Below are 110,887 nucleotides of genomic sequence, written 5' to 3' on the forward strand. Positions count from 1 at the left end.
TGTCGCCATCGTAAGCTTCTGATATTGCGTTGAGAATACGCTCCCAGTGCCCAGCATGGCGCCACCGGTTGAAGCGATTTACGCAGGTGGTATAGGGACCATATCGAGCCGGGATATCCGCCCAGGGCGCACCCGTTCTCAGTCGCCAGAAGATACCATTCAGCACCCGCCGATCATCAACCCTCGCCTTGCCGCGTACCTTCGTTGGAAGAAGCGGTTCAATCACCGACCATTCGAAATCCGTCAAATCAAAGCGAGCCATCACTGCCTCCAAATCAACGGAAGCAGTGAATCACAATCCATTAAAAACAAAAACTATTTTATGGGTATGTGACCTAGGCCGTGAACCCATAAATCAAGGACTGTTGGCGCGGATATGATTGTCACGGTCGGGGCCATCGGGTAGATTGGATGCCATGACGGTAGTTTATGATCTTTGGTTCGAGCGCGAGTATCCACATCGTGAGGATACAGAACTACATATTGGCATCTACGCGACTGAAGCCGATGCGTCGGAAGCTATCGGCCGTTTGCGCGATCAGCCAGGATTTCGAGACTTTCCCGAAGGGTTCAATATCTACCCTATCACGCTCGGAGCCACCGATTGGCAGGAAGGTTTTGTAACTGTGTACGTGCCGGCAAGAGAGCTTGATGCGACCGATCGACCGGCTTGAACGCCTAAACGGCGACCGGTGGCTTTCATATCGGGACGTATGCTGATTCAGTATCGGCATGAGCCGATACGATTTGACCGACTTCGAATGGCGCGTCATCGCGCCGCTTCTGCCCAACAAGCCGCGAGGCGTGGCCCGTGTCGATGATCGACGAGTGCTGAACGGCATCTTCTGGGTGCTTCGGTCTGGTGCACCGTGGCGTGACCTGCCTGAGCGATACGGGCCGCGCACCACCTGCTACAACCGTTTCGTGCGATGGCGGAAAGCAGGTGTGTGGGACCGGCTGATGGATGCCATATCCGTCGCACACGACGGCGACATCCAGATGATCGACAGCACTTCTATCCGGGCGCATCAGCAGGCTGCGACGGCAAGAAGGGGGATAGAGATCATTGTCTCGGTCGCTCCCGAGGTGGTCTCACGACCAAAATCCATGCCCAGAACGCAGTGCCCAACATCCCAGCCAAATCCAATCGCAAATGGAAGCCATGCTTCAGCAAGCGGCTCTATCGCGAGCGTAATCTGGTCGAACGCTTCTTCAGCAAGCTCAAACACTTCCGGCGCATCGCCACCCGCTACGACAAACTCGCCGAAAACTTCCTCGCGATGGTTCAACTTGCCTCAATGCGTCTGTGGCTCCGCACTTATGAGTCTACGGCCTAATTTACAACCATTGGCAAGTAAAACCGGCTCCTACAGCTATTCGGTGGATGAAAGGCTTGCAGCAAAACGATCGCGCGCATTATGCAGGCTGAGCGACAGCCGCAGCATCCACGGCAGCGCAGTCCATAGACCCGAGGTCAATCCCGCCTGCCGCAATCCGGCGGCCGTCCAAGTATTGCATCCCATCAGTGCATTGAAATATCCCCTCGCTTCGAAGAACGCATCGTTCTCGCCGTAATTGCTGCCCGGCAGGGACACCGGTCCGCTATCAGCCTGCGCAAGGCTGTCGAGGACGAATTGCTTCAACCGCTCAAGGCCGCCGTCATCGATGCTGAGCACGGTCACCGCAGGCGCATTTTCTGGGATGGCGCCCGCCAACTCGGCATGGATGACGGACTGATCCAAGGTGAAACTCTTCAGCACCGGTTCCACCTTCAGGTCCGCCCAGGTCGGCGTCTCAGTATAGAAGCTCCGGCCGCCCCAGCCGAAAACGAGGTAGCGCAGATTCGGATTGTCGAGATCAAGCCCCGCCGCTCGCAGAAAACCGAAGCGGGCCATGAGATCGTCGTCGACGGGGATGGCGATGTCCGTATGAATGGGATTGCTGAGCACGAGGATGCGATGGGAATGTTTGGCCAGCGCAGGCTCGTCATACCAGAGCGGTCGCGGCACGGCGATTCCGAAAGCGGCAATCGCAACAAGCGCCAGCACGGCGAGTAGAACGCGTTTGAATATTTTCGCAATCGACAACCGGAAGCCCCTACCCGACATGAGATGTCTTCAAGTGCTTGTTGGCTCTTTCAAGGCAAAAAACATCCCCATGCACTTTTTCCGAGTGCATGGGGATGTTTAAATCCGCAGCCGCCGGGCTTTGCGTCAGGCCGCCTTCGTCTTTGCACGGCGCGCCAAATGCGCCACCACATTCTCGATCATCCGCATGCCTGCATCGCCGCCGAGCGTCATGATCGATTCCGGATGGAACTGCACGGCCGCGATCGGTTCCTTCACATGCTCGATACCCATGATCGTGCCATCCTCGCTTTCGGCCGTGATCATGAAGTCACGCGGCAGGGTCGAAGGATCGGCAAAGATCGAATGGTAGCGGCCGACAGTGACTTCGCGGCCGAGGCCGGAGAAGACAAGGCCCGGTTCGAGCACGCGGATGCGCGAAGGCTTACCGTGCATCGGCAGTGCGAGGTGGCGCAGCTCGCCACCATAGGCTTCCGCCAGCGCCTGCAGCCCCAGGCAGACGCCGAAGATCGGCAGGTTGCGCGCCCTCGCCTTCTTGATTGTCGCCTTGCAGTCGAAATCCTTCGGATTGCCGGGTCCCGGCGACAGCACGACCAGATCGGGATCCAGCCGGTCGAAAACCTCCTCCGGCACCGGTGTGCGCACGGTCGAAACGGTCGCGCCCGTCTGGCGGAAATAGTTCGCAAGCGTATGGACAAAACTGTCCTCGTGGTCGATCAGCAGGATCTTCACGCCCTTGCCGACGGAGGCAACGTCGCGCTGCTGCTTGCCGGAATTCGCAGCCTTGGCATCACGGATGGCAGACAGCATGGCAGAGGCCTTCAATTCGGTTTCGGCTTCTTCTTCCTCGGGGATCGAGTCGTTGAGCAACGTCGCGCCGGCCCGCACCTCGGCAATGCCGTCCTTGATGCGCACGGTGCGCAGCGTCAGGCCGGTATTCATATCGCCGTTGAAGCCGACCATGCCGATCGCGCCACCATACCATGCACGCGGGCTCTTTTCATGGCTCTCGATGAAGCGCATGGCCCAGAGCTTCGGTGCACCGGTAACGGTGACGGCCCATGCGTGGCTGAGGAAACCGTCGAAGGCGTCCATGTCGTCGCGCAGGCGGCCCTCGATATGATCGACCGTGTGGATGAGGCGCGAATACATCTCGATCTGCCGGCGCCCGATGACCTTGACCGAGCCCGGCTCGCAGACGCGGCTCTTGTCATTGCGGTCGACGTCGGAGCACATGGTCAGCTCGGACTCGTCCTTCTTGGAATTCAACAGCTTCAGGATCTGCTCGCTGTCGGCGATCGGATCGTCGCCGCGCTTGATCGTGCCTGAAATCGGGCAGGTCTCGATGCGGCGGCCGGAGACGCGCACGAACATCTCAGGCGATGCGCCCACCAGATATTCCTGATTGCCGAGATTGATGAAGAAGGAATAGGGCGACGGATTGATCGCCTTCAGCCGCTTGGAAATATCCGAAGGCTTGCTCTCGCAGCGCTCCATGAACTTCTGGCCGGGCACGACTTCGAAGAGATCGCCCTTGCGGAAGCTCTCCTTCGCCTTGACCACCAGCTCGGCATATTCGCCGGGGCGGTGATCGCTCTTCGGCGGGATGGCATCGGTATTGCGGAAGGGCTCGGCGGCGATCTCGCCGGACTTACCCTCGGTCGAAATGCCACCCTTGGCGAAGTCGTAACGGTCGATCCAGGCCTTGGCGGAGTAATTATCGACCACCAGGATCTCGTCCGGCAGGTAGAGCACCATGTCGCGCTGGTCGTCCGGGCGCTTGAGCTTCAGGTTGATGGCATCGAACTGGAAAGCAAGATCGTAGCCGAAGGCGCCGTAGAAGCCGATGCTGGCATCCGCCTGCGAATAGAACAGCTCCGTCACCGCGCGCAGCACGGTAAACACGGTCGGCATCTTCGAGCGTTCTTCCTCGGTAAACACCCGATCCGGCGTCTTGACAGTCAGGTCGAGCCGGCGCGGTGTCGAGGCACCAAGCGTCAGCTCGGAAACGGTCTTCAGCTTCTCGGTGATGAAGCCGAGAATGGCTTCGCCGCGCTCGTTATAGGCTTCGATCCAGACGTCGCGGCCAAAGCAGGAAAGGCCAAGCGGCGGGTCGACGATGGCGGTATCCCAGCGCGTGTAGCGGCCGGGATATTCGTAGTTCGACGAGAAGACCGCGCCGCGGCGCTCGTCGAGCTTGTCGATATAGGACGAAACAGCATCCGCATAAGGGGTCGGCCGACGCTGTCGGGTAACGGTGATCCCGCCCTTCGTCTCGTAGATTTCCGCACCATCATCCCGAAGGATCGTTACCATTGTTCCTTACTCCGTTATCGGGCCCGGATGACAGGCGGCCTTTATAACAAAAAAGCCGCCTCGAAATCTCGGGCGGCTCACTCGTGGTCTTTGAACACGATTGGTCGAGGCCGCCTCAGCGAGCCCACCACCAAACTGCAATGTTGTTCAAGGACATGTTCATGGCGTGAATTGTTAGCGTGAGATGCGGTGATGCGCAAGCCGCAATCTCAGCGAATGGGCAGAAACGATTTTCCGTCTCTGCCCACCCTTCCGCTACTCTTGCGCCCGGGCCGCCTCGAAGAACTCTTCCGGTCCCTCCACTTCGATCAACCGCTTCCGCTCGATCAGCCAGAAGCGGTTGCCGATGTTGCGGACGAAGCTGCGGTCGTGGGAAACGAGCAGGCAGCTTGCCTCGTTCGCCCTCAGCTCGCCCTCCAATGCCTCCTGGCCGTCGATGTCGAGATGGTTGGTCGGCTCGTCGAGCAGGTAGAAGTTGGGATTGGTCAGCCGCAGCACCAGCATGGCCAGCCTCGCCTTTTGCCCGCCGGAAAGCCTGCCGATGGCGCGGCCCTGCATGTCGATGCCCATGCCAGCGCCGGCAAGCAGTGTGCGTGCCCGTTGCTCGCCGAGTTCGAACAGCCGCGTGATCACGCCAAGCGGCGTATCGTTCTGGCCGAGATTGGAGAGAGACTGATCGCTGTAGCCGAGCACCAGCGACGGTGTCACCTTGACCGCCCCCAACGTAATCTGATCAGCAATGGCCTTGCGGATCATCTCGACAAGCCGGGTCTTGCCGGCACCGTTAGGCCCGAGCAGGACGATGCGGTCCCCCTGGCAGATCCAGCGCTTGCCGGTCTTGAACAGCAGCGTTCCATCCGGCGTCTCGACGGAGGCGTCGTCAAGCGTCACCAATATCTTTGCCTGAGTGCCACGATTGGCGAGCTTGATCGCACCGGCTGAACGCTCCTGATAGCCTGGCCGGGCTGCATCCTCCAACCGCTCGGCTCGCGCCTTCAACTGCTTCGTCTTCGTGGTCAGCAGATCACTGCCGGAATTGACGCCGATATTGTAGAGCTTGGCCGCCTGCTTGCGCAGCTGCTGTGCGGTCTTCATGTCCTTCTGGTAGCGCCGCTCTTCCGAGGCATCGGCCTCCTCCAGCGCCGCACGCGCCCGGCTATAGGGCAGCGCGTAGATCTGCGACTGCTCCTGCCGCAGGAACAGCGTCCGGTCGCTGACGGCATCGAGGAAGGCGCGGTCGTGGCTTGCGATCAGGACAGCCACATCGCGCGGCAGAGCGTTCAGCCAGTCCTCCAGCAGCGCGATCTTTGCGAGATCGAGATGGTTGGTCGGTTCGTCCAACAACAAGACGTCCGGCTCGGTCACCCAGACACGCACTAGCATGGCAAGTCTTTGCCAGCCACCGCTGAGCCGAGAGAGCGCCCTCTCCCGCATCGCAGCCGGGACACCAAGCGAATCAAGGGCGACGTCGACGCGCCAGCTTTCGCTCGCGATCTGCTCCTTCGGCAAGGCGCGCAGAACAGCATCGTAGAAGGAAACTTCATCCAGATCCGCAGGCACATTCTGTTCGACATAGCCAATCCGAAGACCGCGCGAGCGGGTGATGTCGCCGGTCGTGGGCTCCAGCCTGCCCGCAAGAGAGTTGAGCAGCGTGGTTTTTCCACGTCCGTTCGCAGCGACGATCCCGATGCGATCACCGGCATCGACGGTAAGATTGAGGTTGGAAAATAAAGGCGCACCCAGGGTAACGCCAAAATTGCGGAGATTGATCAGAGTCATGGTTTCTTCCGGTCCTGATCAAGCATCACGAATGCATCGTCAGCGGCTCCTTGCCGCCGTTCCACGCGCACGTCGTCGGCCGTATATCGCCAATGCTCGAAAACATGTCATGACGCGGCGACACGAGCACGAAGGCGGTGCGCCACGTCTCCCAAAAGGGCAGACCAGAAGAAATGAGTGAGTTACAGCCTCTGATCAGCCCTGCAAACGCATCTGCAGGGCCTGAGTCGGACCGAACTGGCGAATATGCCAGACTATCTTGGTCATACGGTCCTCCTCTCTTTTTCTCTCAATAGGTTAAAGACTGCACGCTTCCAATAACACCGAACATTGCGATTTTCAATTACACAACCTCGCGATGCCGCAGCTCAAAGGCGAAAAAAGAGGCGATGCCGAAGCATCGCCTGAGTTTGCTGCCTCGATGTGAAAGCTCAGAACCTTTGCGTCAGCGTCAGCTTGAAGGTTCTGCCGGGCTCGGAATAGTAGGCCGAAGGCTGTGTGAGGCCCGTGGACGCCACATTGAGCGAGTCGTAGTAGGTCTTGTTGAAGATGTTGTAGACACCGGCGCGCAGCGACAAGCCCTTCACCTGCTCCGGCTCCCACCAACCCGTCAGATCGAAGATGCCGTAGCCGGGAGTACGGAAATTATCGCCATCCTTCTTCGGTTCGCTGGTTGCGGTGACGAAGGTAAAGTCCGTACCCCAGACCTCGGTCGCATATCCCACAGTGAAGGCGGCCTTGGCGGGAGCGACGGAATCGATCCATTCGCCGCTGTCGGAGTCCTTGCCGTTGACATAGGCAAGAGAGCCCTTGATATGGATGCCGTTGTCGAACTTCTTGTGCGCATTGACCTCGACACCGAACATCCGGACATTGGCGCGGTTGAAGTATTCGGTAATGCCAAGAGGATAGGTGCGCGTCGGATCGGCCGATGTTTCCGAGTCGATGAAGTTCTTGTACTTGTTGTAGAAGCCGCCGATATGGCCGCCGAAGTCGTCGTCGCCGAGATTGGTGCCGATTTCGACGCCGTTGCTGGTCTCCGGCTTCAGGTCCGGATTGCCGTAGCTGACATAGCCGCCGGGCACGCCGTAATTCACGTAGAGCTCGCTGACATTGGGCGCACGGAAGGCCATCGCCCATTGCGCATAGAGCTCGACATTGTCCTGCGGCTGATAGGATGCGCGCAGCTTCGGCGAGAAGCGGCTGTCGGACTGACCGGATGACAGGCCGCTATAATTGGCACTGTCGCGATAGGCATCCGTGTTCTTCGGCGAGTAGTCGTACCAGTCGAAGCGCAGACCCGGCGTCAACGAGACGTTGCTGGAGCCCAGGTCGATCTTGTCGTCGATGAAAGCACCAACACGCTTGCCGTCGACATCAGGCATGTCAGACTGATTGGTATGCAGGAATGCGCAAGTAGCGCGCCAACGGGGAAGAGCGCAGCTATCTTGGCCCGCCGAATATTGATGCACCTTGCTGAACGCAACGTCGAGACCGAAGGTGACCTTGTGATGCAGGCTGCCGGTATCGAAGGATTTCGACGCGTTGCCGTTAAAGCCGATGCTGCGGTCTTCCATTTCATTGCGGCGCCAATAGTCGCCGATGACGGACGTGTAGCGGTAGCCTTCGGCGCCCTCTTCCCGCAGCAGATTTTGCCAATAGAAGACAGCGTTGGCGGTGTCGAGAAGGGAATCGGCGCTCTCGGCGTCGTACTTGTAGTCGAGCGAAACGCGGTTGCGTTCGGTATTGTCCGTCGTATCGTAGTTGCCCGGGCGGAAATTTCCGGTCAGGCTCTGCGAGTGCATCGCATCGATGGTCTTGTCTTTGTTGTAGTGCTCCGCCGTGATGCCGAAGGTGCCGATGTCTGTATATTGGCGGATCTTGAAGAGGCCGCTTCTCTGATTGTAGTCGGCCGGATCCGCCTTGGTGCGCTTGGTCGAATAGCCGCCGACATCGCCATTGTTTTCAAGCTCGTGACCATGTGTGTAGCCGCCTTCGAAAAGAACGGCCGTGTTGTCGATGCGCTTGGCAACCGCAGCCGAGCCGCCGATGCTTCGGTCATCGCCATTATAGCCGAACTTGAAGACGCCGCCCCAGGTGGAACCGGGGGCTATCAGGTCTTCAGGCTCCAACGTGCGCAGCACGAAGGCGCCACCGAGAGCGCCCGAACCGGCCCGGCTGGAATCGGCGCCGCGCACGATGTCTACGCTTGAAAGCGAATTGAAATCGAAGCTGTTGACACCGCCGTCCGCCCCGCGGGCGACATCGAGCATATAGGGGATCTCGATGCCGTCGACCGTCGTCAGCACACGGTCATCACCGAGGCCGCGAATGTTGACACCGCCGGTAGCGCGGTTGAAGCCGACGCCGACCTCGGTGCTGCGGCCAAGATCCTCGATGCGCGTGATCTGGTTGTCGTCGATCTGCTTTGCCGTCGTCTCTGTGGCGGTCGGGGAATCGGCAAGCACATCCTTTGCCGCCTTGCCCTTGACGACGATCGGCTTCAGGTTGGTGACGCGGTCGCTCTTGGCCGCTTCGCCCGTCGCCTCGTCGGTCTGAGTTGCTGTTTGCGCGTAAGATGTCGTTGCCAGCCCTAGAGCCAGAAACGCAGTGCATGCCAAGAGAACCGAGCGGGAGCGCCGGACAACCATAACCGTTCCTTTCGAACTGCTTCACCGGGCTGGCTGGTTGCTGCGACAGAGGCAGACAAGGGGCTGGCTGGGTTAGTTTTGCTAACAAAGCGGAAATATTCCGCCCTCTTTCTGCCGCATAAAAAACATGAGTATTATTGTCAATATATCTAGCGCCCATAATCATGAATAAAATTATCATGTTTAAAGACGAACGGAAAAAGTTGCTGAATTGCAACGAAATGGCCGCATGAAGCGTTCTACCGGCATCATCATTAGTATTGGCTGAATTATTTGATGCTGTTCCGATTCGTTTCCGTAGTCCCTGCCATGATCTTACTGGCAGCCGCCTCTCTTCCGCAGACCGGCCCGATACCGCAACAAAAACCGGATAGCGAACAAGCCCAACCATCCGCTGAACCGCCGATCCCGGCGGAGAAACCCATTGCGCCCGCGGAAAAGCTCGTCACTCCCGTGGAGAAGCCAGCAACCCCGGAGGACGAGCCGACGACCGGCGAGATGCAGGGGCCGCCTCGGCCGCCACTGACCATCGCTTCGGAATCGGACGAAGAACACAAGACATGCCTCTCCGAGCTGAGTGCCATGGGCGCCACTTTCAAGGAGATTCCACGCATTGACGACGGCAATGGCTGCGGCATCGACAAGCCGATCACGCTTTCCTCGGCCTTGCCAGGCATCGAATTCAAACCGGAGGGCAAGATGCGCTGCGAGGCCGCACTGGCGCTTGCCCATTGGGTCAAGGAAAGCGTGATTCCATCGGCTGCTGCATTGGACAATGGCAAGATCGTCACCATCAACCAGGCTTCGACCTATGTCTGCCGCCTGCGCAACAATGCCTCCACCGGCAAGATTTCCGAACATGCCCGCGGCAACGCCATCGATGTCGCCAGCTTCACCTTCGAGAACGGCAAGACCATTGGCATCGAACCGCGCCGCGAAGATCCGACATTGACGGGCGCATTCCAGCGCGCCACGAGCGCGTCGGCCTGCCTCTATTTCACGACCGTCCTCGACCCGGAAAGCGATGCCGCCCACGAAACGCACTTCCATCTCGATGTGCTCGAAAGAAACGGCGGCTTTCGATACTGCCACTAGAAGGCGGTATGGGCGACAATCCTCAGGTCGTAACCCTACCCTTGCGGCACATCGGCGTTCGAGAACCACAGATCCCTGTAGATCGCGACTGCCGTCTCATCCGGGGAGCGATCCTGCGTCAGCCAGACCGATCGGATAGACCGGGCTCCACCGACGGTTGGGACCTTGCTGCATTGCTCTGGATCCGACGCCCCGATGCAGGGAATGAACCAGGCCGGCATTAACGCCCGAGCACTGTATCCATGCTCCGTGCGGGTGATCAAAACGGCGAGACCGATCCTGTCACTGGCTTGCCACGGCACGATGATCCGGCCTTCGGGCCGCAGCGCCTGAAGCCATGAGATGGGTGGCATCACGACGCCCGCATTCACATAAATCAGATCGGCAGCCGGTAGCTCCGCAGAAGTCGCGTCGCCATGGATAACCGAAATGCCCTCGAACGATGCGAGATTTACGCGCGTGCGGTTCGCCAACGTCTCATCGATTTCGACTGCGTGAACATGGCCACCGGGTGTGACAAGCGTCGACAGAAGAGCAGTGTAGTAGCCTGTCCCAGTCCCGATCTGGATGACAGTCTCGCCCGGCTTGGGAGCGACAGCACCGAGAAAAGCGGCGTGGAGAAACGGCTCTCCATTGTTGATACCCTTTGACCTGTCCAGACAGACAAGCACGTTCTGGTACAGAAAGGCGGGATCGTCGCTTGGTGTTTCGAGGTGGCGTCTGTTGACCACGATCTGCCAGGGTCCGGGACCCATGAATGCTTCGCGCCTTACGAGCCTGAAAGCCTGCTCCAGTCTTTCATCCGTCGAGTTGCTGGCCGCCGCCATCATCTTCGCGTGGAAAGCGCGTATATCGTCCAAACTGGCACGGCCATCTGCGGTCATGATCTGCCTCCGCTATCACATAAGATGATGTCGATACGCACCAAGCCATACGCGCATTTGAATCAGCGTCAGAACTTAAAACAATCCCTCGATGTAGCCCTGATCATTGAGGAAAATCCTCTCCGCCGCCGGCGATTTCGGCAGGCCGGGCATGGTCATGATCTCGCCGGTAATGACGACGACAAAGCCGGCGCCGGCCGAAAGCCGCACTTCGCGAACCTGTACGATATGCCCCTCGGGTGCGCCGCGAACGGTCGGGTCCGTCGAGAAGGAATATTGGGTTTTGGCCATGCAAACAGGCAGGTGGCCGTAGCCCTGGTCTTCCCAGGAACGCAACTGGTCGCGCACGGCCTTGTCAGCCGTGACCTCGCCCGCGTGATAGATCTTGGACGCAACGATCTCGATCTTCTCCAGCAAGGAAAGATTATCGGGATAAAGCGGCTGGAATTTCGCCTGGCCGGATTCGGCAAGTTCCACGACCTTGTGCGCGAGATCCACAATCCCGGCCGAGCCCTCGGCCCAATGGCGGCAGAGGATCGCCTCGGCGCCGAGCCGCGCGACATAATCCTTGAGCGCCTCGACCTCGGCCTCCGTATCCGAGACGAAATGATTGATGGCCACCACGACGGGCACGCCGAACTTTCTGACATTGGCAACGTGCCGGCCAAGATTGGCGCAGCCTTTGACCAGCGCTACGACATTCTCCTTGCCGAGATCGTCCTTCTTGACGCCGCCATTCATCTTCAGCGCCCGGACAGTCGCGACAATGACGGCCGCGTCCGGCGAAAGTCCCGCCTTGCGGCACTTGATGTCGAAGAATTTCTCCGCGCCGAGATCAGCGCCGAAGCCCGCTTCCGTCACCACATAATCGGCAAGTTTCAACGCCGTGCGCGTGGCGATCACCGAATTGCAGCCATGGGCGATATTGGCAAAGGGACCGCCATGCACCAGCGCCGGGTTGTTCTCCAGCGTCTGCACGAGGTTCGGCTGCATGGCGTCCTTCAACAGCACCGCCATGGCGCCGTCAGCCTTCAGATCGCGGGCATAGACGGGCGTGCGGTCGCGACGATAGCCGATGATGATGTTGCCGAGCCGCTTTTCCAGATCCTTGAGATCCGAAGCAAGGCAGAGGATCGCCATGACCTCGGAGGCAACGGTAATGTCGAAACCGCCTTCCCGCGGAAAACCGTTTGCAACGCCCCCGAGCGAAGCGACGATGTCGCGCAAGGCCCGATCGTTCATGTCCATCGCCCGACGCCAGGTGATGCGGCGGATGTCGATATTCTGCTCGTTGCCCCAATAGATATGGTTGTCGATCAGCGCGGCAAGGAGATTGTGGGCCGAAGTGACGGCATGGAAATCGCCGGTGAAATGCAGGTTGATGTCTTCCATCGGCACGACCTGCGCATAGCCGCCACCCGCCGCCCCGCCCTTCACGCCGAAGCAGGGGCCGAGCGACGCCTCGCGCACACAAACGACTGCCTTCTTGCCGATACGGTTCAAACCGTCGCCAAGGCCGACGGTTGTGGTGGTCTTTCCCTCGCCGGCCGGAGTCGGGTTGATGGCGGTGACGAGGATGAGCTTGCCATCCTTTTTGTCGGCTTGCGCCGCAATGAAACCGGCGCCGATCTTTGCCTTGTCGTAGCCATAGGGCGCGAGATCTTCCGCCGGGATGCCAAGCTTGGCACCAATCTCGATGATCGGCAGTTTCTTCGCAGCGCGCGCGATTTCGATATCGGATGCCACCGTTGCCATAAAACTCGCCCTCGGCCTTAATATGCAGTCATTCCCTTGTCGGGATAGCTCAATAAATATCCACTGTGAATAGCCGCGATTCGCTGTCCCACGCGAAACTAACGAGCCTTGTCGCCGAACCGAGGCGCGCTTATTGTCCGCGCGCAAATGCAGGATAGAAAAGGAAAATATATGAAGTCCCTGGAACTACTGGTCGAGCGCATCATTCTCTCCAGCCGCTGGCTTCTGGTTGTCTTCTATCTTGGGCTCGCAGCCTCACTGGCGGTCTACGCCGTATCGTTCGCCTACAAATTCTACAAGGTCGCCATCAACGTCTTCCAGTATGACGAGGCCGACATGATCCTTGCCATTCTCGGCCTGATCGACGCCGCCCTGGTGGCGAGCCTGATCGTGATGGTGATGATTTCCGGCTACGAGAATTTCGTAAGCCGTTTCGATGAAGCCGAGGACGAAGTTTCCTTCCTCGGCAAGCTCGATTCAGGCAGCCTCAAGATCAAGGTCGCCTCCTCTATCGTCGCGATTTCCTCGATCCACCTGCTGCAGATTTTCCTGAACGCCACGCAGTATGACAACGCCAAACTGATGTGGTTCACGATCATACATCTTGCCTTCGTCGTCTCGGCGCTGCTGCTTGGCTTCCTGGAACAGATCATGTCGAAAGCCAAAAGCAATAAGAACGGCTGAGACCGAACGAAGCGAACGGCTATTTGCCTGCCATCGTCGGCGCGACGGCAACCGGCGGCGACGGCGACGCGGGTGCGGCGCAATCGGCTATCGATTGCTTGTCCTTGCAATCATGCGCCAAGACGAGTTCATCGGCCGCGGCAAGCTCCGTCGTCAGCTTGAGCTTCAGCGCATCCATCTGCGGGATCAGATGGATCCCGTTTGGCTCGGTTCCGAGCATCAGATCGACAAGCGACCTGTCGACGCCCATCTTGTCGAGAAACTTGACCAGCCTCGCCTTCTGGGCCTTGTCGAGCTTGGTCGTGTCGTACTTTCCGACGAACTTGCGCCCGATCTCCCGCTTGGAAATGACCTTTCGCTTGCCGCCTACCATTTCATATTCGGTGCGGTATTGAACGCGCACCTCGCTGTACGTCGTGGTGATCTGATGCACTCCGAGCAGCGCGAAGGGGCTGTAAACGCGCTGGATGCCACCGGCGAAAAATAGTGGACAGGCCGAAAAGCAGATCGCCCCAGCGGAAAACGGCTCGCCCTTGATGGAACCATCCTTTGCCAGGGCAGCCGAGCAAATCGGTTCAGCATAGGGACAAGCGCGCGAGCGCGTGCGGCCTACCGCGACCGAAAGCTTCTGCGTGCGGATGGCATAGGCCATCTCCATCGCCGCCCGCACGTCGCCACCCGGCGAATTGACCACGATCGGCAAACTCTGGCCGCCGAGCCGCTTCAGGAGTTTCTGCAGCTTCTTCGGTGAATCCGGCATGATCTGCCCTTCGGCGGAGATCCAGTCCGGGCAATTGTTCTCGGCGCGGCACTTGGCCATGTCGCCATGAACCAGCAAAAATTCCATCGGCTTGCCGCCGTCAGTGGCTCCGGCGAACGCGGGCGGTGGCACCAGGAGCGATAGAGCTGTCAGGAAACACAGTGCCGTTTGACGACACCACACGGCAAACTGCGGGAAGAAGCGAAAATTCATGAGATACGCGCCTGGAAGCGATTGCTTTGGCAAGACCGATAGCAACCGCTTTTGGCCTTCGCAAGGCGCGCCTGTGTCCACTTGCGACATTTGCGCAAAGGCAGCTTATTTATATGTAACCATGAAGGGCGTCCGCCGGAGACAGGGAGCCTTTGTGATCAGATTAACCGGCATGCAATACAATGCATACTCATCATACCATATAAACACAAAATTGTACTACGATAAGCACCAGAACGGCCCGGATCAAGCCCAGATTGCCTTAGCGATCGCTTGTGGATGACCTGGAAAACAGGGGCAGACACGGCCTGAGACCAAACGACGATTCTCATCAGATCCCATCTCAGGCTCATCAATCGACGCAAGCTGTATATCCGCGGCGCAATACGGGCAGCAGGGAAGAAAATTTCGCTTCCAGAGCCGCTTTTCGTAAAAAGTCATACAAATCCGTAGGTTGGTATATTAAAATATATGAAAATAAACTTATTTATGGTCCTGTGATATTTTTGCGTCTAGCATTCACTCATAAATTCGGTATTTGATAACGATAACACGCTGTGGGCTCCTCAACTCATATGTCCTATATCATCACCGCCGAGAGACAACTGTTGCTTTCCGCCGAGTTGGCTGCAGCCCGGACGCAGGCGGCTTTTGCGCATGCATTGGAGCGAACGAGCGCTGCCTTTGGCTTCAGCCATACGGCCTTCATGAATGCTCCGGCTCCCGAAGATTCGATGATGACGCCGCTGCTGATCGAGGGGTCGGTGCCGCTGCAGTTCATGCGTGAGTTTGATCGGCAGCAGTTGGTGCGACGCTGTCCAATGTTGCGTGTGCGCGATACTGTGATGCCGCGCTCGTGGCACTTGTTGGAAAAAGACAACGATCCGGACATGAGTTTGCCGCGCGAACTGCACGCGCTGCTAATCAACTACAACTGCCCTATGAGCATTGTCATACCCATCAACTCCCCGGACGGGCAGCATCTTGTCTTCTGGTTTATGGGCAATCGCAACAGCCTGAGCCAGAGTGAGCTCAACGAGCTCACCATGATTATGCTGCAAGCGCTTGATTCCTATAATAATCTGAGGCGAAACGACGGCTCGGTGCCGCACATGCTTTCGGCTCGTGAGCTCGAAGTGGTTCGCTGGACAGCCCAGGGCAAGACCTCGGTGGAAATCGGCCAGATCCTTTCCCTCTCCGACCATACGGTCAACGCCTATATGATGAACGCGATCAAGAAGCTTGATTGCGTCAACCGCACGCAGCTCGTTGCGAAAGCCATCCGGCTCAAGCTCATCAGCTAGCCGCTCCAATTATCCCCCGCAAGCAGATCCAGCCCTTGCCGATCTTCGATCGATGAGGGTCATCTATCCGTTACAAGCTCAGCGAAGTGCCGACGCCATGCTTAGCGGCCGCCAAGAACCGTGCGGATTTCAACCAGGCTCGAACGCACGCGCAGAATATGGAAGCCCATCGTCGCCAGATGGCTCGGCATGAATGAGCTGTCCTCAGGTCCATTGGAAATGATGGCGGGCTGGATACGCAACGCTGCTTGCAACTGCGTTATGGTGCCGGTCCAAAGCGTACCGACATTGCGCTCGGCTATGACCTGTTGAAAATCTGCGCCGGCCGCGCTCAGAATGCCGTAAGTGGCGTAAAGCTGACCGTAAGCGAACCAGAAGCGATCGTCCGCACGCGTGTCCAACCAGCCGTAGCTGTGATCTGCGGCTCGCTTTGCCAATATGTCCGCCGTGCTGCCAAGGTCGTTCGCAATGTGGTCGACAAACTGCAGGAGATTGTCAGCGCGTCCGTCGAAAAGCGCCTTGCAGGTGCCAAGATCGGCATTGAAGCTGCGCAGGTTGGTAATTGCCGCGCGATAGTAGCTCGGCGTCGGTGTCTTCGGCCCGAACGGATGCAGCCCGAAATACCAACTCGACTCGTCGAACTGCAAGTTGCCGCGTGCCTTCTGCAGGTCGCTGTTGATGCCGGACGTCCCACGCACGCGGCCGATCGTGTCAACCAGTTCCGCCGAAGTACGGCGAACCACAGAGTTTACGCCCCGTTGGAAGGAGGCCTTGTTGTCCAGAAAAGGCGTGTCGTCCCATGACATACCGAAGAGCCCCAGCTTGTAGAGCACCATTGAGGAGATCCAGGCATTCTGGTTGACGTTGAAATCGGTAAGATCTGCAGCAACATCGACGATTGCCGAGGTTTGGCAGGTCTTCGGCGCGCCGGCGGCGGCTTGTTGTCCGCTTGGTGCTGGAAGCTCCTGCCCGGCAGAGAGCTTGCGGTCCGAAAACTTGTAGACGTCGGGATAAGCGGGATTGAAACCTGTCCAGATCTGCGTCTGCCAGATGAAATAGATGTAGAGAAGTGCCAGCAGCGTCACGAAAGCGACGACCGGCAGCTTGATCAGCCAGTTGCGCTGCCGATACCAGCCATGTGCCGCGAGAAGCGGCCAGGTGATCCAGACGAAGACCAATCCCAGCCACCGCGCAATGGCGCCAACCATTCGCCTGAAAAGTGCTGTGATCGAGTCAAGCATGGACACGTCTCCTAAACCACACCGCGCATCACGCCGACACGCGAACGACGCACTGCACTGAATCCGCGCACCGGCCTTTCCGAAAATCCTTTTCGATTTCCGCACTATAAGGCCTTATCGCCATTCGCGTTCCAGCAAATATGTGTTCCTGGGGAAAACAACAACCGTCTGCACCGATATTTCGACTCCGGACAGCAATCAATCCTGTGGTTGCGCTTCATCGGAAACGTCATTCGCATCCGCAGGCGCAGGCAGAAGATGAGGCTCCAATCGCCTGGTGAATACGCTGTCCGCGCGCGCCTTGCGCGCCGCCAGATCATGTCCCGCCAGCACGTTCATCTCGAAGGCCTCGATCAGCTGCGCAACCGGCGCCGAGCGCGCAACTGGGGGCAATGGAGAATCGATCTCCGACGCCAGCGCCTTCAACAGGGCGATACGCTGTTCGATATCGACTGAGAGCTTGCCCGCCATGGCGTTCACGGCAGCGATCTCGGCATTCAGAGCGCCTGCCAGCCCCTCATAAACGTCGATGAGGCGCTGGTGCGCTGTTCGACCCGACTGCAGGACCCTTTCTTTCTCCCGAAGTCTATCCTGCTCGACGAGCAATTCACGGTAGGTCGCCTCCGGCTCGGATTGCAAATCGCGAACACGCGCTGGAGAAAGATTGCGGCGGTGATCGTTGGTCTTCACCGCCACGGCATCGGCCTGACGCCGTACTTCCTCTATGTCGAAATCAAGCCTCTGCCGCCGCTCGATCACGCCCTCCAGATGCATCTCGCAATCGTGGAAGGATTGCGACAGAGCGGGGCGAGCCCGCTTGAACAAAAGATCAAGCGTGGCCGAGGCATCCAAGACCGCGTCGAGACCGGTGATGATGGTCTCCGGCTTTACCTGACCGTGCCCCAGCCTTCTGCTCAGCAAGCCGGGCTTTTCGAGACCGGCCTTCTCGTCGTACAGCCGCCGATGCTGCAAATCTGCCTGCGCTGTTGTGAGATCCAGTTCCTTCACCAGCGACAGGCCAAGGAATTTCCAGCGGCCCAGCAACTCGACGGTCTCGCGCACCAGCGCTTCTTCTACCGGGAAATTGACGGCTTCCGCACCCCCCCCGCCCTTCGAATGGCCGGCCAGCAGGGTCACGGCTGCGTTCACGCCATTGATGGCATCGCCTAGCGTGATGCGCAGCTTGTCGATTGCGCCCTCGAAGGAATGAGGCCTGACCATGAAAGCGTCTCTCAATTGCCTTTAAGGCGAGACTAACCGCTTCCGTCGGCAAAGAAAATGCCGAACAAACCTATTGGGCCGCAGCGGGATTCTTCAGATAGGCGATCAGATTGTCGAGATCCCTTTCGTTCTTCAGGCCGGGAAACGTCATCCTGGTGCCTTTGACCAGGAACTGCGGGCTTGGCAGGTATTTCCGCAGCAAAGCTTCGTCCCAGACCTTGCCGCCGGCTCCGAACGCTGTCATCGCGGGCGAATATTGATAGTCCGGCACGCTGGCGACCGGACGACCGACAACGCCCATCAGCGACGGTCCGACACGGTTCTCGGGTGCGGTTGCCGTATGGCAGGCTCCGCATTTCCTGAAAACGATAGCGCCCGCAACCGCATCGCCACCCGCACTGGCCGCGGAGGCAAAGGCGAAAACGACGAATGCCAATGTCAGACAGAGCAGTTTCATCCTTCCTCCCGATCCGTCATTCCCGTCAACCGGACGGTGGGCTGCTTCAGGAACGCCTGCCAGATGATGGAGAGGCATGACCACGTCACTCGCCCGATATCGCCTCTTCCCAATGATGGCGGCATAGCGAGACATATTTGTTGCCACCGCCGATCTCGATCTGGGCGCCTTCGCGCACCACTTCCCCAGCCGAATCCAGTCGCACGACCATTGTCGCCTTGCGCCCGCAATGACAAATCGTCCGCACTTCACGCAGCTCATCAGCAATGGTCAGCAACTCCTGCGAACCTGGAAATAATCTCCCGTGAAAATCCGTGCGCAACCCATAGGCCATGACAGGCAGACCCAGGCGATCGACGATATGGGCGAGCTGCCACACTTGCTCACGCGACAGGAATTGCGCTTCGTCAAGGAAGATACAAGCCAACGGTTCGTCGGCATGCATTCCTTCGACCATTGCATAGAGATCGTCCGTAGCCTCGAACGGTATGGCGTCCATCGTCAAGCCGATGCGGGACGCTATCTTGCCACGGCCCGCGCGATCATCCAGCGCCGCGATGAAGGCTGCCGTACGCATGCCGCGTTCCTGATAGTTGTAGGCAGCCTGCAGCAGCATGGTCGATTTACCGGCATTCATCGTCGAATAATGGAAATAGAGCTTGGCCATGACGTTCTCCTTGAACGCTTCATGAAAGCGCTGACGCAAGAAGGAAAGACGCCTCCGCCGAAAACCACAGGAATTAAGTAGGGATTCACGCAACAGGGCATCGACCTGTTAAACTCGACGGGAAAAATGCATGCGTCGCAATCAGCCCCTCCAAACCGGCGCAAATACACTGTGGTTGCTTGAAAATGTCAGTTATTGGTGATTGCTTGGGAACGTAGACTGGGAGTCACGCAATGATAAAAATGACCTTTACCGCATTTGCCTTCGCTTCAGCTCTCTCGGCACTGACATTCGGCGCTTCAGCCGTCTCCGCCGCCGAGGCGGCCAGCTGTAGCACCGTACATTTCGCCGACGTGGGCTGGACTGATATCACCTCCACCACGGCAACCGCCTCCATACTTCTGAAGGCGCTCGGCTACGACACCGACGTCAAGGTGCTGGCCGTGCCGGTGACCTACCAATCGTTGAAAAACAAGGATATCGACGTCTTCCTCGGCAACTGGATGCCCTCCATGGCCGAGAACATCAAGCCGTTCGCCGCGGACAAATCGGTCGAAACCGTCCGCGCTAACCTGGAAGGCGCCAAATACACGCTGGCGACGAACGAAAAGGGTGCCGCTCTCGGCATCAAGGACTTCAAGGATATCGCTGCTCACAAGGACGAACTTGACGGCAAGATCTATGGCATCGAGCCGGGTAACGACGGCAATCGCCTGGTTATCGACATGGTCGACAAGAACTCCTTCGGCCTCAAGGGCTTCGAGGTGGTCGAATCCTCCGAGCAGGGCATGCTCGCCCAGGTCTCGCGCGCCGACAAGGATGGTAAGCCGATCATCTTCCTCGGCTGGGCGCCGCATCCCATGAACACCACCTATAAGATGACCTATCTCACCGGCGGTGACGACGTCTTCGGACCGAACTTCGGCGGTGCGACCGTCTACACCAACGTTCGGGCCGGCTATCTGCAGCAATGCCCGAACGTCGGCGCCTTCGTCAAAAATCTCGTCTTCTCGCTGCCGATGGAAAACGAAATCATGGGCAAGATTCTGAACGACGGCAAGGATCCGGAAGTGGCTGCAACGGAATGGCTGAAGGCCAATCCGGCCGCAGTCACCCCCTGGCTCGCCGGCGTCACCACCAAGGACGGCGGTGACGGGCTTGCAGCGGTAAAGGCCAAGTTCGGCCTGTAACATCGGGGGGATAAGGGGCGGCTCAACCGCCCCTTTCTCTTCCATGGGACTGCTCCCCTCCTATTGCGCCGCGCATCGGGCAACGCCCCATGTGGCGCCATAGGCCGTTATTCTCCGGCGGCCCTATCCGGAACGACCCAAGACGTCCGGGTTCGCCGCCCCAATAGTGGGCAAAGACGTGAACTGGTTAACCGATTTTCGCATCCCCATTGGTCCATGGGCCAAAGCCGCCGTCGATTGGCTGACGACCAATTTCACATGGTTCTTCGACGGCCTTTCCTTCGTCGTCGCGCATGGGATCAATGCGCTGCTGTTCCTCCTGCAGGCGCCGCATCCGCTGATCGTCGTCGTCTTTTTCGCCGCTGTCGCCTACTGGATGCGTCGAAGCGTTGCAGTCACCGCTCTCACCTTCATCGGCCTGCTCATCACCATCAACCAGGGTTACTGGAAAGAGACGACCGAGACGCTTGCGCTGGTTCTGGCTTCCACTTTCGCCTGCATGCTGGTCGGCGTCCCGCTCGGCATCGCCGCGGCGCGACGTCCCTGGCTCTATGCCATCATGCGGCCGATCCTCGACCTGATGCAGACCATCCCGACCTTCGTCTATCTGGTGCCGGCGATGATCCTGCTCGGCCTCGGCATGGTGCCCGGTCTCGTCGCGACCGTCGTCTTCGCCATTCCCGCCTCGATCCGCATGACACGCCTCGGCATCATCTCGACGCCGCCCTCTCTCGTAGAGGCGGCCGAAGCCTTCGGTGCGACGCCGCAGCAGGTGCTCCGTAAGATCGAACTGCCTTTCGCCGCGCCGCAGATCATGGCCGGCCTGACGCAGACCATCATGCTGTCGCTCTCGATGGTCTCCATCGCAGCTCTCGTCGGCGCCCCTGGCCTCGGCGTGCCGGTTCTTCGCGCGCTGAACAGCGTCAATGTCGGCAAGAGCTTCGATTCCGGCGCCTGCATCGTCATCCTGGCGATCATTCTCGACCGCATGTTCCGTGCCCCCGGCGAAGGAGATCGCTCATGACCGTCGCTGTCGGATTCAACAATGTCAGCATCATCTTCGGCGACCGTCCGGACACGGCGCTGAAACTCGCCGACGAAGGCAAGTCGCGCGATGAGATCGGCAAGGCAACGGGCATGGTACTCGGTGTCGCCAACGCGACGCTCGAGATCGAGGAAGGCGAGATCCTCGTGCTCATGGGCCTCTCTGGCTCGGGAAAATCGACGCTGCTGCGCGCCGTCAACGGCCTTGCGCCGGTCGTGCGCGGCGATGTCGTCGTCAACTCGAAGAGCGGTCCCGTCAACCCCTATTCCTGCAGCCCCAAGGCGCTGCGGGACCTGCGCATGCACACCGTCTCCATGGTGTTCCAGCAGTTCGCTCTATTGCCATGGCGCACGGTTGCCGACAACGTCGGCTTCGGCCTCGAGCTTGCCGGCGTGCCGGAAGCGGAACGCAAGAAGCGTGTCGATGAACAACTTCAACTCGTCAATCTCACGCAATGGGCAAGCCGCAAGGTCAACGAACTCTCGGGCGGCATGCAGCAGCGCGTGGGACTGGCGCGCGCCTTCGCCACCGGCGCGCCGATCCTGCTCATGGACGAGCCGTTCTCGGCGCTCGACCCGCTGATCCGCACCCGCCTGCAGGACGAACTCCTGGAATTCCAGCGCCGCCTCAAGCGCACGATCCTGTTCGTCAGCCACGATCTGGACGAGGCGTTTCGCATCGGCAACCGCATCGCCATCATGGAGAGCGGGCACATAATCCAGTGCGGAACACCGCAGGAAATCGTCAAGAATCCGGCCGATCAGTATGTTGCGGACTTCGTGCAGCACATGAACCCGATCAGCATGCTGACAGCGCAGGACGTCATGCAACGGGGCATCGCGCACTCGGCGGCCGGCGGCTCGGTCACCGCGACGGCGAACGCCACCACGCCGCTTGTCGATATCCTCGACGCGCTGACACGCCAGCCGGGCAATATCGGCGTTGTTGACAACGGCACGATTATCGGAACGATCTCGGCGCAAGACGTCGTGGCCGGCCTCACCAGCCACCGGCGCAAGGAGTAGCCGTTCACGGCTGCTCCTTGATCCACGGAGCAGTTCATGAACGACAAGCCATCGGTCACCATGGAAACAGACGAGGATGCGCGCAACCAGGCGCGCACCCTCATGCACAAGGCCGCCCACGCGGCGCTGGCCGTCATCGATCCGGAAACCGGTTTTCCCTCGGTCAGCCGCGTTCTGATCGCCGATGATGCTGATGGCGTGCCGGTCATCCTCGTTTCGGGTCTGGCGACACATACCAGGGCGCTACTGAAAGATGCGCGTGCATCCGCTCTCTTCGGTGAGCCCGGCAAAGGCGATCCCCTTGCCCATCCTCGCCTCACTGTTCGATGCAGTGCCGAGCGCGTCGACCGTCAAAGTGACGCGCACGAGCGCATCCGTGGGCGTTTTCTCGAGCGCCATCCAAAATCGAAACTCTATATCGACTTCCCGGATTTCTGCTTTTTTCGCCTTATTCCACTCGACGCCAGCCTGAACGGCGGCTTTGGAAGGGCCTACATTTTGTCCTCTGAGGACCTTGTGATTCTTTAAGCCGAAAACAAATCGCCGACGCAGTAAGAGCATACAATAGTGCGAGAATTAGTAGCCTGACACCCTGACGTAGCAGAGACCATTACTGGTAGGTTGCAAAGAAATTCTCACGAAAATTGGCATATTTATGGCCTGGAGTTGTCAAGAATCGACCTATTTTGGGGTAATTGGCGCTTCAGGCAGGGAACAGACAACCCTCTTCCCATGTTGTCGCCATCATATATACATGCCTAAAATAGCATACTCGATACCTTAAATTTAGGTATATACAATCTTCGGCCCATATTGGTATTGTTAGATATCGGGTTGGACCGGTTTAGAAATAGCACAATTTCTGATGTACGCTCCACATTAGGAAGTTTAAAACATGAAGACAAGAAATTTGGCCGAACACTCCAATGTTGCGGCAGCGTTACTATCAGCAATGGCGAACCCAAAGCGCCTTTTGATCCTTTGCAGTCTTGTTAAGGGCGAAGTTCCTGTTGGCGTTTTGGCCACTCAGGTCGGACTGAGCCAATCTGCACTTTCCCAGCACCTTTCGAAGCTGCGTGCTCAGAAGCTGGTGAAAACACGCCGTGATGCTCAAACCATTTATTACTCCAGCACATCGGAATCGGTTATTCGAGTTCTCGAAACGCTGGAAGATATTTATTGTGAACCTGAAAAAAGTAGATCGGCTGCTTAGGAGTTGTAACCAGCTCCAAGTCTGCCGACGAACGATCCATGGGCGCGATGCTTTCGAACCTTGAAGATCGACTTGCTTTCATCACCACATGTTTAACTTTTTCAGCTGGCAAATCTTTGGATTTGCCAGCTTTTTCGCGCATGTTCGAGCAATGCTCCTTCGGTGGACAGGCGGCCCGACGCTGTCAACTCGGCCCACAGACGCGGCCTCGCATAGAATCCCTCCCCCTTTTCCCGACGCCATCTTTGCCTTGACGCCAAGAGGCCGATTGATAATTTGACCAGGCAGTAAATATCATCACGCAGCGTAACGCCGCGATCGGGAAATGGCCCCCGAATGGCCGTTGGAGAACAGCATGTCGGACCGTTTGAATGCCACCCCTAATGATTTGCGCGCATTCTGGATGCCGTTTACGGCCAACCGTCAGTTCAAGAAGGAACCGCGCCTCTTCGTCAGCGCCAAAGACATGTACTACACCACCCATGATGGCCGGCAGGTTCTGGACGGAACCGCGGGGCTATGGTGCGTAAACGCCGGGCACTGCCGCCCGAAGATCACCGAGGCCATTGCCCAGCAGGCCGGCGAGCTCGATTATGCGCCCGCCTTCCAGCTCGGCCACCCCAAGGCATTCGAACTGGCGAACCGGCTGGTGGACCTCGCCCCCGAAGGCATGGACCATGTCCTTTACACAAACTCCGGTTCGGAATCGGTCGAAACAGCCCTGAAGATTGCGCTCGCCTATCACCGCGTGAAGGGCAACGGCTCGCGCTTCCGTCTCATCGGCCGTGAGCGCGGCTATCACGGCGTCAATTTCGGCGGCATCTCCGTCGGCGGCATCGTCACCAACCGCAAGATGTTCGGCACGCTTCTGACTGGTGTCGACCATATGCCGCACACGCACGTTCCCGGCAAGAATGCCTTCACGCGCGGCGAGCCCGAGCATGGCGGCGATATTGCCAGCGAGTTGGAGCGTATCGTCACGCTGCACGACGCCTCCACCATCGCCGCCGTCATCGTCGAGCCGGTTGCCGGCTCCACCGGCGTGCTGATCCCGCCGAAGGGCTATCTGCAGAAGCTGCGTGAAATCTGCACCAAGCACGGCATCCTGCTGATCTTCGACGAAGTCATCACCGGCTTCGGCCGCCTCGGCACTCCCTTTGCTGCCCAATATTACGATGTCAAACCGGATATCATCACCACGGCCAAGGGCCTGACCAACGGCGTCATTCCGATGGGTGCTGTTTTCGTCACCTCGGAGATCCATGACGCTTTCATGCAGGGCCCCGAGCACATGATCGAGTTCTTCCACGGCTACACCTATTCGGGCAACCCGATCGCATCCGCCGCCGCGCTTGCCACGCTCGACACCTACAAGGAAGAAGGCCTGCTGACGCGCGCAGCCGAGCTCTCCGACTACTGGGCCGACGCGCTGCATTCGCTGAAGGACTGCCCGAACGTCATCGATATCAGAAATACCGGCCTGATCGGCGCGATCGAGCTCGACCCGATCGCCGGCGAGCCCACCAAGCGTGCCTTCACAGCCTTCCTCAAGGCCTATGAAAAGGGCCTGCTGATCCGCACCACCGGCGACATCATCGCTCTCTCGCCGCCGCTGATCATCGAAAAGCATCACATCGACGAGCTGTTCGGCAAGCTTCGCGAGATCTTGCAGAATAATATCTGAGGCATAGGCTCAGTCACTTCTGCGCCCCTCACGCCCCTTTTTGCACAAGCAGAATGGTTGGGCATGAGGGGCGATCCATATGCGAGGAATGAACATGACCACCAAACTCGAACGCTATATCGACCAGGGCGTGGGCCGAGAGCCGGCGGATATCGTGCTGAAGGGCGGGCGGTTTTTCGATCTGGTGACGGGAGAGCTTGTTGCCTCTGATATCGCCATTTGCGGCGACCGCATCGTCGGCACCTGCGGCGATTATCAGGGGCGCGAAGAGATCGACATATCGGGCCGCATCGTCGTCCCTGGTTTCATCGATACGCATCTCCATATCGAATCCTCGCTGGTGACGCCGCATGAATTCGATCGCTGCGTCCTGCCCTATGGCGTGACGACAGTCATTTGCGATCCGCATGAAATCGCCAATGTGCTCGGTACCGAGGGCATCCAGTATTTCCTGGACAGTTCGCTTGAAACCATCATGGATATCCGCGTCCAGCTTTCCTCCTGTGTACCGGCTACGCATCTGGAAACCTCCGGCGCCGATCTGCCGATCGAAAAGCTGCTGCCCTTCCGCGACCACCCGAAGGTGATCGGCCTTGCCGAATTCATGAATTTCCCCGGCGTGATCCACAAGGATCCTGTATGCATGGCGAAGCTTGAGGCCTTCCAGGGTGGCCATATCGACGGCCATGCGCCGTTGCTGCGCGGCAATGATCTCAACGGCTATCTCTCAGCCGGCATCCGCACGGAGCATGAATCGACCACCGCCGAGGAGGCGCTGGAGAAGATCCGCAAGGGCATGCAGGTGCTTGTGCGCGAAGGTTCGGTCTCCAAGGACCTGCATGCGCTGATGCCTATCATCACCGAGCGCCTGTCGCCCCATCTCGCACTCTGCACCGACGATCGCAATCCCCTTGATATCGCCGAGCAAGGCCATCTGGACTACATGATCCGCACGACGATCGCCCATGGCGTCGAGCCGCTGGCCATCTATCGCGCCGCTTCGATTTCGGCGGCGCGTGCTTTCGGCCTGCGGGACCGCGGTCTGGTGGCGCCCGGCTGGCGCGCCGATCTCGTCGTTATCGATAGCCTCGAGAATTGCAAGGCTGAGACCGTCTTCTCCGCCGGCCGCCGCGTCACGGCCGAGCTCTTCGCCGCCCGCAAGCTCATCGCTCCCGTCGGCCTCGACAGTGTCAAGGCCCGCCCGATCAACGCCGCCGACTTCGGTGTGCCGGTCAGCGAGGGCGAAAGCTCCGTCATCGGCGTCACCCCCGGCAAGATCATCACCGAACATCGCCGCTATCGCCTGCCCGCCAAGGGCAACCAGACCGATATCGACCTCGGCAACGATATCATCAAGGTCGCTGTCATCGAACGGCACGGCAAGAACGGCAATCATGCCAACGGCTTCGTTCAGGGCTTTGGGTTGAAGAAGGGCGCGATCGCCTCCACAGTCGGTCATGACAGCCACAATATCTGCGTCGTCGGCGTCGACGAGGATGACATGGCGCTCGCCGCCAATCGCCTCAGCGATATCAACGGCGGCTTCGTGGTCGTCGAGAACGGTGTCGTCACCGGCGAGATCGCCCTGCCCATCGCCGGCCTCATGAGCCTCGAACCCTATGAAAGCGTCCGCGACACGCTCCACCACTTGCGCCAAGCGGCCTACGCCCTCGGCGCGACGCTGGAAGAGCCCTTCCTGCAGCTCGCCTTCCTGCCCCTGCCCGTCATCCCGCACCTGAAGATATCGGATAAAGGTCTGGTCGATGTCGACAAGTTCATGCTGATCGGCTGATCAGGCGAGTTGGCCGCAATAGACGTCGAGAGCAGCGAGTGTCACCGCCGCTCCGGCGTCGCCCGTTCCGAAACCCGGCATGGCGATGGTCTTTGCCGGTTTGATGCCTTTCGGCAGGATAACCTTCACCGGCTCGCGTGAGAGATTGAAGACGAACAGCAGCGTCTCGCCATCCTTCGAGCGCGTGAAGGCGAGAACATCTTCCTCGGTGTCGAGGAAGGTCATATCGCCGTCGCGCAAGGCGGCATATTCCCTCCGGAAGGCCAGTGTCTGCCGATAGTGATGCAGCACGGAATCCTCGTCTGCCTCCTGCTTGTCCAAGGCAAGAGACGCATGCTGGTAAGGCACCGGCAGCCAGGATTTCTCGGCGGTCGTAAACCCGGCATGGGCACGGCTCGCTTCCCAGGGCATCGGCGTGCGGCATCCGTCACGACCCTTGAAGGCCGGCCAGAAGCGAATGCCATAGGGATCGCGCAGATCCTCGAAGGCAAGCTCCGCCTCCGGCAGACCCAACTCCTCCCCCTGATACAGGCAGATCGAGCCGCGCAACGTCGAGAGCAGCGAAATCGCCAGCTTGGCGACGCGCGGCTGCTCTTCCTCCGTCAGCGCGAAGCGGCTGACATGGCGCTGCACATCGTGATTGGAAAAGGCCCAGCAGACCCAGCCGTCGACGACGTTATCCTGAAAATCGCCGACGCAACGGCGGAAATGCGCCGGGGTAAAATCCGGCCCCAGCAGGTCGAATGTATAGCACATGTGCAGCTTGTCGCCGCCGCTGGTATAGGCGGCCACCGTCTGCAGCGAACGGGCGCCGTCGCCCACCTCGCCGACCGTCGCGCGATCCTCATATTGATCGAGCAGCGCACGGAACCGCTTCAGGAAGCCGATATTCTCCGGCTGGGTCTTGTCATAGAGATGGTTCTGCATGCCGTAGGGATTGCTCTCCGGCGCGTCCAGGCCACCCGTCGCAACGAGCGCCGGCGGATTGTCGCGCAGCTCCTTGTCGCAGAAATAGTAATTAACCGTATCCAGGCGGAAGCCGTCGACACCGCGGTCGAGCCAGAATTTCACGGCCGCCAGCACCGCGCCCTGAACTTCGGGATTATGGAAGTTCAGGTCCGGTTGCGAGGTCAGGAAGTTGTGCTGGTAATATTGCCGGCGCACGCCGTCCCATTCCCAGCCTGGCCCACCGAAGATCGAAAGCCAGTTGTTCGGCGCCGTGCCATCCGGTTTCGGATCGGCCCACACATACCAATCCGCCTTGGGATTGTCGCGGCTTGCCCGGCTCTCCACGAACCAGGGATGCCGGTCCGACGTATGCGAGATGACCTGATCGATGATGACCTTGAGCCCCAGCGCATGCGCCGCCGCCATCATCTCGTCGAAATCGTCAAGCGTGCCGAAAATCGGATCGACGTCGCAATAGTCGGCGACATCGTAGCCCATGTCCGCCATCGGCGAGGTGAAGAACGGTGCCAGCCAGATCGCATCGACCCCGAGTGCGGCAATATGAGGCAGGCGGCGGGTGATCCCCTTGATGTCGCCAAGCCCGTTGGCATCCGTATCCTGAAACGATCGCGGGTAGACCTGATAGATCACGGCGCCGCGCCACCAGTCGGCTCCCGCCGCCTTCCTTGTCGATTTCATCCAACCGCCTCGATATCGCACACGGTCTTTCAATTTGCATACTCGGCCGCAGGCGGCAAGCCGCAATCGGGCGGAGGCGCGAACCCGAGGCCGGAAGCATAAATTCGCAGCATCAATTTTAGCGAATTATCAACATGGATGCCCACACGCAAAGCCTGTGCGTCTTTTTGGGGCTTGAATGCGACGCCGCTTTGGATAACTTCCGACATTGACCTGCACGTACGGGTCACCTGCGGGATCAAAAATATCCTTGTAAAACAAGGACAATAACTCCAGAAAGGTGGGAAAACATATGTCTCATTTGGCCAGAAGATTTATCGCGACGGCGTTCGTCAGCACGATATTGAGCCTCTCCGCTCATGCCGCGACCCTCAATATCCACAACGGCGGCGACCCCACGTCGCTCGATCCGCAAAAAATTTCGGGCGACTGGGAAAACCGTATCGACGGCGATATTTTCGAAGGCTTGGTGACCGAAGATCCCAAGGACAACCCCATTCCCGGCCAGGCCGCGAGCTGGACCATTTCCGCCGACCAGAAGGTCTATACCTTCAAGTTACGCGACGGCATCAAGTGGTCCGACGGCACGCCTGTCACCGCTCAGGACTTCGTCTTTGCTTTCCAGCGTCTGATGGACCCGAAGACCGCCGCCCAATACGCCTACCTGCAATACACGATCAAGAACGCGGAAAAGATCAACAAGGGCGAGATCAAGGATCTGACCCAGCTCGGCGTCAAGGCGATCGACGACAAGACGCTGGAAATCACGCTCGAGAACCCGACCCCTTACTTCCTCAACGCCTTGATGCATTACACGGCCTATCCGCTGCCGAAGCATGTCGTCGAAGCGAAGGGCGATAGCTGGGTCAAGGTCGAAAACATCGTCACCAACGGCCCTTACAAACCGGTCGAATGGGTGCCCGGCTCGCATGTCAGCAACGTCAAGAACGACCAGTACTATGACGCCAAGGACGTGAAGATCGACAAGGTGAACTTCTATACGCTGGAAGATCAGTCTGCCGCCCTCAAGCGCTATCGCGCCGGCGAATTCGATATTCTGACCTCGTTTCCCGCCGATCAGTATGAGTGGATCCAGAAGAACCTTCCCGGCCAGGCGCATGTGGTTCCGTTCCTCGGCACCTACTATTACGTACTGAACGCCACCAAGCCGCCCTTCAACGACAAGCGCGTCCGCCAGGCTCTCTCGATGGCCGTCAACCGCGAGGTCATCGGCCCGAAGATTCTGGGCACCGGCGAACTGCCGATGTATTCCTGGGTACCGCCGGGCACGGCCAATTATGGCGAGCCGGCCTATGTCAGCTGGAAGGACGAGCCTTACAAGCAGAAGGTCGAAGAGGCCAAGAAGCTGTTGAAGGAAGCAGGCTTCGGTCCTGACCATCCGCTGAAGGCGCAGCTGCGCTACAACACCAACGACAACCACAAGCGCATCGCCGTGGCGATCGCCGCCATGTGGAAGCCGCTCGGCGTCGACATCGAGCTCTACAACACCGAAACCAAGGTGCATTACGATGAAATGCAGCGCGGCCAGGTGGAAATCGGCCGTGCTGGCTGGCTCGCTGACTACAACGATCCGATCAACTTCCTGAACCTGCTGTCGACCGGCGTCGAAATGAATTATGGCCGCTGGAGCAATCCGGACTACGACGCTCTGATCAAGCAGGGCAACGAAGAGATCGATCTGAAGAAGCGCGCCGAGATCTATAAGAAGGCCGAGCAGCTCGCCCTCGACGATAGCGCCGCGATCCCGATCTACTACTACGTTTCGCAGAACATCGTCGCCCCGAAGGTGCAGGGCTTCGTCGACAATATTCAGGACATTCACCGCACGCGCTGGCTGTCCGTCAAAGAATAGGTCCCAAAGAATAGATAGGAAAAGGCCCTGCCCGCTCTTGCCGGGCGGGGCCTCAACGCACCCATGTTTCGCTACGCTCTCCGTCGTCTGCTGTCGACAATCCCCGTACTGTGGATTGCCGTGACAGTGTGCTTTTTCATTCTGCGCCTCGCTCCCGGCGGCCCCTTCGATGGCGAACGGCCATTGCCGCCGGAAGTCAAAGCCAACCTCGCGGCCCACTACAATCTGGATAAGCCGCTGGTCGAGCAATACCTGATCTATGTCGGCGACGTGATGAAGGGCGACCTCGGCCCCTCCTTCGCCAATCAGGACTTCACCGTCACCCAGCAGATTATGTCGGGATTTCCCTATACGCTGACGATCGGCGGCTCCGCCTTCGTGCTCGCCACCATCATCGGCGTTTTCATCGGCTGTCTTGGGGCGCTGTATCAGAACCGCAGCGCCGACTACTGGCTGGGCGGAGGCCTGCTTATCGGCTTGGTCATGCCGAGCTTCCTCATTGCCCCGATCCTCCAGCTTGTCTTCGGCAACGAACTCGGCTGGCTGCCCGTCGGCGGCTGGGGCGATGGTTCGGTCCGGTTCCTGGTCCTTCCCATCATCGTTCTGACCCTGCCGCACGCGGCGCGCATCTCACGCCTGATGCGCGGCTCGATGATCGAGGTGATGAGCCAGAATTTCATCCGCACCGCCAAGGCCAAGGGTATCGGCCCCAGGCTCACCGTGATGCGCCATGCATTGAAACCGGCCATGATGCCCGTCGTCTCCTATCTCGGACCGGCGGCAAGTTATCTCCTCACCGGTTCGCTGGTCGTGGAAAGCATCTTCGGCCTTCCCGGTGTCGGCCGCTACTTCGTCGGCGCGGCGCTTAATCGTGATTACGGCATGGTCCTCGGCACCGTCATTTTCTACATGGTCCTGATCGTGGTCCTCAATCTGCTGGTCGACATCGCCTATGCCTGGCTCGATCCGAAAGTGAGAATGCGATGATCCTCAATTCAGCCAAGAGAGAACTGTTGGAAGCGGAACTGCTTTCGGCAGAAGGGCTCGCGCCCAAGGGGCGCTCCCTCAGCGGCGATGCGATGCGTCGCCTGCTGCGCAACAAGGCGGCGGCACTGTCGCTGATCGTGCTGGCGCTGCTGGTCCTCATCGCCATTTTCGGCCCGAGCTTCCTTCCCTTCAACTACGAGGATCCGGACTGGACCTCCTTCCGAGGTCCCCCGGATTTCGCCGCCGGCCACTATTTCGGCACGGATGGCAATGGCCGCGACCTGCTGGCGCGCACGCTCTACGGCACGCGCGTTTCGTTGACCGTCGCCCTCGTGGCAACCCTCGTCTCGGTGCTCATCGGCGTGCTTTACGGCGCCGTTTCCGGCTATTTCGGCGGTCGCGTCGATGCCATCATGATGCGATTCGTCGATATCATGTACGCGCTGCCCTATGTCCTCTTCGTCATCCTGCTGATGGTGATCTTCGGCCGCAACGTCTATCTGCTGTTCGCGGCAATCGGCGCGCTCGAATGGCTGACCATGGCCCGCATCGTGCGCGGCCAGACATTATCCATCAAGCAGCGGGAATTCATCGAAGCCGCCCGCGCCTCGGGCCAGCGGTCGTTCAAGATCATCCTCAAGCACATCGTCCCGAACCTCGTCGGTCCGGTCGTCATCTACGCGACGCTCACCATTCCGGAGATAATCGCCACGGAAAGCTTCCTGTCCTATCTCGGCTTCGGCGTGCAGGAACCGCTGACATCGCTCGGCACGCTGATCGCCGAGGGCTCGGCCGGCATGGAAACGACGCCCTGGATACTGTTTTTCCCCGCCGGCTTCCTGGTCGCGCTGCTGATGAGCCTGCTCTTCATCGGCGATGGTCTGCGCGACGCTTTCGATCCGAAGGATCGCTGATATGACAGACACGCTTCTTGAACTCAAAGATTACTCGATCACCTTCCGCACACCGGAAGGCGAGGTCGCCGCCGTCTCGAAACTGAATCTGAAGATCGGCCGCGGCGAACGCGTCGCTGTCGTCGGCGAATCCGGTTCCGGCAAGAGCCAGACCTTCCTCGGCCTGATGGGCCTGCTCGCCAAGAACGGCCGCACCAGCGGTCAGGCGCTGCTCGATGGCAAGGACATCCTGAAACTGAAGCCGCGTGAACTCGATCACGTGCGCGGCAAGGATGTGGCGATGGTCTTCCAGGACCCGATGACGGCCCTCAATCCGTCGTTGCGCATCTCCCGGCAGTTGACTGAGCAGTTGGAAGTCCACGGCGGCTTGTCGGCACGGGCGGCATCGACTACGGCGCTGGACATGCTGAAACGTGTCGGCATTCCCGACCCGACGCGCCGCTTCAACCTTTATCCACACGAGCTTTCGGGCGGCATGCGTCAGCGTATCGTCATCGCCATGGCGCTGCTCACCAAGCCGAAGCTTCTGATCGCCGACGAGCCGACAACCGCGCTCGACGTTACCATCCAGGCGCAGATTCTCGATCTTTTCAATGAGTTGACGGCCGAAATGCACACCGCGCTCGTCATGATTACCCATGACCTCGGCGTCGTGGCCGGCCTGGCCGACCGTGTCGCCGTCATGTATGCCGGCCGCATCGTCGAGGAAGCGCCGGTCGACGAACTGTTCGAAAACCCGGCCCATCCTTACACAGCAGCGCTTCACGCCTCGATCCCGCGGCCTGACCAGGATGTCGACGATCTCGCCGTCATCCCCGGCCGGCCGCCAAACCTGATGCACCTGCCGCGCGGCTGTGCCTTCTCGCCGCGTTGCGCCCATGTGGAGGACGACTGTATCGATGCGCCGCCGCCGCTCGATCAATTGGCGCCGCAGCGCTGTGCGGCCTGCTTCCATCCCCTTTCGGCTAATCAGGAACGGAGCCTCGTCCATGGCTGAGCAAACGCTTCTGAAGGTCGAGCATCTGACCACCGAATTCGAACTGCCGTCGAAATCCTTCTTCAAGCCACCGATGATCCTGACGGCGGTCAACGATGTCAGCTTCGAACTGAAGACCGGGCGCACGCTCGGCATCGTCGGCGAATCGGGCTGCGGCAAGTCGACGCTCGGCCGCTCCATCCTGCGGCTGATCCGGGCGCAGAAGGGCCGCATCATGTGGCAAGGCGGCAATCTTCTCGATCTCACTGACGAGGAGATGCGTGCCGCTCGTCGCGACATGCAGATCATCTTCCAGGACCCGATCGCTTCGCTCGATCCGCGCATGACGGTCGGCGATATCATCGCCGAGCCGCTCACCGTGTTCGAGCCGAAACTGACAAGAGCCCAAAGACAGGATCGCGTCCGCGAGATCATGGCGGCGGTCGGCCTGGTGCCCGAGATGATCAACCGCTATCCGCATGAGTTTTCGGGGGGCCAGGCTCAGCGCATCGGCATTGCCCGCGCTGTCATCACCCGTCCGAAGCTGATCATCTGCGACGAGCCGGTCTCAGCGCTGGACGTTTCGATCCAAGGGCAGGTCATCACGCTCTTGCGCCGTCTGCGGAAGGAGTTCGGCCTGACGCTGATCTTCATCAGCCACGATCTTTCCGTCGTGCGCCTGATCTCGGACGACGTGCTGGTGCTCTATCTCGGAAAGGTGGTGGAAGCCGGCGAAGCCGCTACAGTCTTCGACCATCCGGCCCATCCCTATACACAGGCGCTGTTCTCGGCGGCACCCATCCCGGATCCGAAGCTGGCGCGTCGCCGTGAGCGCATTCGCCTGCAAGGCGATCCGCCCTCACCGCTCAATCCACCGCCGGGTTGCGTCTTCTCGCCACGCTGCTGGAAGGCGACGGACATATGCCGCACGAAGATGCCGCCGACCGAGCAGGTGCGCCCCGGCCAGACGGCCGCCTGCTATCACATGGACCGGCCGTAAGGCCTCAAAGGTAGACGGCGGCAGCCGCCGTCCACCTTGCCCAAGCGGCTGCTTGCGCGTATTCAGCAGCAAGGCAAAAATGCAGGAGGAAGTCTTGGGCGGGCGTTTTCTATCGATCGGCGAATGCATGGTGGAGTTGTCGCAGGCCGACGACGGACACCTGCGCAAGGGTTTCGCCGGCGACACCTTCAACACTGCCTGGTATGCTCGCGCCTGCCTGCCTGCCGATTGGTCCGTCGATTATTTCACCACGCTCGGCGATGACGCCATGTCGGACGAAATGGTCGCCTTCATGCGCGGCGCCGGCATCGGCACCGCGGACATCCGCCGCCTGCGCGGCAAGACGCCGGGCCTCTACATGATCAACCTGAAGAATGGCGAACGCTCCTTCAGCTATTGGCGCGACAGTTCGGCAGCCCGCCTTCTCGCGGCAGACGGCGATGCGCTGCGCGCCTCGATAGAAGCGTCGGACGTGCTATATTTTTCGGGCATTACGCTGGCGATCCTGCCGCGCGAGGATGCCTATACGCTGCTGGCTGAGCTCCGCCGCGCCAAGGCCGCCGGCAAGCCGGTGGCCTTCGACCCCAACCTGCGCCCACGCCTGTGGTCCAGCCTGGATGCCATGCACACCATGATCACGGACGGCGCGCGCGCCTCGACCGTCGTGATGCCGAGCTTCGATGACGAAGCCGCGCATTTCGGCGACGACTCGATTGCGGGCACCATCCGTCGATACCGGCAGTACGGAGCCGATATGGTCGTCGTCAAGAACGGCCCCGAAGGCGCCACCGTCGGCACCGACGCCAATGAAACGCTCGTGCCTGCGGTCAAGGTCGACAAGGTCGTCGATACCACCAGCGCCGGCGACAGCTTCAACGGCGCGTTTCTCGCCCATTACCTGCAGCATGGCGATCCGCTCGCCGCTGCCGCCTTCGCCGCCGAAATCGCCGCGAAAGTCATTCAGGAATACGGCGCCCTCGTCTCGCCCAAGAAGCTGAACACCGCCAGATAACCACTGTAATATTTCCATCATGGACACCCCCCACAATAAGGTGGGCGCGGGAATCATGTTTGAAGCACCGCAATCGGCTTGCACCGCCATCATGAGGATGCGGCGCGGATGGGCAGTTTTGGGCATGTTACAGCGATTGTCAGACATCGATCACACCATATGGGACCAGGCAGCGACGCCGGTCGCCGTGCCGGAGCGGCTGCTCATCGTCAGCGATGCCTGGCATCCGCAGGTGAACGGCGTCGTCCGCTCGATCGAGAACACCAATCGCGAACTGACGCGCATGGGTGTCGAAGTGTCGATGATCACGCCGGACGGCTTTCGCAACATCCCCTGCCCAACCTATCCGGAAATCCGGCTTTCTATTGCCAGCTATCGCAAGATCGCCAGCAGGATCGAAGCGCTCCGACCGACCTATGTGCATATCGCCACGGAAGGTCCGCTCGGGCTCACTGCACGGCGCTGGTGCCTCAGAAACGGCATGCCTTTTTCGACCAGCTATCACACCCGCTTTCCCGAATATGTCTCGGCGCGCCTGCCGATACCGCAAAGCTGGCTCTATGCCTTCGTCAAATGGTTTCACAATGCCGGTTTCGGCTGCATGGTGGCAACGCCGAGCCTCGCCAACGAGCTCAAGCAGCGCGGTATCCATAATCTGCTGCCCTGGAGCCGCGGCATCGATTCGACGCTCTTTCGGCCGCAACCGCTCGAAGACAATCCCTTCGGCCTGCCCCGCCCGATCTTCATGACCGTCGGTCGCGTCGCTCTCGAAAAGAACCTGCCGGCCTTCCTCGATCTTGATCTGCCGGGATCGAAAGTGGTCATCGGCGATGGACCCGCGCGCGCGGAACTGCAGAAGCTCTATCCGGATGTGCATTTTCTGGGCGCGAAGTTCGGCGAGGAGTTGGCGCATGCCTATTCTCAGGCCGACGTCTTCGTCTTCCCGTCGAAAACCGATACGTTCGGCAATGCCATTCTGGAAGCTTTGGCGAGCGGCGTTCCGGTCGCCGCCTACCCTGTCACTGGCCCGGCCGACATTCTCGGCGGCAACGAGCCGGCCGGCGTGGTGGATATAGATTTGGCGAAAGCCTGCCTTGCCGCGCTGTCCTGCTCACGTGAAGCAGCGCGTACCGTGGCGCTCAACTATTCCTGGGAGGCCGCCACCGCCCAATTCATCGGCAACGTCCGCATTGCCAACCATCGTGGCCGGATGAGGATGCGCAGGGATTGAGCCCGCGCCACGGCCAGGCTCGATATTGAATTCTTCACACCCATCTCCAGATAATTGGTAGCGGCGCGCATATGCGCGGCAGCGGGCATGAGCGTGTCGGGTCCGAATGGCGGCCGAAGTGCTCAAGAGTTTACCTCTCGCGGGTTGGTTTTCCGAAAAGCACAAGAAATCCATAGCCGTCGCGCGCTTTTAGATGTACGATTATTTATCGCACGATTTAGATGCTATTCCCCAGGGAGTATGAGAGATGGCGCACGACCCGTTGAAACTGGACACCTTCATCTGCTTCGCCCTCTATTCGGCGAACCATGCAATGAACCGGCTCTATAAACCCATGCTCGACGCGCTCAATCTCACCTACCCGCAATATCTTGTCATGGTGACGCTGTGGGAAGAGGATGGACAGACGGTCGGCCGCATCGGCGAAAAGCTGTTCCTCGAATCGAGCACGCTGACGCCACTGTTGAAGCGCCTGGAAGCGGCGGGCTTCATTCAGCGCATCCGCAGTAAGGAAGACGAACGTCAGGTGCTGATCCATTTGACCAGCGAAGGCGTCGCCTTGGAGAAGAAGGCGGCGAGCATTCCCGCCTGCATTCTCGACGCCTCTGACAAGACGCTGGATGAACTGATGCGATTGAAGGCGGAGATCACCACATTGCGCGAGGCGCTGAACAAGAACGCAGCCTGATCGAACACGCCCTGCTTACATTGCGGCAAGGCAAGGCGTGTCAGGACCGCTTCCTCTTACTTTCGTAAGGATTGTTCTTCTTGTTTTCGAAAGGATTTTCCGACGTGCGGAAATGGATGCGGATCGGCACGCCGGGCATGGCGAAATCCGCGCGCAGACCATTGATCAGATAACGCACATAGGATTCCGGCAGCGCATCCGAGCGCGTGCAGGAAATCATGAAGGCTGGCGGGCGCGCCTTCACCTGCGTCATGTACTTCAGCTTGATACGCCGTCCGGAAACAGCCGGTGGCGGATGCTGAACCTGCTGTGTCTCCAGCCAGCGATTGAGCTTGGCGGTGGCTATGCGCTTGTTCCAGACCTTGTCTGTATCGACGATTGCCTGCATCAACCGATCCAGGCCGTCGCCCGTCTGACCGGCAATCGGTATGGCGCGGATGCCGCGCGCCTGCGGCAGCAGCCGGTCGGTCTTTTCGCGCAGATCGGCAAGCACGGCCTGGCGATCCTCGATCATGTCCCACTTGTTGAAGGCGATGACTGCGGCTCGGCCTTCGCGAATGACGAGATCGACGATCTGTAGATCCTGCTTCTCGAAGGGGATGGTCGCATCGAAGACGATGACTACGGTCTCGGCAAAGCGAATGGCGCGCAGCGCGTCGGCAACCGAGAGCTTTTCAAGCTTCTCGGTCACCCTGGCTTTGCGACGCATGCCGGCGGTGTCGAACATCTTCACGGTGCGACCGCGCCAACTCCAGTCGACGGAGATGGAATCGCGGGTAATGCCGGCTTCCGGGCCGGTCAGCAGCCGGTCTTCGCCGAGGAAACGATTGATCAGCGTCGACTTGCCGGCATTCGGGCGACCGACGATCGCGATGCGCAGCGGCCGCGTCTCGTCATAGACGGGCTCCTCTTCGATCTCCTCGCCATCCTCACCGACAGCCGGGCGGGGAATGCTGACATTCGTTTCCGCTTCGTCGTCCGTCTCCGGAAAGGCGCGCTCATGGCCGATCGCGTCGATGATCGCGTCGCGAAGATCCATCATGCCCTGGCCGTGTTCGGCCGAGATTGGGCAAGGCTCGCCAAGGCCGAGCGTGTAGGCATCGTAGAAGCCGCCGTCGGAACCGCGGGCTTCGGATTTGTTGGCGACGAGCACGACAGGCCGGCCGCGCTTGCGCAGCATTTCGGCCAGCGTCTTGTCGACATGCGTCAAGCCCATCTTGGCGTCGACGACGAACAGCGTCAGGTCGGCCTCATCGATCGCCTGCTCGGTCTGGGCGCGCATGCGGCCTTCGAGCGTCTCTTCGTCGGCTTCTTCGAGACCGGCCGTGTCGACGATGCGGAAGCGAAGATCGATCAGCTTGGCATCGCCGGGACGACGGTCACGCGTGACGCCCGGCGTATCGTCGACGAGCGCCAGCTTCTTGCCAACCAGACGGTTGAAAAGTGTGGACTTGCCGACATTCGGGCGACCGACGATCGCGACCGTGAAACTCATTTAGCGATCCGTCCTTCAGCCGTTGGCGACCGGAGCTTTGCCGGTTGCCGTGATGAGATCGAGCAACATTTGCGCGCGGTTGGCAACGTTGCGCGGGCTCTGCGGATCGTCGACGATCGCCTGGAACCACTGCCGGGCCTTGGCGAGATCGCCGGCCTTGTAGGCGGCAAGACCCAGAACGTCACGCGCCGAATGCCGGAAGGCATCGGCCGGCACGGCCAGCTCCTGCGCTTCGGCCGCAACCTGATCGTAGGTGCCGGTGTCGACAAGCAGATAGGCCGCGCGCAAGCGCGCCGCATCGCGGACGACGACCGGAATGTCCGCTTCCTTGCCGATAGCCGAGAAAGCGGCGATTGCGCTTGCCGTGTCACCCTTCTGCGCCTGCAGCGTCGCCGCGCGCAGACGCGCCAGCAACGGATAGGAACCTGGGCCGTTCTTCTCGATGGCCGTCAGCGCGGCAAGGGCTTCGTCCGTCTTGTTCTGGTCGGCCAGGGTCAGCGCCGCTAGGAACTGATCGCCACCGCTGCCGGCCTGATTGCCCGCCCAATAGCGATAGCCGCTATAGGCCGCGGTACCGAGAACGATGAGCACGGCTCCCCCAATGATGAGCCGGCCAAAACGGCGCCATACGAACCGCAATTGGTCCGAACGCAGTTCCTCGTTCACCTCACGGATGAAGCTGTCGTCATTGAATGCCATTCTCGTCTCCGGCCCAGGCCAAATCATTCCAAAGAGCTTAGGGGTTAGAGCATGATGCCGAAAAGTGCGAGCGGTTTTCGGGCGACATCATGCTCTACTTCCATGATGCTGGAGCGGATTCGGATTTTAGGTCCATTCGACCTAAAAATCATCCGGCTCTAGTGGGGCCTTCTACTCCATTTTGCGGCTGATGTAAGGGGGAATGGCAGAAATCGTCACATAACCAGCGGCGAAACCCCGATAATCCACGCATGAAGCTTCCAAATGATCAATGCCCAGACGACGCCGCCGATGATGATCGCATAGAGATCGTATTTCGCCGAGACGAACGGGCGCAGCGTGATTTCCCCGGCGCGCTGGCGCCGTTTCAGCGAAATGCGCAGGATCACGCCCCAGGCGAGAAAGGCGGCAAACAGCAGGATCGCCGCGCCGTCACCGTTGGAGAGCAGATGCGCCAGCGCCCAGATCTTCACCGAAAGCACCATCGGATGCTTTGTCCTGACCGCGATATGCCCCGCCGGCAGCAGCGAGGCGACCAGACAGATCATCGCAAACAGCATCAGCAGGATGGTGATATGGCTCATCCAGAACGGCGGCGACCAGATGGGCGTCATGTCGCGCGCCTGACCAAACCCATAGATAAGCAGGATCAGTGTGAGGATGCTCGCGACCGAATAGGCGATCTTCCAGCCGGCTTCGCCGATGCTCGCGATCATTGAGGTTCGCAAGCCCGGAGCAACGACGCGGATCAGATGGACGCCTAGAAAAAGAACAATGCCGAGAATAAGCAATGCCATGAATGAAGCCCCTTCGGTTCGGTAGGCACATCCTTATCGGCTGCTGCAAAAAAATGCCAGCGTCACCGCAGCTTCGCCGCATTTGCGCGAAAGGAAGGAACCGACCCCGGAGCATGCCGTCTAAAATCGCCAGATGATCTTTGGCAAGCCATGCTCGATCAAGCAATGTCGGTGCCCATGTTACGCTCAATTTCCTGCCTCTCTCTTGCGCTTTCCCTTGCCCTGCCCGCCGCTGCCCAGGCCGATGGAAAGCCCAAGCAACTCGTCATGATTTCCTTCGATGGCGCCCATGACGTTGCGCTCTGGACCAAGAGCCGCGAAATCGCTTCGCGCAACGGCGCGCATTTCACCTATTTCCTGTCCTGCACCTTTTTGATGAACAAGGCGCAGGCCAAGGCCTATCAGGGACCGATGCAGCGGCCCGGCAAGTCGAATGTCGGCTTTGCCAAGAGCGAGGACGATGTGCGCACGCGCATCGCCAACATCTGGGGAGCCCATCTGGAAGGCCACGATATTTCCAGCCATGCCTGCGGCCATTTCGATGGCAAGGGATGGAGCGCTGCCGACTGGAAGCAGGAGTTCATGAATGCCCGTGTCGCTCTTCGTGATGCCTGGAAGAATGTCGGCGTCGCCGACAAGGAGCCGCAGGGCTGGGAAGATTTCGCCACGCACGACGTCAAGGGATTTCGCGCGCCCTATCTCTCCACCAGCGACGGCCTGGTGCCGGCGGAAAAGGAAATGGGCTTTCAGTATGATGCCAGCCTCGTCACCAAGGGTCCGGCCCTGCCGCAGGTGGTCGACGGTCTCTATCGCTTCGGGCTGCCGCTGATCCCGGAAGGCCCCGAGCATCGCCTGGTCATCGGCATGGATTACAATCTCTACGTCCGCCATTCCAAGGGCGCCGAGGACAAGGCCAATGCGAAGACCTATGAAGACCGCACCTTCGATGCCTTCGAAGCGGCCTTCAACAAGCAATATGATGGCGAGCGCATTCCGCTGCAGCTCGGCTTCCATTTCGTCGAGATGAATGACGGCGCCTATTGGCGCGCGCTCGACCGTTTCGTCAGCGATGTCTGCCACAAGCAGGATGTCGCCTGCGTCAGCTATTCCGAAGCGATCCCGCTGATCGCGGCCCGAGGCAAGCCTCAGCAGGGGTGAGGAGCGCTCGGGTAAAGCCCGAGCAATCGACCCAGTGGGTCGATTGCAGCGACGAACGCCCTGAGCTAGAGAGGCCGGTCGTACGGCTAACGAAGGTCTCTTCGTAACCACACAAGCCCGACGGACTGCGGCGTCCCTGCCATTGGCATCATTGAAAAAGGCCCCGTTTCGGTGGCCTTATTTCGTCAGCCATCGGCGTGAATGACGCCCGGCTCGCGCTCCAGATAGCGCTGGTCGATTGACGGTAAGGGCTCGTCGTCGATCGCTGCTTCGAAAGCTCGCAAACGCTTATAGATCGACAGAAGCTCGATGATCGTCGTCCATGAGCTGACAAGGTACTGAAATGATCCACGCACCTGATCGAAGACATTGGTAATCTGCGTCAAAAGGCCGAGCGTCAACTTGCCGGCAACGATTGACGGAACGAGCACGACGAAGCTGAAGATATTGTCCGCCTGCGAGTAAAAAATACGCGCGACGTTGAAGTAGGTGTAGTGGAAGTAAATGCGGAAATAGTTGCGGCGTACATTAGCAAAGAGTTCTGCTACCGTCGGCGGCGAAGCGCGGTCGCCATGGTCTTCACCATAAACGAGCTCCTTGCGGTAGGACGCTTCCACACGCTGATTAATGAACTGAAGGCCAGGTAGCTTGATGCCGACCGCCGCCAGGAAAACGGTTCCGAAAATCGACCAGAAGATCGCAGCCCAGACGAGCGCATGCGGAATGTTGCCGATAAGTGGCAGCTCCGTAATGTTAGCGCCAAGACGGAAGAGCACGGGCAGGAAGGCAATCAGCGTCATAATGGAGCCGATGAAGCTCACGCCCAGGGATTCAACGGTCTGGGAGAACCGCATCGTGTCTTCTTGCACACGCTGTGAGGCCCCTTCGACATGCCGCAGCTTCTGCCAGTTGGCCATATAGTAGTCATTCATTGCCGTGCGCCAGCGAAACACCCAATGGCTGACGAAGAACAGATTGAACACGCCGACGGTAATGGCCACGAAAGCGATGCCCGCAAAAACGAGCATGTTCATGTAGAACTCGGAGCCAGGCACCGAGCCGACGGTCGTCAGCGCTTTCTGAACGAGATTGTAGAATGGCCCGTACCACGCGTTGACTGCGACGCTGACCTGTACCGAAAAATAAGTATTGAAGATGATGAGAGCTGTGCCGAGCACTGACCAATATTGCCACGGGTGTGGGCTGTAACGGAACCAGAAGAGCGCGAACAAGCCGACAGCCGCAACGTAGTATATGTAAAACCAGATGAACGGCGCGGTCCAAAACACCGAAACGCCCACCGGCGCATCCTGTCCGTCCGCCAGCGGTGACAGGCCGATATAGGCACCGGCCTTCTCTCCGCCGAAATACCAAAGAAATATAGCCACAAGGGACCAGACAGCGGCCGAAATGAAAAAGGGTTTAGGCTTGGGGAAGAATGACAGAAACACGAGAAGCGCAGCTTTCTTAATAGGATTTTCGAACCGTCGTGGCGTTTGTTGATGGCGAACCTAGGACAGTTCGCCAAGAGCGGCAACCTGCAAGCCCGCATTCTTACATAGATGTAATCGCTTATCCCATGATCGTGATGCGACTGTTCAGCTGAGATTTTCCCTCTAGCAGGCATACCGCCCTCTCCTTCTCCGCCGCCGGCTCAACGAAAAAATCATCGGGCATCTTGTATCGCATTATCTTACGATATATATCGTACGACATGACTAACGATACAAACCTTCACACGTCACAAGGAGAAACGATATGAGAGGTTTTAGAGACCGCATGTGCGGCGATGGTTTTGACATGGTCGAGGCTTATATCCTACGACATGGTCGAGGCCGTGAATCACACGGCGAGCACAGGAGAGACTTCATGAGAGGCTTTAAGGGCGGCATGTTCGGCGGCGGGTTCCGCACCGGGCGGAAGTTCGACGCGGCCGATCTGCAGCTCATCATCCTTGCCCTGCTGTCCGAACAGCCGCGCCACGGCTATGAATTGATCAAGACTTTCGAGGAACGCTCCGGCGGCTTCTATGTGCCGAGCCCGGGCGTCATCTACCCTGCCCTGACCTATCTCGAAGAAACCGGCCAGGCCGAAGTCGAAGCCAGCGGCACGAAGAAACTCTACCGCATCACCGAAAGCGGCCAGAAACGCGTCGATGATAATCGTGATCTGGTGGAAGCCACTTTCGCCAAGCTTTCAGCAATCGGCGAAAAAATGGCGCGTGTCCGGCAGGTTTTCGGCGGCGAAGACGACGAAGGGCGCGACAGCCCGTTCGACCGTGACAGTGCCGGCGACGTCCATCGCGCCCGCCATCTTCTGCGCTCTGCGCTGCGGTCGAAATTTCCGTGGAACAAGGCCGAGGGTGCGCGCATAGCGGCAATCCTCGAGCGGGCCGCCGCCGATATCATCCGCGGCGAAACGAAGTCCGATGACTAAAGCATGTCGCGCAAAACTGTGCGGCGGCTTGCGATAACGACCTGCGAAAAGCCAAGGGCCTAAAGCGCAGCGAGCTGATCTGAAAGATCACGACGCGCTTTGGGCGCAGGCGCTCAATTATCCGGCAATGTCAGGATGACCGGTCCGTTGCGGGTGGCGACGATCGTATGTTCGAACTGAACCGTGGGCGCCTGTGGATCGGCATAAAGCGTCCACGCATCGTCGCCGCCCTCCGCCCAGGTGGCGCCGAGCGACAGGAACGGCTCGACGGTGAAAACCAGGCCGTCCTCCATGATCCGCGTCTCGTCGGGGTCTGCCCAGGTCGAAACCTCGGCGGGCTCCTCGTGCAGCGAGCGCCCGATGCCGTGGCTGGCGAGATTGGCCACCAGCGTGTAGCGGTTCTTTTGCGCGAAGGCGCCGACGGCATGGCCGATCCTCGATAGCGGTGCGCCGCTGCGCACCTGGTTGAGGCCGACCCAAAGCGCCCGCTTGCCGTCCCGGCACAGGCGCTCGATCTTCGGCTTCACCGGCGGCACGGCGAAGGACGCGCCGGTATCGGAAAAGAACCCGTCCTTCTCGGCCGAAACATCGAGATTGACCAGATCACCCGCCCGGATCACACGCGGGCCGGGAATGCCGTGCGCGACCTCCTCATTGATGCTGATGCAGGTCGCACCGGGAAATTTGTAAACCAGTTCCGGTGCGGACTGCGCGCCGGCATCTTCGAGCACCTTGCGACCGATGGCGTCGAGCTCCAGCGTCGTGATGCCGGGTTCCAGCGCGGCCGCCATGGCCTGCAACGCGTTGGCGCAGATGCGGCCAATTTCTTTCAGCTTGGTCAGTTCGTCGTCGTTCGAAATGATCATCCACGGCTTCCGGCGATATCGCGCTTGCGGCAACGGCTTGGCGAGAGGTGCAAGTCGTCGCTTTCGCCTCTTCGCCCCGTTCAGTCAATGCCTTTCTCGCGCCGGCGCGATTTTCGCTCTCCAAGACTTAATGCCGCAAGCAAATTTGAATCCGGATTCAACGACATCCCCATATCATTTGAATCCTCTGCCGAAGCCCTTATCGTTCTGCTTAAAGACGCGGATCGTCGGCGAGCAATGCCCAGCGCTCGTGATCGCACCAGACGCCACCGATCTTCAGATATTTGGGGGAGAAGCCTTCCTTGCGAAAGCCGAGCCTCTTCACAAGAGCGATCGAGGGATAGTTCGCAGGCTGGATATTGGCTTCCAGTCGATGCAGGCCGACAGTATCGAAGGCATACGCCACGGCCAGCCGCAATGCCTCCGTCATGAAGCCCTGGCCGGCGAAACCCACCATGCCATGATAGCCGAGAAAGGCGCTGCGGAAGCCGCCCCAAACCATCTGGCTGATATTGATGACGCCGACGATGCCGCCCGAGCCGGCGTCGCGTGCAACCAGCCCTATGTTCGGCCCGGTGACCGTCTGGCCGAACCAGGCATCGAAACCGTCGCGATCCAGAAAGGGATAGGCCCAGGGCGCATGATGGGCGCGGCTGGCGATATTGGCTGCGATCAGCTCGTCTGCATCCGATTGCTTGACCGGTGCGATGATCACTTGCGGCATGGCTCGCTCCACCCTTGTTCGAGGGAGCGAGCCTTAGCAAATCGAATCCGAAATCAAAAGCTTCGGTGAAAGAACGGAATCATTTTCCGAACGGCTTCATTTCGCAGGTAAAGTGCGCCCCAGGCCATTACGCCGAGATAGACACCGAACAGCAGGTGCGAGAATACCGGGCTGCCGACCCGCAGATGCGTCGCGATCGCCCCGCCGAGAAGGCCGGTAAGGAGAATCGCCCCTAGGACCAAGGTCCTTGGGATGGCATAAAGAATGGCGCAGCCAAGCGTGATGACACCAAGCAGCCGCGCAAGCGCCGGATCGGCGGAATAGCCCAGTCCAGCCATCGTCTCCGTGACCACAGGAAGCGGAATGAGCTTGATCACGCTATCGAACACAAGAAAGGCAACGATCAACCCGCTAAGGGTGACGCCAGCCGCGCGCTGGGCTCGCGTTACCGCGGGCGAAAGTGAATCTGCTGCATAAGACATCGTCATATCCCCCGGAATTGAATCAGAAATTCAGATCTTTATCGCCAGTGCCGCAAGCTGGTCTGCGCACTGGCCCCATCCCGCATGAAAGCCCATCTTCTCATGTGCGTCGCGATCCTCGGCCGACCAATGCAGGACCGTCGCCGTATAGCGGGTCTTGCCGCCGCCGAGATCGTCGAGCTGGATCGTCCCCACCATGAAGGGTTTTGCCGACGGCACCCAGGCGCTGGTGAAGGCATCGGTGAAAACGAGACGTTCGTTGGGAACGACCTCCAGATAGATGCCGCTATTCGGATAATCCTCACCCTCTGGGCTGCGCATGGTGATGGAGCTCGAGCCGCCTGCGCGAACATCGAGGGCAGCAGCACATGTGGTCCAGGGTAGCGGCGCGAACCATTGCTTCAGAAGTTCGGCCTCGGTCCAGCAACGGAAGATCTTCTCGCGCGGCGCGTCGATGATGCGGGTCAGCGAAAGCTCGTGGCGTTGGGTCTGCTCGGTCAAGCTCCAGTTCCTTTCTCCAGCTTGAAACGGCCGATCGGCCTATGCGCCAAGGACGTTGACGGTGGCCTCTTGCCGACGCCGGAAAGCAAATTTTCGATTATTTTGCGGCAGCCGAGGCGCCCGCGCCCAGGCAGTCGAGCTGATGGCGAATATGAGCCGCCTCGGCCGGCGAGCGGGCGAGCGCAATCGCCCTGTCGAAGGCGACCCGCGCCTCCTGTGGACGGGCGAGCTGCGCCAGCAGACCGCCTCTCAGCCCATGAAAATAGAAATAGCTGTCGAGCTGCCCTTCCAGCGGCATAATCAGCGCCAGCGCCTCCTCGGCCCCCTTCAGCTTGGAGACGGCAACCGCACGGTTGAGCGTCACCACCGGAGATGGCGTCAGCTTCTCCAGCACCTGGTAGAGCAGGTCGATCTCCGCCCAGTCCGTGTCTGCAGCGCGTTTCGCTCGGGAGTGCAGGGCGGCGATTGCCGCCTGTACCTGGTAAGGTCCGCGGCGGCGATGACGGATCGCCTTGTCGAGCAGAGCTAGCGCCTCATCGATCGATGTCCGGTCCCAGAGCGAACGGTCCTGCTCCTCCAGCAGAATGATCTGTCCGTCCGCATCGAAGCGCGCCGCCTTTCGCGATTGCTGCAGCAGCATCAGCGCCAACAGCGCCATGGTTTCCGGCTCGCCGGGAAAGATGCGAAGCAACAGCCGGCCGAGCCGGATCGCCTCGTCCGCGAAGGCGGCAGCCTCGCGATGCGTTCCGCCGGCGGAGTAACCTTCGTTGTAGATCAGATAGATCATGGCGCAGACGAGAGCCAGCCGTTCGCTCCGCTCGACGGCATCAGGCGTTTCGAACGGGACGCCGGCGGCCGCAACCCGCGCCTTGGCGCGGGTAATGCGCTGCTCCATCGCGCTTTCGCTGACTAGAAAGGCCCGGGCGATCTGCGGCACCGAAAGACCTGAGACGATGCGCAAGGCCAGGGCGATCTGCTGGGTCGCCGGCAGGTCCGGATGGCAGCAGATGAACAGCAGCCGGAGAATGTCGTCACGGTAACCCGAGCCATCGAGCCGTTCGGCAAGATCGCTCTCGGCGTCGCCAGTATCCGAAATCGTCTCCTCGTCCGGCAGGCTCTGCAGTCTCGCCTGCTTGCGCACCGTATCGATACCGCTGTTGCGGCCGACGAAAATCAACCAGGCAACGGGGTCGCGCGGCGGCCCCTTGTCGGGCCATGTCTTCAAGGCCCTGAGGCAGGCCTCCTGAAAGGCCTCCTCGGCAATATCGAGATTGCGGAAATAGCGCAGCAGTGCACCCAGCGCCTGCGGCCGCGCATTGGTGAGCGCGATGTCGATCCAGCCAATATCCGTCATGTCGCAACCGTCCCCGGCCTGAACACGTAAAGCGGGCGGATCTCGTAGGAGCCTGCACCCGGATTAGCTTCGGCCAATTGTTTCGAGAATTCAATCGCTTCGTCGAGCGTTTCGAAGTCGATGACATAGAAGCCCAGCAATTGCTCTTTCGTCTCGGCGAAGGGGCCATCGATGACGATCGGCTCGTTCTTGCCCTTGCGCAGCGTCGTTGCCGCTGTCGTCGGCATCAAACGCGCTACGGGGCCAAGCTTGCCCGCCTCGGCGAGCGGTGTCTGCACGGCAATCAGCCGCGCCATCGTCGCGTCCTCCTGCTCCTTGGACCAGGCGAATACGGTATCTTCGTCGTTGTAGCATAGGATTGCGTAGAGCATAGGGACCTTCCTCTCCATTAAAGACGAAGAAGTATCACCCGTGCCGACAGGTGACGTCAAAAAATTATCGCGGGAAGAAGCTAGGTATCGCTGCGCTTGATCGTCAAAGTACCCGCTTTTGCGTCAAGCTCCGCAACGGCACCGATCAATGCGCTCACCGGGCTATTCCCATGCCCGAGCGGCAGGCCACCGAGGACCGGCACACCAAGCATATCAAGATGTTCGCGCAGGATATCGATGATCGAGAAATTGCGGTCGAACTCGAAACCGGTGAACTGACCGATGGCGACCCCCGACAGGCCATTCAAATGGCCCGCCTTGCGCAGCATCGTCAACTGCCGGTCAACATGCCCGCGATACACGTTGACCGCTTCAAGAAGCAGGATGGCGCCGCGCAGATCCGGCAATGCCCAGCCGGCCGTCGTAGCGACCATATCGAGATTCCCGCCGATCAATCGCCCGCTAACCGTTCCACTCGTCGTAAGATGGGATGTCGGCTCTTCCAGGCGCGAGTTGATGACGATGTCCTGGGTTGTCATCAGCACCCGGCGCAACGAATGGTTCGTTTCCGCACTGACGGTGTCTTCGTTCGGTCCGGCAAAAAACGCTCCGTGAATGCCGATCTGATGACAATGCTTCAAGAAACTGAGGTGCAATGCGGTGATATCGCTGAAGCCGACAACAAACTTCGGATCGCGCCTGGCGGCCGCAAAATCCAATTGATCAGCGATCCGATAGGATCCCTTGCCACCGCGTGTGGTAAAGATCGCCCGAATATCGGGATCACGAAGCGCGGCATTGAAATCCGCCAGCCGCTCTTCATCGGTTCCGGCAAGATAGTCCCGCTTACAAAAAGCATGCTCGCCGAAATCGACGGTGAGACCCCAGTCTTTCAGCATTTCAGCATGTCTCAAAACCATGCCTCTATCGGGCGGACTGGCGGGAGAGACAAAACGTATTCTATCGCCCGGCCTGAGTGGTGGGGGCATCAGCATCTGATTGAAATTTGCGTGATCCAATGATTCCATGCCACGATCTTGGCATGAAACGTTGACATTCGTCAGCCTCCGACGAACGGCCAGCCCGTCAACCCAACAACGGGTTCAGGGTCGCTGCCTTTTTCGATGCCGGCCGCCTGGCCTTCACGTCAGCTTCGGACATCTTTGCAGCTTGCGCCCTGCCCTTCCATAGCGGCAGGCCGACGGATTGCGACACGGCCGGATCAGCCGTGAAGATGGGATAACCACGCTCCAGCAGCCGCTCGAGAATTTCGCGATCCTTGCGGACATGCAGCCGAGCGAGATTTTCCTGATTGTAGACATGTCCGCCGGAATCGGGATTGATCCCGGTGATGATCACTTCGGTCGCACCGTTATAGAGCGCGAAGAGCACGGCATTGATGCCATTCGAACATTTGTCGTCGGCGCCCAGCTCGCTGCATTTCACGCCGCCGACCCGGTCCAGAAGCGCCATGCGCTTGTAGCGATCGACGATCTCAAGCCTGTCGTAACGGTAGTTGAACGCCTTCAGCCCCTCTTCCAACCGCTGGAGCTCCTTCCGCCACAGCAGGACGTAAAGCATTTTCGTGCGCTCCCCGTTCAGAACGCGGCGCACCTCGACGGCGTTGGTGTTCGTTCCCTCGATCTGGTTGAACTGGACGAGGGTGACGTCGGGGGTCTCGATCCCCCAGGCCTTCGTCACCACCTGCGAGCCATTGATGGTGATCACCCGGAAGGTCTCGTCGAAATCCGCAGGCTTATTTGACACCGGCGCGGATCCGACCACAAGAACAGGCCCCCGAAACGGTTCCGGCAGGACGGGCGGCTTTGGCCGGGACAGATGATACTTGATCTGTCTGTAGATATGCTTCTTCAGTTCCGTAAATTGAGCAGCCATTGCGCGCCTTGTCGTCTCCCAGAAGGCGTTGGTCCGATGAAGGATCTATTCCGCGAAGGGTGACTCGAAGCACCCACGCCGCAAGTATCGCTGCTCTCCCTTATATAAGCAAAATAAAGAAATCTTACACGGCATAACCTGCGGTGAGGCATAGCCGGCTAAGATGGCCCTACCGCGTGCTCAAGGTACGCGCTACCGCGTTTTTCCATCCCTTCAGTTTGGCATTTCGCGTCCTGTCGTCCATGTCAGGCTCGAATCGCCGGTCGCGCGCCCAAGCCTTGGCGAAGCCGGCACGGTCCGGCCACACGCCGGCGCGGCTGCCCGCGAGCCACGCAGCACCGAGTGCCGTGGTTTCCAGAATGGTGGGACGGTCGACGCGCGCGTTGAGCAGATCGGCGAGCCGCTGCATCGTCCAATCGGAAGCGACCATGCCACCGTCGACGCGCAGTACCGTGTCCTGGCCGCTGCCGTTGCGCCAATCCTTGTGCATGGCATCCAGCAGGTCGCGCGACTGGTAGCAGACAGCCTCCAGCGCCGCCCGGACGATTTCCTCAGGCCCGGTATTGCGCGTCAGCCCGAAAATGGCGCCGCGGGCATCCGGATCCCAATAGGGCGCGCCGAGGCCGGTGAAGGCCGGCACGAGATAGACCTCCTGCATCGGATCGGCCTTGGCCGCCAACTCGCCGGAATCCGAAGCGCGCTGGATCGTCTTCAGCCCGTCGCGCAGCCACTGCACGGCAGCACCCGCAATGAAGATCGAGCCTTCCAGCGCATAGGTCGTTTCGCCGTTCAGCCGGTAAGCGATGGTCGTCAGCAGCCGGTTCCTGGAACGAACCATATCCGCGCCGGTGTTGAGCAGCGCGAAGCATCCGGTACCATAGGTGGATTTCATCATGCCGCGCTCGAAGCAGGCCTGTCCTATCGTCGCCGCCTGCTGGTCGCCGGCAACGCCGAGGATCGGGATCGCCGCGCCGAAAAGCGACGGATCGGTGATGCCGAAATCGGCGGCGCAATCCTTCACGTCAGGCAGCATCGCAGCCGGGACGCGCAGGATGTCGAGCAATTGCCTGTCCCATTCGTTGCTGCCGATATTGTACATCAGCGTCCGCGAGGCATTTGTCGCATCGGTGACAAAGCTCTTACCGCCCGTCAGCCGCCAGATCAGGAAGGTATCGATCGTGCCGAAACACAGGTCGCCCTTGCCGGCGCGCGCACGGGCGCCCTTCACATTGGTGAGCAGCCAAGACAGTTTGGTGCCGGAAAAATAGGGATCGAGCAGCAGGCCGGTGTGGCGGGTGAAGAGCTTTTCAAGATCCTGGCGCTTCAGCTTCTCGCAATAGCTCGCGGTGCGGCGGTCCTGCCAGACGATCGCATTGTGGATCGGCTTGCCCGTCTCGCGATCCCAGACCACAACGGTCTCGCGCTGATTGGTGATACCGAGCGCGGCGATGTCCTTGGCCGTGATGCCGGCGGCCTCGATCGCCTTGCGGACGGTGAAGAGGACGGATGACCAGATCTCTTCGGGATCGTGCTCGACCCAGCCCGGCTTCGGATAATGCTGGGTGAATTCCTTCTGTCCGACGCCCGCAACCTTCATCTTGCCGTCGAAAACGATAGCCCGCGTCGACGTCGTTCCCTGGTCGATCGCCAAGATATAGCCGCTCATGCATTCCTCCCGCCTGTTGCGTCCCAAACCAACAGATACGCGAGCAAAACGAATGTGAAAAGAAAGCAAAACGAAATTTTTTATCGAAAAATACGCTCTTCCGTTCACGGCATCGTGGTCCTCGGGGACGTAAAAGAGTCTTGCGACGATGCGATTGCCATATCCGCAGGTTTGGGACTAGGCTCAAACCGCTTTTGCGTTGCAGCAAGAAGCTGCGCTGTCCAAGGAGAAGATCATGGCTAGAACAGTTGTCGTCACCGGTTCCACGAGCGGTATCGGCCTCGCCATCGCGACCGCCTTTGCCGCCAAGGGTGAGAATGTCGTCATCAACGGCTTTGGAAAGCCTGAGGAAATCGACGCGATCAAAAACAAGCTTGAGGCGTCCGGCGGCGGCAAAGTGATCTACCATCCGGCCGACATGACCAAGCCCGCCGAGATCGCCGACTTGATCGCCACAGCCAATTCGACCTTCGGCAGCGTCGATGTTCTCGTCAACAATGCCGGCATCCAGCATGTCGAGAAGATCGAGGATTTCCCGATCGAGAAGTGGGACCAGATCATCGCCATCAACCTGTCGAGCTCCTTCCACACGATCCGCACGGCGATCCCGTTGATGAAGGCCAGGAAATACGGCCGCATCATCAATATCGCGTCCGCCCACGCCCTCGTCGCCTCGCCCTTCAAATCGGCCTATGTCGCGGCAAAACATGGTATAATGGGGTTGACGAAGACGGCGGCACTTGAGCTTGCCGAGTTTGGCGTGACCGTGAATGCCATCTGCCCCGGCTATGTCCTGACCCCGCTCGTCGAGGCGCAGATCCCCGACACAGCCAAGGCACGCGGGATGACCGAGGAGCAGGTCAAGAACGAGGTCATCCTCAAGGCGCAGCCGACGCATGAATTCGTCAAAGCCGAAGAGATTGCTGCCTTGTCGATCTATCTCGCCAGCGACGAGGCGCGCCAGGTCACTGGAACACACGTCTCGATTGACGGTGGCTGGACCGCGGAATAACGATAGACGGTTAGGGCCGGTTTGGCGCCTGCGCATCCGGCCCCTGCCAACGAAAGATAATTCGGGAACGACATGAACGACAGCATCCGCTTTATCCTCAACGGCGAGGATATCTCGCTCTCAAATCTGCGCCCCACCGAGACGCTGCTTGATTTCCTGCGCCTCAAGCGGCGCCTGACGGGAACGAAGGAAGGATGCGCGGAAGGTGATTGCGGCGCTTGTACCGTGCTGGTCGGCCGCCTGATCGATGGCGGGCTTCACTACGAATCCGTCAATGCCTGCATCCGCTTCGTCGGCTCGCTGCATGCGACCCACGTCGTCACGGTCGAGCATCTGGCGGCCCAGAACGGCACCCTTCATCCGGTGCAGCAAGCCATGGTCGATTGCCACGGCTCCCAATGCGGCTTCTGCACGCCGGGCTTCGTCATGTCGCTCTACGGCCTCTGGCTGACGACGGAAAAACCGGGCCGGGCGCAGATCGAAAAGTCCCTGCAAGGCAATCTCTGTCGCTGCACCGGTTACGAACCGATCGTCAAGGCGGCCGAGCAGGTCAGCGAGAAGCGACCGAGCGCCCTCTTCGATCCCCTGGAAAAGACCAGGGCCGACATCATCGCCCGCCTCTGGGCCATGCAGAGCGCCGACACCATCACCATAGCCGAGGGCGAGGATCGCCTCATCGTGCCGGGTTCCGTTGCTGCCCTGGCACAGGTGCTTGCCGACGAACCGAAGGCGACCGTCGTCGCCGGATCGACCGATGTCGGCCTCTGGGTGACCAAGCAGATGCGCAGCCTCAACCCTGTCGTTTTCATCAATCATTTGAGCGACCTGCAGAAGATCACCGTTGAAGATACGGGCCTGACCATCGGCGCCGGCGTCACCTACAGCCGCGCCTTTACCGCCATTGCCGAAAAAATCCCCGCGCTTGCAGGCCTCATCAACCGCATCGGCGGCGAGCAGGTGCGCAACATGGGCACGATAGGCGGCAACATCGCCAACGGTTCGCCGATCGGCGATTCACCGCCGCCGCTGATCGCCCTTGGCGCCACCGTCAAGCTGCGCTCGGTGGCCGGCACCCGCAGCCTGCCGCTGGAGGATTTCTTCATCGACTACGGCAAGCAGGATCGCAACCCCGGCGAATTCGTCGAAAGCGTCTTCGTGCCGTACCCGGCTGCTTCAGCGCATTTTGCCGTCTACAAGATCACCAAGCGTCGTGACGAGGACATTACAGCCGTGCTGGGCGCCTTCCACCTGACGCTCGATGATGCCGACAAGGTCGCCGATATCCGCATCGCCTTCGGCGGCATGGCCGGCACGCCGAAGCGCGCCCGCACCGTCGAGGCCGAGTTGATCGGCAAGCCCTGGATGGAAGCGACCGTCACAGCCGTCCGAGCCGCCTTCGACGCCGATTACAAGCCGCTGACCGACTGGCGCGCCACCGCCGAATACCGACAATTGACCGCCAAGAACCTGCTCATCCGCTTCTATCTGGAAACATCGGGTGCATCGCAGGAGCTGAAGCGTTTCGAGGTGCTGGCATGATGAAATGTTTTGCATCCATTCAGCCGCATTTCACACGCTCCGCGCCGATGACGCTATCGGATCGCAGCAGATACCTCTTCGCCCTCCTCCCCGCTGGGGAGAAGGGAAACGGCGGAGGCTTGAACAATGGATAAGTCCACTTTCGAAGAACGCAAGGTCGTTATCAACGGCTCGATGCATGACTCGATGAAGCATGATTCAGCCCATAAGCATGTGACCGGAACCGCCGATTACATCGACGATATTCCCGAACCCGCGGGCCTGCTGCACGGCGCGCTCGGCCTCTCCGACCGTGCGCACGCCGAGATTGCCGCCATCGATCTTTCCGCCGTCAGAGCCTATCCGGGCGTCGTCTGGGTGTTCACCGGCGCCGATGTTCCCGGCGTCAACGACACCAGCTCCAACGGCATGCACGACGAGCCGCTGCTCGCCGAAACCAAGGTCGAGTTCCACGGCCAGCCGATCTTCGCCGTCATTGCGGAAACGCGCGATGCGGCCCGTCGCGCCGCTCGCCTCGCCAAGATCGACTACCGCGACCTGCCGCATTGGAGCGATATCGACGGGGCGCTCGCCAATGGCTCGCCGCTCGTTTACGAGCCGATGACGCTGAAGCGCGGCGAACCGGAAACCGAGATGGCCAATGCCAAGCATCGCATCAAGGCGCAGATGCGCATCGGCGGCCAGGAGCATTTCTATCTCGAAAGCCATATCGCCATGGCAATCCCCGGCGAGGACGATGAAGTCGCCGTCTGGTCGTCCACCCAGCATCCGAGCGAAATCCAGCACATCGTCGGCCATGTTCTGAACATCCCGTCCAATGCCGTCACGGTCAACGTGCGCCGCATGGGCGGCGGCTTCGGCGGCAAGGAAACCCAGGGCAACCAGTTTGCAGCGCTCGCCGCCCTCGCCGCCAAGAAGCTCGGCCGCGCCGTCAAGTTCCGTCCGGACCGGGACGAGGACATGGCTGCCACGGGCAAGCGACACGACTTCCTGCTGGACTACGAGATCGGCTTCGACGATGACGGTCGCATCCACGCCGTCGATGCCACCTATGCCGCCCGCTGCGGCTTTTCCTCCGACCTCTCCGGGCCGGTCACCGACCGCGCGCTGTTCCATGCGGATTCGAGCTATTTCTATCCGCATGTGCATCTGGTCTCGAAACCGCTGAAGACGCATACCGTTTCCAACACCGCCTTCCGCGGCTTCGGCGGCCCGCAGGGCATGGTTGGCGGGGAGCGCTTCATTGAAGAGATCGCCTATGCGCTTGGCAAGGATCCGCTGGAGATCCGCCGCGCGAACTTCTACGGCCAGCCGGGATCCGGCCGGACGCTCACGCCCTATCATCAGGAAGTCACCGACAACATCATCAACCGCATCGTCGACGAGCTGGAAGAGACGGCCGATTATCAGGCGCGGCGCAACGCCATTATCGAGTTCAACCGCTCCAGCCGCTTCATCCGCAAGGGGATCGCGCTGACGCCGGTGAAATTCGGCATCTCCTTCACCATGACTGCCTTCAACCAGGCAGGCGCGCTGGTGCATATCTATCAGGATGGCTCCATCCACCTGAACCATGGCGGCACCGAGATGGGCCAAGGTCTCTATACCAAGGTGGCGCAGGTCTTGGCAGACAGCTTCCAGGTCGATATCGACAGGGTAAAGATCACCGCTACCACGACAGGCAAGGTCCCGAACACCTCCGCAACCGCCGCGTCCTCCGGCTCGGACCTGAACGGCATGGCCGCCTATGACGCCGCTCGTCAGATCAAGGAACGGCTCGTCGCCTTCGCCGTCGAAAAATGGGGCGTCGGTGCCGGGGAAGTGCAATTCCTGCCGAACCACGTGCGCGTCGGCGATGTGGAAATCCCCTTCCCGGATTTCGTCAAGCAGGCGTACTTCGCCCGCGTGCAGCTTTCCGCCGCCGGCTTCTACAAGACGCCGAAAATCCATTGGGACCGCAAGGCCGGCCGCGGCACGCCGTTCTATTATTTCTCCTATGGCGCCGCCTGCTCGGAAGTGTCGGTCGATACGCTGACAGGCGAATACCTGATCGACCGAACCGACATCCTCCACGACGTCGGCCGCTCCCTCAATCCGGCGATCGATATCGGCCAGGTCGAAGGCGCCTTCGTGCAGGGCATGGGCTGGCTGACCACCGAAGAACTCTGGTGGGATGCCAAGGGCCAGCTGCGCACCCATGCGCCCTCCACCTACAAGATCCCGCTCGCCTCCGATCGGCCGAAGATCTTCAACGTCCGTCTTGCCGAATGGTCCGAGAATACCGAGGCTACCATCGGCCGCTCGAAAGCCGTCGGCGAACCGCCATTCATGCTCAGTATTTCGGTGCTCGAAGCACTATCCATGGCCGTCGCCAGCGTCGCCGACTATCGCGTCTGCCCGCGTCTCGACGCGCCGGCAACGCCAGAGCGGGTGCTGATGGCGGTAGAACGGCTGAAGGGGATGTGATGCTTTGGGCGGCCGCCTGTTCTCCCTTCTTCGCAGCAAACTCCATTCTATCCTTCGCTCCTGCTCCGGATATTTGCCGCTGAACTTCTGACGGCTTTGCGGCCTATCGTAGCCGATTGTCCTCGTAACGCGGCTCGCGTCCGTCAAGGAAACCCAGATCGCGCTTCAGCCGGTCCGGTATCTCTTCGAGATCCAGGCGCGGCGACGGCTCGGCATGTCTGGCGAACATCTGCGCCAAAGATTCCAGAACGCGCGCCAAGCCCGTTGGTCTAGCTACCTCCATCTGTTCCACAGCATAGCAATCCATGACGACACCTCAATTCAATCAATGATGTGAATTGCACAGTGACGCGAAAAATGCTGGAATTCCAATCGAACTATCATCTGCATACATAAAGAGAACTTATCCATGAAGCTGTCGAAACGCTTCCCGCTGAATGCACTCCGCGTCTTCGAAGCGGCCGCAAGGCTCGGCAGCTTCACCCGTGCCGGCGATGAACTCGGCATGACGCAGACGGCCGTCAGCTACCAGATCAAGCTATTGGAAGAGACCGTCGGCGAGCCGCTGTTCCTGCGCCGCCCGAGGCAGATCGTACTGACCGAGACCGGAGAGCAGCTGGCGCCGAAGGTAGCCGAGGCCTTTGCCATGCTGCAGGACGCCATGGCTTCGATCAGCGGCGACGCCGAAACCACGCTCCTCATCCATTCGACACCAACCTTCGCATCGCAATGGCTCGCTCGGCATCTCGGCTCGTTTCAGCTCAAACATCCCAAAATTGCCGTTCGACTGTCCACCTCAGGCTCGATCATCGATTTCGCCCGTGAGCCGTCCGATATCGCCGTCCGTGCCGGATTGGGCACATGGCCGGGCCTGCGTGCGCACCTGCTGATGAAGATGACCTTCACGCCAATGCTGAGTCCGGCACTGGCCGAGACGATCGGAGGCGTGCACGAGCCTGCCGATCTGCTGAAGCTACGCATCATCGATGCCGGCGATCCATGGTGGGTTCAATGGTTCCAGGAGGCCGGTGTTCCCGACCCCGGCCTTCAGGGCAGACCGCGAAGCAGGCTGGGGGCGCAATCCTTCGAGGCAAGCGCTGCCCTGGCCGGCCAGGGCGTCGCAATTCTGACCCCGGAATTCTACGCGGAGGAGCTTGCCTCCGGACGGCTGATACAGCCTTTCGATATCCTATCAACCGACGGCGCCGACTACTGGGTCGCCTACCCGGAAAACAGGCGTCATACGCCGCGCATCCGTGCCTTTAGGGACTGGCTCCTCGCCGAATTCGGCCGGCCGCTCGAATAGAGCTCAATAAGCCATATCAGGCGCGTAGAAACAGCGCGGCGTGTTTTCGTCCGGAAACAGGCAGAGATGATAGGCGCCGTCGGGTGAGCGCATCGTCTTGCGCTGCGGCAGCGTGAAGATATGTGCATGCGTCACATAACGATGGTCGCCGGGATTGAGCGTCACTCGATAGCCGCCCGGAATGACGGTGACGGTGCGCGAAGGGATCATCTCGCAATCACCGCTCTCGCCGTCGCCGTTGCAGCAATAGGGATCGTACCTCCAGCCGGAAGGCGCATCATGCGCCAGGGCGGCAGCTGCAAAGAGAAAAAATACGAACGCCAGAACACCACGCATGGGCAATTCTCCGTCGAAATGGACGGCTGCCGCGGACACGGCCCGCTCCAAGCAGCCGAGGGCGTTAAAAACCGCCATATTCTGATCTAATGCGAACCGGACGCTCGACAAGGCCATGGCTTTTGACCGACGCGTCAAACTCTCCCCTTCCATCCGCCCCCAACATTTTGCAAGGTATCGAGTCGAAAGAGAAAAAGGGGAACTGAATGTATGAATACGCCATAGCGTGGGAATGGCTGGCCTTTGCCGCCCGCTGGTTCCACGTCATAACCGCGATTGCCTGGATCGGCTCGTCCTTCTATTTCATCGCGCTCGATCTCGGGCTGGTGAAGCGCCCGCATCTTCCGCCCGGCGCCTATGGCGAGGAGTGGCAGGTGCATGGCGGCGGATTCTATCATATCCAGAAATATCTCGTGGCTCCCGCACAGATGCCGGAGCATCTGACCTGGTTCAAATACGAGAGCTATTTTACCTGGCTTTCCGGCTTCCTGATGATGTGCATCGTCTATTATGGCGGCGCCAATCTCTTTCTCATCGACCGACATGTGCTTGACGTCAGCGTCCCCGTTGCCATCCTGATCTCGCTCGCCTCGCTTGTCGGCGGCTGGGTCGTCTACGACCTGCTCTGCAAATCGCCGCTCGGCAACAATACCTGGGGCCTTATGATCGTGCTCTATGCCGTCCTCGTCTTCATGGCCTGGGGCTATACGCACCTCTTCACCGGCCGCGCCGCCTTCCTGCATCTCGGCGCGTTTACCGCGACGATCATGTCCGCCAACGTCTTCATGATCATCATCCCCAATCAGAAGATCGTCGTCGCCGACTTGATCGCCGGCCGCACACCGGACCCGAAATACGGCCGTATCGCCAAGCAGCGCTCGCTGCACAACAACTACCTGACGCTGCCCGTCATCTTCTTCATGCTGTCGAACCACTATCCGCTGGCCTTCGGCACGGCCTATAACTGGATCATCGCGGCGCTGGTGTTCCTGATGGGCGTCACCATCCGCCACTGGTTCAACACGACGCATGCCCGCAAGGGCCGCCCGACCTGGACCTGGATCGTCACGCTCGTCCTCTTCATCGTCATCATGTGGCTTTCGACCGTTCCGAAGGTGCTGACCGGCGAAAAGGATGCCAATGCGGTCGCGCCCGCCTTCCAGCAATTCGCCTCGGACGCGCATTTTCCGGCCGTCAAGCAGATGGTCTCGACGCGTTGTTCCATGTGCCATGCGGCCGAGCCCGTCTATGAGGGAGTTGTCCGGCCGCCGAAAGATGTGAGGCTGGAAAATGACGCGGAAATCGCTATGCATGCCCGGGAGATCTATATCCAGGCCGGCCGCAGCCATGCCATGCCTCCCGGCAACGTCACCGAGGTGACGCCGGAGGAGCGCAAATTGCTGGTCGCCTGGTTCGAAAGCTCCGTCGGAGAAAAAAGCCAATGACCACCCTTCTGCGCGGCCGCCTGCTTTCCTTCAAGCGCGCACCGCAAGGCCTTGATGACACGGACAGCTATACTTACGAAAGCGATGGCGGCCTCCTGATCGAAAACGGCATCATCGCCGCGATCGGCCCTTACGCTACCATCAAGGCGCAGGCACCGGGCGACGTGACTGAGGTCGATCACCGGCCACACCTGATCCTGCCCGGTCTCATCGACATGCACCTGCATTTCCCGCAGATGCAGGTGATCGCCTCCTATGCCGCCAACCTGCTCGAATGGCTGAACACCTACACCTTTCCCGAGGAATGCCGCTTCGTCGAAAGCGCCCACGCAGAGCGCATCGCCACGCATTTCTATAACGAACTGATCCGCCACGGCACGACCACGGCCGTTGCATATTGCTCCGTGCACAAGACCTCAGCCGACGCCTTCTTCTCCGAAGCCATGCGCCGCAACATGCGCATGGTCGGTGGCAAGGTCATGATGGATCGGCATGCGCCGCAAGGGCTGCTCGACACACCGGAGACGGGCTATGACGAGACCCGCGAAGTGATTGCAGACTGGCATGGCAAGGGCCGCAACCACGTCGCCATCACGCCGCGCTTCGCCATTACCTCTACACCGGCACAGATGGAGGCGACGGCCGCCCTCGCCCGCGAATTCCCGGACCTGCACATCCAGACGCACCTTTCCGAGAACCACGACGAGATCAAGTTCACGGGTGAACTCTACCCGGAAGCGATCGACTATACCGATATCTATGCCCGCTACGGGCTGCTCGGCCCAAAGAGCCTGTTCGGCCACGCGATCCATCTTTCCGAGCGCGAGGCGGACGCCATGAGCGAGGCCGGCGCGGTCGCCGTGCACTGCCCGACCTCGAACCTCTTCCTCGGCTCCGGTCTCTTCCCGCTGAAGGCACTGGCACGCCGCGAAAAGCCCGTCCGCATCGGCGTCGCTACCGACATCGGCGGCGGCTCCAGCTATTCCATGCTCAGAACCATGGACGAAGCCTACAAGATCCAGCAGCTCCTCGGCGAGCGCTTGAACCCGCTGGAAAGCTATTACTATATGACCCGCGGCAACGCCGAGGCCCTCTCCCTCGTCGACAAGATCGGCACGCTGGACACCGGCACGGAGGCAGACCTCATCATCCTCAACGCCGCCGCCACGCCCGCCATGACGCTGAAGATGGAAGTGGTAAAGAGCCTGGCCGAAGAACTGTTCCTGCTGCAGACGATGGGCGACGACCGCGCTATCGCCGAAACCTATGTCGCCGGGAAGCCTATGAAGTCAATCCTGCAATAAGGCACTCCGAACCCGCCGCAACACAATCCTCGAGAAGGCAGAGAGCTATGACCGCGCCGCTTACCATTGCCGAACTGAAGAAGCTCGCACAGCGGCGCGTGCCGAAGATGTTCTTCCAATACGCCGATTCCGGTTCTTGGACGGAATCGACCTATAACGCCAACGAGGCGGACTTCGCCAAGATCAAGCTGCGCCAGCGCGTTCTCGTCGATATGTCCGATCGTTCGCTGGAAACGACCATGGTCGGCCAGAACGCCGCCATGCCGGTAGCGCTGGCACCGACGGGCCTCACCGGCATGCAGCACGCCGACGGCGAGATGCTGGCGGCGCGCGCGGCAGAGGAATTCGGCATTCCATTCACGCTGTCGACGATGAGCATCTGCTCCATCGAAGACATCGCCTCCGTGACGAAGCAGCCTTTCTGGTTCCAGCTCTACGTCATGAAGGATCGCGACTTCGTCCTGAACCTCATCGGTCGTGCCAAGGCGGCAAAATGCTCGGCGCTGGTGCTGACGGCCGACTTGCAGATCCTCGGCCAGCGCCACAACGATATCCGCAACGGCCTCTCCGCACCCCCGAAATTCACGGCGAAAAACGTCTGGCAGATGGCGACGCGGCCGGCCTGGTGCATGGAGATGCTGAAAACGAAACGTCATTCCTTCGGCAATATCATCGGTCATGCCAAGGACATCTCCGACATGACGACGCTGTCACATTGGACGCATTCGCAGTTCGATCCCAAGCTCTCCTGGAGCGACGTCGCCTGGATCAAGGAGCAATGGGGCGGCCCGCTGATCATCAAGGGCATTCTGGATGTCGAGGATGCGAAGGCAGCCGTGGATACAGGAGCGGACGCCATCATCGTTTCCAACCATGGCGGTCGCCAGCTCGACGGCGCCCCCTCTTCCATCAGCATGCTGCCGAGGATCGTCGATGCCGTCGGCGACAGGATCGAAGTGCATATGGAGGCGGTATCCGTTCGGGTCAGGACGTGCTCAAAGCCGTCGCCCTCGGCGCCAAGGGCACCTTCATCGGCCGGCCCTTCCTCTACGGCTTGGGCGCCATGGGCAAGGAAGGCGTCTCGCTGGCGCTCGAGATCATCCGCAAGGAGCTGGATATATCCATGGCGCTTTGCGGCAAGCGCGATATCAAGACGGTGGATCGGACTGTTATCGCCGAGGTCTAGCGCAACCAGCCCGTCGCCAAGCCGACCGCCCATTCCTCGCGGCCTCTTTCCGCCGCGAGTTGGGCCATCACCCCGTGATCATAGGCCATCTGCCGGAAGATCGGCAGCCAGGTATCGCCCGTCTTTTCCAGAATGGCGTAGGAGGCAAAGGGATGGCCGGCCTCGACCTTGTGATAATTGGGCAGATCGTCGTCATAGGCCGGGCAGCCGACGCTGCCGGGGTTGACGATCAGGCGCCCATCGAAAAGCCGGACGGCTCGCGGAATGTGGCTGTGACCGCACAGGATCAACGGAAAATCGATGCCGGCAGCCAGCGCTTCGATCTCCTTCAGCGGCTTCAGATAGACGTGACCGTCCGGCGAGACGGATTCCAGCCAATAGACGTTATCATCGGCGGGGGTGGCATGGCAGAGATAGGCTTCGTTCCGGTAGACCATGCTGAAAGGCAGGTTGCGCAGCCAATCGAGATGATGCTCAGCCAGCTCCGCATGAGCGGCCCGATCCGAAACATGCATCGTTTCCGGCTGCTGTTCGATCAGATACCGATCATGGTTGCCGCAAACCGTCACGGCGCCCAGCTCCAGCAGGATATCGGCCGTCTTTCCCGCCGTCAGTGGCCCGCTGAAGCAATCGCCGAGATTGACGATCTCGGCGATGCCTTGCCTGCGGATATCCTCGAGCACCGCCTCCAGCGCCAGATGATTACCGTGGACATCGGCAATAACAGCAAAACGCAAGTCTCAGCTCCCGCGATAGGTGGAATAGCCGTAAGGCGAGATCAGCAGCGGCACATGATAATGCGCAGTCGTATCGGCAATACCGAAACGGATCGGCACGAGATCGAGGAAAGCCGGATCAGGTAACTTGGCCCCAGTTGCCCGCAAATAGTCCCCAGCCCGGAAAAGTAGTTCGTAAGTCCCGACGACGAAACTATCGCCGATCAGGATAGGTCCGCCGTCCACGCGCCCGTCCGAATTGGTGGTCACCGTCTTCAGATGCGTGCGGGTATCCCCCTCGATCCTGAAAAGATCGATGATCAAGCCTTCGGCCGGCTTGCCGAGAGCTGTATCGAGCACATGGGTCGTCAGTCCGGTCATAGGGTCGGCGCTCCGATGGTGAAGGGGGTGTCGAAAAAGAATTCGACCAGATTGTTTCCCGGCCCGTCACGGTCGGCCACGAGAAAATCGCTCTGCTCGCCGAGTGCCATCAGGGGATAATGCCAGGTATTGACCCGATAGTTCACACCTTGATCACCCCGCGCCATGAAGACCTGCGGCTTGCCGGGCCTGCCGTCTTCGTCCCGCGCGACGACCACAAGAAATGGCCGGCCGTTGAGCGGCACGAAACATTGGCTGCCGAAAGGATGGCGCTCCATCATCTCGATTGTAAAGGGAAAGGCACGCGCCTGACCGCGAAACAGGTTCAGGATTACCCGAGCGCCGTCACCAATGGCTTCGGCGGTGGACAGCGCGTGGAAACGCTCCGTCGTACCGCCGTTGATGAAGCGCATGGTCGCCGGATCGGTCTCGATCACGTCGCCGAATGGCGCAAATGCCGCCTTCGTCAGAGGAAGAATGTCCAGATGCTGTGTCATTCTATGATTATTCGCCTTCCGCTCGCCAGTGGCGAATGGAGTCCAGTTGTGAGAGCAATTCCGGAACGGATGTTTGCGCCATATTCCACAAGGCCGTCAGCTCGACATCGAAATAGCCCTGCGCAATTCGATTCCGGAGGTCGCCTAGCGCATGCCAAGGCAGATTCGGATGGTCAACGACAAATTCGGGATATTCCTCCGAAATGCGCGCTGCCGCTTCGCCGAGCAACACGAGATTCATACCGACGGCACGTTGCTTCTCAGCATTCGTGAAAAAGCTGTCTCGACCAATGCCTTGAAGAAACCGGCCTATTTCGGATCCGGCCTGCTGCATGCGATCGAGATGCGTAATCAGCCGATCCAAACTCATGTTACGCAGCTCCCTTGGCCAGATACTAAGCCATCAGCGGAATGGGAAAGATAGCAGCGCTTTCCGCACATCAGCTTTCCGGAAGCATGGATTGCAGGCGCAACAGGGCGATCTTCTCAACCTGCGCCGTTGCCGTCGCAAACTCCGCCTCACGGCTATTGTCGACCCGCGTCTCGAAGGCAGCCAGAATATCGTCCTTGCCGAGGCCCTTAACCGCAACAATGAAGGGAAAGCCGAACTTGGTCACATAGGCGTCGTTGAGTTCCGTGAAGCGGGCATGTTCCGCCGGGCTCAGCCGGTCGAGCCCGGCGCCGGCCTGCTCCTTGCGGCTGTCCTCGGTAAGCTCGCCGGCAATTGCCAGCCGGCCGGCCAGATCAGGGTGAGCGCGCAGGACGCCAAGCCGCTCCTCCGCGCTCGCCGCACGGAAAATCTTGGTCAGGGCACTGTGCACGCCACCCGAGGTCAATGGTTCGACAATGAACCCTGCGTCATAGGCGCGCTCGGCGATGAAGGGCGAATGCTCGAAAACACCACCGAAACGGCTCACGAATTCGTCGCGCGATATCATCTCAGCGCTCGCCCCCTGGAAGATGATGCTGGTACCAGTGGTTGGCGATCTCGATACGCCGGGGGATCCAGACCTTATCGTGCTTCAGCACATACTCCATGAACCGCCGCAGCGCCGCAGCGCGGCCCGGACGGCCGACGAGGCGGCAATGCAAACCGACGGACATCATCTTCGGGCTGCCCTGCTTGCCCTCCTCGTAAAGCGTGTCGAAGGCATCCTTGAGGTAGGTGAAGAACTGGTCACCCGAGTTGAAGCCTTGCGGCGTGGCAAAGCGCATGTCGTTGGTTTCGAGCGTGTAGGGAATGATCAGGAACGGCTTACCATCCAAGCCATCGACCCAATAGGGCAGATCGTCGGCATAGGAATCCGAGGAATAAAGGAAGCCGCCCTCCTCCATGATAAGCCGCAGCGTATTGTCTGACGGCTTGCCCTGATACATGCCCAAGGGCCGCTCGCCGGTGATCTCGGTGTGCAGCCGCACCGCCTCGAGAATATGCTTGCGCTCCAGATCCTCCGAAAAATCCTTGTATTCCAGCCAGCGGTAGCCGTGGCTGGCAATCTCCCAGCCGGCTTCCTTCATGGCGGCGACCGCTTCGGGATTGCGCGCCATGGCAAGCGTTACGCCATAGACCGTCGCCTGGACCTTGAGTTCGGTGAACATGCGCCACAGCCGCCAAAAGCCGGCGCGCGCGCCATATTCGTAGATCGATTCCATGTTGAGGTTGCGCTGGTTCGGCCAGGCCGCAGCGCCGACAATCTCGGACAACAGGTTTTCCGAAGCCGGATCGCCGTCGAGAATACAGCTCTCTCCGCCCTCTTCGTAATTGATCACGAATTGCACCGCGACGCGAGCATCGCCCGGCCATTTCGGATCCGGCGTGTTGCGGCCGTAGCCGATGAGATTGCGGGTGTAGTTTTCCGACATTGAAGCACCTTCTCGAACAAGCCGAACGGTAGCATCCATGCAGGGAAAGTCGAGACGGAAAGTGCGAAAATCACTTTCCTTTCAATCGCAAGCCGCTAGCAGGTGAACGATGCGCCTTGGAGCCGATACGTCAGTCCAATGCCCGGGCTGCGACAATACCTGGCGTTTCAGGCGATCTTACGGGCGCTGACCTTGCCCATCGGATGCAGAGAATGCACCCGGAAAGGACCGCCGGAACCATCCTCCATCATCAAGGCAATGTTGGATACGGGAAGCGGCGCGGCAAGCGCCGGCTCGAAAAAGTCGCGTAGTACCCGTTCTATGCGTTGGATGTCGCTGGGACTGACCGTGCCGGTCAGCATCATCTGAAAGCGGAACTCATCCATCACATGCGGATGGCCCCAACGGTGCAGGTTGGCAAATTGCGTCGCCGAAAGACCGTCCGGATCGATACGTTCGAACTCGGCTTCGGTCAATGGCGCGCGATAGTGATCGAAAGCCTGAACCAGGGACGCTGCGAGAAAATTCATCTGCTGGCTTGGCGCGGAAGGAACCAGGCCCAGCGCGCCGCCAAGCCGCGCGACCTCGAGCTTCGGGATCTCGAACGGTGCGACCGTGCCGGAAAACCGCATGAGCTCGCGCAGCAACGCCGCTTCGGACATATCGTCCGCCAGGCGGAAAGGCGCCTTCAGGAGACCCATGAAACCATAGCGGCGGGGAACGGCGGTGTAGAAAGCAATCTCGTGGATGCCAAGCCCGCGAATGGCAGGCGGGTCGACCATCTCGCCGGAATAGACGTTACGGCCGAGCCAATTTGCGGCCACGAGCGTCAGCGGATCGCTCGCAGACGGCGTGAAGCAAATGGCGTAGCGCATAAAATCTCCTCCAGGGCGCGATAAACCGGCTGACCGAGCCGGGTGCTAACGGCCAAGGAGATAGGTGATTTGCGTGACAGATTGACGACCTGAAGGGGCGTATATTCACGTTTTACGTGATACGACGGCAATATGGCTCGCTAACGTGAATGTCTGCGGCAACTTGAAGCAACAGGCCATATCCGCCGCCTCCCGCACCGCCGCCTCGGCCAGCCGGTGTGCCAGTCCGAAGCTGACCTTGAAGCCGCCGGTCAATGCGATCAGGGACGGATGGTCGGGATGCGCGCCCACCATCGGGTCACGATCAACCGCCTTCGGCCGCAGGCCCGCCCAGCGTTCGAGGACCTCCGCATCGGCCAGAATCGGCGCCATGGCGCGGGCCGCGATCAGCAAGTCATCCAATTGGCCGTCCGTCGACAGTGGGTCGTCGAAGCGATTCTCGCTGGTGCTGCCGATCGCCACGAGCCCGCCCTCATGCGGGACGATATAGAGACCGTCGCGAAAGATCACCGGAAGGCTGCCGTCGACATTCGTCTTCAGCAAGGCGGCCTGACCCTTTACTGGCTGGCCCAGAGACGATTGACGGCCATGCGTCAGCCCGTCCAATATCGGGAAGGAATCACCCCCGGCCGAAAGGATGCAGCGTCCGAAGCGGATATCGCCCTCGCTCGTGGTCGCCACACCCCTCTCCGGATCGATGCCATCGATGCGCAAGCCCTCCATCAGCCGCACATGCTTGGCCCCGGCAAGAAAGTTCACCAGGACTTTCAGCAGAGCGCGCGGGGCAACACGGGCTGCGAGCGTATCGAAGACGAAACCGCTTCCGCCAGCCGACGGATCGATCCAGCCCTGAACGGGTGCAGCGCCCAGCACATGCCAGTGAAACTCACGCCCATCCTGATGCCAATGCGTTTCGGCATCCCGCGAATGACCGCGCGCGATCTCCAGCAAATGCGGCTTCGGCAGCGGGATCAGCCGACCGGCCCTACGGTACCCGGCAGAAAGCCCGGTCGCCGCCTCCAAGGCCGCAATTTCCTTTTCCAGAGATACGAGCGCATCGAATTGAAACTGCTTCTTCACGGACCATTTGTCCGGCATATGCGGCATCAGCGCGCCGAGCAGGCCGCCGCTTGCCCCCTGCCCGAAGCGGCCGGCATCGACGAGCAGTGTCTGCATGCCGAGGCGTTCGGCATGAACAGCCGCCCACAGGCCCATAATGCCGCCGCCGCCGATCAGCAGATCGACGGATGATTGACGGGCTGGTCTTGGGGGATTATCGGCTCTTTCCATGACAGATCCAGTTTCCGATCGGACGAAGGCGTCCGAAACCAATGCGGCAAGCCCGGAGCTCGAATGGCGCGACGGCGATATGCCCTATTCGACGGCTTTTGGCGACCATTTTTATTGCCAGACCGATGGCCGGCTGGAATGCGGCCATGTCTTTCTGGCCGGCAACGGCTTGCCGGCCCGCTGGCAGCAGGCACGGAACTTCCTCATCGGCGAATTGGGCTTCGGCACCGGCCTGAACTTCTGCGAGACATGGCGTCAATGGCGCCAGCAGGCGACATCGGGCTCTGAACTGCATTTCATGTCCTTCGAGCTTTACCCGATGCGGGCGGAGGAGATCGATCGCGCCCTGTCGCATTGGCCTGAGATCGACAGCGAACGCCAGGCCCTCGTTGCCGGCTGGCCAAGCGATCCACAAGGCATGGTATCGCTGAGGCTCGACGCCCACACGCGCCTGACTGTCGCCTGCGGCCCGGCGCTCGATGGCGTGCGCAACGCGCAACCAGGCTTCGATGCCTGGTATCTCGACGGGTTCGCGCCCTCGCGAAATGCCGACATGTGGTCGCCGGAACTCATGCAGGAGCTCCATGGCAAGACGGCTGCGAACGGCACTTTCGCCACCTACGCGGCCGCCGGTTTCGTACGCCGCAATCTGCAGGCGGCAGGCTTCGTCGTGGAGCGGCGGCAGGGCTTTGCCGGCAAGCGGGAAATGCTCTGCGGGGTCAAGCCGGCTTAACTGCTGGAGCGATCGGCCTGAAGAGCCGCATCGCCAAGCCAACGCTGCATCTTGGCCTCGAGAAGCTCGGGGCTGATCGGTTTCGACAGGCAGTCGTCCATGCCCGCCTCCATGCACATCACGCGATCCACATCCAGCGCATGCGCCGTGACCCCGATGATGGGCACGTGCCAACCCTGTCCGACTTGCGCCTCGACCTGCCGGATCATTCGCGTCGCCTGATGGCCATTCATGACGGGCATGGTGACGTCCATCAGGATCATCGACGGCCGCAACTGGCGCCATGCATCCACAGCCGCCTGACCGTTCTCTACGACGAGGAAGCGCAGGCCCGTCGCCTGCAGAATTTGCGTGAACACGATCTGATTCACCTCATTGTCCTCGGCGACGAGAACGTCGATGGCATTGCCGGGTTTTGGCGAGGCCATCTGTTCGGTGGTCCCGATCGCGGCAGCGGCTTCAGCCTCCAGCGGCGATGATCTGACACCGGCGCCTGTCTGGCCGTTGGTCTTCCGCCTGCGCGATGTGCGCACGACGTCGATAATCGTGCTGCGCAAAACATTGGCGCGCACCGGCTTCATCAGATGCACCTGGCCGTTGACGGCCGTGAACTCCTTGTCGTAGCCGACAACACCCATCGATGTGAGAAACATCATGGGCACTGAGTCGAAGCGGGAATCGGCGCGAACGGCACGCGCGACCTGATAGCCGTTCATACCGGGCATACTGTAATCGATGATCAGGGCATCAACAGGCACGCCCATGTCGAAAGCGGCGTCCAGAATGGCGAGCGCGGTCTTGCCGTCCTCGGCCGCGTAGCCGTCGAACCCCCATTGCGCCAATTGCCCGGTCAATATGCGCCGATGGATCTCATTGTCTTCCACGACCAGGATGCCGACGCCCTTGACGTTGGCCGGCAGATCCGGAGATTTGCCGCGCTCGGCAACCAGCGGCATAGGCAGATCGACGGTGAAGACCGATCCCTTGCCCCATTCGCTTTCGATTGAGAGCGAACCGCCGAAAAGATCGACCAGACCGGCCGTGATAGAGAGACCGAGGCCGGAGCCCTCGAGACGGCGCGCGAAGGATGAATCCGCCAGCGAGAACTTCTCGAAAATGGTATCGAGCTTTTCATCGGGAATGCCTATGCCCGTGTCCTCGACGCGCAGCGTCAGCACCGAGTCGCTTCCGGGGGACGACTGGCTATCCAGTTCGACCAATACATGGCCGCGCTCGGTAAATTTGATCGCGTTGCCGACGAGGTTGGTGACGATCTGGCGGAAACGCCCGGCATCCCCAAGCATCGCGGCAGGCACGCCGGGCGCTGTGCGCACCAGCAATTCGATATGCTTCTCCGCCGCGGCAGCCGCCATCAGCGTCGCAACATCCTCGACCGCCTCCACCGGATCGAATGCCACCTTGCGCAGATGCATTTCGCCGGTGTCGATCTTCGAGAAGTCGAGAATATCGTTGATAATGGTCAGAAGGGCGGTACCCGACTTGACGATGATGTCGACAAACGTCTTCTGCCGGGCGTCGAGATCGGTCTTGCCAAGCAATTCCGCCATGCCCAGAACTCCGTTCATCGGCGTGCGGATTTCATGACTCATATTCGTCAGGAATTCGGACTTCGCACGATCCGCCGCATTGCTGCGAGCCAGCAGAAGCTGCAGATCCGCTTCGCGCTCCTTCATTTCGGTGACATCCGTCAGCACGACGATCCAACGGCGATGCTCGCCGACCGCGGCATCGAGCTGCATCCACCGGTCGCCGACGACCTGGAACACGGCAGAGATCGGCTTGCCGGCCGCGATGCTCTCGCCCCAGCACTCGCGCACGGTCTCCGGATCGTCGCCGAAATCGCCCCGTCCGGCGCAATAATCGAACGCGACCGACCAGTTCCTGCCGACCTCCAGGCTTTCCGCCGGCAGCTTCAGCATGTCCTTCAGCGTTTCGTTTGCCAGCACGATCACGCCGTCCTGCACGATCAGGAGCCCTTGACACATGGCCTGCATCGCGTCGGCCATCAACCCCCCAAGGCGCTCCAGCGCCAGGCGGGTCTCGGTGATCTCCTGGGATTGCTGTCGCACGGAAGAAATATCCGTGTAGGACACCAAGGTCCGGCCATTCGAAATACGGCGTGCATCGATGATGACGGACTTGCCGTCGGCAAAATTCACTTCCGTCTGCAGATGCGGCCCTGCCTTGCGCAGGGCGGCCAGGCGCGCCTCATAGATGTCGTCGACGCTACGGTAGTCGGAGCCGAAGCGCTCGAGCTCGAAGTGCTTGGCGATGAGATCGCGATAAGGCCGGCCTTCGAAACGCTCGTCCTTGCAGAACCCCCAAATGTCGTAGCAGGCATCGTTGACGTATTCCACGATGTAGTCGCTGTTGTGGATCAAAACGCCGATCGGCATCGAACGGAGAGTATTGTCGAGATCCTGATGCAGCGCCTCGGCGCGGGCTTGCGCCTCCATCAATTGCGTTTCTCGCTGCCTCAGCGCCGACGTATCGGTTATGGAGCCAACGACATAGTGGCCGCCATCGGATGTTACGGCGCGGTTGACGCGAATCTTGACAGGATGCTTGATCTGCTGCCGATCCACCATTTCGCTTTCGAATTCGTGCCCACGCCCGTCCTTCAGCGCAACCTCGTTTTCGGCAAAGAAGTCATCCGCGCCGACATCGAACATCTCATGCTCGGTCTTGCCAAGCATTTCCTCGCGGTCGAGCCCGGTGATGGCGGCATGAGCCGCGTTGGCATAGATCAGCCGATGGTTGGCATCGCGCACGAACGTCGCAACCGGCAGATCCTCCAGAACTGTGCGGAAAAAACCGACCTCATCGAGGCTCCCACGCTCTTTCCCGTCAGTCGACATATCGTCGGATGCGGCCGGCGCGTCGACAGACATGCCGAACACATAGACGCGGTCTTCCGAAGGTGAAAAGCTTTCGATCTGCATGTGGGCGCGCTGACGACCCGTGGGATCGAAGCAGAGCGCCGTCTCCTCGGAGCCGAAGACGAGCGCACGCCGCTCCCTGTCTTCCCGGTCGGCGCTTTCGACGGCGTCGAGCACATCGTGGCTGCGGTTGCCGATGAAATCGGAGATATCGCGCTGGAAGAAGCGCGCATAGGCCTCGTTGACGGCGACGTAGCGCAGCTCGCTGTTCTTGATATAGGCCGGCCTATCCAGATTGGCGATCCGGCGGCAGGCCATCTCCAGCAGTTCACCGTCCAGATTCAACGGGATCTCTCTTCTCACCGCACACGATAGTTCATGAAACGACGCTCTATCACAAATCGCTTTAACAACGCGTTAACCATGTTTAACCCGGCATGCAACGTCGCGTTCAGGCCATGCACTATCCTATAACGGTCATGCCTTCGTCGCAAACGACGGCGGCACGGCGCTCTAAACTCTGCCAAGAATCCTCCGGCGGACAATTGGGAGCGAGCATTATGAGCGACGAAGATAGCCTGACCCTGAACGAATCGGAGACCACGGCGGCTCCAGTCGAACGGCGAAGACGGACAGGCGGGCGCGGCGGCGAACGCAGCCGCAAGCCGAGCGGCGCGAAGTATCTCAATCTCGTCAACAATCTCGCCCGCACGGAGCTTCTGTCGCCCGAAACCCTGGACGACATTCATGAGGCATCGCTGACCATCCTCGAAGAGATCGGCATGGATATCATCCTGCCGGAAGCGCGCGACCGCATGAAGGCAGCCGGTGCCGACGTCACGCCGGGCAAGGAGCGCGTCCGCTTCGACCGCAACCTGATCCTTGAGCTGATCGCCTCCGCGCCCTCGACCTTTACCCTCCATGCCCGCAATCCCCTTAGAAACGTCGAGATCGGCGGCCGCAACCTCGTCTTCGCCCAGGTCGCCTCGGCTCCCTTCGTCGCCGATCGCGAAGGTGGCAGGAGAGCCGGCAATCAGGAAGACTTCCGCAAGCTGATCAAGCTTGCCCAGTCCTTCGACATCATCCACATGACCGGCGGCTATCCGGTCGAGCCCATCGATATCCATGCATCGGTGCGCCATCTCGACTGCCTGTCCGACATCGTGAAGCTCACCGACAAGGCCTTCCACTGCTATTCGCTCGGCAAGCAGCGCAATCTCGACGCGATCGAGATCGCCCGCATCGGACGCGGCATCAGCATGGAGCAGATGGAGCGCGAGCCGTCTCTTTTCACCATCATCAACTCCTCCTCGCCGCTGCGCCTTGACGGGCCGATGCTGCAGGGCATCATCGAAATGTCGTCGCGCGGACAGGTGGTGGTCGTCACGCCGTTTACCTTGGCGGGTGCGATGGCGCCGGTGACGATTGCCGGCGCGCTGGTGCAGCAGAATGCCGAAGCACTGTGCGGCATCGCCTTCACCCAGATGGTGCGCAAAGGCGCGCCGGTCATGTACGGCGGCTTCACCTCGAACGTCGACATGAAGACGGGCGCGCCTGCTTTCGGCACGCCGGAATACATGAAGGCTGTCATCTGCGGCGGCCAGCTCGCCCGCCGCTATGGCATCCCCTACCGAACCTCGAACACCAACGCTTCCAACACGCTCGACGCCCAGGCGGCCTACGAATCGGCGCTTTCTCTCTGGGCCCTGACCCAGGGCGGCGGCAATTTCGTGCTGCATGCCGCCGGGTGGAGCGAAGGTGGCCTGACGGCTTCCTTCGAGAAATTCATCCTCGATGTCGATATGCTGCAGATGGTCGCCGAATTCCTGACGCCGCTGGATGTCAGCAGCGATGCCCTGGCGCTCGACGCCGTGCGCGACGTCGGCCCCGGCGGACACTATTTCGGCACAGCGCACACGCTTGCCCGCTATGAGACCGCCTTCTATTCCCCGATCCTCTCGGACTGGCGAAATTATGAGACCTGGACCGAAGCCGGGAGGCCGACAACCTACGATCATGCCAACCGCGTCTTCAAGGAAACGCTCGCCCGCTATGAGCGTCCCCCGCTTGATCCGGCAATCGAGGAAGAGCTCGACGCTTTCGTGGCCAGGCGCAAGCAAGAAGGCGGCGTTCCCACAGATTTCTAAAGGGAAATCAATAGGTTCACCTATTCCATCATGAACAAAATTTAATGTCGCGGCCGTCTTTTTAGCCGCGACTTCGCCCCGTTTCCCGCGCACCGTCAAGCTCGGCTTCGGCTTGGAGGCCTCTTTTTGGGAAAGGGATTTCGATGTCTTTGCTTCGCACTTTAACCACGGCCGGCATGATCGCGCTGACGCTCGGCAGCGCTGCCGCCGTAACCGCCACCAATGCCAGCGCCTCCGATCGCGGCGCATTCTTCGGCGGCCTTGCCGCCGGTGTCGTCGGCGGCGCTCTGGCGGCCGAAGCGGTACGACCGGCATACCCGGCCTATCCCGCCTACTATTCTGAATATCCGGCGTATTACGAAGGCCCAGCCTATGAACGGGTCTATGTGCGCCCCTATCCGAGCTGCTATTGGGCATGGCGTCACGATGGCTGGGGCCGTGCCTACCGTGTCGAGGTCTGCCGTTGAGGCTTGAAACGCCACCGCGCCAAGAATGCGCCTATCAGAATTCCAGAGCCGAAGATGCCGCCGGATTTCCGGCGGTATTTGTATGTCCATGAAGGAAAGCTTCCGGCGCCCTCTTGACTTTGGCCGGGAATAAGACCAAATGCCGCTCAGCTTTCACCTTCCGGCCGCCGCGTGAGCGTGCCCTGCGGGACTTAGACGTACGCAAGAGAAGGACAAAAGCGCTTTAGATAACGAGACCGCACCCAAGGCGGTCAGATGCGCTGGAAAGCTTTTTCCAACTTACAAGTTCCCACTTCACGCGGGGTTCTTGACGCCAGAGACAGACCGGACCGCATGGTGCGATCCGGCCTATTTGCTTTGGCGCCCCGAAAGGTACTGAATTGACCGATTTTAACTCGCTTGGTCTCTCCAAGCAGATCGTCGATACGCTGTCGCAGAACAATTTCACGACGCCGACGCCAATCCAGGCTCAGGCTATCCCGCTTGTTCTCCAGGGCCGCGATCTCATCGGCCTCGCCCAGACCGGCACCGGCAAGACTGCCGCCTTCGGCCTGCCGATCATCGAAATGCTGTTGAAGGACGCCAAGCGCCCCGACAACCGCACCGTCCGCACCCTGATCCTCGCCCCCACCCGCGAACTGGTGAACCAGATCGCTGACAACCTGAAGCTCTTCGTCCGCAAGACGGCGCTCAGGATCAACGTCGTCGTCGGTGGCGCCTCCATCAACAAGCAGCAGCTCCAGCTCGAGCGCGGCACCGATATTCTCGTCGCCACCCCCGGCCGCCTGCTCGACCTCATCAGCCGCCGCGCCCTGTCGCTCGGTCAGGTCAGCTACCTCGTCCTTGACGAAGCCGACCAGATGCTCGACCTAGGCTTCATTCACGATCTGCGCAAGATCTCAAAGATGGTCCCGGCCAAGCGCCAGACCATGCTGTTCTCGGCCACCATGCCGAAGGCAATCGCCGATCTCGCTTCCGAATACCTGACCAATCCGGTCACGGTCGCAGTCTCGCCTCCCGGCAAGGCCGCCGACAAGGTGGAGCAGTATGTCCACTTCGTTTCTGGTCAGAACCATAAGACCGAGATCCTCAAGGAAACGATTTCCGCCAATCCGGATGGCCGCGCCATGGTCTTCCTGCGCACCAAGCATGGCGCCGAGAAGCTGATGAAGCATCTCGAACATGTCGGCTTTGCCGCCGCCTCCATCCACGGCAACAAGAGCCAGGGTCAGCGCGAGCGCGCCCTCAAGGGCTTCCGTGACGGCGAAGTCCGCGTTCTCGTCGCCACCGACGTCGCTGCCCGCGGCATCGACATCCCCGGCGTCACGCATGTCTACAACTACGATCTGCCGGAAGTGCCTGACGCCTACGTCCACCGCATCGGCCGCACGGCGCGCGCCGGTCGCGACGGCATCGCCATCGCCTTCTGCGCTCCGGATGAAATCCGCCTGCTGCGCGACATCGAACGCCTGATGGCCATCGATATCGCCGTTGCCAGCGGCGAGGCTCCGGCCGATCGCGGCCGCCCGGTTCGCGCCAACAACCGCGCAGGCGGTCGTGGCGGTCAGGCCCCAGGCCAAGGTCGTGGTGGTGCGGGTCAGGGACGTCCCGAAGGCCGTCCCGCACGTCCGGCTCGCCGTCCTCATCGCGAGGGCGAAGCCGGCGAAGCCCGCGCCCATAACGGCGAGCGTCAGGAACGTCGTCCGCAGCGCGAAAACAATCGCAATGCCGACTTCCGCGGCCAACGTCGCGACGAGCGCACGCCGCGCCCGGAAGTGGACAATGATCTCACGTCGACGTCCGATTTTCGTCCGGCCAAGAAGCCGCAGCACAATGGCCACGCAAATGCCAATGGCGCAGCCCACGAAGCCGGCGCCCATCGCGGTCCCCGCCACGCGCACGGCCGCCCCACGGGTCGCCACGACGATCGTGGCCAGAACGCTCAGGGCGAACAGCGCAAGGACGGCGGCATGAAGCGCCGCGGCCCCGGCAACGGCGGCCAGCGCCGCGAACGCGCTTGAACGAATACAAAGGGGGTCGATCGGCCCCCTTTTTTTATAACCTATGATGCCTATTCCGGCACAACATCCGCTGTACGCCGGTTGGTCAGGTAGACGCCGATCACCACGACGGCCGTGCCGATGATGATCGGCAGGGTCAGCGGCTCGCCGAAGGCGATCGCCGCTTCGATGGCGACTGCCGGCGGCATCAGATAGATCAGCGATGCGGCGCGCGAGACCTGGCCTCGGCGGATGAGATAAAGCAGCAGGCCGACCCCGCCCATCGACAGACCGAAGACCGACCAGAGAAGAGACAGGATCGCCGTCTGCGTGCCGTCAAAATGCAGGCCCTCGAATATGAAGGCCAGCGGCACGGTGACGATCAAAGCGCCGACATATTGCAACGTTGCAATGGTGCGAAGATCGCCGGTCTGCAGATAGCGTTTCTGGTAAAGGGTGCCGTAGGTCACCGATGCCATCGCCAGTAGATTGACAGCAAGCGGAACCACGGCCTGCCAGAGATTGGCCGTCTCCGGCGTCAGCAGCTTCGGCGAGATGGCGATCGCAATACCGATAAACCCGAGCAGCAGGCCAAGGCGCTGGACAGGCTGCAGGCGCTCGCCGACGAGAAACGGCGCCGCCATGGCCGTCATCAATGGCTGCAGGGCCGCGATGATGCCGGCCATGCCGGCCGGCACACCCTCGGCGATCGCCCACCAGAGGCCGCCGAGATAGATGCCGTGCAGGAAGATACCGGAATAAACAGCCCGAAACACGCTCGACCAATCGCGCGGCCACCGGGCGCCGGTAACCGAACAGAGCAGCACGAAGGCAAGCGCCGACAGGCTGTAGCGGATCATCAGAAAGGTGAACGGACCTGAATGCAGCGAGGCGTATTTGGCAACGATCCAGCCGGTGGACCAGAGAACGACGAAGATCGCCGGCGCGAATTTATCGAGGGACATGGAAGGCTGACCGATGTGCGTTTGATGCGCGGAAGCCGGAATCGGAGTCGAATTCGGAGTGTCGCGCGGGGAGCTAAAGGCTGATAGACGATGGCGGCGGAACCGTCAAAATCCATCTGCTGAAAGCAGCCATCAATTTTTCTTCACCCCGCGCTCACGATCGCCCAGGCTTAGGAAACCTCATCTGCCACCTAGGCGTTCAGTCTTCGAATGAAGCAGATGCTCAAATTTTGATCTGAGTCCTGCGACAAGGTTCGACGAATAACGGCCGCGCCACCCTTAAATGCCCGCAAATCCGGCATTTTTCCGCGCTGCGAAATTTGTATCGGTAACTGCGCATACTTCTTGCATTGTAAAAACCGTTGTATTCAAATGGGTAAAAACACGGGGACCGCACCTTTGGCATTTGATGAAATGATTACTGCGGATGAAAGTCCGCGCGAACCTTACCAAAAATACTTCGAATGGTACTCCGGCCAGGACAGAGGCCATCTCATTGCCAAATCCCGAGATGCGGAAAACATATTCCGAAAGACGGGAATTACCTTCGCAGTCTACGGACACGCAGACTCCTCGGAAAAACTCATCCCCTTCGATATCATCCCCCGCATCATCTCCGGTCGCGAATGGCGCAAGCTCGCCCAGGGCATCGAACAGCGGGTCATCGCCCTTAACGCTTTCCTCCATGACATCTATCACAAGCAGGAAATCATCCGCGCCGGACGCATCCCGCGCGAGCTGATCGAGAAGAACGACGCCTTCCTGCCCGAGATGATCGGCTTTCGCCCGCCGGGCGGCGTCTACACGCATATCGTCGGCACGGACATCGTGCGCACGGGCGAAGACCAGTTCTACGTGCTTGAGGACAATGCCCGCACGCCTTCCGGCGTCAGCTACATGCTGGAAAACCGCGAAACGATGATGCAGATGTTCCCCGAGCTGTTTCACCAGAACAAGGTGCAGCGCGTCGAGGACTATCCGCTGCTGCTGCGCCAGAGCCTCGCCTCGCTCGCCCCTCCCGGCTGCAAGGGCAAGCCCCGCGTCGCCGTGCTGACGCCCGGCATCTACAATTCGGCCTACTACGAGCACTCCTTTTTGGCCGACATGATGGGCGTGGAGCTGGTCGAAGGCTCGGATCTGCGCATCATCGACGGCAAGGTGAAGATGCGCACTACGCGAGGCTATGAAGCCATCGACGTGCTCTACCGCCGCGTCGACGACGATTTCCTCGATCCCCTCACCTTCCGTCCGGAATCCGCACTCGGCGTTCCCGGCATCATGGATGTCTATCGCGCCGGAGGCATCACCATCGCCAATGCGCCTGGCACGGGTATTTCCGACGACAAGGCAATCTATTCCTACATGCCGGAGATCGTCGAATTCTACACCGGCCGCAAGCCGATCCTCGAAAACGTGCCGACCTGGCGCTGTTCGGAGCCCGACAGCCTGCAATACGTGCTGGACAATCTGGCCGATCTCGTCGTCAAGGAAGTGCACGGCTCCGGCGGCTACGGCATGCTTGTGGGACCGACCGCCTCGAAGAAGGAGCGGACGGAATTCGCCGAGAAGCTGAAGAGCAGGCCGAACAATTACATCGCCCAGCCGACCCTTTCCCTGTCGACGGTGCCGATCCTGGTCAACAAAGGCATCGCGCCCCGTCATGTGGATCTGCGCCCCTATGTTCTTGTTTCCGACAAGGTGCGGATCATTCCCGGCGGCCTGACCCGCGTGGCGCTGAAGGAAGGCTCGCTGGTGGTCAATTCCAGCCAGGGCGGCGGCACCAAAGATACCTGGGTTCTGGAGGACTGAAACGGACATGCTTGGAAGAACCGCGAATGGCCTCTACTGGATGTTCCGTTACATCGAGCGAGCCGAAAACATAGCCCGCCTCGTCGATGCCGGCCAGCGCATGTCGCTGACGCGCAGCGGCGCAGTGGAAGACGACTGGGACGGCGTCCTGCAAAGCGCCGGCGTGCGCGAAGCCTATGACGAAGTGCACAGCAAACTCACGGGCGCCGACGCGATCGACTACCTGATGCGCGACCGCTCCAATCCGTCGAGCGTCATGTCCTGCATCGAATATGGCCGCAACAATGCCCGCATGGTGCGCACGGCGCTGACCCGCGACACCTGGGAAGCGACCAACGAATGCTGGATCGAGCTTAAGACCTTGCTCGGCAAGCGGCTGAAAACAGCCGAACTGCCGGAGACGATCGACGTCATCAAGCGCCGTGCCGGATTGATCCGCGGTGCCTTCCACGGTTCGATGCTGCGCAACGAGCTCTATAACTTCGCCCGCATGGGCACCTTCATCGAACGCGCCGACAATACGGCCCGCATCCTCGACGTAAAATATTACGTCCTGCTGCCGTCGGTCTCCCATGTCGGCTCTTCGCTCGATAACGCGCAGTGGGAATCGATCCTGCGATCCGTCTCGGCGCACCGGGCCTACAAATGGGCCTACGATCCCGAATACAAGCCGGCCAACATCGCCGACTTCCTGATCCTGAACGGTCAGATGCCGCGGTCGCTCGCCTATTGTTATGAGAAGATCGTTGGTAACATCAGCTTTCTCAGTGCCGAATACGAGACGAGGCTGCCTGCAAACGATACTGCCGAAGCCATTCGTCAGTTGCTGCAGAACCTCACGATCAAGAACATCATGGATCAGGGGCTGCATGAATTCCTGGAGGATTTCGTCGCGCGCAACAACAAGCTCGGCGCCGAGATTTCCGACGGCTACCGGTTCTATGAGTAAGCGGGCGACATTATGAAACTGACGATCAGCCACATCACGGAATATCGCTACGACGAACCGTCGCAGTTCTCGCTGCAGCGCCTGCGGCTGACGCCGCTGACCGGCATCGGCCAGACGGTCCATGACTGGAAGCTCACGGTGGAAGGCGCGCGTCCGGAAGTCGAATATGATGACCAGTTCGCCAATCGCGTAACGCTCGTCTCGCTCGACGGCGAGCAGGATTCGACCCGGATCGTCGCTACCGGCGAGATCGAAACGCAGGACGTGAACGGTGTTATCGGCCCGCATAGCGGCTTCGGTCCGCTCTGGCTCTTCCTGCGGGACACGCCGCGCACCAAGGCCGGCAAGCTGACGAAGGAGATGCTGCGTGGCATCTCCGGAGACAATGAACTTGGCAAGATGCACGCGCTGATGAGCGCAATTCATCAGACGGTGGAATACAAGCCCGGCACCAGCGACACCGAAACAACAGCCGAGCAGGCGCTGGAAAGCAAGAGCGGCGTCTGCCAGGACCACGCCCATATCTTCATCGCCGCCGCACGCGCATTGCGCATTCCAGCGCGCTACATCTCCGGCTATCTCATGATGGAAGGCAAGAACGAACAAGCCGCCACCCACGCCTGGGCCGAAGCGCATATTCCCGGCCTCGGCTGGGTCGGCTTCGACCCCGCCAACGACGTCTGCCCGGACGAACGCTACGTCCGCATAGCCACCGGCCTCTGCTACCGTGACGCCGCCCCCGTCTCCGGCATGCGCGTGGGCACGCCGGGTGAAAGCCTCACGGTGAAGGTAACGGTCGCGAGCCAGGGGCAGAGCCAAAGCCAGAGCTGATTTGTGGGAATTCAGTCTGCCGAAGATATCTTTGCTGAGCGTTCTGCATACTCAACTTTTGCAGAATGCCAGTTTTAGTAGCGTCGTGAGATTCAGTCGCAAAAACCCGGCTTTAAGAGGGGTCTTCACGACAATGCCGTAGCCGGTTGGAAGGTCCCACCTTGGGAAGTCAGACTTGCAACCATGAAATCCACAAAAGCACGAACCTTCGGTGAAAGTTGGCGATTGGATTGCCAGACGAGGGAGAGCGAACCGAAAGGAATCATGAACGACGTAAGAACCGGGGTGAGCACGCCGGTCTGGATGTATGGCTCCGCGACATAGGCGGGCAGATGGGAAAGCCCCAGCCCATCCAAAGTCGCCCGCAATCCTGCGTCAGTATTGTTGAAGATGAGGTTTCTTGGCAGGATAAGCCGGTCGTGGGGAGTCCGGAATGCCCAGAGCGCAATGCGTCCGCTGGATGGATATTTGAAGTGAATGCAGGCATGCCCGGCAAGATCAGCCGGTGTCTGCGGGCGGCCTCGTCGCTGGACATATTCGGGGCTCCCGCAGACAACGAAATGCTGCTGTCCGAGGACGCGGGCGATCAATCCACTATCGGCCAGCTCACCGCTGCGGACAACGACATCCACTCCCTCGGCAACGAGATCCACCACCCGATCCTCGAAATCAATGTCCAGCTCGATCTCCGGGAAGGATTCGACGAAGGATCGCAGGATCGGCATGAAGAGATGATGCCCGACGATATGAGGCATACTGACGCGTAAGCGTCCTGCTGGTCGGTTCCGACTCTGAAGAATGACCGCCTCGGCATCTCCAAGGTCTTCAAGGATACGCTTGCAGCGTTCATAGAACACCACGCCCTCCTCGGTCAGGCTCATGCTACGTGTCGTGCGATTGAAGAGCCGCACCCCGAGGTGTGCTTCGAGACGGCCTACCGCCTTGCTAATGGCGGATGGAGATGCCCCCGTGATGCGTGCAGCTGCCACATAGCTCTGCTGTTCGGCGGCGTGAACAAACGCGGCAATGCCCGTCAAGCTTTCCATGACGTCTCCAATTGAAGAAATTTTGTCCTTTAAGTAGTTCTATTTCCCGTATTTTATCAACATTAAAGATAAAATATCCTTCGACTTCAGCTTTGCAGGCACCGATACTCGATTCCTGCCGCAAGCTCGATCACGCGGGAACACAGATGACCCCAGTATCGGTTGAAACGGAGAAAGCGGGAGCCTGGTCTTCACTGGCCGTTCTTCTGACCGGGAACTTCCTCACCATCCTCGACCTGTTTATCGTTAATATTGCGTTACCCGACATCCAACGCCGGCTTCATGCATCCAATGCGGAATTGCAACTCATCATGGTGGCTTATAGCCTGACGTATGGTGCTTTGCTGCTTAACGGAGCCCGTCTGGGCGATCTCTACGGGCGGCGGAAGCTGTTTCTCGTCGGCATGGCGATCTTTGCGCTTGGGTCGCTATTGTGCGCTCTCGCGTTTTCGCCTTGGAGCCTTATCAGCGCACGCGCGGTCCAGGGTATTGGTGCGGCGCTCCTGATGCCGCAGGTCTATGCTTCGCTACGGGTACTCTTTGAGGGCGAAGGTCGCCGAAAGGCGTTCTCGGTGATGGGTGCGGTCCAAGGTATTGCCGGTGCGGCGTCTCAGGTGGTCGGAGGATATTTGCTTGTGCTCAATATCGGGGATATTGGCTGGCGCCTTGTCTTTCTCGTCAACCTTCCAGTCGCGTGCTATGCGTTGATCGCTGGAAAATGGATGATCGTGGAGACCAGGGCAGTCGCATCAACGACCCTCGATTTATGGGGAGCCGTTTTGGGAACTTCCGCGCTGACCTTGATCCTGTTGCCGGTGATGGTCGGGCAGGACTATCATTGGCCCTGGTGGGCAATTATCGCCCCCCTGCTATCGCTTCCCGTATTCATGTGCTTCGTCTCCTACGAAGCCCGGCTGGCGCGGCGCGGCGGCATACCCATCATCGATATCTCTCTCTTCAAAAAGAAAAGCTTCGTCCTTGGAGTCTTCGCAGCATTCCTGTTTTTCTCGGCGATCGGCTCGTTCTCCTTGTCTTTGACAATCCTATTGCAGGTCGGCCTCGAGCAGACCGCGCTGGAAGCCGGAACTTTTTTTGTTCCATCGACGGTCGCGTTTTTCATTGGCTCGCTTCTCTCGGGGCTGCTCGCAAAGCAGGGGGAGTACTGGACTCTGTTCTTCGGCATGTTCGTCTTTGCAGCGGGATTGCTAACCGCCGTTCTGTCGGAACTTGCCGGTGGCCATTATATCTTGGCACTGAGCGCTTCGGTTGTTCTTCAGGGATTGGGCCAGGGCATTGTCGTTCCCCTTCTCCTCAACATGATCCTGAGCACCGTCTCCAGTAAGGAGGCTGGGATGGCGTCCGGTGCGTTCAGCACCATGCAGATCGCCGGCTCCGCCTTTGGCGTGACGATCGTTGGAACCATTCTGTTCAATGTGCTGGAGCACGTTGGCGGGACAACCGTCTCGACCCATCTTGCAGAAAATGCCTACGGAGAGGCCTTTTCGATTGCAAGTATCTACAATCTGGTCGCGGTCATCCTTGGCCTTGCAATATTCATCCGGCTCCAAATGTCGCGGCAACAACATCCATACGACAGCCCACAGTAAAGTGCGTTGTGGCGAGTGTCCCAATCTTCGCGACAAAATTACCGGCGATGGAAAGTCCGAAATTTCCTGCCGCAAAAGTCGAAGCTTTGCGACCAGCTTTTGCGAAGGCAAGCACTCCACATATCAAAAAGGGGCGGAACTTGCGTGCCGCCCCTCCCAAATTCCAAACAGCAATCTCAGTGACTGTCGCGATTGTTCGGGATTTCCGAACCGCGTGCGCCAACCAGGAAGTCCAGGTCAGCGCCGGTATCGGCCTGCATGACGGTCTTCACATAGAGGCCGCCGTAGCCGCCGGTGAGCGGCTTGACCGGGGAGACCCAGGCAGCGCGGCGCTTGGCCAGTTCCTCGTCGGAAACCTCGAGCTGGATCGTGCGGGCCGGCACGTCGACCGAGATCAAGTCGCCGTTCTGAACCAACGCCAGAGGTCCGCCATCGGCGGCTTCCGGAGCTGTGTGCAGGATGACGGTGCCGTAGGCGGTGCCGGACATGCGCGCATCGGAAATGCGGATCATGTCGGTGATCCCCTTTTTCAGCACCTTCGGCGGCAGGCCCATGTTGCCGACTTCGGCCATCCCCGGGTAACCCTTCGGGCCGCAGTATTTCAGCACCATGATGCAATTCTCGTCGATGTCGAGATCGTCGCGGTTGATGCGGGCGTGGTAGTCCTCGATGCTTTCGAAGACCACGGCGCGGCCCTTGTGCTGCATCAGATGCGGCGAAGCAGCGGATGGCTTCAGCACCGCACCCTTCGGCGCGAGATTGCCGCGCAGAACTGCGATACCGCCCGATTGCGTCAGCGCCTTTTCTCTGGGAACGATGACATCGTCATTGTAGTTGACGACATCCTTGACGCCGGCCCAGATCGTATCGCCGGTGACGGTGATGGCGTCCTTATGCAGCAGGCCCATGTCGCCAACCGCCTTGATGACGACGGGCAGGCCGCCGGCATAGTAGAACTCTTCCATCAGATGCTTGCCCGAGGGCTGCAGGTTGACGATGGTCGGCACTTCGCGGCCCAGACGATCCCAGTCGTCGAGCGACAGGTCGACGCCGATGCGGCCAGCGAGCGCCAGAAGGTGCAGCACCGCATTGGTCGAACCGCCGACGGCACCGTTGACGCGGATGGCGTTCTCGAAAGCTTCCTTGGTCAGGATGTCGGAAGGCTTCAGATCCTCCTTGACCATGTCGACGATGCGACGGCCCGAAAGCTGCGAGATGACGCGACGGCGGGCATCGACCGCCGGGATGGCGGCATTGCCAGGCAGCGTCATGCCGAGCGCTTCGGCCATCGACGCCATGGTCGAGGCCGTGCCCATCGTCATACAGCTGCCGGCCGAGCGGGCCATGCCCTGCTCCGCGTCCATGAATTCCTCCAGCGACATCTCGCCGGATTTGACCATTTCCGAGAACTGCCAGACCGCCGTGCCGGAGCCGACATCCTTGCCGCGCCATTTGCCGTTCAGCATCGGCCCGCCGGAAACGAGGATGACCGGGATATCGACGGAAGCAGCACCCATCAAGAGGCTCGGCGTGGTCTTGTCGCAGCCGCCGAGCAGCACGACGCCATCGACCGGATTGCCGCGGATCGCCTCTTCGACGTCCATGGCAGCGAGGTTGCGGAACATCATCGCCGTCGGCCTCAGCGTGCTTTCGCCGACGGAGAAAACCGGAAATTCGACCGGGAAGCCACCGGCTTCATAGACGCCGCGCTTCACGCGCTCGGCAAGATCGCGTAAGTGCGCGTTGCAGGGCGTCAGCTCCGACCAGGTATTACAGATGCCGATGATCGGACGGCCGTCGAAGGTGTCGGCCGGCAGGCCCTGGTTCTTCATCCACGAGCGATGCATGATCGCGTTCTTGCCGGTGCCGCCGAACCAGTCATAGGAGCGCAGTCGGCGCGGCCATTCAGCTTTTTTCTTCATAGTCTTGGTACCTTTTGCGTCGCCTGGGCCACCTCGTTCGCGCCCGGGCTTTGAAGTCGGCGGTCAAGCCAGCGTGTAGGCGGTCTTGACCGTGGTGAAGAACTCGGCGGCATATTTACCCTGTTCGCGCGGACCGAAGGACGAACCCTTGCGGCCGCCGAACGGCACATGGAAATCGACGCCCGCCGTCGGCAGGTTGACCATCACCATGCCGGCTTCGGCATTGCGCTTGAAATGCGTTGCGTATTTCAGGCTTGTCGTTGCGATGCCGGAAGACAGGCCGAATGGCGTGTCGTTGGCAACGGCAAGCGCTTCCTCGTAATCCTTCACCCGGATAACCGAGGCGACCGGCCCGAAGATCTCTTCGCGGCTGATGCGCATCTGGTTCGTCGCTTCCGTAAACAGCGTTGGCTGCAAGTAGAAGCCGGGCGTGTCGCGGCTGATAAGCTCGCCGCCGAAGGCGAGCTTGGCGCCTTCTTGGCGGCCGATCTCGATATAGTCGGTGTCGGTCTTCAGCTGCTTGGCATCGACGACCGGGCCGATATGCGTGCCGGCCTTGGTGGCGTTGTCGACATTCAGCGTCTTCAGCTTCTCCGTCAGCGCCGCCACGAACTTGTCGTGAATGCCCTCGGTGACGATCAGGCGCGACGAGGCCGTGCAGCGCTGGCCGGTCGAGAAGAAGGCGGAGTTGGCGGCCGCCTCGACGGCAACCGTGAGGTCCGCATCGTCAAGCACGACCATCGGGTTCTTGCCGCCCATTTCGAGCTGGTACTTGCGGCCGTGCTCGACGGAGGCGAGTGCCACGCGCTTGCCCGTGCCGACCGAACCGGTGAAGGTGATGCCGGAGAGAACCGGGCTATCCAGCATCGCCTGGCCGACGACCGAGCCCTTGCCCATGACGAGGTTCAAGACCCCCTTCGGCAAGCCGGCGCGATGAAGGATATCGACGATAGCCCAGGAGCAGCCGGGGACGAGATCGGCCGGCTTGAAGACGATGGTGTTGCCGTAGCAGAGCGCCGGCGCGATCTTCCATGCCGGAATGGCGATCGGGAAATTCCAGGGCGTGATGATGCCGATGACGCCGAGCGGCTCGCGGGTGATCTCGACGCCGATATTCGGGCGAACGGAGGGAAGCACCTCGCCCGCAAGACGCAGCGCCTCGCCGGCAAAGAAATCGAAGATCTGCGCGGCGCGAATCGTCTCGCCGATCGCCTCGGGCAAGGTCTTGCCTTCCTCTCGGGCAAGCAGCGCGCCGAGTTCGTCCTTGCGCGCAAGGATCTCGTCGCTGGTTTTTCTCAGGATGGAGTGGCGCTCGAGAATGCCGGAGCGCGACCAAGCCGGAAACGCTGCCTTCGCGGCGGCGATGGCATCGGCGACATCGTGAACGCTGGCGCTTGCATAGAGGCCGACGACCTCGTTGGTGTCTGACGGATTGATGTTTTCGGCGCCGGTCGTGCCGGTCCACTCGCCGGCGATCAGATTCTGATGAATGGTCATGGCTTCATGCCTTCCTGGATCGTGTTAGAGATGCCCGGCCGATCCTTTGCGGCCAGGCTCGACGACTTACAGCTGGCGAACAGCCACATTCTCTTCGGCGGCAACCGCGAGCGGATTGCGCAGCGGCAGGCCAAATTCGGCGACTTCGATTTCGAACACATCGCCCGCCTCCGGCTTGATGCCCTCGGCAAAGGAGAGTGTCGCAGTGCCGAACATGTGCACATGCACATCGCCGGGGGTGCGGAACAGGCCGTACTTGAAGTGATGATATTCGAGATTTGCGAACGTGTGCGACATGTTCGCCTCCCCCGAAAGGAAGGGCTTTTCGAAGATCACCTTGTCGCCGCGCTTGATGCGCGACGTGCCGCGGATATCCTCCGGCGCTGCACCGATGCGGATTTCCGGCCCGAAGCTCGCCGGGCGCAGCTTGGAATGGGCAAGATAGAGATAATTGATCCGCTCGGTAACGTGATCGGAAAATTCGTTCGAGAGCGCAAAGCCGATGCGGAACGGCGTGCCGTCCTTGGCGATGATGTAGATGCCAGCCATTTCAGGCTCTTCGCCGCCGTCAAGCGCGAAGGACGGAGATACGAGTGCAGCGCCCGGCGCAGCGGCACCATAGCCATTGCCCTTGTAGAACCATTCCGGCTGCACGCCCTTCTCGCCGGCTTTCGGCTTGCCGCCCTCGATGCCCATTTTGAACATCTTCATGGAGTCGGTCAGCGTCTCCTCAGCGGCTTCGGTCGTCTTCTTGTGCATGGAGTCGCGGGTGGCGGCCGAGCCGAGATGCGTCAGGCCGGTGCCCGTCAGATGCAGGTGGGCAGCGTCGGGATGGGTGATCGGCGCCAGGAAGCGACCTTCGGCATAGGCTTTTTCCAGATCGATCGTCTCGCCGAAGCCATGTGCTTCAATGACGGAGACAAGCGACTTGCCGCTATCGGCAGCTTCCATTGCCAGTGCGTAGACGCTGCCGGCATTGGCGACAGCCTTGGCAGCATCGCCCGGCCCGTTGCGGACCGCAACGACGATCTCGCCGTTCGAACCCTTGATCTGCGAGATGAGCATATCTTTCATCCTTTCCTATCAGACAGAGAACGGATGCAATTTACCGTTCCGGCTCTCAGCGAGAGCCGGACTCTGTCATGGATTTGGTTTTAAAGTTTCGGCCGGTCGCTTAAGCGATCAGCCCTTGTTCTTGTTGTAGACGTCAATGAACACGGCAGCGAGCAGGACGGCGCCCTTGATCATCTTCTGCGAGTCCGTCTGGTAGCCAAGGATCGACATGCCCTGGTTCAAGACACCCATGATCAATGCACCGATGACGGCACCCGTTACCTTGCCGACGCCGCCGGAAGCCGAGGCACCGCCGATGAAGCAGGCCGCGATCACGTCGAGCTCGAGACCGTCACCGCCCTTGGCCGTTGCCGAGTTCAGGCGCGTGGCGATGATAATACCGGCGATGCTGGCAAGAATGCCCATGTTGATGAAGGTGTAGAACGTCAGGCGGCGGGTATCGATACCCGAAAGCTTCGTCGCCTTCTCATTGCCGCCCATGGCATAGATGCGACGGCCGATCGTGGTGCGCTGTGTGGCGAAGGCGTAGAGCGCGATCAGCAGCAGCATGAGGATCAGAACATTCGGCAATCCTCTGTAAGAGGAAATCTGGTAGCCGATGAAGATGGCCGCAGCTGCAACCACCAGATTCTGGCCGACAAAGAAGCTGAATGGCTCGACATCGATACCGTGCTGCTCATTCACGCTGCGGCGACGCCACGACAGGAAGAACATGACAATCGGGATGGCGACAGTCAGCAAAATCGACGTGGAGTGGATGCCGCCCATATCGGCGAAGTCGGGAATAAAGCCGGTTGCGACGATCTGGAATGCCGGCGGAAACGGACCGATGCTGCTGCCGTTGCCGGTCGTGTTGATGATCGTGTAGGTCAAGCCACGGAAAACCAGCATGCCCGAAAGCGTCACGATGAATGACGGAATACGGTGATAGGCGATGAAATATCCATGCCAGGCACCGACCGCGGCCCCCATCAAAAGACAAATGACCGTCGCAAGTGCAAGATTCATATGCATCTGCACGACAAGCACACCGGCCACGGCGCCGACGAAACCGACCACGGAGCCGACGGACAAGTCGATGTGACCCGCCACGATGACCAGCAGCATGCCGAGCGCCATGATGACGATGAACGAATTTTGCAGCACGATGTTGGTCAGGTTTTGCGGCCTGAACAGAACGCCATTCGTGAGATATTGGAACAGCAGCATGATGACGACGAGCGCGATCAGCATGCCGTATTCGCGAATATTGTTGCGGATATGGTCGCCGATGGAAACGACGTGGCTGCTTTCCGTGGCTGGGTTGGCCGAACTCATTGATGCTTCTCCCCTGAGCGCATGATAGCGCGCATGATACTCTCCTGGCTCGCCTCTGCCTTTGGCAGTTCGGCGACGATGCGACCCTCGTTCATGACGTAGATGCGATCGCAAGTACCGAGAAGCTCGGGCATTTCCGATGAGATCATCAGAACGCCCTTTCCGTCGGCGGCAAGCTGGTTGATGATGGAATAGATTTCGTATTTTGCGCCGACGTCGATGCCGCGCGTAGGCTCATCGAGTATCAGGACGTCCGGATCGGAGAACAGCCACTTCGACAGCACCACCTTCTGCTGGTTGCCACCGGAAAGGTTGCCCGCCTCCTGGAACACGCCGGCCGAGCGAATGCGCAGCTTGGAGCGATAGTTCGTCGCCACCTGCAGCTCCCGCACATCGTCGATGACGGTCGCCTTGGACACGCCAAGCAGATTGGCAAGCGTCGTATTGTGGAGAATGCTGTTCGACAGAACCAGACCAAGTTGCTTGCGGTCCTCGGTCACATAGGCAAGACCGGCATCAATCGCCTTCCGCACCGTGCTGGTATCAACCAGCTTGCCTTCGAGGAAGACTTCGCCGCTGACCTTGTGGCCATAGGATCTGCCGAAGACGCTCATGGCGAATTCGGTGCGTCCCGCACCCATCAGGCCAGCGATGCCGACCACTTCGCCCTTGCGCACATGGACATTGATGTCGTGCAGGATCTGGCGGTCGCGATGCTGTTGATGGAAGGCATTCCAGTTCTTCACTTCGAAGATGGTCTCACCAATCGGAACCGAGCGAGGCGGATAGCGGTCGGCCAGCTCGCGTCCGACCATGTTGCGGATGATGATATCTTCGCTGATCTCTTCTTCGTGACAGTTCAGCGTCTTTACCGTCATGCCGTCGCGCAGCACCGTGATCTCGTCGGCCACCTTGCGCACTTCATTGAGCTTGTGCGTGATGATGATCGAGGTGATGCCCTGATTGCGGAACTCGATCAGGAGATTAAGGAGCGCATCGGAATCGCTTTCGTTTAGCGATGCCGTTGGCTCATCGAGAATGAGCAGCTTGACGCTCTTCGAGAGGGCTTTGGCGATCTCGACGAGCTGCTGCTTGCCGACGCCGATGTCGGTCACGAGCGTGTTCGGAGATTCCTTGAGACCTACCTTGGCAAGGAGCTTTTTGGTGCGGGTGAAGGTTTCCTGCCAATTGATCATGCCATTGGCGACGACTTCATTGCCCAGGAAAATGTTTTCGGCAATCGACAGCAACGGCACGAGCGCCAGCTCTTGATGGATGATGATGATGCCGATCTCTTCGGAGTCCTTGATGGTCTTGAACTGCCGAACCGCGCCGTCATAGTAGATGTCGCCGTCATAGGTCCCGGCCGGGTAGACGCCCGAAAGCACCTTCATCAGGGTGGACTTGCCTGCCCCATTTTCACCGACAAGGGCATGAATTTCGCCCTGGCGGACCTTCAGATTGACATTTTCCAAGGCGTTCACACCGGGGAACGACTTGGTGATTGTCCGCATTTCGAGGATGGTATTGTCCATTGTCTATATCCAACGCCGCGATCCAACATAGCAGACCGGGCGACCGTCTTAAATATCAGAGTCAGGGCTCGCGTTTCCGCAAGCCCTGACCGGTATATCGGAAAATTACTTCAGCTGATCAGCCTTGTAGTAACCGCCCTCGACGAGAACCTTTTCATAGTTGGTCTTGTCGACTGCAACCGGAGTCAGCAGGTAGGACGGAACAACCTTGACACCGTTGTCGTAGGTCTTGGTGTCGTTGACTTCAGGCGTCTTGCCTTCCATCAGAGCGTTGACCATGCCGACGGTGACCTTTGCGAGGTCACGGGTGTCCTTGAAGATCGTGGAGTGTTGCTCGCCAGCGATGATGGACTTGACCGAAGGAATTTCGGAGTCCTGGCCGGTAACGATAGGCAGTTTCACGCCACCAGTGCCGTAGCCAACGCCCTTGAGCGAAGACAGGATGCCGATGGAGAGACCGTCATAAGGCGACAGAACGGCGTCTACATGCGAATCGGTGTAGTAAGCCGACAGCAGGTTATCCATACGAGCCTGGGCCGTTGCCGGATCCCAACGCAGCGTGCCGACCTTGTCCATCCCCATCTGACCGGACTTCACGACGAGCTTGCCACTGTCGATGTAAGGCTTCAGAACCGACATCGCGCCGTCATAGAAGAAGAAGGCGTTGTTGTCGTCCGGCGAACCGCCGAAGAGCTCGATGTTGAACGGGCCCTTGCCGTCCTTGAGGCCGAGGGCGTCGACGATCGAGCCAGCCTGAAGAACGCCGACCTTGAAGTTGTCGAACGTAGCATAGTAGTCGACATTGCCGCTGTTGCGGATCAGGCGGTCATAGGCGATGACCTTGATGCCGGCATCATGAGCCTTCTGCAGAACGTCAGACAGCGTGGTGCCGTCGATCGAAGCAATGACGAGGACCTTGTCGCCCTTCGTAACCATGTTTTCGATCTGCGAGAGCTGGTTCGGAATGTCGTCGTCGCCATACTGCAGGTCGGTGCCGTAGCCGGCAGCCTGGAGCTGCTTGACGATGTTGTTGCCGTCATCGATCCAGCGAGCCGAAGCTTTGGTCGGCATCGCGATGCCGACAGTGCCCTTGTCTGCCGCGAAGGCAGGCGTGACCAGCGTAGCGACGCCGAGCGCAACGCCGGTCATCAATGAGATAATGGATTTCATTACTCTCTCCCTTGTTAATAGTGTGGCGGACGAAAAAACGCCCGCCCGAAACTGCGGCAGGTTCCGTAGAAGGAATGGTTTACTTCTAATTGTGAGAAACGAAGTAGGTCTCCTCCACGCTCTCACGTGTTATGAGCTGCAACCAGCGCACGATCGGCAAACTCGTACGATTTCGTATAACTGTCAAATAGAATAACTGGCAAAACACATATCAAGTTTGGTATAATGTTAAAAAATAGTACTTTTTTGCCGACGAATGGGAAATTTGGCCGCCATGGAGAAAATATATAACGACTATTTGAGCGATGGCATTGAGATTCATTCCGACAATTTTCGCGACGACACGCTGCTGAAAGCCGGTCTGAAGCTCAATCACCTGCGCATGATCGTCACGATCGAGGACCACGGGCAGATTTCCGCCGCCGCTGAGTCTATGAACATGTCACAACCTGCGGCTTCGCGCATGCTGTCCGAAATGGAGTCGATTGTCAAAAGTCCTCTCTATGAGCGCGTCGCCCGCGGCGTCGTGTTGACGCCCTTCGGCCTTGCATTGGCAAAGCGGGCACGCAAGATCCTGCTCGAACTGCGTGAGGCGGGCCGGGAGATCGGCGCATTGCGCACCGGCAAGGGCGGCTCCGTTTTCCTCGGCGCCGTCACGGCCCCGGCGATCAGCCTTGTTGTGCCGGCAATCCAGCGCGTCACGCGCACCTATCCCGGTATCGAGATCAATATCGAGGTGGAAAACAGCAACGTGCTCGCTCGCGAGCTGCTGGCCGCCCGTCACGATTTCATCATCAGCCGCATTCCTGACGATCTCAATCCGCGCCTGTTCACGGCGCATGAGATCGGCATCGAAAAGGCCTGCCTCGTGGTCCGCAACGGGCATCCGTTGCTTGCAAAGGGCGTCGCCAGCCTGGAGGACCTTGCGGCTTATGATTGGGTCTTCCAGCCGCCGGGCACATTGCTCCGCCGCAAGGTGGAGGACATCTTCCTTGCCGCCGGCGTGCCCCTGCCAGAAAACATCATCAACACATCTTCGCTGCTGCTGACCCTTGCCGTGGTCTGCAAGACGGAGGCCATCACCCCCATAGCGCTCGATATGGCGCAATTCATCTGCGGACAATCATCGCAGGCCGGCGAATCCTGCATCCTGCCGATCGATTTCGATATCGATGTGAAGCCTTACAGCCTCATCACCGCCCGCGAGCGCGCCATGCCGCCGAGCGCCAGGCTGCTGCACGATATGATCCTGGAAGAGAGCCGGAACCTCGCGCTGATATAAGGCGCACCTGGAATGCGACCGCTACTTCATAAGCTCCACGCCAACTTCCAGCGTTATGGACGTTGGCGTGGAGGCCCGCATGCTGTTCAAGCAATCATTGTTTCAATCCGTTCTCGATCGCCTCGATTCAGAAGAGGACCTTTCCGAGAATGAAGAGGCCGGGCATCGCATCCGCGGCCTCAATGTGAGCTTTGCCGCAACCGTTCCCGGCGGCGAAACGCCTGAGGCATCCCATCTCGACGAAGCCTATCGCGACAATCTTGGCGAGCCGGTCATCCCGCCGGAGCCGGCACCCACACCGAAAGAGCCGGAGCCGCCTGTCATGCCGAAGCATCTGGCGCGAACCTCGCGGGAAGAAGTGGCGGCGGAACTGGCAATCACTTCCGACAGCACCCTCCAGTCCCTGCATGAAAAACGCCGCAGCTTCGCCAAGGCCAACCACCCCGACAGTGTGGCCGCCCTCTTCCGGGAGCAGGCAACGGCCCGCATGACGCTCGCCAATCAGCTGATCGATGAAGCCATACGCCGCCTCACGCGATGATCACTTCTTGTCGTGCGCCGACGTGTCGTCTTCGCCCGTATCGTCCTGCAGCGGTGCTTCGACATTCGCAGCGGGTGGCTGCGGCTTGAAATTCAAGAGCAGCATCCAGGCCGCATAGGCACCAAGCGCGCCGGAAAGAAGGGCCCAGAAAGGCTGCGAACCAAGGGTCTCGACGATTGCCCAGCCAAAACAGACAGCAACGATCAAGATCCGCACCCAAAGCGGCTTGTAGATGGGGTGGCTGGGGTCGATCAGTTGCATGAGTCTCGTTCACCTATTCAAGGAGACCTGTCTTTAGCGCATCATCGGGAAAACTGTGAAGCGGTTTGAATAAAATAAGCTGGTCTCGGCAAATTCCGGACAAGCCGATATGGCATGATGATTTTCGGAATTGTGAAGGACAGGCGGCTTGACGTCGCCTTCGGAAAATGGAATGAAAATTCCATATAGATCATTGTTCGGTTCATTTGTTCCGAATCCAGGGAGGTAAAAATGACTGTCAGATTTGGCCTGCTCGGCGCAGGACGCATTGGTAAAGTACATGCGAAAGCCGTGAGCGCCGACGCCAATGCCAAGCTCGTGGCTGTCGCGGATGCGTTTCCGGCGGCCGCGGAAGCGATCTCCGCGGCCTATGGCTGCGAAGTGCGCACCATCGAGGCGATCGAAGCCGCTAAGGACATCGACGCTGTCGTGATCTGCACGCCGACCGATACCCACGCCGATCTCATCGAACGCTTTTCCCGTGCAGGCAAGGCGGTCTTCTGCGAAAAGCCGATCGATCTCGACGTTGCCCGGGTCAAGGCCTGCATCAAGGTTGTCGATGAGGTCAAGGGTAAGCTGATGGTCGGCTTCAACCGCCGCTTCGATCCGCATTTCATGGCGGTCAAAAAGGCGATCGACGACGGCCGCATCGGCATTGTGGAGATGGTGACGATCACCTCGCGCGACCCGGGCGCCCCGCCCGTCGACTACATCAAGCGCTCCGGCGGCATTTTCCGCGACATGACCATCCACGATTTCGACATGGCCCGCTTCCTGCTCGGCGAAGAGCCGGTGGCCGTTACCGCAACCGCCGCCGTGCTGGTCGACAAGGCAATCGGCGAAGCCGGCGACTACGACAGCGTTTCCGTCATCCTGCAGACTGCATCGGGCAAGCAGGCCGTCATCTCCAACTCCCGACGCGCCACCTATGGCTACGATCAGCGCATCGAGATCCACGGCTCGAAGGGAATGGTCGCCGCCGAAAACCAGCGTCCCTTCTCTATTGAAGTCGCCAACGGTGACGGCTACACCCGCCCGCCGCTGCATGATTTCTTCATGACCCGCTATACCGAAGCCTATGCCAACGAAATCGCCAGCTTCATCGCCGCCGTCGAAAAGGGCGGCGCCATCACACCCTCGGGCGCCGACGGCCTCGCGGCCCTGACGCTCGCCGACGCCGCGCTGCAATCCGTTAAAGAAGGCCGGCTGGTGAAGATCGGCTGAGCGACGGCTCGGCCTCGATCAAAATATGAATACATTGCAAAAGCCCGTCGCAAATCGTTTGCGGCGGGCTTTTGCAATGAGCCCGCCTGCAGGAGCCCGAGCGAATAGTTCTTGCGAATCAGATAAGTGTATGCTTATCTGTCTGCATGATCGAAAATGAGATATTCCGAGCCTTGGCCGACCCGACCCGCCGCGCGATCTTCGAGAAGCTGGCGGCAGGCGGCATGAACGCCAGCGCCTTGCGCGAGGGTATGGAGATCAGCCAGCCGGCGATGTCTCAGCACCTCTCTGTTCTTCGCAGCGCCGGGCTTGTCAGAGAAGAACGACAGGGGCGCTTCGTGAATTATGAGGTCGATCCTGAAGGGCTGGCGCTCATCGCGCAATGGCTGGCGAAGTACCGCGCCTATTGGCCCGCTCGCATCGAAGCTCTCAAGGTCTTGCTGAAGGATATGGATCAATGAACGACGTGAAGACCGAAAAGCACGACATTGAGCTCGAATACGACTTCGACGAACCGCCGCAAAAGGTCTGGCGCGCCATCAGCATCCCGGAGTTTCGGGAAAGCTGGCTTCCGAGCGACGCATTGGCCGATCCCGAGGCGACGTCGGTCACACCCGGTCAGGAAGTTCGCTACAGGATGAGGGACAATGCCCCGCCATTCCTTGAAAGCACCGTGACGTTCACGGTCACCCCGAACGCATCAGGCGGAACCAGCTTGCGGATCATCCACAAGCTTACCGACGCAAGGTTCGACCGGATGACGGATACAGCCGCAAACAATAACGGCCCGCTTATGCTCGCCGCCTGACGCGGCGAAGCCCCCACACCATAAGTCAACAAGATTGGAGTTCGCCGATGCGCGAAGCGATGCAACTCGTCCCTATGGTCGTTGAGCAGTCAAACAGTGGGGAGCGCTCTTTCGACATCTATTCCCGGCTGCTGCGCGAAAGAATCATCTTTCTCAACGGCGAGGTCAACGATACCGTCTCGGCCCTCGTCTGCGCGCAATTGCTGTTTCTCGAAGCGGAAAGCCCGAAGAAGCCGATCAGTCTCTACATCAATTCGCCGGGCGGTGTCGTGACAAGCGGCCTCGCAATGTATGACACCATGCGCTATATCCGCGCGCCGGTGCATACGCTCTGCATGGGGACTGCCCGCTCGATGGGTTCATTCCTGCTGATGGCTGGCGAGCCTGGCCAGAGGGCCGCCTTACGCAATGCCAGCATCCACATCCATCAGCCGTTAGGCGGCTTCCAGGGGCAGGCTTCGGACATGTTGATCCATGCCGAGGAAATCAGGCGCACCAAGCATCGCATGACCCGGCTCTATGCCGAGCATTGCGGACGCTCTTACGAAGAATTCGAGCGCGCCATGGACCGCGATAACTTCATGACCACGGAGCAAGCACTCGAATGGGGATTGATAGATCGAATTCTGGATATTCGCGAGGAAGATCGAGACCTTGGCACACCGGGTTGATCTGAAGGCCTTGGCCCGACAGGATGCCCATTCCGTTTCTGGGCTGCTTTATTCCCTGCTCAACCAGCCTGGCCGCGCAGCTCCACGACGGAAGCTCCCCTCCTCACCACATCGTTGTCGATGATCGAAAGGGCGCGGTTCAAATGCCCTTCGAAGACCAGCGTTTGCTCGTCGGCAATGACGCGCAGCTCCGGCATGCCCTCCATGCGCACGACATGCGACTCCGCCAACCCCTCCTCTATACCTTCGATCAGCAGGTCGTGGTACCGCACCCCCGGGCCGGTGATGACGATCGGCATGTGCTCATGCAGGCTCAGCACCCGCGAAAGGCCGTTGCCGAGTGCCAGCCCTGCCTGGCGAAAGGCCAGTTGGTTGCGGCGCCCGCCGTGTCGTGCGCTGGCCGCGATCTTGTCCAGCTCCGCGATGGGAACGAACTTTGCCGGGATGGTATCGAGCGGCACGTCGAAGGCCGTGCGCAGCATGGCATAAAAACCCGCATAGGCCTCGATGCAGCCGCGCGCGCCACAGCGACAGAGGCCGCCGCCAGGCACATGCATCATATGCCCGAAATTCGGCGCCGATATATGATGACCGCCTTCCTCATCGCGGCGCACGATGCCGAGACCGATGCTGTGGCCCAGCGACAATGCCGCCAATGCCCGGAAATCGGAACCCTTCCGGTTTTCCTCCTGCCGTCCGAGCGCCGAGGCGACGAGCAGGGTCTCGTTGCCGAGGATGATCTTCGCCGGCCATTCATCGCGAAGCATGGCTGCAAAATCGATCTCGTCACGCCCGAAGATCGGCGACCAGCGCAGCACTGGCTCGGAGGCATCGACAAGCCCCTTGCTGCTGATCGAAATCATCAGGACCTTGTCGCGAGACAGCTGTGAACGCGCAACGATTCGGCTCAATGCGTCGCGCAGGCCGGCCACGAACGAACCGACGCCGGAACCCTCCTGCGGCCGGTCCTCGGTGAAACGGTCGATCAGCCGTCCGCTATAGTCGACGAGCGAATATTGCACGGCATCCGAGGAGATGACGACGACGATGAGATAGCCGCAATCGCGCCGTTGCGAGAACAGCACGCGCGGCCGTCCACGACCGCTGGCCGCCTGCTGCTCGGCCTTCGCGATGATCTGGGCCCGCTCCAGATCCGCTGTTATGACCGATACGGTCGCAGACGAAAGCTTCGTGAAATCAGAAAGTTCGGTATGGGCGAGCGGGCCGTGCCGGCGCAGCGCCGACAGCACCAAGGCGCTGTTCCTTTGACGGACCAATTCGGTGCTCGATTTGGCCAACATCGTCAAGCCTCCCGCTCATTCCACCCTCCCCTCCGCATCTCCCGATGGCTCTTCCGGATGGCCGATGAAACCTGGCAGTGCGGGTGTTGACAGTTGAAAAAATCTCTGACACTAAATTTCTCGACTGTCGAGAAAAAAATCAAAGCCTTTTCTCGTCAGCGATATCGCGGCGGCCAACGGGAGTTCAGGACACGTGCGGCCGCATTCACTCGGGAGGATAATATGAAAGCTTTTATCAAGCTGGCTGCGGGCGCGGCCATCGTTTTGACCATGCAGACGGCTGCCTTCGCCAAGGATCTCGTCGTTGGCGTTTCCTGGTCCAACTTCCAGGAAGAGCGTTGGAAGACCGACGAAGCCGCCATCAAGAAGGCGCTTGCAGCAGCGGGCGCGAAGTATATCTCCGCTGACGCCCAGTCTTCCGCTTCCAAGCAGCTGACCGACGTTGAATCCCTGATTTCCCAGGGCGCCAACGCTCTCATCATTCTCGCTCAGGACTCCGACGCCATCGGCCCGGCCGTTGAAAAGGCCGCCGACGAAGGCATTCCGGTCGTCGGTTACGACCGCCTGATCGAAAATCCCGCAGCGTTCTACATCACCTTCGACAACAAGGAAGTGGGCCGCATGCAGGCTCGCGAAGTCCTGAAAGCCAAGCCGGAAGGCAACTACGTGTTCATCAAGGGCTCGTCGTCCGACCCGAATGCCGACTTCCTCTTCTCCGGTCAGATCGAAGTGCTGAAGCCAGCCATCGACGCCGGCAAGATCAAGAACGTCGGCGAAGCCTATACGGACGGCTGGCTGCCGCAGAACGCGCAGCGCAACATGGAACAGTTCCTGACCGCCAACAACAACAAGGTTGACGCGGTCGTCGCCTCCAACGACGGCACCGCCGGCGGCGCTGTCGCCGCTCTCGACGCCCAGGGCCTCGCCGGCTCCGTACCGGTTTCCGGCCAGGACGCCGACAAGGCAGCCCTGAACCGCATCGCGCTCGGCACGCAGACGGTTTCCATCTGGAAGGACTCGCGTGAACTCGGCAAGCGCGCTGCTGAAATCGCCCTGTCTCTTGCCGGTGGCAAGACCCAGGACCAGATCGACGGCGTCCAGACCTTCAACGGCGGCCCCAAGCATGTCGCCATGAAGTCCGTCTTCCTGACCCCGGTCGCCATCACCAAGGACAATCTGAACGTCGTCATCGACGCCGGCTGGATCTCCAAGGCTGAAGCTTGCCAGGGCGTCAAGGCCGGCGCCGTCGCGGCCTGCAAGTAAGCCGTCCTTGAACGACTGACCCATCGACATACCGACGCCGCAGCGGCATCCCGTTGCGGCGTCGAATGCGGATTGGAAGCCGACAACTCCCCCTTGCAGTTGGAGACGGAGCTTCCCGCAGCGTGCTGCGCCATCGCACACCTCTTGGCCTGCCGGATGGCGGTCATCGGGTCCGGACGAAGTCCGGCTGGACAGGCGATGATGCATTTTTTTGAGATTGGCGCGGTTGCCAGCGATAGCCCAGCATGCATCGCAGGCCGCGCCCGATAGAGGGAGAACGGCAAAGCGATGGCCGACATGACACAGTCCACCACATCGAGCGGCCCCCGGAGCGCAGATGCCGGCCCAATCACCCGCTTCCTGCGGGCCACGGAAATCGATACCCGCCTGCTCGGTATGATCGGAGCGCTGCTGATCATCTGGATCGGCTTCGATCTTTACCTGCGGATATTCGACGGCCGCGAATTCCTGACCGCCAGAAACCTTTGGAACCTCTCGGTGCAGACCTGCGAAATCGCGGTTCTCGCCACCGGCATGGTACTGGTCATCGTTACACGCAACATCGACCTGTCAGTTGGCTCGGTGCTTGGCTTCGTCGCCATGATCATGGGCGTCATGCAGGCCAAATGGCTGCCGCAATATCTCGGCTTCGACAGTTCATGGACCTGGATCATCACGCTCATCTGTGGCCTGGTGATCGGTACGGCGATCGGCGCCTTCCAGGGCGGGATCATCGCCTTCATGAATGTCCCCTCTTTCATCGTCACGCTCGGCGGCCTTCTCGTCTGGCGCGGCCTTGCCTGGTACGTCACCAGCGGCCAGACCGTTGCGCCGATGGACTCCACCTTCGTCATCATGGGCGGCAGCGGTGCCACCGGCTCGATCGGCGCCACCTGGAGCTGGGTCGTCGGTGTGCTTGCCTGCGTGATGATCGTCGCCAGCATCGTCGGCTCGCGCCGCCAGAGGAAGCGCTTCGGCTTTCCGCGCCGCCCGCTCTGGGCGGAATATTTCCTGGGCTGCCTCGGTTCGGTCTTGGTGCTCGGCACCATCTATCTCTTCAACAGCTATAACTGGCCCGTTGGCATCGCCAAGCGCTACGCCACGGAACACAATATTACCTGGCCGGAAGCGGGCCTCGACATTCCCTACGGCATCGCCGTTCCGGTTCTCATCGCCGTGCTCATCGGCATCGTCATGACCTTCATCGCCACGCGCCTGCGCTTCGGCCGCTATGTCTTCGCGATCGGCGGCAATCCGGAAGCCGCCGAGCTTGCCGGCATCAAGACCCGCTGGGTCATCGTCAAGATCTTCGCGCTGATGGGCTTCCTCGCCGCCGTCGCCGCCGCGATCTCGACAGCCCGCCTGAATTCGGCTGTCAACTCGCAGGGCACCACCTACGAACTCTTCACCATCGCCGCCGCCGTCATCGGCGGCACGTCGCTTGCCGGCGGTAGCGGCACGGTCGCCGGCGCCATGCTCGGCGCGCTGGTCATGCAATCGCTGCAATCGGGCATGGGCCTCGCCAATGTCGATACGCCAATTCAGAACGTCGTCGTCGGCATCGTCCTGGTGGTCGCCGTCTGGCTCGATATCGTCTACCGCTCGCGCGCCAAGTAAAAGGAATTCTGAACCATGACGGATCAAACCACTCCGCTTGTGGAAATGAAGAACATTTCCATCTCCTTCGGCGGCATTCACGCGGTCGACAATGCCTCGGTGGACCTCTACCCCGGCGAAGTCGTGGCGCTCCTCGGCCATAACGGCGCCGGCAAGTCGACGCTGATCAAGATTCTCTCCGGCGCCTACAAGCGCGACAGCGGCGATATCCTGATCAACGGCGAACCCGTCGATATCCGCACCCCGCGCGACGCCAAGAAATACGGCATCGAGACGATCTACCAGACGCTGGCTGTCGCCGACAATGTCGACGCCGCCGCCAACCTCTATCTCGGCCGCGAGCTGCAGACCCGCTGGGGCACGCTCGACGACGTCGCCATGGAAGCCAAGGCCCGCGAAGTGATGGGGCGCCTCAACCCCAATTTCAAGCGCTTCAAGGAGCCGGTGAAGGCGCTCTCCGGCGGCCAGCGCCAGTCGGTGGCGATCGCCCGCGCCATCCTCTTCGACGCCCGCATCCTGATCATGGACGAGCCGACGGCGGCACTCGGCCCCCAGGAGACGGCGCAGGTCGGCGAGCTGATCAAGCAACTGAAGAAGGAAGGCATCGGCATCTTCCTCATCAGCCACGACATCCACGACGTGTTCGACCTCGCCGACCGCGTCTCGGTCATGAAGAACGGCCAGGTCGTCGGCCACGCCCGCACCGAAGACGTCACCAAGGACGAAGTGCTCGGCATGATCATCCTCGGCAAGGTCCCGCCCAAGGCCATCCCCGGCCCCGGCGCGATGCGCGAATAGGCCGAAACCGCCACCCACAACACAAGGCCGCGCGCCAAAAGCCCGCGGCCTTTCTCATTCAAAACCGCCGATATGCGCTTTCCTGAATTTTCCGCATTGAAGCCAAACGCTTCCTAGGCTAAGAACCAGCCATCGGACAGGCGATTCAACCCGCCTCAGGCATGCACCCGTAGCTCAGCTGGATAGAGTGTTGGATTCCGATTCCAAAGGTCACAGGTTCGAATCCTGTCGGGTGCGCCAATAATTTCAGCTAGTTACGCGATTTCTTCAACCGGGCCATTCTGCTGCAGGAAGCATATAGGAAGCAAAGAGTGACGCACTAGCGCGGCTTAGGGTTTCCCGCGAGGAGTCGCTGCGCGGCTTCCAGCACAAGTGTCTTTGAATTTCTTCGCGGCAAAACTAGATCGCTGGCGCGGTCCTTCAGCTATTTGAATGGAGATCGCGTGGATGCTGATCGTGCTGACTAATGCGCCGGGAGCCCTATCGCTGTTTGGCCGCCTGCAACAAGAGCGCGAGGACGTTTAATGAAGATTGAGCGAAATGATGGAATAGCGTACCCACCACGAGGACTTAACCGCGAAGCTTCCGCCAGATATATTGGCGTTAGCATCACCAAATTTGACCAGCTCGTCGCAGACAGGCGCATGCCCAAAGCAAAGAAAATAGACGGCCGGCTTATCTGGGATCGTATCGCATTAGATGCCGCGTTCACCGAATTACCGGAGGACGGCGGCAACATGATTGACGAGATATTGTCAGGCAAACACCGCCAAAAGTAGGGCCTTCTTGCATCAGCATTCGACAAGCTGCGCGACACTACCTGCCGGCGATTTCGCCATTTTTTCGATTTTATCGCTCCCGGAGGGCCTAAGCAAAATGAACAAATACAGCAACATAGGTTGTCGGTTAGTCCATTAAAGTTTTGCATGCGTTCTCGTCAGTGGGCTAACACTGAAAACGCCAATTTCAATCAGCAGAACCATTCGACGCTTACGTTTCCAAGCCGAAGCTCTGGCCCGGCCGGAAAATCAACAAATACACCGAATCGATAATGAAGCTGTTCGCGAAAGGCTATTAGTTTGACCCGGTCACATTCACGGGGCTGCTTGTTGCTTTGCATTTTCATCTCGACAACCAACAGATTGTTATCGTTATTGCCTCGCCTATGTACGACGATGTCAGGGATAACCCTGCGACGGGGGCCGCGACATTCATCGGTCAAATTTAAACGTTTCGGATCGCCATCAAAACCTACGCGATTGTACTCGGCGTCGACCTTATGGTCGGGGAAAACGTCTCTCAAATACAGATGTGCGAAGACAGCACCCACCGCACGCTCGTTGACATCGAACTTGAGCAATTCAATTTGGCCTACCATGAAGCTGTGAAGCGCACTCTCGAATCGGCTGCGTACCTCAGCTTCGTCCATAGGAGCCACCAACCTTTACACCCTCATCATTTTTTTGGTTTCATTTGCGGTCTGGCAGCCTCAGCTGCTTCGCCCTCTGCTTTTAGATCGTTTATAAGCTTCTCTAGCGAAGCTACGTCTGCCTTGAACTCGTCTGGAGTCGGCACAGGGACCGTTTCCGCTGCCGGGTTATCATGACTATAGGTATTGGCGCGTGTCATACCCTCGTGGAATCTGATCGCGAGCGTATCCGAAAGGGTTATGTATCGAAGCAATTGAGTTTGCACGACGTCGGAGCCGCGACGCACAATGTCGCGGAATATAACTTCTTCTACGGCGCGTTCATATGTATCGCGAAGCCGACCGTAGAGATTCTTGATCTCATATTCGTACTTTGCTGGACTTTCTGCGCAAAGCTTGGGGAGTGGCGCAAAGTCCTGCTTGATCCGGCCGAGACGTTTGGTGACATTCAAGCCTTTCCAGAGCATACCAGCCGCATCGACTTTCCCGGCTGCATCCCGATCACTAAAAAGAGCGATCGTTACTGGCTCGATGCCAAGGCCTTCTGCGCTACGACAAACTTCGTTGAAGAAAATGATATCGTGAGTGAACACCACCACCTGCCGTTGGCGAGCCTCGTTCGCAAGGCGTTCGGCCACCTTTGCGCCTCGCTCGCGGTCTAGTGACGAGACAGGATCGTCAACAACAATCGGCCCTGCCCCGTCAGTCGATGCGACTTCGGTCAAGAACCCCGCAAGTGCCAGCGCACGCTGCTCACCCTCGCTTAAGATCTCGGAGGTCACTCTGGTTAGCTTGGTTTGTGGGTCGACAGAGAACTCCGCCTGGGTTTTCCCGCTCTTGCGCGCCAGGGCGATATTTAGATGAGAAATATCAAAATTCTTGCATTCAGTTTCAAAACGCTCAACAACTACTCGTGTCAGATGGGTATCTACCAGTTCGTTCGCACGGATAGTGATGCCTCTCGTCTTTACGTCGGCAAGTGCCCTTTCGTAAGCTGAACCGGTGACTAGCAGGTCACGTCGCCTGATGAGATTTGGCCGATTGGCCGCAAGTATTTTTCGATCTTCGAGCTCTGCCTTGTCATTGACCAAGGCCGCCCTCTCTTGCACGTCCTCCGCTTTGGAGAGTTCGATCATTTCGCCTCGTAGCTTGGCGGCGAGATTGGTCATGGCAATATGCGGCGATGGCAAAAACGGCTCGATTTTGGCGCCCAGCCCCTGCAATATTGCTATTGCATTTGCGCGCCTCTTACTTGCCGTCGCTTGAAAGGCAGCGAGGTCGGCGGCTAGTTTAGAATCCCTTTTCCGGATTTGCTCAAGTCGATTGCCAAAATCCTCTGAGAGCAGCAGTGCGAATTGAGGAATTTCGTTAATTGCATTGAGAACGGCATTTTCGGCCACTCGGGCTGCCATATCCAGCCTGTCGTCCATGTATTTTTGGAAACGCTGCATTCTTGCTACGCCATCTTCCAACAGGGGCTGCTGGCAAAGTACACATTCAGCACTGCCATCATCGATAGAAAGGACGGGGAAAGCGCGTCCGACATAGGCCTCCTTTAATGAATAGTCGCGAGCAGCCGTCCACAAGGCGCGCCAACTTTCACTACCGACGCCTTGTAACGGCTCGTTGGTGAAAAGCTCCCCGGCCGCCACCCTTGCCGCCTGCCGACAGGCTAGAGCCGACGCTTGCAACCGATCCAACTCCGCTAATGCCGCGTCAGAGAACAAATGGGCGGCGACTTCACATTCTGTTGCCGTTCCCTCCGACCAACTCGCCAATGCCGCCAAATCAGCAACAGCAGCGTCACCAGCGGATAAGATGCTATTGATTTCATCTAGCCGAATTTGGTCGGCGGTCTCGAAAGACGCAGCCTCGTCAATCAAAGCTTCCGTCGTATCTTTCGTAATCGCCTTCTCAAACTGCTGTGCCTTTGTTGAGCGAACAGGCACAAAGGAAACTGCAGTCAAGGCGACTTTGTCACCGACAGCGACGGCCAATTCCTTTTCGAGGAGGTCTTTCAGCGTTAAAGACACAGTGTTCAAACGATGAGGTAGCGCCAAGCCGAATGGCAAATAGCGAATTTGGCTGCCACCATCGACATATAGCTGTGCCGAGAGAGTGTCGAACACCGCGACTTGCATCAACTGCGGCGAAGCTTGCGTTCCAGCTTCCCAAGCAATCGATATGTCACCGTTGCCGGTATCGATGATGATGTCGGCTGTTTGCGGGCCGTCCGCTGCACCATAGACGTCCGCTAGAACTTTGAGCTTGTCGGCGTTTTCGACACGGGTTCGGCACGCTGTCCGAAGAATCCTAACAAAGCCGCTTTTTCCGCTTCCGTTACGCCCGTAAATTGCGGTCAATCCGTGGGGGGAGAAGTTGAGTGAAGCGTTGCTAATTAAGCGATTTACGTTTTGAACGTTAGCAATACCCTTGAGCACTATCGGGTCGTGTTTTCCACCACCATAATGCGCCTTCGAAAACGGCTCGGGCGCGGGGGGCGTAGCATCGCCAAGTGTAAAACCCGCAGCGTGCTTAATCATTGCCAATAGTTCACTGATATCAGCATCAGTAAGTTCATTGGATATAGCAACGCGACGCAGACAATCCTGTCGCCATGGCGCTAGTTTCTTAGACCAATCCTCAATATCTTCTATGGGTTCCGTGGTCATGATCCCTCCTGGCACGAAGACGCAGCCCATATAGACAACCACGCATTGAGCCTCAGACGCAAGCCCTCTCCGTTAGGTTTGCATAAGGGGCTTTATCCGAGCCACTTTGGTTGCGCTTGACTCAAATCCACTTGAGAACATAATAAGAACAATCAGGGCGGCGGCAGCGAGAAATGAGGAAGGTTTATGCCGCACGATATACGATCTGTCGCACCCGCATATGAAACCCTGCGCTTTGTCGCTTCCGTCTGTTTGGGAAGAACGAGCCGGCAGACCAGACGGGATTTCGGCGGCTATGCCGTGGGAAAGCGTCGAAAGCTTTCCGTTGTGCCATACATCGCGCAGGACATGGCAAAGGAGCTGTTGCGCTCCGTCAATGTCGCCAGTGACGGACAGGCGATCACGCAGGGCGAGATAGCCGCCAAGATAGAGGCAATCTTGCTCGCCGTGAGTGACGAGCAGGCGTTCATGCTGGCAGAACCGGCGGAAGAGGGAAAGCAGGATACCATTGACCTAATCGCCGATCAGGTGCGCGCTATGGTTTTTTCCGATTATACCGTGTCGGAAATCGAGCGAGAAGTAGAGCCACCAAAGGCTGTCGAGTCCAACGGCTGGCAATCATATGAAAGCGTCAAGTCCGATGAGAAGCCTCGCTATAAGTGGCGGCATACTTGGGCCGACCGAAACGGCAATGATCTGGTCGGCTATAAGGACGGCGGGTGCATCGGGCGCGTCTTTCGGCTCGACTACACAGTCCAGAACGAAAAATGGTTTTGGCTGGTCGAGCATGTGCCGCTTGAGCGACCGGAACGGGAAAGCCGCTCGGCAGGATGGGAATGGTCAGCCCGAGAAGCGGCGTGCCGGGCTGAGAAATGCTATGACGCCATCATGCGGTTGAACGGGAAGCGAGCTTAGGGAGAGAAAGCATGTGCGGTCGCATCTACATCAAAGCATCCTTGCGCGAGCTGCTGGCGAATTTTTCATTTGCTCGCCCCGGTGATACCGAGCCACTATCGAACAGCTTCCCAAACTATAACGGCGCACCAACACAATCCTATCCCATCATCATTAGGGATATCGTCCAAGAGCCGGATATCATGGGGCCAATCTTCGCATCGGCCCGATGGGGTTTCATCCCCGAGTGGGCAAAGGACGACGGGACGGGACGACCGCAGCCGATCAATGCCAAGGCCGAAGGTATCCAGTCGAACGGCCTGTTCAGGCAGGCTTACAAGTCAAAGCGCTGCCTTGTGCCCATCAATGGCTTTTTCGAATGGAAGGACATCTACGGGACCGGCAAGAATAAACAGCCCTATGCCATCGGCATGAAGGACGGTAGCCCGTTCGTGCTCGCAGGAATCTGGTCTCTGCGCCGAGATCACGACACCGGCCTTGACAAGCGAACCTTTGCAATCGTGACCTGCACTCCGAATGAAACGATGAGCGAAATTCACGACCGAATGCCGGTCATCCTGCACCCGCAAGACTATGAGCGTTGGCTGTCGCCCGAACCGGACCCTGCCGACCTGATGAAGCCTTTCCCGTCCGACCTGATGACCAAGTGGAAAATCGGAAAGGACGTTGGGAATGTGAAGAACAATCGGCCCGACATTATCGATCCCATGCCCGAAGACCCGGAGCCGCCTTTACTATGAGCGACGAAACTCGCACCGCCACTCATCCATTTCCGCCGACGTACTTTGAGCATTATTGCGAGCATCCCGGTTGCAATGAATGGGGCTTGCTCGGCTACGAGCCGGTGAAGGGCCAACAGAGCTTTTGGTGTTGGCCGCACTTCCCGGATGAGGAATGGAAGGCTGAGAGACGCAAGTATACGGACGCGTTGAATGCACGCCAAGCAGGCTGACCAAACCTACCTCTGGACCCTGTTTCGGCCGCACGTCGAGCCGACCATGGGTTTCGGCTATCTAACGGGGCTTGCGGAATGGCTGGACTGCCAAAACTTGCCGGGCATCGCTCCATCGGATTGGATCATTGATATTGGGCTAGAGGAAGGCGAGATCGGCCATTGGGCTTATGTCCATGACTTGGGTGGACCGCATGAATGGAAGATTGTCATTGCGCCGGCATCGCATAGTAGATCAGCTGGTTAAACGCAAAAATCGCCCGGCAGGCTGCAAGGCGGCTTTCAATTGCAATGGATAGCAAAAACTGTATCTCTAACGGGGAACTGCAAGCGGCCAAACAACGAAAGGCAGCGTCGGAGATGGCCCCTTATCTGCTACTATTTTTCATCTTCGTCACATGTATCCTCGCTGGGATGGCCGGGCCGCCAAAAACGATAGGACCGAGAAATTACGAGCGAGATGCCGAAAACGCCTATAAAGCGGCTTTCGAAATCGTATCCAAAGAGACTGCCCGGCGGCGGAGGCTGATCAGTTTGCTTCTCGTGATCGCACTACTAATCGACATACTTCTCCTCGTGTGGATATTTCGTTTCGCCTCTTAGACCGGCTTGCTAAACGCAAAAAGCCGCCCTGTACACATGGCGGCTTTCTATCGCTATCATGCCTAGCCCGCGATGCGCCGGGAAAACCATTTCTGAAACAGGACTTCCGTCCCGCGCGGGCCGAGGTAAGCCAAACCGGCTATGAGTCCGGTCGTCGCGGGTGGGCCGACGTTCAAATAGGAGGCTATCCCCTCCCCGATGAACGCCATGCCAAAGGCAACCGGGATTTCCCAAAGCAGTTCGATACCGATGAATTTCCGGCGACCCTTGCGCGCTTCGTTGCTGTGCCACATCGCCCGACCCATCATCGCGCCGACGATGGTCGAGAGCGCCCCGCCGCCCCAGGCATTCAGCAGCTCGTATAGCGAGTTGTATTTATCTGACATCAGCCGGGCTTTCCGCAGTTGTATTGGGCATAGCGTCCGCGATGCCGGGCGACGTTGATGGCTACCGGCCTGTCATGGCCGACAAGATAGGTGTTCGTTTCCGGTAGCGGGTCGATTGGCACCAGAAGGTCGCACGGCTCAATCGCCTTGGCCGTGGGGCTGCATGCAGCCGCCGAGCAACAGGCACAAATCAGCATCGTCAGCTTGAAAAGCTTCTTCATCGATCTTTTGTCCGTCTTTGAGGATGGTAATGCGGCCAGCCTGCAAGGTTGCCGCAATCTCGGTTTTGGCCGCGCTGTTGCCGATCAGATAGGCGGGGGCCGTCGCCAGAGCGGCACCGATCACGATACCGCCGCCGATCTTGAGATAGTCGAATGGCGTCATGAGAGCTTCCGCCATGCGAGATAAACGGACAGGCCAACGACGACCACCGCGATAGCCATGCGCAACCAGTCGCCGGACGAGAGGTCGCCCTGTTGCGCCGAGACGACTTCGACAGCCTTTATCAGCGGCTCTTGCGCGACGGATGCCGACGCACCGACGCCACCGGCAACCAGCGCGACCGCCTTGGACTTGGCTTGCGTCTCGGTTTCAGCCGTGTATTTCGCGCCGACGACCGGCCCCTTCGACGGGTATTGCTTCCAAGGCAACTGCCAATGCGGGCCGTCCTTGAACGTCTTCCAGTCGCCGCCCCACTCGATAGTAATGCGCAGTTCCTTTGCCGCCTGTTTCATGGCCTTGGCGATCTTGTGGTAAAGGGGCCAATCCCAAGAAACCGAGCCGTTGATGAAGGGCGCGAGATCGACCGCATGCCCGTAGCCGTTTTCGGCCTTCAGGTGGCGCGAATTCATCGTCGTGGATGCGCCGGTCGCGACCATCTCTTTTTGGCGTCCAATGTCGCGGACGCCTTCAAGCACGGTGAAATCAACCTCCGTGATCTGGATTGCGCGACGGACCACGCGGACAAGATCGGGATGAACGCCAATAAGACGCGAATTGCTCCGCGCCGACAGCGTGTAAGCCATAACTTCTCTCCATATTTTGGGGTAAAAGTTGCACCATGTATCTTTACATGGTGCATAATATGCCCTATGTTTAACCCGTCGAAGTGAGGGGCACATGGGCAAACTGGTGCAAATCGGAAACATCATCATTCGGGTTTAACCGAACGACCATTTGCCGCCGCACTTCCACGTCATCACCCCGGATGGGGATGCATTGGTGGAGATCGCCACGCTGGAAATCCTGCGCGGCAAGCTCGCCCGCAAGGCGCAAGACACCGCTCTCGAATGGGCGCACAAGAACAAGGCGACGATTGCCCCCGAGTGGAACCGGACCAATCCCCGCTTTCCCATCGCTTGAGAAAGGAAACGAAAATGGACATGCCGCGCATCGAAAGCGTAACGCCAGCGTCAAACATGACGCTGGAAATTCAATGGAAGGGTGCCCCGGCATCCGCCGCAAATCTTGTCGGCTGGATCGCGACCGGCGGCGAACTGCTCGCCCCGCTCAAATCAGCGGATATATGGAAAACCGCAGTCGTCACCGACTATGGCGCAACGGTCGAATGGGCTGGCGAAGATTTGGCGATAGACGCCTACCATCTTTTCCAGATCGCCGAGGACCAGCGAGATTTCGTCGCCGAGGATCTGCGGAGATGGCAGGAAGAAATCGGCCTTTCCAACAACGAGGCTGCGGATTTCCTTGGCGTCAGTCTGCGCACATGGAAAAACTATCGCGCAGGTGGAGCGGTCAGCCATGTGGTTCAGATGCTGCTCCGCGCCAGCCAGCGCGACCCGCTGTTGATGCATGCCCATTACCGGCCCCGCCAGAACGGCAGGCCGAAGCACGCGGCCTAGCCGATTGATATGGATTGCCGCGTCGCGCCAAGAGCCATCAGCTGCTTTGCGCCGCCAAGCGGCCAATAGGATACCGACAATGAGTTCCTAGCGAGGACGACGTGCTGTATAGTTCAGACGGGGTATTTGATGTCAGGGCCGTACGTGTAAGTGCCGTCCCACTCGATAACGTCTTTCGGCCGAACCCGCTTGAAATGGGATTTCACCGGTAACCCCGTATCAACTGATATCCAAATCTTCCAGTAATCAACCTGTTGGTACGATAGGTGGTCGTAAGACCAAAT

The 110,887-nt window shown here is 59.6% G+C and carries 102 protein-coding genes, 1 tRNA gene and 2 pseudogenes; 53 read left to right on the top strand and 52 right to left on the bottom strand.

Going from position 1 to position 110,887, the window contains the following annotated elements:
* On the bottom strand, window positions 1-262 hold a 262-nt coding region (locus GA0061101_RS26850), incomplete at its 3' end, for an IS5 family transposase (protein WP_037198188.1).
* A 154-nt stretch (window positions 263-416) separates the two neighbouring features.
* Between GA0061101_RS26850 and GA0061101_RS26855 the strand changes: the two genes are divergently transcribed.
* Together GA0061101_RS26855 and GA0061101_RS26860 are read left to right on the top strand one after the other, a co-directional pair.
* Window positions 417-674: a hypothetical protein gene (locus GA0061101_RS26855; RefSeq protein WP_141694123.1), complete on the top strand. Its 258-nt coding sequence runs from the start codon at window positions 417-419 to the stop codon at window positions 672-674.
* 58 nt (window positions 675-732) lie between these two features.
* Window positions 733-1,337: pseudogene (locus GA0061101_RS26860) on the top strand (IS5 family transposase).
* 36 nt (window positions 1,338-1,373) lie between these two features.
* On the opposite strand, the gene GA0061101_RS26865 reads toward GA0061101_RS26860, so the two are convergent.
* The 4 genes from GA0061101_RS26865 to GA0061101_RS26880 all read right to left on the bottom strand — a co-directional run bounded on the left by GA0061101_RS26865 (window position 1,374) and on the right by GA0061101_RS26880 (window position 8,833).
* Window positions 1,374-2,108, bottom strand: a complete 735-nt coding sequence (locus tag GA0061101_RS26865; protein ID WP_092575768.1) for a TIGR02117 family protein — start codon at window positions 2,106-2,108, stop codon at window positions 1,374-1,376.
* A 105-nt stretch (window positions 2,109-2,213) separates the two neighbouring features.
* The gene (locus GA0061101_RS26870) at window positions 2,214-4,403 is read right to left on the bottom strand and encodes an anthranilate synthase (protein WP_092575771.1); all 2,190 of its coding nucleotides are present in this window, start codon (window positions 4,401-4,403) and stop codon (window positions 2,214-2,216) included.
* 255 nt (window positions 4,404-4,658) lie between these two features.
* Window positions 4,659-6,182 carry an ABC-F family ATP-binding cassette domain-containing protein gene (locus tag GA0061101_RS26875; RefSeq protein ID WP_092575773.1) on the bottom strand — a complete coding sequence of 508 codons (1,524 nt, stop codon included), beginning with the start codon at window positions 6,180-6,182 and terminating at the stop codon, window positions 4,659-4,661.
* A gap of 431 nt (window positions 6,183-6,613) precedes the next feature.
* Window positions 6,614-8,833, bottom strand: coding sequence for a TonB-dependent hemoglobin/transferrin/lactoferrin family receptor (locus GA0061101_RS26880; RefSeq protein ID WP_092575776.1), 2,220 nt, complete (start codon window positions 8,831-8,833; stop codon window positions 6,614-6,616).
* 276 nt (window positions 8,834-9,109) lie between these two features.
* Between GA0061101_RS26880 and GA0061101_RS26885 the strand changes: the two genes are divergently transcribed.
* Complete coding sequence (locus tag GA0061101_RS26885; RefSeq protein ID WP_092575778.1) at window positions 9,110-9,928, top strand: extensin-like domain-containing protein; 819 nt, start codon at window positions 9,110-9,112, stop codon at window positions 9,926-9,928.
* A 35-nt stretch (window positions 9,929-9,963) separates the two neighbouring features.
* Here the strand turns inward: GA0061101_RS26885 and GA0061101_RS26890 are convergent, their stop codons facing one another.
* Complete coding sequence (locus tag GA0061101_RS26890; RefSeq protein WP_092575780.1) at window positions 9,964-10,812, bottom strand: protein-L-isoaspartate O-methyltransferase family protein; 849 nt, start codon at window positions 10,810-10,812, stop codon at window positions 9,964-9,966.
* A 75-nt stretch (window positions 10,813-10,887) separates the two neighbouring features.
* Window positions 10,888-12,567, bottom strand: coding sequence for a formate--tetrahydrofolate ligase (locus GA0061101_RS26895; protein WP_047638674.1), 1,680 nt, complete (start codon window positions 12,565-12,567; stop codon window positions 10,888-10,890).
* Between the two features lie 171 nt (window positions 12,568-12,738).
* On the opposite strand from GA0061101_RS26895, the gene GA0061101_RS26900 reads away from it, so the two are divergent.
* On the top strand, window positions 12,739-13,251 hold the full coding sequence (locus GA0061101_RS26900; RefSeq protein WP_080760686.1) for a TIGR00645 family protein: 513 nt from the start codon (window positions 12,739-12,741) through the stop codon (window positions 13,249-13,251).
* Window positions 13,252-13,270: 19 nt separating this feature from the next.
* Here GA0061101_RS26900 and GA0061101_RS26905 read toward each other — a convergent pair whose 3' ends face one another.
* Entirely contained in the window at window positions 13,271-14,224 is a 954-nt protein-coding gene (locus tag GA0061101_RS26905) for a COG3904 family protein (RefSeq protein WP_037194801.1), read from the bottom strand.
* Window positions 14,225-14,799: 575 nt separating this feature from the next.
* Between GA0061101_RS26905 and GA0061101_RS26910 the strand changes: the two genes are divergently transcribed.
* Complete coding sequence (locus tag GA0061101_RS26910; RefSeq protein ID WP_037194803.1) at window positions 14,800-15,528, top strand: helix-turn-helix transcriptional regulator; 729 nt, start codon at window positions 14,800-14,802, stop codon at window positions 15,526-15,528.
* Between the two features lie 101 nt (window positions 15,529-15,629).
* On the opposite strand, the gene GA0061101_RS26915 is transcribed toward GA0061101_RS26910, so the two are convergent.
* The 4 genes from GA0061101_RS26915 to GA0061101_RS26930 all read right to left on the bottom strand — a co-directional run bounded on the left by GA0061101_RS26915 (window position 15,630) and on the right by GA0061101_RS26930 (window position 19,114).
* Window positions 15,630-16,769, bottom strand: a complete 1,140-nt coding sequence (locus GA0061101_RS26915) for a DUF2333 family protein (RefSeq protein ID WP_037194806.1) — start codon at window positions 16,767-16,769, stop codon at window positions 15,630-15,632.
* 198 nt (window positions 16,770-16,967) lie between these two features.
* Window positions 16,968-17,990, bottom strand: a complete 1,023-nt coding sequence (locus tag GA0061101_RS26920; RefSeq protein WP_037194807.1) for a hypothetical protein — start codon at window positions 17,988-17,990, stop codon at window positions 16,968-16,970.
* Between the two features lie 70 nt (window positions 17,991-18,060).
* Window positions 18,061-18,447, bottom strand: coding sequence for a c-type cytochrome (locus GA0061101_RS26925; RefSeq protein ID WP_037194811.1), 387 nt, complete (start codon window positions 18,445-18,447; stop codon window positions 18,061-18,063).
* Between the two features lie 85 nt (window positions 18,448-18,532).
* Complete coding sequence (locus GA0061101_RS26930) at window positions 18,533-19,114, bottom strand: thymidine kinase (RefSeq protein ID WP_037194813.1); 582 nt, start codon at window positions 19,112-19,114, stop codon at window positions 18,533-18,535.
* Between the two features lie 233 nt (window positions 19,115-19,347).
* Here GA0061101_RS26930 and GA0061101_RS26935 point away from each other — a divergent pair, with 233 nt between their 5' ends.
* From GA0061101_RS26935 to ade, 7 genes are all read left to right on the top strand, one after another.
* Window positions 19,348-20,304 (top strand): choline ABC transporter substrate-binding protein, encoded by a 957-nt coding sequence (locus GA0061101_RS26935; protein WP_037194815.1) that lies wholly within the window; start codon window positions 19,348-19,350, stop codon window positions 20,302-20,304.
* A gap of 178 nt (window positions 20,305-20,482) precedes the next feature.
* Window positions 20,483-21,328 (top strand): choline ABC transporter permease subunit, encoded by an 846-nt coding sequence (gene choW / locus GA0061101_RS26940; RefSeq protein WP_037194817.1) that lies wholly within the window; start codon window positions 20,483-20,485, stop codon window positions 21,326-21,328.
* A complete protein-coding gene (gene choV / locus GA0061101_RS26945) occupies window positions 21,325-22,374 on the top strand; it encodes a choline ABC transporter ATP-binding protein (protein WP_037194820.1) in 1,050 nt (349 codons plus the stop codon). Before choW ends, choV begins: the two co-directional genes overlap by 4 nt.
* Window positions 22,375-22,410: 36 nt before the next feature.
* Entirely contained in the window at window positions 22,411-22,902 is a 492-nt protein-coding gene (locus GA0061101_RS26950; RefSeq protein WP_037194822.1) for a HugZ family pyridoxamine 5'-phosphate oxidase, read from the top strand.
* A 367-nt stretch (window positions 22,903-23,269) separates the two neighbouring features.
* Window positions 23,270-23,587: an ArsR/SmtB family transcription factor gene (locus GA0061101_RS26955; protein ID WP_080760685.1), complete on the top strand. Its 318-nt coding sequence runs from the start codon at window positions 23,270-23,272 to the stop codon at window positions 23,585-23,587.
* A 355-nt stretch (window positions 23,588-23,942) separates the two neighbouring features.
* A complete protein-coding gene (aptA, locus tag GA0061101_RS26960) occupies window positions 23,943-25,271 on the top strand; it encodes an omega-aminotransferase AptA (RefSeq protein ID WP_037194824.1) in 1,329 nt (442 codons plus the stop codon).
* Window positions 25,272-25,365: 94 nt separating this feature from the next.
* Window positions 25,366-27,063 carry an adenine deaminase gene (gene ade / locus GA0061101_RS26965; protein ID WP_092575901.1) on the top strand — a complete coding sequence of 566 codons (1,698 nt, stop codon included), beginning with the start codon at window positions 25,366-25,368 and terminating at the stop codon, window positions 27,061-27,063.
* Here ade and bglA read toward each other — a convergent pair whose 3' ends face one another.
* The gene (bglA, locus tag GA0061101_RS26970) at window positions 27,064-28,710 is read right to left on the bottom strand and encodes a beta-galactosidase BglA (RefSeq protein ID WP_092575783.1); all 1,647 of its coding nucleotides are present in this window, start codon (window positions 28,708-28,710) and stop codon (window positions 27,064-27,066) included.
* Window positions 28,711-29,002: 292 nt separating this feature from the next.
* Here bglA and GA0061101_RS26980 point away from each other — a divergent pair, with 292 nt between their 5' ends.
* From GA0061101_RS26980 to GA0061101_RS27015, 8 genes are all read left to right on the top strand, one after another.
* Window positions 29,003-30,583: a peptide ABC transporter substrate-binding protein gene (locus GA0061101_RS26980; RefSeq protein WP_092575785.1), complete on the top strand. Its 1,581-nt coding sequence runs from the start codon at window positions 29,003-29,005 to the stop codon at window positions 30,581-30,583.
* 63 nt (window positions 30,584-30,646) lie between these two features.
* Entirely contained in the window at window positions 30,647-31,570 is a 924-nt protein-coding gene (locus tag GA0061101_RS26985) for an ABC transporter permease subunit (RefSeq protein WP_047562602.1), read from the top strand.
* The gene (locus tag GA0061101_RS26990) at window positions 31,567-32,484 is read left to right on the top strand and encodes an ABC transporter permease (RefSeq protein WP_034504004.1); all 918 of its coding nucleotides are present in this window, start codon (window positions 31,567-31,569) and stop codon (window positions 32,482-32,484) included. Before GA0061101_RS26985 ends, GA0061101_RS26990 begins: the two co-directional genes overlap by 4 nt.
* 1 nt (window position 32,485) lies before the next feature.
* Entirely contained in the window at window positions 32,486-33,481 is a 996-nt protein-coding gene (locus GA0061101_RS26995; RefSeq protein WP_037194836.1) for an ABC transporter ATP-binding protein, read from the top strand.
* Window positions 33,474-34,460 carry an ABC transporter ATP-binding protein gene (locus GA0061101_RS27000; RefSeq protein WP_037194837.1) on the top strand — a complete coding sequence of 329 codons (987 nt, stop codon included), beginning with the start codon at window positions 33,474-33,476 and terminating at the stop codon, window positions 34,458-34,460. Before GA0061101_RS26995 ends, GA0061101_RS27000 begins: the two co-directional genes overlap by 8 nt.
* 94 nt (window positions 34,461-34,554) lie before the next feature.
* Window positions 34,555-35,472, top strand: a complete 918-nt coding sequence (locus GA0061101_RS27005; protein WP_092575903.1) for a sugar kinase — start codon at window positions 34,555-34,557, stop codon at window positions 35,470-35,472.
* A gap of 124 nt (window positions 35,473-35,596) precedes the next feature.
* Entirely contained in the window at window positions 35,597-36,703 is a 1,107-nt protein-coding gene (locus GA0061101_RS27010) for a glycosyltransferase family 4 protein (protein ID WP_092575789.1), read from the top strand.
* A 247-nt stretch (window positions 36,704-36,950) separates the two neighbouring features.
* The gene (locus tag GA0061101_RS27015; RefSeq protein WP_037194841.1) at window positions 36,951-37,391 is read left to right on the top strand and encodes a MarR family winged helix-turn-helix transcriptional regulator; all 441 of its coding nucleotides are present in this window, start codon (window positions 36,951-36,953) and stop codon (window positions 37,389-37,391) included.
* A gap of 40 nt (window positions 37,392-37,431) precedes the next feature.
* Here GA0061101_RS27015 and der read toward each other — a convergent pair whose 3' ends face one another.
* The 3 genes from der to GA0061101_RS27030 all read right to left on the bottom strand — a co-directional run bounded on the left by der (window position 37,432) and on the right by GA0061101_RS27030 (window position 40,382).
* Window positions 37,432-38,886 carry a ribosome biogenesis GTPase Der gene (gene der / locus GA0061101_RS27020; RefSeq protein ID WP_051963373.1) on the bottom strand — a complete coding sequence of 485 codons (1,455 nt, stop codon included), beginning with the start codon at window positions 38,884-38,886 and terminating at the stop codon, window positions 37,432-37,434.
* A 15-nt stretch (window positions 38,887-38,901) separates the two neighbouring features.
* Window positions 38,902-39,585 carry a tetratricopeptide repeat protein gene (locus tag GA0061101_RS27025; protein WP_037194843.1) on the bottom strand — a complete coding sequence of 228 codons (684 nt, stop codon included), beginning with the start codon at window positions 39,583-39,585 and terminating at the stop codon, window positions 38,902-38,904.
* A 215-nt stretch (window positions 39,586-39,800) separates the two neighbouring features.
* Window positions 39,801-40,382 (bottom strand): NnrU family protein, encoded by a 582-nt coding sequence (locus tag GA0061101_RS27030; RefSeq protein ID WP_092575793.1) that lies wholly within the window; start codon window positions 40,380-40,382, stop codon window positions 39,801-39,803.
* 177 nt (window positions 40,383-40,559) lie between these two features.
* On the opposite strand from GA0061101_RS27030, the gene GA0061101_RS27035 reads away from it, so the two are divergent.
* Window positions 40,560-41,540, top strand: coding sequence for a polysaccharide deacetylase family protein (locus GA0061101_RS27035; protein ID WP_037195405.1), 981 nt, complete (start codon window positions 40,560-40,562; stop codon window positions 41,538-41,540).
* 185 nt (window positions 41,541-41,725) lie between these two features.
* On the opposite strand, the gene sbmA is transcribed toward GA0061101_RS27035, so the two are convergent.
* Window positions 41,726-42,991, bottom strand: a complete 1,266-nt coding sequence (gene sbmA, locus GA0061101_RS27040) for a peptide antibiotic transporter SbmA (protein WP_092575796.1) — start codon at window positions 42,989-42,991, stop codon at window positions 41,726-41,728.
* A 418-nt stretch (window positions 42,992-43,409) separates the two neighbouring features.
* Here sbmA and GA0061101_RS27045 point away from each other — a divergent pair, with 418 nt between their 5' ends.
* Window positions 43,410-43,976 carry a PadR family transcriptional regulator gene (locus GA0061101_RS27045; protein ID WP_047638682.1) on the top strand — a complete coding sequence of 189 codons (567 nt, stop codon included), beginning with the start codon at window positions 43,410-43,412 and terminating at the stop codon, window positions 43,974-43,976.
* Window positions 43,977-44,089: 113 nt separating this feature from the next.
* On the opposite strand, the gene map is transcribed toward GA0061101_RS27045, so the two are convergent.
* The 9 genes from map to glpK all read right to left on the bottom strand — a co-directional run bounded on the left by map (window position 44,090) and on the right by glpK (window position 51,836).
* The gene (gene map / locus GA0061101_RS27050) at window positions 44,090-44,842 is read right to left on the bottom strand and encodes a type I methionyl aminopeptidase (protein ID WP_047562592.1); all 753 of its coding nucleotides are present in this window, start codon (window positions 44,840-44,842) and stop codon (window positions 44,090-44,092) included.
* Window positions 44,843-45,053: 211 nt separating this feature from the next.
* Window positions 45,054-45,566, bottom strand: a complete 513-nt coding sequence (locus tag GA0061101_RS27055) for a GNAT family N-acetyltransferase (protein WP_037194864.1) — start codon at window positions 45,564-45,566, stop codon at window positions 45,054-45,056.
* Between the two features lie 53 nt (window positions 45,567-45,619).
* Window positions 45,620-46,048 (bottom strand): DoxX family protein, encoded by a 429-nt coding sequence (locus GA0061101_RS27060; protein ID WP_092575799.1) that lies wholly within the window; start codon window positions 46,046-46,048, stop codon window positions 45,620-45,622.
* Window positions 46,049-46,078: 30 nt separating this feature from the next.
* Window positions 46,079-46,549, bottom strand: a complete 471-nt coding sequence (locus tag GA0061101_RS27065; RefSeq protein WP_092575802.1) for an SRPBCC family protein — start codon at window positions 46,547-46,549, stop codon at window positions 46,079-46,081.
* 97 nt (window positions 46,550-46,646) lie between these two features.
* Complete coding sequence (locus GA0061101_RS27070; protein ID WP_047562586.1) at window positions 46,647-47,903, bottom strand: RNA polymerase sigma factor; 1,257 nt, start codon at window positions 47,901-47,903, stop codon at window positions 46,647-46,649.
* A complete protein-coding gene (locus tag GA0061101_RS27075; protein WP_037194880.1) occupies window positions 47,900-48,274 on the bottom strand; it encodes a YciI family protein in 375 nt (124 codons plus the stop codon). The genes GA0061101_RS27070 and GA0061101_RS27075 overlap by 4 nt, the downstream gene beginning before the upstream one ends.
* 80 nt (window positions 48,275-48,354) lie before the next feature.
* Window positions 48,355-49,302, bottom strand: coding sequence for a S66 peptidase family protein (locus GA0061101_RS27080; protein ID WP_280951444.1), 948 nt, complete (start codon window positions 49,300-49,302; stop codon window positions 48,355-48,357).
* A gap of 58 nt (window positions 49,303-49,360) precedes the next feature.
* A complete protein-coding gene (locus GA0061101_RS27085; protein WP_047562583.1) occupies window positions 49,361-50,170 on the bottom strand; it encodes a hypothetical protein in 810 nt (269 codons plus the stop codon).
* A gap of 169 nt (window positions 50,171-50,339) precedes the next feature.
* Window positions 50,340-51,836 carry a glycerol kinase GlpK gene (gene glpK, locus GA0061101_RS27090; RefSeq protein ID WP_092575804.1) on the bottom strand — a complete coding sequence of 499 codons (1,497 nt, stop codon included), beginning with the start codon at window positions 51,834-51,836 and terminating at the stop codon, window positions 50,340-50,342.
* A 235-nt stretch (window positions 51,837-52,071) separates the two neighbouring features.
* Between glpK and GA0061101_RS27095 the strand changes: the two genes are divergently transcribed.
* From GA0061101_RS27095 to xdhB, 3 genes are all read left to right on the top strand, one after another.
* A complete protein-coding gene (locus GA0061101_RS27095; protein ID WP_037194889.1) occupies window positions 52,072-52,848 on the top strand; it encodes a 3-hydroxybutyrate dehydrogenase in 777 nt (258 codons plus the stop codon).
* 72 nt (window positions 52,849-52,920) lie between these two features.
* A complete protein-coding gene (gene xdhA, locus GA0061101_RS27100; RefSeq protein WP_047638686.1) occupies window positions 52,921-54,387 on the top strand; it encodes a xanthine dehydrogenase small subunit in 1,467 nt (488 codons plus the stop codon).
* A 126-nt stretch (window positions 54,388-54,513) separates the two neighbouring features.
* The gene (xdhB, locus tag GA0061101_RS27105) at window positions 54,514-56,853 is read left to right on the top strand and encodes a xanthine dehydrogenase molybdopterin binding subunit (protein ID WP_092575807.1); all 2,340 of its coding nucleotides are present in this window, start codon (window positions 54,514-54,516) and stop codon (window positions 56,851-56,853) included.
* A gap of 103 nt (window positions 56,854-56,956) precedes the next feature.
* Here xdhB and GA0061101_RS27110 read toward each other — a convergent pair whose 3' ends face one another.
* A complete protein-coding gene (locus GA0061101_RS27110) occupies window positions 56,957-57,160 on the bottom strand; it encodes a hypothetical protein (RefSeq protein WP_047638688.1) in 204 nt (67 codons plus the stop codon).
* A gap of 102 nt (window positions 57,161-57,262) precedes the next feature.
* On the opposite strand from GA0061101_RS27110, the gene GA0061101_RS27115 reads away from it, so the two are divergent.
* Complete coding sequence (locus GA0061101_RS27115) at window positions 57,263-58,159, top strand: LysR substrate-binding domain-containing protein (protein WP_080760683.1); 897 nt, start codon at window positions 57,263-57,265, stop codon at window positions 58,157-58,159.
* Between the two features lie 3 nt (window positions 58,160-58,162).
* On the opposite strand, the gene GA0061101_RS27120 is transcribed toward GA0061101_RS27115, so the two are convergent.
* Window positions 58,163-58,495: a hypothetical protein gene (locus GA0061101_RS27120; RefSeq protein ID WP_047562946.1), complete on the bottom strand. Its 333-nt coding sequence runs from the start codon at window positions 58,493-58,495 to the stop codon at window positions 58,163-58,165.
* 206 nt (window positions 58,496-58,701) lie between these two features.
* Here GA0061101_RS27120 and puuD point away from each other — a divergent pair, with 206 nt between their 5' ends.
* The 3 genes and pseudogenes from puuD (at window position 58,702) to GA0061101_RS27135 (ending at window position 62,430) form a co-directional block, all read left to right on the top strand.
* Window positions 58,702-59,940 (top strand): urate hydroxylase PuuD, encoded by a 1,239-nt coding sequence (puuD, locus tag GA0061101_RS27125; RefSeq protein ID WP_092575810.1) that lies wholly within the window; start codon window positions 58,702-58,704, stop codon window positions 59,938-59,940.
* Window positions 59,937-61,244: a guanine deaminase gene (guaD, locus tag GA0061101_RS27130; protein WP_092575813.1), complete on the top strand. Its 1,308-nt coding sequence runs from the start codon at window positions 59,937-59,939 to the stop codon at window positions 61,242-61,244. Before puuD ends, guaD begins: the two co-directional genes overlap by 4 nt.
* A gap of 47 nt (window positions 61,245-61,291) precedes the next feature.
* Window positions 61,292-62,430 (top strand): annotated as a pseudogene (locus GA0061101_RS27135) (alpha-hydroxy acid oxidase).
* Here the strand turns inward: GA0061101_RS27135 and GA0061101_RS27140 are convergent.
* The 8 genes from GA0061101_RS27140 to GA0061101_RS27175 all read right to left on the bottom strand — a co-directional run bounded on the left by GA0061101_RS27140 (window position 62,427) and on the right by GA0061101_RS27175 (window position 68,052).
* A complete protein-coding gene (locus GA0061101_RS27140) occupies window positions 62,427-63,167 on the bottom strand; it encodes a metallophosphoesterase family protein (protein WP_092575816.1) in 741 nt (246 codons plus the stop codon). The pseudogene GA0061101_RS27135 and the gene GA0061101_RS27140 overlap by 4 nt on opposite strands.
* A gap of 3 nt (window positions 63,168-63,170) precedes the next feature.
* Window positions 63,171-63,527, bottom strand: coding sequence for a hydroxyisourate hydrolase (gene uraH, locus GA0061101_RS27145; protein ID WP_092575819.1), 357 nt, complete (start codon window positions 63,525-63,527; stop codon window positions 63,171-63,173).
* Window positions 63,524-64,024 carry an ureidoglycolate lyase gene (locus GA0061101_RS27150; RefSeq protein ID WP_092575822.1) on the bottom strand — a complete coding sequence of 167 codons (501 nt, stop codon included), beginning with the start codon at window positions 64,022-64,024 and terminating at the stop codon, window positions 63,524-63,526. The genes uraH and GA0061101_RS27150 overlap by 4 nt, the downstream gene beginning before the upstream one ends.
* 7 nt (window positions 64,025-64,031) lie before the next feature.
* Window positions 64,032-64,358, bottom strand: a complete 327-nt coding sequence (locus GA0061101_RS27155) for a HepT-like ribonuclease domain-containing protein (RefSeq protein WP_245297581.1) — start codon at window positions 64,356-64,358, stop codon at window positions 64,032-64,034.
* 106 nt (window positions 64,359-64,464) lie between these two features.
* Window positions 64,465-64,962, bottom strand: coding sequence for a 2-oxo-4-hydroxy-4-carboxy-5-ureidoimidazoline decarboxylase (gene uraD / locus GA0061101_RS27160; protein WP_092575824.1), 498 nt, complete (start codon window positions 64,960-64,962; stop codon window positions 64,465-64,467).
* Window position 64,963: 1 nt separating this feature from the next.
* Window positions 64,964-65,887: an allantoinase PuuE gene (gene puuE / locus GA0061101_RS27165; RefSeq protein ID WP_092575827.1), complete on the bottom strand. Its 924-nt coding sequence runs from the start codon at window positions 65,885-65,887 to the stop codon at window positions 64,964-64,966.
* A 167-nt stretch (window positions 65,888-66,054) separates the two neighbouring features.
* The gene (locus GA0061101_RS27170) at window positions 66,055-66,762 is read right to left on the bottom strand and encodes a DUF1045 domain-containing protein (RefSeq protein WP_037194932.1); all 708 of its coding nucleotides are present in this window, start codon (window positions 66,760-66,762) and stop codon (window positions 66,055-66,057) included.
* Between the two features lie 105 nt (window positions 66,763-66,867).
* Window positions 66,868-68,052, bottom strand: a complete 1,185-nt coding sequence (locus GA0061101_RS27175; protein WP_092575831.1) for an NAD(P)/FAD-dependent oxidoreductase — start codon at window positions 68,050-68,052, stop codon at window positions 66,868-66,870.
* On the opposite strand from GA0061101_RS27175, the gene mnmC2 reads away from it, so the two are divergent.
* Window positions 68,051-68,785: a tRNA (5-methylaminomethyl-2-thiouridine)(34)-methyltransferase MnmC2 gene (gene mnmC2, locus GA0061101_RS27180; protein ID WP_092575834.1), complete on the top strand. Its 735-nt coding sequence runs from the start codon at window positions 68,051-68,053 to the stop codon at window positions 68,783-68,785. The two genes, GA0061101_RS27175 and mnmC2, sit on opposite strands and share 2 nt — an antisense overlap.
* Here mnmC2 and GA0061101_RS27185 read toward each other — a convergent pair.
* Entirely contained in the window at window positions 68,782-72,030 is a 3,249-nt protein-coding gene (locus tag GA0061101_RS27185) for a response regulator (protein WP_092575837.1), read from the bottom strand. The two genes, mnmC2 and GA0061101_RS27185, sit on opposite strands and share 4 nt — an antisense overlap.
* A gap of 215 nt (window positions 72,031-72,245) precedes the next feature.
* On the opposite strand from GA0061101_RS27185, the gene GA0061101_RS27190 reads away from it, so the two are divergent.
* The 3 genes from GA0061101_RS27190 to GA0061101_RS27200 all read left to right on the top strand — a co-directional run bounded on the left by GA0061101_RS27190 (window position 72,246) and on the right by GA0061101_RS27200 (window position 76,320).
* On the top strand, window positions 72,246-73,832 hold the full coding sequence (locus GA0061101_RS27190) for a trimethylamine methyltransferase family protein (protein ID WP_092575840.1): 1,587 nt from the start codon (window positions 72,246-72,248) through the stop codon (window positions 73,830-73,832).
* 143 nt (window positions 73,833-73,975) lie between these two features.
* Complete coding sequence (locus GA0061101_RS27195) at window positions 73,976-74,299, top strand: hypothetical protein (RefSeq protein ID WP_092575842.1); 324 nt, start codon at window positions 73,976-73,978, stop codon at window positions 74,297-74,299.
* A gap of 380 nt (window positions 74,300-74,679) precedes the next feature.
* Complete coding sequence (locus tag GA0061101_RS27200; protein WP_047562555.1) at window positions 74,680-76,320, top strand: DEAD/DEAH box helicase; 1,641 nt, start codon at window positions 74,680-74,682, stop codon at window positions 76,318-76,320.
* Between the two features lie 50 nt (window positions 76,321-76,370).
* Here the strand turns inward: GA0061101_RS27200 and GA0061101_RS27205 are convergent, their stop codons facing one another.
* Entirely contained in the window at window positions 76,371-77,264 is an 894-nt protein-coding gene (locus tag GA0061101_RS27205; RefSeq protein WP_092575845.1) for a DMT family transporter, read from the bottom strand.
* A gap of 399 nt (window positions 77,265-77,663) precedes the next feature.
* On the opposite strand from GA0061101_RS27205, the gene GA0061101_RS27210 reads away from it, so the two are divergent.
* From GA0061101_RS27210 to GA0061101_RS27220, 3 genes are read left to right on the top strand one after another with little or no spacing between them, the layout of a single operon-like run.
* Window positions 77,664-79,073 (top strand): circularly permuted type 2 ATP-grasp protein, encoded by a 1,410-nt coding sequence (locus tag GA0061101_RS27210; protein ID WP_047638702.1) that lies wholly within the window; start codon window positions 77,664-77,666, stop codon window positions 79,071-79,073.
* Window positions 79,074-79,080: 7 nt separating this feature from the next.
* Window positions 79,081-80,022: an alpha-E domain-containing protein gene (locus GA0061101_RS27215; RefSeq protein ID WP_047562549.1), complete on the top strand. Its 942-nt coding sequence runs from the start codon at window positions 79,081-79,083 to the stop codon at window positions 80,020-80,022.
* A gap of 12 nt (window positions 80,023-80,034) precedes the next feature.
* Window positions 80,035-80,853 (top strand): transglutaminase family protein, encoded by an 819-nt coding sequence (locus GA0061101_RS27220; protein WP_037194967.1) that lies wholly within the window; start codon window positions 80,035-80,037, stop codon window positions 80,851-80,853.
* Window positions 80,854-80,978: 125 nt separating this feature from the next.
* On the opposite strand, the gene GA0061101_RS27225 is transcribed toward GA0061101_RS27220, so the two are convergent.
* A complete protein-coding gene (locus GA0061101_RS27225; RefSeq protein ID WP_092575848.1) occupies window positions 80,979-81,899 on the bottom strand; it encodes a LysR family transcriptional regulator in 921 nt (306 codons plus the stop codon).
* 146 nt (window positions 81,900-82,045) lie between these two features.
* On the opposite strand from GA0061101_RS27225, the gene GA0061101_RS27230 reads away from it, so the two are divergent.
* Window positions 82,046-83,506 (top strand): MFS transporter, encoded by a 1,461-nt coding sequence (locus GA0061101_RS27230; protein ID WP_092575851.1) that lies wholly within the window; start codon window positions 82,046-82,048, stop codon window positions 83,504-83,506.
* Window positions 83,507-83,682: 176 nt separating this feature from the next.
* On the opposite strand, the gene araD is transcribed toward GA0061101_RS27230, so the two are convergent.
* The 6 genes from araD to chvE all read right to left on the bottom strand — a co-directional run bounded on the left by araD (window position 83,683) and on the right by chvE (window position 92,021).
* Entirely contained in the window at window positions 83,683-85,428 is a 1,746-nt protein-coding gene (gene araD / locus GA0061101_RS27235) for an L-arabinonate dehydratase (protein WP_047562535.1), read from the bottom strand.
* 63 nt (window positions 85,429-85,491) lie between these two features.
* A complete protein-coding gene (locus GA0061101_RS27240) occupies window positions 85,492-86,925 on the bottom strand; it encodes an aldehyde dehydrogenase family protein (protein ID WP_092575853.1) in 1,434 nt (477 codons plus the stop codon).
* Between the two features lie 66 nt (window positions 86,926-86,991).
* On the bottom strand, window positions 86,992-87,990 hold the full coding sequence (gene araD1, locus GA0061101_RS27245; protein WP_037195415.1) for an AraD1 family protein: 999 nt from the start codon (window positions 87,988-87,990) through the stop codon (window positions 86,992-86,994).
* Window positions 87,991-88,107: 117 nt separating this feature from the next.
* Window positions 88,108-89,316: a multiple monosaccharide ABC transporter permease gene (gene mmsB, locus GA0061101_RS27250; RefSeq protein WP_092575856.1), complete on the bottom strand. Its 1,209-nt coding sequence runs from the start codon at window positions 89,314-89,316 to the stop codon at window positions 88,108-88,110.
* Window positions 89,313-90,851 (bottom strand): multiple monosaccharide ABC transporter ATP-binding protein, encoded by a 1,539-nt coding sequence (gene mmsA, locus GA0061101_RS27255; protein ID WP_047638707.1) that lies wholly within the window; start codon window positions 90,849-90,851, stop codon window positions 89,313-89,315. Before mmsA ends, mmsB begins: the two co-directional genes overlap by 4 nt.
* A 105-nt stretch (window positions 90,852-90,956) precedes the next feature.
* Window positions 90,957-92,021 carry a multiple monosaccharide ABC transporter substrate-binding protein gene (chvE, locus tag GA0061101_RS27260; protein ID WP_047562528.1) on the bottom strand — a complete coding sequence of 355 codons (1,065 nt, stop codon included), beginning with the start codon at window positions 92,019-92,021 and terminating at the stop codon, window positions 90,957-90,959.
* A gap of 274 nt (window positions 92,022-92,295) precedes the next feature.
* On the opposite strand from chvE, the gene GA0061101_RS27265 reads away from it, so the two are divergent.
* On the top strand, window positions 92,296-93,303 hold the full coding sequence (locus GA0061101_RS27265) for a LysR family transcriptional regulator (protein WP_037194984.1): 1,008 nt from the start codon (window positions 92,296-92,298) through the stop codon (window positions 93,301-93,303).
* Window positions 93,304-93,382: 79 nt separating this feature from the next.
* Entirely contained in the window at window positions 93,383-93,844 is a 462-nt protein-coding gene (locus GA0061101_RS27270) for a hypothetical protein (RefSeq protein ID WP_092575859.1), read from the top strand.
* Here the strand turns inward: GA0061101_RS27270 and GA0061101_RS27275 are convergent, their stop codons facing one another.
* On the bottom strand, window positions 93,845-94,105 hold the full coding sequence (locus GA0061101_RS27275) for a hypothetical protein (RefSeq protein ID WP_047562524.1): 261 nt from the start codon (window positions 94,103-94,105) through the stop codon (window positions 93,845-93,847). It lies immediately after the preceding gene.
* Between the two features lie 231 nt (window positions 94,106-94,336).
* Here GA0061101_RS27275 and iolG point away from each other — a divergent pair, with 231 nt between their 5' ends.
* The 4 genes from iolG to GA0061101_RS27295 all read left to right on the top strand — a co-directional run bounded on the left by iolG (window position 94,337) and on the right by GA0061101_RS27295 (window position 96,808).
* Window positions 94,337-95,329, top strand: a complete 993-nt coding sequence (iolG, locus tag GA0061101_RS27280) for an inositol 2-dehydrogenase (RefSeq protein WP_092575862.1) — start codon at window positions 94,337-94,339, stop codon at window positions 95,327-95,329.
* A 146-nt stretch (window positions 95,330-95,475) separates the two neighbouring features.
* Complete coding sequence (locus tag GA0061101_RS27285; RefSeq protein WP_092575865.1) at window positions 95,476-95,790, top strand: ArsR/SmtB family transcription factor; 315 nt, start codon at window positions 95,476-95,478, stop codon at window positions 95,788-95,790.
* A complete protein-coding gene (locus GA0061101_RS27290; protein WP_037194998.1) occupies window positions 95,787-96,137 on the top strand; it encodes an SRPBCC family protein in 351 nt (116 codons plus the stop codon). Before GA0061101_RS27285 ends, GA0061101_RS27290 begins: the two co-directional genes overlap by 4 nt.
* Window positions 96,138-96,184: 47 nt before the next feature.
* Entirely contained in the window at window positions 96,185-96,808 is a 624-nt protein-coding gene (locus GA0061101_RS27295; protein WP_092575867.1) for an ATP-dependent Clp protease proteolytic subunit, read from the top strand.
* A gap of 59 nt (window positions 96,809-96,867) precedes the next feature.
* Here the strand turns inward: GA0061101_RS27295 and GA0061101_RS27300 are convergent, their stop codons facing one another.
* On the bottom strand, window positions 96,868-98,109 hold the full coding sequence (locus GA0061101_RS27300; protein ID WP_092575870.1) for an ROK family transcriptional regulator: 1,242 nt from the start codon (window positions 98,107-98,109) through the stop codon (window positions 96,868-96,870).
* A gap of 222 nt (window positions 98,110-98,331) precedes the next feature.
* On the opposite strand from GA0061101_RS27300, the gene xylF reads away from it, so the two are divergent.
* The 5 genes from xylF (at window position 98,332) to GA0061101_RS27325 (ending at window position 102,566) form a co-directional block, all read left to right on the top strand.
* Complete coding sequence (gene xylF / locus GA0061101_RS27305) at window positions 98,332-99,372, top strand: D-xylose ABC transporter substrate-binding protein (protein WP_037195004.1); 1,041 nt, start codon at window positions 98,332-98,334, stop codon at window positions 99,370-99,372.
* Window positions 99,373-99,660: 288 nt separating this feature from the next.
* Window positions 99,661-100,989 (top strand): sugar ABC transporter permease, encoded by a 1,329-nt coding sequence (locus tag GA0061101_RS27310; RefSeq protein WP_037195006.1) that lies wholly within the window; start codon window positions 99,661-99,663, stop codon window positions 100,987-100,989.
* Window positions 100,990-101,004: 15 nt separating this feature from the next.
* Window positions 101,005-101,787 carry an ATP-binding cassette domain-containing protein gene (locus tag GA0061101_RS27315; RefSeq protein WP_034503944.1) on the top strand — a complete coding sequence of 261 codons (783 nt, stop codon included), beginning with the start codon at window positions 101,005-101,007 and terminating at the stop codon, window positions 101,785-101,787.
* 163 nt (window positions 101,788-101,950) lie between these two features.
* Window positions 101,951-102,027: transfer RNA gene (locus GA0061101_RS27320), tRNA-Arg, on the top strand.
* Between the two features lie 284 nt (window positions 102,028-102,311).
* Window positions 102,312-102,566: a hypothetical protein gene (locus tag GA0061101_RS27325; protein WP_092575872.1), complete on the top strand. Its 255-nt coding sequence runs from the start codon at window positions 102,312-102,314 to the stop codon at window positions 102,564-102,566.
* Window positions 102,567-102,757: 191 nt separating this feature from the next.
* Here GA0061101_RS27325 and GA0061101_RS27330 read toward each other — a convergent pair whose 3' ends face one another.
* Both GA0061101_RS27330 and GA0061101_RS27335 read right to left on the bottom strand, forming a co-directional pair.
* Complete coding sequence (locus GA0061101_RS27330) at window positions 102,758-103,216, bottom strand: hypothetical protein (RefSeq protein WP_092575874.1); 459 nt, start codon at window positions 103,214-103,216, stop codon at window positions 102,758-102,760.
* 26 nt (window positions 103,217-103,242) lie between these two features.
* Complete coding sequence (locus GA0061101_RS27335; RefSeq protein WP_245297582.1) at window positions 103,243-105,888, bottom strand: AAA family ATPase; 2,646 nt, start codon at window positions 105,886-105,888, stop codon at window positions 103,243-103,245.
* A gap of 300 nt (window positions 105,889-106,188) precedes the next feature.
* Here GA0061101_RS27335 and GA0061101_RS27340 point away from each other — a divergent pair, with 300 nt between their 5' ends.
* The 3 genes from GA0061101_RS27340 (at window position 106,189) to GA0061101_RS27355 (ending at window position 108,002) form a co-directional block, all read left to right on the top strand.
* A complete protein-coding gene (locus GA0061101_RS27340; protein ID WP_141694124.1) occupies window positions 106,189-106,803 on the top strand; it encodes a hypothetical protein in 615 nt (204 codons plus the stop codon).
* An 11-nt stretch (window positions 106,804-106,814) separates the two neighbouring features.
* Window positions 106,815-107,543: an SOS response-associated peptidase gene (locus tag GA0061101_RS27345; protein ID WP_092575879.1), complete on the top strand. Its 729-nt coding sequence runs from the start codon at window positions 106,815-106,817 to the stop codon at window positions 107,541-107,543.
* 192 nt (window positions 107,544-107,735) lie between these two features.
* Window positions 107,736-108,002, top strand: coding sequence for a hypothetical protein (locus tag GA0061101_RS27355; protein ID WP_092575884.1), 267 nt, complete (start codon window positions 107,736-107,738; stop codon window positions 108,000-108,002).
* 418 nt (window positions 108,003-108,420) lie between these two features.
* On the opposite strand, the gene GA0061101_RS27365 is transcribed toward GA0061101_RS27355, so the two are convergent.
* The 3 genes from GA0061101_RS27365 to GA0061101_RS27375 form a co-directional block, all read right to left on the bottom strand.
* Window positions 108,421-108,744 (bottom strand): phage holin family protein, encoded by a 324-nt coding sequence (locus GA0061101_RS27365; RefSeq protein ID WP_092575891.1) that lies wholly within the window; start codon window positions 108,742-108,744, stop codon window positions 108,421-108,423.
* Between the two features lie 138 nt (window positions 108,745-108,882).
* Entirely contained in the window at window positions 108,883-109,128 is a 246-nt protein-coding gene (locus GA0061101_RS39565; protein WP_167669606.1) for a hypothetical protein, read from the bottom strand.
* Window positions 109,125-109,769, bottom strand: a complete 645-nt coding sequence (locus GA0061101_RS27375; RefSeq protein WP_092575896.1) for a M15 family metallopeptidase — start codon at window positions 109,767-109,769, stop codon at window positions 109,125-109,127. The genes GA0061101_RS39565 and GA0061101_RS27375 overlap by 4 nt, the downstream gene beginning before the upstream one ends.
* Window positions 109,770-109,920: 151 nt before the next feature.
* Between GA0061101_RS27375 and GA0061101_RS27380 the strand changes: the two genes are divergently transcribed.
* A complete protein-coding gene (locus tag GA0061101_RS27380) occupies window positions 109,921-110,106 on the top strand; it encodes a DUF4160 domain-containing protein (protein WP_245297583.1) in 186 nt (61 codons plus the stop codon).
* 14 nt (window positions 110,107-110,120) lie between these two features.
* Window positions 110,121-110,603 carry a helix-turn-helix domain-containing protein gene (locus tag GA0061101_RS27385; RefSeq protein ID WP_092575898.1) on the top strand — a complete coding sequence of 161 codons (483 nt, stop codon included), beginning with the start codon at window positions 110,121-110,123 and terminating at the stop codon, window positions 110,601-110,603.
* Window positions 110,604-110,887 lie beyond the last annotated feature (284 nt).

It is taken from the genome of Martinezella lusitana, assembly GCF_900094565.1.
GTDB classification, from domain to species: Bacteria; Pseudomonadota; Alphaproteobacteria; order Rhizobiales; family Rhizobiaceae; genus Rhizobium; species Rhizobium lusitanum.

Excerpts from the sequence above, each read along its gene's own strand:
- GA0061101_RS26930 (WP_037194813.1), bottom strand. The coding sequence starts at position 19,114 with ATGGCCAAGCTCTATTTCCATTATTCGACGATGAATGCCGGTAAATCG.
- GA0061101_RS26985 (WP_047562602.1), top strand. The coding sequence starts at position 30,647 with ATGTTTCGCTACGCTCTCCGTCGTCTGCTGTCGACAATCCCCGTACTG.
- der (WP_051963373.1), bottom strand. The coding sequence starts at position 38,886 with ATGAGTTTCACGGTCGCGATCGTCGGTCGCCCGAATGTCGGCAAGTCC.
- GA0061101_RS26915 (WP_037194806.1), bottom strand. The coding sequence starts at position 16,769 with ATGCTTGACTCGATCACAGCACTTTTCAGGCGAATGGTTGGCGCCATT.
- GA0061101_RS27195 (WP_092575842.1), top strand. The coding sequence starts at position 73,976 with ATGTCTTTGCTTCGCACTTTAACCACGGCCGGCATGATCGCGCTGACG.
- GA0061101_RS27150 (WP_092575822.1), bottom strand. The coding sequence starts at position 64,024 with ATGACACAGCATCTGGACATTCTTCCTCTGACGAAGGCGGCATTTGCG.
- GA0061101_RS27295 (WP_092575867.1), top strand. The coding sequence starts at position 96,185 with ATGCGCGAAGCGATGCAACTCGTCCCTATGGTCGTTGAGCAGTCAAAC.
- uraH (WP_092575819.1), bottom strand. The coding sequence starts at position 63,527 with ATGACCGGACTGACGACCCATGTGCTCGATACAGCTCTCGGCAAGCCG.
- araD1 (WP_037195415.1), bottom strand. The coding sequence starts at position 87,990 with ATGCTCATCTCGCAGATCAAGGGTTCGAACGGCGAGATCGTCGTTGCG.
- GA0061101_RS27365 (WP_092575891.1), bottom strand. The coding sequence starts at position 108,744 with ATGTCAGATAAATACAACTCGCTATACGAGCTGCTGAATGCCTGGGGC.
- GA0061101_RS27265 (WP_037194984.1), top strand. The coding sequence starts at position 92,296 with ATGGAGAAAATATATAACGACTATTTGAGCGATGGCATTGAGATTCAT.
- GA0061101_RS26900 (WP_080760686.1), top strand. The coding sequence starts at position 12,739 with ATGAAGTCCCTGGAACTACTGGTCGAGCGCATCATTCTCTCCAGCCGC.
- GA0061101_RS27045 (WP_047638682.1), top strand. The coding sequence starts at position 43,410 with ATGAGAGGCTTTAAGGGCGGCATGTTCGGCGGCGGGTTCCGCACCGGG.
- glpK (WP_092575804.1), bottom strand. The coding sequence starts at position 51,836 with ATGAGCGGCTATATCTTGGCGATCGACCAGGGAACGACGTCGACGCGG.
- GA0061101_RS27335 (WP_245297582.1), bottom strand. The coding sequence starts at position 105,888 with ATGACCACGGAACCCATAGAAGATATTGAGGATTGGTCTAAGAAACTA.
- xdhB (WP_092575807.1), top strand. The coding sequence starts at position 54,514 with ATGGATAAGTCCACTTTCGAAGAACGCAAGGTCGTTATCAACGGCTCG.
- GA0061101_RS27000 (WP_037194837.1), top strand. The coding sequence starts at position 33,474 with ATGGCTGAGCAAACGCTTCTGAAGGTCGAGCATCTGACCACCGAATTC.
- GA0061101_RS26925 (WP_037194811.1), bottom strand. The coding sequence starts at position 18,447 with ATGAAACTGCTCTGTCTGACATTGGCATTCGTCGTTTTCGCCTTTGCC.
- GA0061101_RS27345 (WP_092575879.1), top strand. The coding sequence starts at position 106,815 with ATGTGCGGTCGCATCTACATCAAAGCATCCTTGCGCGAGCTGCTGGCG.
- GA0061101_RS26990 (WP_034504004.1), top strand. The coding sequence starts at position 31,567 with ATGATCCTCAATTCAGCCAAGAGAGAACTGTTGGAAGCGGAACTGCTT.
- mnmC2 (WP_092575834.1), top strand. The coding sequence starts at position 68,051 with ATGACAGATCCAGTTTCCGATCGGACGAAGGCGTCCGAAACCAATGCG.
- GA0061101_RS27355 (WP_092575884.1), top strand. The coding sequence starts at position 107,736 with ATGCACGCCAAGCAGGCTGACCAAACCTACCTCTGGACCCTGTTTCGG.
- iolG (WP_092575862.1), top strand. The coding sequence starts at position 94,337 with ATGACTGTCAGATTTGGCCTGCTCGGCGCAGGACGCATTGGTAAAGTA.
- GA0061101_RS27325 (WP_092575872.1), top strand. The coding sequence starts at position 102,312 with ATGAAGATTGAGCGAAATGATGGAATAGCGTACCCACCACGAGGACTT.
- GA0061101_RS27330 (WP_092575874.1), bottom strand. The coding sequence starts at position 103,216 with ATGGACGAAGCTGAGGTACGCAGCCGATTCGAGAGTGCGCTTCACAGC.
- GA0061101_RS27385 (WP_092575898.1), top strand. The coding sequence starts at position 110,121 with ATGGACATGCCGCGCATCGAAAGCGTAACGCCAGCGTCAAACATGACG.
- GA0061101_RS27190 (WP_092575840.1), top strand. The coding sequence starts at position 72,246 with ATGAGCGACGAAGATAGCCTGACCCTGAACGAATCGGAGACCACGGCG.
- GA0061101_RS26880 (WP_092575776.1), bottom strand. The coding sequence starts at position 8,833 with ATGGTTGTCCGGCGCTCCCGCTCGGTTCTCTTGGCATGCACTGCGTTT.
- GA0061101_RS26875 (WP_092575773.1), bottom strand. The coding sequence starts at position 6,182 with ATGACTCTGATCAATCTCCGCAATTTTGGCGTTACCCTGGGTGCGCCT.
- GA0061101_RS26905 (WP_037194801.1), bottom strand. The coding sequence starts at position 14,224 with ATGAATTTTCGCTTCTTCCCGCAGTTTGCCGTGTGGTGTCGTCAAACG.
- GA0061101_RS27110 (WP_047638688.1), bottom strand. The coding sequence starts at position 57,160 with ATGGATTGCTATGCTGTGGAACAGATGGAGGTAGCTAGACCAACGGGC.
- GA0061101_RS26955 (WP_080760685.1), top strand. The coding sequence starts at position 23,270 with ATGAAGACAAGAAATTTGGCCGAACACTCCAATGTTGCGGCAGCGTTA.
- GA0061101_RS27080 (WP_280951444.1), bottom strand. The coding sequence starts at position 49,302 with ATGGAATCATTGGATCACGCAAATTTCAATCAGATGCTGATGCCCCCA.
- GA0061101_RS27375 (WP_092575896.1), bottom strand. The coding sequence starts at position 109,769 with ATGGCTTACACGCTGTCGGCGCGGAGCAATTCGCGTCTTATTGGCGTT.
- GA0061101_RS27315 (WP_034503944.1), top strand. The coding sequence starts at position 101,005 with ATGACGGATCAAACCACTCCGCTTGTGGAAATGAAGAACATTTCCATC.
- GA0061101_RS27230 (WP_092575851.1), top strand. The coding sequence starts at position 82,046 with ATGACCCCAGTATCGGTTGAAACGGAGAAAGCGGGAGCCTGGTCTTCA.
- GA0061101_RS27220 (WP_037194967.1), top strand. The coding sequence starts at position 80,035 with ATGAAACTGACGATCAGCCACATCACGGAATATCGCTACGACGAACCG.
- map (WP_047562592.1), bottom strand. The coding sequence starts at position 44,842 with ATGATCATTTCGAACGACGACGAACTGACCAAGCTGAAAGAAATTGGC.
- guaD (WP_092575813.1), top strand. The coding sequence starts at position 59,937 with ATGACCACCCTTCTGCGCGGCCGCCTGCTTTCCTTCAAGCGCGCACCG.
- GA0061101_RS26895 (WP_047638674.1), bottom strand. The coding sequence starts at position 12,567 with ATGGCAACGGTGGCATCCGATATCGAAATCGCGCGCGCTGCGAAGAAA.
- GA0061101_RS27075 (WP_037194880.1), bottom strand. The coding sequence starts at position 48,274 with ATGCTCTACGCAATCCTATGCTACAACGACGAAGATACCGTATTCGCC.
- GA0061101_RS27205 (WP_092575845.1), bottom strand. The coding sequence starts at position 77,264 with ATGTCCCTCGATAAATTCGCGCCGGCGATCTTCGTCGTTCTCTGGTCC.
- aptA (WP_037194824.1), top strand. The coding sequence starts at position 23,943 with ATGTCGGACCGTTTGAATGCCACCCCTAATGATTTGCGCGCATTCTGG.
- xylF (WP_037195004.1), top strand. The coding sequence starts at position 98,332 with ATGAAAGCTTTTATCAAGCTGGCTGCGGGCGCGGCCATCGTTTTGACC.
- puuD (WP_092575810.1), top strand. The coding sequence starts at position 58,702 with ATGTATGAATACGCCATAGCGTGGGAATGGCTGGCCTTTGCCGCCCGC.
- chvE (WP_047562528.1), bottom strand. The coding sequence starts at position 92,021 with ATGAAATCCATTATCTCATTGATGACCGGCGTTGCGCTCGGCGTCGCT.
- GA0061101_RS27115 (WP_080760683.1), top strand. The coding sequence starts at position 57,263 with ATGAAGCTGTCGAAACGCTTCCCGCTGAATGCACTCCGCGTCTTCGAA.
- GA0061101_RS39565 (WP_167669606.1), bottom strand. The coding sequence starts at position 109,128 with ATGACGCCATTCGACTATCTCAAGATCGGCGGCGGTATCGTGATCGGT.
- GA0061101_RS26950 (WP_037194822.1), top strand. The coding sequence starts at position 22,411 with ATGAACGACAAGCCATCGGTCACCATGGAAACAGACGAGGATGCGCGC.
- GA0061101_RS27270 (WP_092575859.1), top strand. The coding sequence starts at position 93,383 with ATGCTGTTCAAGCAATCATTGTTTCAATCCGTTCTCGATCGCCTCGAT.
- GA0061101_RS27010 (WP_092575789.1), top strand. The coding sequence starts at position 35,597 with ATGTTACAGCGATTGTCAGACATCGATCACACCATATGGGACCAGGCA.
- GA0061101_RS27120 (WP_047562946.1), bottom strand. The coding sequence starts at position 58,495 with ATGCGTGGTGTTCTGGCGTTCGTATTTTTTCTCTTTGCAGCTGCCGCC.
- GA0061101_RS27025 (WP_037194843.1), bottom strand. The coding sequence starts at position 39,585 with ATGGCATTCAATGACGACAGCTTCATCCGTGAGGTGAACGAGGAACTG.
- GA0061101_RS27290 (WP_037194998.1), top strand. The coding sequence starts at position 95,787 with ATGAACGACGTGAAGACCGAAAAGCACGACATTGAGCTCGAATACGAC.
- GA0061101_RS26910 (WP_037194803.1), top strand. The coding sequence starts at position 14,800 with ATGTCCTATATCATCACCGCCGAGAGACAACTGTTGCTTTCCGCCGAG.
- GA0061101_RS27015 (WP_037194841.1), top strand. The coding sequence starts at position 36,951 with ATGGCGCACGACCCGTTGAAACTGGACACCTTCATCTGCTTCGCCCTC.
- GA0061101_RS26870 (WP_092575771.1), bottom strand. The coding sequence starts at position 4,403 with ATGGTAACGATCCTTCGGGATGATGGTGCGGAAATCTACGAGACGAAG.
- GA0061101_RS27225 (WP_092575848.1), bottom strand. The coding sequence starts at position 81,899 with ATGGAAAGCTTGACGGGCATTGCCGCGTTTGTTCACGCCGCCGAACAG.
- GA0061101_RS27085 (WP_047562583.1), bottom strand. The coding sequence starts at position 50,170 with ATGGCTGCTCAATTTACGGAACTGAAGAAGCATATCTACAGACAGATC.
- GA0061101_RS26885 (WP_092575778.1), top strand. The coding sequence starts at position 9,110 with ATGCTGTTCCGATTCGTTTCCGTAGTCCCTGCCATGATCTTACTGGCA.
- GA0061101_RS27030 (WP_092575793.1), bottom strand. The coding sequence starts at position 40,382 with ATGGCATTGCTTATTCTCGGCATTGTTCTTTTTCTAGGCGTCCATCTG.
- GA0061101_RS27035 (WP_037195405.1), top strand. The coding sequence starts at position 40,560 with ATGTTACGCTCAATTTCCTGCCTCTCTCTTGCGCTTTCCCTTGCCCTG.
- GA0061101_RS26935 (WP_037194815.1), top strand. The coding sequence starts at position 19,348 with ATGATAAAAATGACCTTTACCGCATTTGCCTTCGCTTCAGCTCTCTCG.
- GA0061101_RS27155 (WP_245297581.1), bottom strand. The coding sequence starts at position 64,358 with ATGCAGCAGGCCGGATCCGAAATAGGCCGGTTTCTTCAAGGCATTGGT.
- GA0061101_RS26855 (WP_141694123.1), top strand. The coding sequence starts at position 417 with ATGACGGTAGTTTATGATCTTTGGTTCGAGCGCGAGTATCCACATCGT.
- xdhA (WP_047638686.1), top strand. The coding sequence starts at position 52,921 with ATGAACGACAGCATCCGCTTTATCCTCAACGGCGAGGATATCTCGCTC.
- GA0061101_RS26980 (WP_092575785.1), top strand. The coding sequence starts at position 29,003 with ATGTCTCATTTGGCCAGAAGATTTATCGCGACGGCGTTCGTCAGCACG.
- puuE (WP_092575827.1), bottom strand. The coding sequence starts at position 65,887 with ATGTCGGAAAACTACACCCGCAATCTCATCGGCTACGGCCGCAACACG.
- GA0061101_RS26865 (WP_092575768.1), bottom strand. The coding sequence starts at position 2,108 with ATGTCGGGTAGGGGCTTCCGGTTGTCGATTGCGAAAATATTCAAACGC.
- GA0061101_RS27060 (WP_092575799.1), bottom strand. The coding sequence starts at position 46,048 with ATGTCTTATGCAGCAGATTCACTTTCGCCCGCGGTAACGCGAGCCCAG.
- GA0061101_RS27175 (WP_092575831.1), bottom strand. The coding sequence starts at position 68,052 with ATGGAAAGAGCCGATAATCCCCCAAGACCAGCCCGTCAATCATCCGTC.
- GA0061101_RS27170 (WP_037194932.1), bottom strand. The coding sequence starts at position 66,762 with ATGCGCTACGCCATTTGCTTCACGCCGTCTGCGAGCGATCCGCTGACG.
- GA0061101_RS26920 (WP_037194807.1), bottom strand. The coding sequence starts at position 17,990 with ATGGTCAGGCCTCATTCCTTCGAGGGCGCAATCGACAAGCTGCGCATC.
- GA0061101_RS27070 (WP_047562586.1), bottom strand. The coding sequence starts at position 47,903 with ATGACGGATATTGGCTGGATCGACATCGCGCTCACCAATGCGCGGCCG.
- GA0061101_RS27285 (WP_092575865.1), top strand. The coding sequence starts at position 95,476 with ATGATCGAAAATGAGATATTCCGAGCCTTGGCCGACCCGACCCGCCGC.
- uraD (WP_092575824.1), bottom strand. The coding sequence starts at position 64,962 with ATGATATCGCGCGACGAATTCGTGAGCCGTTTCGGTGGTGTTTTCGAG.
- GA0061101_RS27215 (WP_047562549.1), top strand. The coding sequence starts at position 79,081 with ATGCTTGGAAGAACCGCGAATGGCCTCTACTGGATGTTCCGTTACATC.
- mmsA (WP_047638707.1), bottom strand. The coding sequence starts at position 90,851 with ATGGACAATACCATCCTCGAAATGCGGACAATCACCAAGTCGTTCCCC.
- mmsB (WP_092575856.1), bottom strand. The coding sequence starts at position 89,316 with ATGAGTTCGGCCAACCCAGCCACGGAAAGCAGCCACGTCGTTTCCATC.
- GA0061101_RS27055 (WP_037194864.1), bottom strand. The coding sequence starts at position 45,566 with ATGCCGCAAGTGATCATCGCACCGGTCAAGCAATCGGATGCAGACGAG.
- GA0061101_RS26890 (WP_092575780.1), bottom strand. The coding sequence starts at position 10,812 with ATGACCGCAGATGGCCGTGCCAGTTTGGACGATATACGCGCTTTCCAC.
- bglA (WP_092575783.1), bottom strand. The coding sequence starts at position 28,710 with ATGAAATCGACAAGGAAGGCGGCGGGAGCCGACTGGTGGCGCGGCGCC.
- GA0061101_RS27300 (WP_092575870.1), bottom strand. The coding sequence starts at position 98,109 with ATGTTGGCCAAATCGAGCACCGAATTGGTCCGTCAAAGGAACAGCGCC.
- GA0061101_RS27095 (WP_037194889.1), top strand. The coding sequence starts at position 52,072 with ATGGCTAGAACAGTTGTCGTCACCGGTTCCACGAGCGGTATCGGCCTC.
- GA0061101_RS26995 (WP_037194836.1), top strand. The coding sequence starts at position 32,486 with ATGACAGACACGCTTCTTGAACTCAAAGATTACTCGATCACCTTCCGC.
- GA0061101_RS27275 (WP_047562524.1), bottom strand. The coding sequence starts at position 94,105 with ATGCAACTGATCGACCCCAGCCACCCCATCTACAAGCCGCTTTGGGTG.
- araD (WP_047562535.1), bottom strand. The coding sequence starts at position 85,428 with ATGAAGAAAAAAGCTGAATGGCCGCGCCGACTGCGCTCCTATGACTGG.
- GA0061101_RS27240 (WP_092575853.1), bottom strand. The coding sequence starts at position 86,925 with ATGACCATTCATCAGAATCTGATCGCCGGCGAGTGGACCGGCACGACC.
- GA0061101_RS27310 (WP_037195006.1), top strand. The coding sequence starts at position 99,661 with ATGGCCGACATGACACAGTCCACCACATCGAGCGGCCCCCGGAGCGCA.
- choV (WP_037194820.1), top strand. The coding sequence starts at position 21,325 with ATGACCGTCGCTGTCGGATTCAACAATGTCAGCATCATCTTCGGCGAC.
- ade (WP_092575901.1), top strand. The coding sequence starts at position 25,366 with ATGACCACCAAACTCGAACGCTATATCGACCAGGGCGTGGGCCGAGAG.